Origin of the sequence: Cellvibrio sp. OA-2007 (genome assembly GCF_000953825.1) — a bacterium.
Lineage (GTDB): Bacteria > Pseudomonadota > Gammaproteobacteria > Pseudomonadales > Cellvibrionaceae > Cellvibrio.
In genome coordinates this window covers 1-103294 of sequence record NZ_BBUL01000082.1, presented here as the reverse complement: position 1 = coordinate 103294, position 103294 = coordinate 1, and the positions used below count along the sequence as shown (strand labels likewise).

Sequence of the window (103294 nt, the reverse complement as noted above, 5' to 3'; positions counted from 1 at the left end):
TTCGTTTGCGTGGATTGTTTCTTGCTCATGGATCACCTCTGGAGTAAGTTTACTCAGTTTCTAAGGTGTCCGATATTCGCGGTAGGGATCACCCTTTTAATATGCTCGGGATCTCTATCAGAATAATGCTTGTCGATAACTTGATTGGTTTCCGCAGAAATTAGTTGTTTTGTCAGCTCTTTTTGTCTTAGCAAAATATCTTCTAAACTCTCATTTTTAATTTCGAGTGATCGCACAGTTTGTTCAAGAATTCTGTTTTCATTATACTTTTTGCATATAACTGCTGCTGCCCAAGCAATAGACGACACAACAGCGACTGCAGCTTGGGTTCCAAGTATAAGCTCTATCCAATAAGATCCATGCTCCCAATTATTAATGTTGACATAACCGTCAATATCTTTGTGAACGACAACTTGCGATAGCGAAGTCTGCAATATCGACATGTTTTTTATAAGATCGTCAAAATTTCCCGGGTCAGGAAGCTTTACGGATATTGATTCTTCACATGTTGGTGGCAGCAATTTTTCAAAAACTATCGATAGTGATGATGCACTATTGACCAAATAATTGGAGGTTTGATATATATTTCTGCCTTCTGATGACTCCAGTTTTAGTGTATCATGTCCAGTTTGATATATTTGAGACCTATGTAGTTTTTCTATTTCCGCTTCGTATATTGGCAGCGCTTCGATTAAATTCAAAAACGTTTTGAATTTTTCTATGTTAATAATTCGATCGTTGTTGAAATCATATCTCAGTCCAACATTCTCGAAGTCAATATCTTTTAATGTTCTTTGTATTTCTTTTAATCTCATTTTCAACTCTAATTAATTACCTGTTTATCTCGGATAGCCAAACTGAAATTAAACTGGCCATCCAAATAGATGGAATTCTGAAAATTGTATGAACTCTCAGAGATACAGTTGTCGCCTTCCGCTTTGGGCACAAACCAGTCTACACAACGCTCCCAGACCCGCAAGCACATTATCAACAATACCACTCTAAAAAAGCGCTTAAGCTCATACCATCTCACAACCGAATACCGCAGTTATTGGCGTTGGTTGGCAACATATATCGTAGATACTACAGAGGCATCAGATTTGGGATGAACAAGAGAAGAGAGCGAAGTGTTTTTTATCCATAATTTCACCGCATCCAAGCAGGGTTGATTCGGGTTTTAAAAGTGCAACCCTGCCCTGCAGTTGATGTTGTGGTCAATCCTTTGACTGGAGAGGTAAGACTATGCGACTTGCGGTGGTGAGGAATATTACAGCGTATTACACAAAATACTTACGAGCGTATTACTCCGTAATCTCATACCCCTCACAGACTGGTTACCTATCAAGGTGATTTTTGGCCACTTTTCAAAATTATTTTAAATAAATTTTTACATTGGCCTTTAGCGCAGCTTTTAATAGATCTTGATCCAGGGTTGCTATGGGTAATCCTTCACGCAATGCCAGCTCCAAATAAGCGGCGTCATAGCTACTGAGCTTATAGGCGCGGGCTAAGGACATGGTGCGAGAGAAAACTTGTTGATGCGTGAGAGTATCGGTCACTATGGGCAGACTATCTAAATGAGATACAAACGCCTCTACGTTTTCTGCATCCAACTGACCTCTTTTTTCTGCGCCCAATAAAACATTGGCAGCTTCAAGCTGCCAAATTTGCGGAACTATTGCTTGGGTTTCGTTCAAGGAGAGCAAGACTGTTTCGGCGTATGTTTGATCAGTTAGCTTACCCGTAGCGAGCAGCCATCGCATGGCCACCGAATTATCCAAAATGAACTGCATCATTTACGACCATCTGCTTTTAGTTCATGCAGATCAGTATCGCTAATCACTACCTTTTTAGCTTTCAATATTGAATCAATTGCCAGCTGAGTTTTTTGTTGGCTACGCGCGCTACTTGGAGTCAAGTCAGCAACCGCTTTGCCGCGATTGGTGATCGTAAAAGATTCGCCCGCCTCCACTCGCCGTAAAATCTCGGGAAGCTTGGTTTTAGCATCATAAGAACCTATTTCTTTCAGCATAAAAATCACCCCACACCAGTATAGACTAGGTACCTAGTCTATAGCCAAACAGAACGATTTTCAACCAATTATTCGGTGATCTCATACCCCTCTTCACGCAAGCGCGCGATTTTGTAACGCAGAGTGCGGGCGCTGATGCCTAAACGTTCAGCGGTATTTTTGCGGCTACCGCGTTCGTTGCGCAGGGTGTTCATGATGATTTCGTATTCGCGTTGTTTAAGGTCATTACCCAACGCCGGGTTATTCAGCGATGGATGATGCACAGGTTGATTGCTGACCAGTGCGATATTGTCTGCGACGCCGCCAACCGGGAATTGGCTGGCGCGGGCGTAGGCTTGCGCGGCGAATGATGCTGCGCCAACCGAATCAAAATCGCCACTGGTATTGACCGCTTGCGCGGCTTCTAACAAATTGGGTTTTTGGCTGTAGTTTGTTGGGCTTTGTGAGTATGGACCATTTGCACCTAAACCCAGATCATCAGCTTGAATGGATTTACCTTCCTGCAAAATTAATGCGCGTTGCATGATGTTATCCAACTCGCGCACATTGCCTGGCCATGGGTAGGCCAGCAGCATTTGTTGCGCAGATGCCGATAAGCTGACGCCGCGACGATTTTGTTTTTGCGCGTGTTTTTGCAAAATCTTTTCTGCAAGCGGGATGATATCTTCCGCGCGGTCGCGCAACGGAGCCCATTGCAGCGGCAATACACTCAAGCGGTAATACAAGTCTTCGCGGAATTTTCCGGCGACTACATCGCTGCGCATATTGCGGTTGGAGGTAGCGATGACACGCACATTTAATTTAATGGTTTTGCGGCCACCCAAGCGCTCCACTTCACGCTCTTGCAATACGCGTAATAATTTCGCCTGTAGGCCAATATCCATTTCAGAAATTTCATCGAGCAATAAAGTGCCACCATTGGCTTGCTCAAACTTACCGGGGCTGCTGGTATGCGCGCCGGTATAGGCGCCTTTTTCATGGCCGAACAACATGGCTTCTAACATGTTCTCGGGAATCGCTGCGCAGTTAATGGCGATAAACGGTTGATTGCGACGGGAGGAATGGTCGTGAATATAACGCGCGAGTACTTCTTTACCGGTGCCGGATTCACCAACAACTAATACGGTGGAATCGGATTGCGCTACGCGGCGGGCGAGTTGCAATAATTGTTTGCTGGATGGCGCCATGGCAACGGGTTCGTCGCCTTCAATTTGTGCCACACCTAAATGGCGTGCGACGGTTTCCACCAGTGTTTGCGGCGCAAAGGGTTTCACTAAATAATCCACTGCGCCCTGTTTCATTGCATCGACCGATTCCGCAATGCTGGCGTAGGCGGTAATTAGCATCATCGGGATTTGTGGGTATTCTTGTTTTACACTGCGCAATAGATCATGGCCGCTCATTGCGCCCATGTTGACGTCGGACACAATCATGCGGATATCGCTGTAGCGCGACAACTCATGCAGTGCCGCTTCGCCACTATTGACGGCAATCACCGAATAATCGGCTAGTTGCAGCGTATCTGTTAATGCTTCGCGGAGGTTGTTGTCATCTTCAACAACCAAAATTTTGATCGCATTTTCAAATGCAGCTTGTTGCAATGCTAACGCCATGATTATTCTCCTAAGATGTAAAAGTCGCGAAAGGCAACAGCAAACTTGCACAAGTCCCCTTGCCCAAGGTTGATTGCAATAAAAATTTTCCGTGGTGTGCCCGCGCAACTGCTTTAACAACACTTAAACCCAAACCTGTGCCCTGCGCTTTGGTGGTGACAAATAAATCCCCTACCGATGCAAGTAATTCAGTCGGCATGCCTGGCCCTTTGTCGCACACACGAATCCATAAACGCTGCTCTTCGCTGTTGAGCGATGTATTCGCTGCTGCATCATTGGGCACTTGTGGATAGACATTAAATTCAACACGCAACGCGGCTTTGCGATCCACCGCTTGAATCGCGTTGTTGACCAAATTTAATAAGGCGCCGATTAATGCTTCGCGATTACATTGAATATATTGTTCGCGACAATTACTCACCCACTCGCAGGTGGATTCGCTGGTCATTAACGGTACTTCCATTGCTTCGGCCAAATCGGCCTGCAACTCGGCGACGCTGATCACATCATTTAAGGCAAGCTCGCCTTTAACGTAAAATAACATGTCCTGAATTTGCCGCTCGATATTGTTCAAGCGCCCGAGAATTTTTTCGGAGAATTGTTGGCGACGTTCATCATCTAATTTGCCACTGCACAAATGACCGGCGTACAACATGGCAGACGATAAGGGCGTGCGGATTTGATGCGCGAGCGCACCCATCATTTTGCCCAGTGCGGACAAACGCTCGTGGCGACTTAATTCGCCTTGCAAACGACGGGTTTCGGTTTGATCGGTGAGTAAAATAATTTGGCCATCTGCACCCAGGTTACGGGTTTGGATACTGATTAAACGGCCATCGCGCAGTGAGACTTCATGACCATCATCCTGACGTGGCGCAAAACAGCGGCTGATCACCTCGCGCCACAATTCACCCTGCAGAGGCTCACCTAATAATTCAATTGCGGCAGGATTGGATTCAGAAACGCGACCGGAGGAATCCAACACCACCACACCACCGGGTAAAAAATTGAGCAGGCTTTCAAGGCGATTGGCTAACTTTTCTTTCTCGGCCAATTCCTGCAGGCGGCGATCGCTGAGGCTGGTCAGCTCTTCATTTAGTTCAGCAACGCGGTTTTCCAATAAGTGATACGAGTCGGCAAGTTGCTCCGACATTTGATTGAACAACTCAAACGCGTGTTTAAGATCCTGACCTTTTTCACTGATCGCCTTATCCAGCGGCAAAGGCGCTAGCAAGGGCTCAGCTGAGTTGGCAGCCAAAAGACCAGAGCGCGCTTTAATAGCACTACCGACCTTAATTACATTGGAAACTGCTTGCGTCATAAAAACCCCGAATATTCAATTTGTACTGTTTTTCATCTGCTCACCGTCAATAAACCAACGGCAACATTTAAAAAACCACAGCTTTAGATGGGTAATTGCAAGCCTAGTGCCAACTCATTTTTTTATTATTTATCAATAGCTTATCTCTACAACTGCAAAAACAAAGTCAAACATTTGGCTGAAGCATTGTTGATGCAGCGCCCTCTCCCTATAATTCGCCACCTCATTTATTCCTGTGCCGAGTCCATCAATGGAAGCCTTTTTTAGCTCAACTCTCGCTGTCGCCATCGCCGAAATTGGCGACAAAACCCAATTGCTCGCACTCTTCCTCGCCGCTCGCTATGGCCGCCCTTACATCATCAGCCTCGGCGTATTGATCGCTACCCTGGTAAATCACGCATTGTCCGCATGGCTTGGTGCGGTGTTGGCGGATGTGATTCCCGCCGAGTGGATTAAATGGATAATTGGCGGCAGCTTTATCGCCATTGGCGCGTGGTTGCTAATCCCGGATAAAGAAGATGATGAAATGGGGCGCTTTGCTAACTACGGTCCTTTTGTCGCCACACTGGTGTTATTTTTTCTGGCGGAGATTGGCGATAAAACCCAAATCGCCACTGTCATTCTCGCGGCAAAATTCAGTGCCGATATGTGGATGACACTTGCGGTAATTGCAGGAACGACCTTCGGCATGCTACTGGCAAACGTGCCCGTTATTTTTGCAGGGAAATGGTTAATGGATAAATTGCCGCTCGGCTTTGCACACAAAGCGGCTTGTGTTTTGTTTATTGGATTGGGGGTTGCAACCTTGCTGGGGATGGGAGCACCATAATAAATTAACTATTCCAGTTCGGAATTAATCTTTCAAATACCAATCATCCCGATAGGTTTTTACCATATCGGGATACAACACCGTCATCACAGTGGCGACAAGGCCGTTCACAAAACCTTCCGGAAAAGTCATCAATACAAAAACAATAAAATGCTCTTGGGTCGTGGCGAGTTGAACCTCACTGCCGGTGATAGCAAATAACAACATGGCGATGAGCCCGAGCCAGATGCAACTTAGCATTGCGCCAAAAAATCCCACGCCCCAAAAATAGGTGAAGGGGTTTTTAAATTTCCAGCGATCCACCAGCCAAAGCACACACCAAGCCCAACTTACCGGTACAACAACGCTCAAACAAAAATCCACCGGAAAGGTGCTTAAATCAAATTGTGCGACGGCAACATCCCAATCCAAACGAAGCGCATGCAGTGGCACTTGGTAAATTTCCAATGCAATTAATGCAGCGGCACCAATTAAAACCGCCAGACTCCAACCAAAAATCATCGTGGTGACGGTCATCAATAATGGGTGAATGGCCAAAGTATCGCGCACGGAAACTTGCAGCAGCCACAATAAAGCCAATGCAAGAATCGTTGCAAACAATGCGTGCTGCCGGGGCTGACTAACCAGAAGTTGTCGCCACGGCGCGTGGCGAATTGCTAATACCAAAATTGGAATTGCAATACCAAGGCTTAACCAAAACAATAATTGGCCAGGAGGGAGGAGCAAATTCATACAGTCAGCTCAAGTGCGCCCGCAATAACCGGGCGCAACACTTTATTACACCAATGCCTCGGCAAAACCCTGCCCTTGCAATACGCCGCGAATTTTTTCTGCGGTTTGTTTTAATTCTTCGCCATCGGCGTTTTTGGCGAACGCAAAACTTAAATCATCCATTGAGTCCATCGGCACCAAATGAATATGGGTGTGTGGCACTTCGAGCCCGGCGATCATAAAACCCACGCGTGTTGCGGGATAAGCCACTTTCAATGCATTGGCGATTTTATGGCTGACTTGCATTAGGTGCGCGGCTAGATCCAGCGGCAAATCGCTCCACTGATCAATTTCTTCGCGGGGGATTACTAATACATGCCCTTGGCGGATGGGCTGAATGGTGAGAATGGCAAAGGCTTTTTCATCTTTCCAGACAAAGTTGCCGGGGATCTTGCCTTCCATAATCATTGTGAAAACACTTGCCATAACTAACTCCTAAAAAGATTTTAATAAACAGCAACACCGCGCCGCAGTAATTCGCGGGCGAGCATTTCATCGAGCTGATGAATATTTTCATCGCGAAATTCTATGTACGCGACCTTGTTTTTTTTGTAGACCTGATTTTTTTCCAGCTCGCCGCTAATTACCGCCGCGCGATTATGCTCAACGCCGAGTTCATCCGCCCAGCACTCTATGCATAGCTCTACTTCGGGCAGATAAAAATCGGCGGTCGCCGAATCCAGATCCCATAACAATTCATAATCCCGGGCATGAATCAGCCGGGTGAGATACAGCCAATTGTCGATGCGGCGCTGCATGGCGTTATTGACGCTATGGCCATCCAGTGTCGGCTGACCAAGCAAACTTTCATCTCCCTTAATTTGTAAGAGTGATGCAATCAATTCTGGCTCATCCAAAATAGTTTCCGGCCAGGTCACAAACGGAATGCCCGACTCCGCCTCTTGCTGCTGCCCGCCTATCGCCTTACCTTTGGGCGACAACAACCAGCCGCGAATATGTTTTTTAATCAGCCCTTTTTCCGCCAATAACAAATTCACCAAGCGCGCGGCAATGTCCCACTTGTGCGCCAGATTGGTGGCACTGAGCGGTGCTTCAGGCAGCAGCTTTAATAAAGGGTGTTGTTGAATAGACTCAGGCCAGGCGATGTATTCACCGTATTTGGGGTGATTAACATAAATGCCACCTTCAAACTTACCCTTCTCGGTCAGCTGCCAATGGTTATCAACTTTTACGATCCAACCACCCGTGGTGAGCAGGATAAATAATTCTTTGCTTTCTTTATTAATCAACCGCGCCAGTGCAGTTGTGGAGATGTGTCGTTCAGCCATACCGGAACCCTTATTAAGGCTGTGAGTGTAAACCCAGCCATGCGCCGCGAACAGTCTCTAAGTTGCGCCCCTCACTGAATGACCCGGTGATCATCGCCTATGCAAATCTGCGACCAAGATTGCTTCGATTTAGCACTTATTTGCGATGCACTTCAAATTTCACTGGCCTTAAAAGCTACAAGTGTCTATACTCCGCGCACTTTCAGTGACCCCTCTCTTGATCGTGAATGTCTAGCCTTGGGGTGATGCTGATATGCAATCGGTCATGCGAATATTCTATTCGCGGATTGCAACAGAATCTGCCTGGCAGATTGACACGGGACTTCGTTGATTTAATCGCCCTTTACGACTGCATTTGTGCCCTGACTCATCGAGTTATTTTCACACGCAGCCGAATCTTGTATGTAGCTCATACGCGTTGCGATCCAATCATCGCCCCCACTTTATTGTGTTTGCCCATTCACTGTTGCCTTTTTTATTGGGCGATACTTTTGCAAACACCCATTAAAAAACCAATAAGAATCTAACCGTAGAAACAACAGATGCGGCATTTTGCTGCGGTCTTGTTATTTTTTGCGCGAGATTTTTATGTTTAAACACAGGTTAATACATGTCTGACCCTATTATGTTTTCCGATTTAGCCCTTTCTGAACCCGTTATGCGCGCCATCCAAAAAGTTGGCTACGAGCAACCATCCCCCATTCAAGCAGCGGCGATTCCCGTGTTGCTTGCCGGTGGCGATATTCTCGGCATGGCGCAGACCGGCACCGGTAAAACGGCGGCATTTGCACTGCCTTTGTTGTCGCGTATCGACACCAAACAAGCAGAGCCACAAATTTTGGTTTTAGCACCTACGCGTGAACTCGCAATTCAAGTTGCTGAAGCTTTCCAAAAATACGCCAGTGAAATTCCTGGCTTCCATGTACTGCCGATTTACGGTGGTCAGGATATGACTAGCCAGTTGCGCTCATTAAAGCGCGGCGCCCACGTTGTGGTAGGTACACCAGGCCGTGTAATGGATCACCTACGTCGCGGCAGTTTGAATTTGAACAACCTTAAAGCACTGGTGCTCGACGAAGCCGACGAAATGCTGCGCATGGGCTTCATTGATGATGTTGAATGGATTCTGGAACACACTCCCAAGACCCGCCAAACCGCCTTGTTCTCTGCCACCATGCCGAAAGAAATTCGCCATGTATGCAACAACTATTTGAACAACGCTACCGAAATTAAAATTGCCAGCACTCAATCTACCGATGCGAATATCGAGCAGGTTTATTGGATGGTCAGCGGCACCAACAAACTGGATGCATTAACCCGCATTCTGGAAGTTGAACCCTTCGACGGCATGATTATTTTCGTGCGCACTAAAACAGCTACCGTTGAATTGGCTGAAAAATTAGAAGCGCGCGGTTATTCTGCCTCTGCACTCAATGGCGACATGAACCAACAATTGCGTGAGCGCGCGATTGAACGTTTAAAAACGGGCAAATTGGATATTGTTATTGCCACCGACGTTGCCGCACGCGGTATCGACGTTGAGCGTGTAAGCCACGTAGTGAACTACGATATTCCTTACGATAGCGAAGCTTACGTGCACCGTATCGGCCGTACTGGCCGTGCCGGCCGCAGCGGTAAAGCCATCCTGTTTGTTGCTCCGCGTGAAAAGCGTTTGCTTTACACCATCGAAAAAGCGACCAAAAAACCTATCACCTTGATGGAATTGCCGAGCGGCGCCACCGTTACCAAACACCGTATCGACCAATTTACGCAACAAATTACCGATACCTTGGCAGCGCAATCTGACCTGAGTTTCTTCAATGATTTGCTAGCTGAATACAGCCACAAAAATGATGTATCGCCAGAGCAAATTGCCTCTGCCCTCGCCTACTTGTTACAGCGCGAGCGCCCATTGCAAGTGAAGTTTACCGATGTAAAACCTGAGCGCGAGCGCAGTAGTCGTGATGATCGTGGCGGTCGTGATCGCGATGACCGTGGTGGCCGTGACGGTGGCCGTGATCGCGGTTCACGTGAAGATCGTCCACGCCGTGAACGCAACGACGAGAACATGGATCGCTACCGTATTGAAGTAGGTCGCAACCATGAAGCGCGCCCAGGCGATATAGTTGGCGCAATCGCCAACGAAGCCGGCATTGAGAGCCGCTTTATTGGCCACATTAAATTGCACGATGAGTTTTCTACCGTTGATCTGCCAACCGGCATTTCAAAAGACGCGCTCGCCAAATTGAAAAAAGTGCGCGTGCGCAATCGCCCACTGGAAATTTCTTTGGATACCGGCCCACGCGGCGGCGATGACTTTAGCCGTAAACCAAAACGCGATTTTGGTCCACGCGATGGTGCTCCACGTGAGGGTGGCCGTGACAAGCCCCGCTTCGGTGAGCGCGACGGTAAAAAAACCAGCTTTCGTCCAAAGAAAAGCGACTAATTAACATTGTTTAGCCATTAACAATTCGTTTTCTTGTTAAGTAACTGAATAAATCATTCGGTTACTTAAACTCCTTTATCGCCATAACATGCAAATGTTCATGGCGATTTTTTTATTGCTCAAAACGAAACTTTTTTCTTTACCTCGCCATTCACTCGCTCCATCATTTTTTCGCTTTCCGATTGCCCGCCACATCCTGCGAAATACCAATTTTTAGGCGCACCAACTTTGGTATCACTAGGAGAACGCATGCACCCTTTATCAGATATCTTCATGACCTCTGCTCCTGCCGGATCGGTATAGGTTTGCAATGCTGATTCTTCAGCTCGCGCAAGCTTGGGTTTATTTGCCTCTGTAGTGAGTTGCGCACGCAAGCCAGGATGAAATACATTTTCTGCGATTGAGGCAGAATCTTGATGAGCTGTTGTCGAGTTGTGATTATCGGTAAGCTCAGCCAACTCTTGCGCAGTCAATGGCTCTATCACCACGCGAGTGGCAGGCGGCACCTTAGATGGCTTTTCTTTCGGCGCGACTACTCCTTTAATGGCCGGTGCGACAACAATTTCTTTTGCCGCGCGCGGAGCAACCACAGGCTGAACAACCTCTTCCGCAACAGTATCGGAAAGTGCATTCGGTGTTGCTGGCACGCGCCGCAAATTTATATGAAGTGTTTGGTTTGCAATCTGTTGCTGATGAAGTTGTTTTGAACTGAACTCAAACAGCAGCAAAAATAAATGCAGCAACAGGGATAAGACCAGTGCAATCCACAGAAACGAGGATGACGGTTCACGCACTGACTCGGCCGATCCCGGACTGGAATCGGAAAGCTGTAGATGGGAAAAATCAACGTCCCTGAATTCAGGAAGGGTAGCCAACATACTTGTAGCGCCAGTGATAAAAACTTATCTCTAGACCCAAGCAGTGGCTATTAGTTCAGCGGGGCATTACAACGCAGGAGTTTCAGGCTAAGAGTTACTCATCAAACATCTGAATCATATAACCATCTTTCAGCGCTTCTGCCATGGCTTTATCGGCCGCAACCACACGTGGATCGCTGGTCAGATTACTTGGCACCAATTTTCGGTTTTCAATTTGGATTTCCACAAAACCCGCGCGCATTAAATAGAGCTTGCACAAATGCTCGGCTCCGAATAAATCTTTGAAATTGATATAGACAATAAAAGGCACCATTTGACCTTCTTTAATATCGTCGAAGGCTTTTTTGGCGCGGCCATTGGCGGAGAAGATGTACATAATGTTTTTCTCATGTTGATTCAGGTAATAACCTGCAATACACAATAGGGATTTATCAGGCACCCCCATACAGAATCAGAGGGGCCACCTGTAGCTAAGAAATTAAATTGTCATCACCACACGTAGTGCATCCAAACGAATTTGGGCTTGGGACAAAAAGTGTTGACTTGCGGCTAAACGCTGCTGCAAATAATCAATTTCTTCCTGACGCACATTTGGGTTCACGTCTTTCAGTGCCTTCATACGCGCCAGCTCACCATTTAATTGCTCGCTTACTTTGGCTTGCGCCTCAGCAATTAATTCTTCTTGTTTTGCGGCGGTAATTTCTTCTGCTTTTTGCACCATGGTGGTCAGTGTCGGGCGAGCGTGGCGCACCAGATCCTGCGCATTATTGCGTGGTACTTTTTGCAGCAGTTTGCTCAGTTGATTAATGCCGAGTACCGCGGACAAGTCTTTACCTTTATCGTCCAGCAATACGCGCAAGAGGGATTGCGGCATATAGCGGAACAACTGCAATTCTGCAGGTGCTGGGCAATGCAATACAAACAATGCTTCCAGCAATAGATTACCCGGTTTTAGCGGAGGTAATTTTAAGGTGCAGAAAGCCGTGTTGCCGAACTCACTTAATCCAATTAGATCCTGTGCGCCGCGCACCAATGGGTGTTCCCAGGTGAGGAACTGCATATCTTCGCGGGACAAGGCTTGCTGGCGATCATAGGTGATGGTCAAACCATCTTCCGGCAACCCGGGAAATTGTTCGATACGCATATGATCGCTGGGGTGCAGCACCAGACTTTTTTCGCTATGTTTTTCATAGTCGATACCAAAACTATCAAACACCTGCTCCATATAAATCGGCAATACACTGCTTACATCGTTTTCAGCTAAAGCATCAACCAGGGCTTCTGCCTGCGCCGGCTTACAGGAGTTTAACTCTAATAAACGGTCGCGCCCTTGCTGCAACTGCGCCACCAACTCAGCCGAAAACTCGCGAGTTTGCGCTAATAAATCATTAAAAGTTTCATCGTCGTTATCGATCAATGCAGGCAACAATGCCTCGGCAAACTTCACATAGGCGGCCTGCCCTATCGCACAGGTTTTTTCAAAGGCATTCAAACCTTGGTGATACCAATCCAACAATTTCTGCTGTGCGGTATCGGCGTAATAAGGCACATGAATATTTACGGTGTCCGTTTGGCCAATACGATCCAAACGGCCAATGCGCTGTTCTAACAAATCCGGGTTAGTAGGCAAATCAAATAACACCAAATCCTGAGCAAATTGGAAATTGCGCCCTTCACTGCCGATTTCCGAACAGATCAATACCTGGGCACCATCTTCAGCTTCTGCAAAGTACGCAGCGGCGCGGTCGCGTTCAATCAGATTTAAACCTTCATGGAACACTGCTGTGGTTAAGCCTTTGCGCAGACGCAAGTATTCTTCGATTGATTGCGCAGAATCTGCATTGGCGCAGATGACCAATACTTTTTTGCGGCGGTGTTGGCGCAGCCATTCGGCGAGCCAAATCACCCGTGGGTCTTGCAACCACCAATCGGACTCGGTTTTTTGCTGCCAATACTGCTCGGCACAAATTTGTGTTGCGAGTGGCTGCTCCAGCAAGGCGATCAGATCTTCATCGTCCAGCTCCAGCTCATGGGCTTGCAATTTCCGCTCGGGAAAACCGCTGACCGAATTGCGCGTATTGCGGAACAGGACACGGCCAGTACCGTGGCGATCCAACAGCGTATGGATCGCATTGTCGATTGCATCACCCAAGCTCTGTTGTTCCGCTTGAGTTTGTAATTCCTTGATGGTGTCTGCGGGCAAATAAGCATCCAGCGCTTTAACCAGAGCCACAGGCATTTTGGCGGCTTCATCGCTATGGGCCTTTAATAACTCTTGCACCAACTCATTGAGCGGCTGATAGGCTTTTTGTTCAGCGATAAATTTTTCCAAATCGTAATAGCGATCTGGGTCGAGCAAACGCAGGCGAGCGAAATGGCTTTCCATGCCCAGCTGTTCCGGTGTTGCGGTCAATAGCAACAGACCTTTAGATTTTTGCGCCAAACCTTCAATGCAGCTATAGGCCTTGCTCGGTTTCTTTTCGCTCCACTGCAAATGGTGTGCTTCATCGACCAGTAATAAATCCCACTCAGCAGCGACCGCTTGTTCGTAGCGATAATTATTTTTGGTGAGAAAATCCAGCGAGCAAATAATTAATTGTGCGGTTTCAAATGGGTTATTGGTATCGTTTGACGGCTCGACAGTTTCTTTAAAATCATCTTCAAAGTCATCGACGTAATCAACCGACTCTTCAACACTATCTAACCCAACCAAGGCATTGCAGCGCGCTTCATCGAGCAAGGTAAAGGCGAGGTTAAAACGGCGCAGCATTTCCACCAACCACTGATGCTGCAAACTCGCGGGCACCACAATTAACGCGCGCTGCACACGGCCACTCATCAATTGTTGATGCAAAATCAAACCGGCTTCGATGGTTTTACCCAAACCTACTTCATCGGCCAGCAATACACGCGGCGCATGGCGCTGGGAGACTTCGCTTGCGATATACAACTGGTGCGGCAGCAATTGCACACGCGGGCCTGCCAAGCCAAACATAGGCGATTGGCGATGCAAATTTTGATAATGCAGCGTTTGGTAACGTAAGGTGAAGTGATTGTGTTTATCGATTTGACCGGCAAACAAGCGGTCGCGCGGGGTGCTGAACTGCACGAAGCTATCCAGTTCAAACTCGGGAATGGCGAGCTCTTCATTATCTTTGGTGAGGCCGACATACATCAAACAGCCTGCTTGTTCGACAATACTGGTGATCTGAATTTTGGTTCCATCTTGATGGCGAACCTTATCACCTATCTCATACTTCACCCGGCTTACCGGTGCATTGTCCATGGCGTAGGTGCGGCGTTCGCCTGCTGCGGGAAAACTCAAGGTTAAGCGGCGGTTCGCCACATCCAACACAATTCCCAACCCCAAATCTGCTTCAGACTCACTTATCCAGCGTTGACCAATTACAAAACCACCTGCTAATTGCGACTTACTCACTCAAATACCTACTTGCCCATTTATCGGAATTGTCTAAAAGGCGCGCATGATACTGTTTTAAAGCCCACAAAACCAAAAAATTTGGCTGTTAGCTTGCCAGCTTTTCTATAGAATCGAGTCCATTAATCACATAAATGGATGCCACCATGCATATCAACACCCTCGATGCACAAAGCACACTTCACCTTGAGCAGCTGGTCGCCAAGTCCAGTTTTCTGCACCTTACTAACAGTAGCGAGCAGTATCCCTCAGCTCCCGGCACCGGTTTACCGCTTTTAATTGTAGAAACTGAATTGTGCAGCGCAGTCATCTCACTGCAGGGTGCGCATCTCTTGGAATTCAAAACCACCAGTGGTGATCCACTGCTGTGGCTCAGCCCAAATTGTGACTTCTCGGCTGGCACGGCCTTGCGCGGTGGCGTACCACTCTGCCTGCCTTGGTTTGGTGTTAATCAATCCGATGCAAGCAAACCCAAACACGGTTTTGCACGCAATAATTTCTGGGAGTTGGGAGAAGCTCGGCAGCTCACCGATGGCTCTGTTGCACTGGAATTTGTATTTGTCAGCGATGCAAATGACCTATTCCCCTTCGATTTTTCAGCCGAATTGCGCATGGTGCTGGGCAACAGTGCAAAGCTTGAGCTCACCATCAACAATACCGATACCGAAGACTTTGATTGCAGTTGGGCGATGCACAATTACCATCGCGTCAGCTCGTTAACCGATGTGCGTGTACTGGGTTTGGCAGAGCGGAAATATCTCGATAACTTTGAAGGTCACGCCGAAAAACATCAAGCAGGCGACTTGAGTTTTCCCGGCCCGGTCGACCGCGTCTTTCCTGACATTCAAAATCCCGTCACCATCAAAGGCTCACCATCCATTGAGATCACCCATAGCAATTGCCCAAGTGTTGTCACCTGGAACCCTGGAGCTGAAGCCGCAAGAGGCATTGCCGATATCGGCGAAGGTCAGGAGCAGTTTTATATTTGTTTAGAACGCGGTGCGGTACTTAGCGAGCAATGGCATTTGCCAGCAGGCACAAGCAAAAGTGCATGGATGGAATTCAAACAAATCTAAAATTGAAGCCACACTAAATTTCAAACAAATCTCAACCAGACACAAATAAAACACAAACAAAAATGCCGCTGCTTTTTGCAAAGCAGCGGCATTTTTACATCAGGCTATTGCCTATTACGCTGGCAGCAATTCAGCTACTGCATCGCGCTCTTCTTGCAATTCTTTCTCGGTCGCTTGCATACGCGCGCGTGAGAATTCATTGATATCCAAGCCTTGTACGATTTCCCAATCGCCATTCTTGCACACGCATGGGAAAGAGTAGATCAGGCCTTTTTCGATGCCGTATGAGCCATCGCTGTAAACGCCCATGCTGGTCCAATCGTTTGCTGGAGTACCCAGAGCCCAATCACGCATGTGGTTCAATGCAGCGTTAGCAGCAGATGCAGCAGATGAAGCACCGCGGGCAGCAATGATTGCAGCACCGCGTTGTTGTACGGTTGGGATGTAATCTGCTTCGTACCAAGCTTGATCAACCAAGCTCAATGCTGGCTTGCCATCAACCAGAGTGTTGTGCAGATCGGGGTACTGGGTAGATGAGTGGTTACCCCAGATCAGCGCTTTGGTGATGTTATTGATGCTGGTACCAGTTTTGGTCGCCAACTGTGACAGCGCACGGTTGTGATCCAAACGAGTCATTGCAGTGAATTGACGTGGGTTGATGTTTGGTGCGTTGCGCTGAGCGATCAGTGCGTTGGTGTTTGCTGGGTTGCCAACAACCAATACTTTGATATCGCGTGAAGCGTAGTCATCAATTGCTTTACCTTGTACAGAGAAAATCGCGGCGTTAGCAGCCAACAAGTCTTTGCGCTCCATACCTGGGCCACGTGGACGAGCACCAACCAGCAATGCGTAATCGGTATCTTTAAACGCTACAGCAGGGTCATCGGTAGTCACAATGCCAGCCAACAATGGGAATGCACAATCGTCCAATTCCATCGCCACGCCTTGCAGGGCTTTCAACGCTGGAGTGATTTCCAACAACTGCAGGATAACTGGTTGATCTTTACCCAGCATGTCGCCAGCAGCAATGCGGAACAACAGGGAATAGCTGATTTGGCCAGCTGCGCCAGTGACGGTAACTCTTACGGGTGCTTTCACGATGAGACTCCATTTATTCGGGTGATATTGGAAGAAAACGAAAGTTCGGCATTGTGTGCCAGGGTTTACTGCTCAGACGGGCGAGCATTATAGGCATTTGGGCAGAAAATTCACCCCAAGAATGACACTAAATGAGAGGGGTTCGCAGAATTGACTGCTTATTTACGTCGGTGGGCCCCATCCAGATACTTATATTTGCGGCGCCATCTTGAAATTTGCCATGGAAAGCGCAGAATCGCGCAACTCCAAACCAACATCATCAACCACTTTCTTCCTCGTTCTGAGACCCTATGCCATCCGAATCCCCTTGCCTTACGTGCGGCGCCTGCTGCGCGAACTTCCGTGTGTCTTTCTATTGGGGCGAATGTCAAAGCGCCGGCGGGACTATTCCCGATGAACTGACTCTACAGATCAGCCCTCATCACGCCTGCATGAAAGGCACAGAGAAGAATCCGGTAAAGTGCGTTGCATTGGTTGGCACTCCCGGCGAGCACGTTAGCTGCAGCATTTATGAACAGCGCTCCAGCACTTGCCGGGAGTTTGATATGTGGAATGCGGATGGTAGTGTCAATGAAGCTTGCACACGTGCCAGAGCCGTTTACGGACTACCGCCAGTTGACACTCAGCTCGAACTCATTATTGTGGCTCAAGTTGATGCGATAGATGTCTTGCCAGATAGCTTTGCACTGGAAGCAGAGATAATTTCCGTACAACCTGAGAGTGTTGCTGTATTTAGTGAAGTTGCCATCATGCAACCGGAGATACTAGCGGCACATACTGAGTCAGCCGCGCCGCCACAAGAAGCTGTCACACAAACAACAACAGCTCCCGAATCATTAGTTATTGCTGATAACGCGCCACTAACGCCTGATACAACTCATCTTTAAATTCTGGCTTGGTGGTATCCAGGCTCTGCACCGCTTCAACCAAGTGTTCGTTATCTTCACGACCATCGTGCCAGTGTTTGCGGTAGCTGCCGTCTTTGTAGCCGTGATCTTGGCGGAAAAAATTCAATACATTTTTGCCTACATAACCGCGGTAGAGCTGTTCGAAAGTCATATCCACACCGGCCATCAAGCGGGCAAATAAACCAATATGAAATTGACGATCACCTATGGTCGCAGCAACAAATTTTTCCAAATCGAGACGGAAATCTTTTTCGTCGGTGACGATAACCAACTCTTTCTCAATTTTCGCAATAATGTCATTCAACGCGGCGCCTGATTGCAGCTGAATGCTCAAACCAAAATGCCAGATATCGATTAATTCGAGGGCAACTTGTTCGGTGTCAGGCGCTTGTTTTTTCCACCATTTCCAACCGTAATGATCCATAAGCTCTGCGCATTCAACCCAGATGGCGCGATACCACTCATAGCCTTGCTGTTGCCAATTGGCATTAACTTTAGTGTTCATTGCATCTTGCAGTTCGAGCATAATTTTTACTTGTTGCGCGTTCATGTTTTTTCTCTTTTAAAAGCTGGATCCCCGCTGCGCGGGGATGACGACGGAGTTTTTAAGCAGGTAAATACTGTTTAGCTTTGCCAAACAAACGATAAAAATTTTCAGTGGTTCTTTCGGCAAGTTCTTCGAGCGGAATACCGCGCACATCGGCCACAAATTGCGCGACTTCACGCACGTATTTTGGCTCGTTAGGCTTGCCGCGATAGGGAATCGGCGCGAGGTATGGCGAATCAGTTTCTACCAATAAACGATCCAACGGCATGTTGCGCACCACATCGCGGATTTGCTCGGCGGTTTTAAAGGTGACAATACCGGAAATAGAAATGTAGTAATTCAAATCCAGCGCAGCTTTGGCCATATCCCAGTCTTCCGTAAAACAATGCAATACGCCGCTACTTTCAAGGCTGCCGTGCTCTTTGATCAGCGCAAGGGTATCGGCTTTGGCTTCGCGGGTATGCACTACTACCGGCAAACCAATTTGTTTACCCACACGTAAATGCAGCGCAAAGCTGTCGTGTTGGATGGCTTTGCTTTCGGTTTCGTAATGGTAGTCCAAACCGGTTTCGCCCAGAGCGACGACTTTGGGTTGCGATGCCCAATTGATTAATTGCTCAGCGGTTGCTGCGCCCTCTTTTACATCACACGGATGTACACCAACCGAGGCCACTACACTCGGATGGGTTTGGGCAATATCAATAACGGTTTGAATATTCCCCAAACTAATACCGATACACAGCATTTGCTGAATACCGCGCGCATGAGCGGCAGCGATGGCAGCGCTTAAATCGCCGCCGTAGGGGTCAAGCTTGAGCCGATCAAGATGACAGTGGGAATCAATTAACATGGGCATTTCCAATAACAAGAGGCGCAAATAAACAAAAATAAAAGCAGCAAAAACAACAAAGCCAGGCATTACCTGGCTTCGCAGAAACTCAGCAGTGAGCGATTTTACCTGCAGGAACCGCTACATGGTATGGGTAGGCTTGTCGGAGTTGAGCATGCCCGCCAAATAGGTTTCGATTTTATTGATGGCGGTATTGTCCTGATCGCTAAACTGTACACCTATCCCTGCCGCGCGGTTACCCTGCGCACCCTTGGGGGTAACCCAGACGACTTTACCGGCAACTGGAATTTTTTCTGCTTCATCCATCAAACTCAACAACATAAATACTTCATCACCCAGCTTGTAGCTTTTGCTGGTGGGAATAAACATGCCACCATTTTTCACAAAGGGCATATAGGCTGCGTAGAGTACAGCTTTGTCTTTAATCGTAAGAGAAAGTATGCCGTTGCGGGCACCGCCACCAATGGGTTGCATAACAGATCCTGCTTGTTGGTTTTATGTGGCCTGTATCATCAACTCATGCCGAAGATATAACGCCAAGGATTGAACACTAATAGATTAGCTCACTAGTGTCCAGACGCCACAGCGCGATTCGTGCTAGCGCGCAACAAAGCGCCCCAATCGAGCAATAATTCCTCTAATAACAATTGTTTATTGGGGTTTGCTCCACTCAATAGTTGTTTTTTAGAGAGCAAGATTTTTTCAATGTAGCGATGCAATAGCGGCAAATTAAGATGACTTAGACGGTCGCGCCACTCCACCGGGGCATGCTCCATTTGCAAATCATCCGCACCGACACGCCAGCGGGCAATGCTGTGCAACAAGCCGAGAAACCACTCCATAAATCCATGCACATCGCCGTTGTACCATTGCGCCGCCAACTCAATCGCCGATACCTGCCCAAGGCTCAAGCGCACAAATTGCTGCAGCACTTGTTCGCGCTGCTCCAGCGCATCCCCCTGCAACAAGGCCAATGCACTCAGCGGCGCACCACGCGCCGCAACCAGTAAGGTTTCCGCCTTGGCATTACTGCCGATCAACAGCGGCGACAACCAGTGCAACACCTGTTCCGTGCGCGGCATGGGGAATTTGCGCAGTTGGCAGCGGCTGCGAATGGTGGGCAATACCGAGCTGGGGCTGTGAGTAACCAACACCAATAAAGTGTTGGCCGCTGGCTCCTCCAAAGATTTAAGCAGCGCATTGGCGGAGTTACCGTTCATCGCCTCGGCCGGCTCGATAATCACCACTTTATAGCCGCCCTGCTGCGCAGTCTTACTGAGCGACTCAGTCAGCTCACGCACCTGATCTACTTTGATTGCCTTGCCCTCTTCTTCAGGCACCAGCCACACCAGATCGGGATGGGTTTGGGATTTATTCAATTCGCAGCCACGGCATTTCCCGCACGGCGTGCCTTCAATGGGCGATTGGCATAACAGCAACTGCGCCAAGGCATCGGCCAAATGGCGCTTACCTATCCCCTTGGGGCCTGCAATCATCATTGCGTGGGGCAATTTTTGGGCGGCGATAAGCTGGGTCAACTGCTGCCATTCGCTGAGCTGCCAAGGGTAAGGATGAAGGGGAAAGTTGCTCATGAAACCACTCAAATACAGGGTGCGGAATAAAAGATTGGGCAAGCTTAGCAAATTTGCGATAATCCGCGCCCGCTTAATTCTGCTTCAGGCCTGCCGATGACCGATTCCCAGCTCGACATTTTGTACCTCGACGAGGATTTGCTCATCGCCAACAAACCCGCCGGGCTGCTCTGTGTGCCCGGCAAGGGCCCGGATAAACAGGATTGCCTGTCCAACCGTGTGCTGAAATTTAACCCCAATGCCCGCGTAGTACATCGCCTTGACCAAGGCACCTCGGGCATTGTGATGTTTCCGCTGAATTACCTGACACTGAAAAATCTCACCCACAAATTCGAAGCGCGCGAAATTCACAAACGCTATGTCGCGGTAGTCGATGGCTTAATCGCCGAAGATGAAGGTGAGGTCAAACTGCCACTGATTTGCGACTGGCCCAATCGCCCACTGCAAAAAGTGTGTTTTGAAAGCGGCAAAGCCGCACATACGCGCTATCGCGTACTGGAACGACATCTAGATACAAAGACAACCCGAGTACTGCTGGAGCCGGTCAGCGGCCGCACCCATCAACTGCGTGTACATATGCTTAGCCTCGGCCACCCAATGCTGGGCGATGGTTTATATGCGCCGGAAGATGTACTCGCCAAAGCCCCGCGTTTACTGCTGCACGCGCAAGAGCTCTGGCTGGATCACCCAATTACCGGAAAGGAAGTCAGAGTGGTGGCTGCGCCGGATTTTTAACCGATCAGACGCGTTAAAACCTGATCTATTTCTATCTGCACTTCAGCGAGCGTTTTGCCCGCATCGACCAACGCGTAGCGCTCAGGTGCTGCATTTGCTCGCTCGCGATAAGCCCCCCGCACTCGCTCAAAGAACACTACTGCCTCACTTTCAAAACGATCCAGTTCACCGCGCTGACGGGCGCGATTCAAGCCAAGCTCGACATCGATATCGAGAATCAAGGTTAAATCCGGGCGCAGATCACCCTGCACTAATTGTTCGAGTTGCTCGATAGTGGATTTACTCAAACCGCGCCCACCGCCTTGATAGGCGAAGGTGGCATCGGTAAAACGATCGCTCAATACCCAGGCGCCGCGCGCCAACGCCGGATTAATCACTCGCGCCAAATGTTGCGCACGCGCAGCAAACACCAGCAGCAGCTCCGCCGTTTCATCGACCGATTCATCGCGTTTACTGAGCAACAGGCTGCGAATTTCCTCTGCCAATGGCGTGCCGCCCGGCTCGCGGGTAACCACCACCTCGATACCGCGTGCGCGCAGCCAATCCGCCACAAAAGCCAAATTTGTGCTCTTTCCGACACCCTCGGTGCCCTCAATTGTCAGAAATTTACCGCGCTGCATAATTCTCTCTACTTATCAAAATTAACAATTTACACGTTCCTTCCCCTTGGGGGAGCGCGTATCATACCGGCTTTTTCCAGCACCACCCTCTAAATCTCAAGGGAGATTCACCATGATCACATTGCAAACTAACTACGGCGATATCGTTATTGAACTGGATTTTGATAAGGCGCCCAAGACCGCTGCCAACTTCAAACAATATGTTGAAGAAGGCTTTTACAACGGCACTATTTTTCACCGCGTAATTGATGGTTTCATGATTCAAGGCGGTGGATTCACCGAAGATTTCGAGCAAAAAGAAACCCGCGAAATGATCCAAAACGAAGCCGACAACGGTTTGCAAAACCTGACTGGCACCTTGGCAATGGCGCGCACCAATGACCCACACAGCGCCACCGCACAATTTTTTATCAACGTAAAAGACAACAGCTTCCTCAATCACTCAGGCAAAAATGCATCTGGTTGGGGCTACTGTGTATTCGGTAAAGTTGTTGAGGGCATGGACGTAGTCAACAAAATCAAAGGTGTTAAAACCGGCAGCAAAGGTTTCCATCAAGATGTACCTAAAGAAGCCGTCATTATTCAAAGCGCCACCGTTGCTGAATAATATGCACTCGCTTTTTATTTCAGATTTACATCTCCACGAATCACGCCCGCAGATCACGCGGGCGTTTTTTCAGTTTTTGCACACCCACGCCATTCACGCCGAAGCACTTTATATTCTCGGCGATTTTTTTGATGCCTGGATTGGCGATGATGACGATGCAGAACTGGTGCAAGATGTTGCAAGCGGATTGCATAAACTCAGTGAACTGGGCGTTGCGATTTATTTTATGCATGGCAACCGCGATTTTTTATTGGGCGACACCTACGCCAAAAAAGCAGGCATGACGCTAATTGCCGATGGCAGCGTGATCGATCTATACGGCACACCTACCCTGCTAATGCACGGCGACAGCTTGTGCACCGACGATACCGAATATCAACAATTCCGCGCCATGGTGCGCAGCCCACAATGGCAGCAACAAATTCTTGCGCAACCACTTCCTGCACGCCGCGCACTCGCCGCACAGCTACGCGAAAAAAGCCAAAGCATGAACAGCTTAAAAGCGGAAGATATTCTCGATGTGTCGCCTGCTGAAGTGACCGCACAAATGGCAGCAGCAAAAGTCACGCAACTCATTCACGGCCATACCCATCGCCCTGCACGCCATCAATTAGTTGTTGCAGGCACATCCGCTGAACGGATTGTGCTGGGGGATTGGCATGATTCAGGTTGGTGTATTAAAGCCGATCAAAACAGCATTGCATTAATCGATTGGAAAATTTAACCCCGCAGATTGCGCTGCGGAGTTAAGCGAGAAACTTATAAACTCAGTGATTACGCGCGGTTGCGACTGGTCATCATATAGAGCCCACCAATCATCACAAAAATTGGCCACCAGGTTCCAAATGACATATCGAGCAAAAACATGAGCGCGATAAAAATGATTGCGCCAGCAGACACCAATGAATTAGCCACCGCCGCACCCAAACCCTCTTTGCGATAAAAACTAAACGCCTGCTGCAAAGGACCGATTGCCGCCAACAAAATAAAAAATGCCCACCAGTTGTGAAAATCCAAAAAAAATAATTCAAAACCCAGATTGCGCGCCAGCAGCAAACCACCGATAACCACAACCGCCAAACCTAACGGCCAGTTACTCATTGCAGGCTTGGTATCCTTAGCTGGTGCAGGAGCTGGACTCTGTGGCAAATTATTATCATCAGGGGTGGTCATAACAAGCTCCATATTGGTTAGTGTGCTTTTTAGACATCATAAACCAGAAATTGGGTTCACACATCCCACACTTTATTGCCGCGCAACATAAAACCAGTCGCCCAAAAAACAAAAAGCCACACCGACGGGTGAGGCTTTTGTGCAATGGAATAACCAAAAGTACAACTAGTCTTTCAACACATCTTCCGCTGCATTCACTAAAAAGATATAACTCGCCGCCACATTTACCACATACTCATTTTGGCCCCAGAAGAACGGCCAATCTTCATGATTTTCAGGATAATCAGGCTTTAACACCAAAATACCGGGCACGATACCGCCGGAGATAAACGAGAAATCAGCGCGGTTCATACCATAGGCAACTTCTTTGGAGCGAGTCCCCACATTCGATACTAACGACAAATTGTGCGCAGGGTGAGTGCCGTAGAGGAAATTCAAACCCTGCAACACTGACTCGCGGTTAACCAACTCAGGAAACGCTTTGTGCACATAAAAATTATTGATTGCATTGCGGATTACCCAACCACTGCCCGCCCAACCGCCTTCGGTAATCGGAACAGCAAAAGGATTTTTGGCTTCAGCAGCTACTAATGCTTGTTGATAAGCCTGCACTTTGATTTTTAATTGCTGTTTAAAATCTGCATCCATATAAGGTATCGCACGTATAAACCAGGATGCACCAAAACCAAAATCTACTTCAGCAAACAATTTCGCAACTGCTTGCGCGTATTTTTTATCACCAGTGGTGATCAACAACTCAGTCGCCGCCTTGAGCTGCTCGTGCTCTAGTTTTCCACCGGTGGTATTACCATGCTTAAAGGAATCCGGCTGAGCTTTTGCGGCCTCATCGGCCCAGACTTTTTTCGCGGTTGCCAAACATTCTTTGGCCAGCTCATCGTTAAACCCGGTTAACGCCCTGCTCGCCGCCGCTAAGGCAGCTGCAGAACCGTAATTCAACGAAGAAGATTTACTGGTAAATGCCCAGCGGTCATCAAATTTTCCACTTTTAAATCCGTCAGTTTCCAGCTCTCCCATTTTGGGATCGTAAATTAAATTATCGGTTTTGGTGATGCCGTCGCCCAAATGGTGATACTGATCAATGTGCGCTTCCACAATACCGGGAATCGCATGGCCTATAGCGCGATGTTGTGCAATTAACGCAAGCGTGCCGTGTTCGATTTGTTGCAACATATCAGGCTTGCCATCTGCAGTATGGAGATCAACAAATTTTCTGGCGTAGTCCACACTGGTGGTATCGCGCTTCAGTTTGAACGTTTCCCACGCGGTGACAAGTGTATTCACCACATCGTATTGCGTTTGAGTGCGAATATCGTAATCACCCGCGTCATACCAACCGCCAATATTTAATCCAGGGATATGCTCACCCGGTTTGAATTTGGTATCGGTAGTCGGCCCCTGTGCATACAAATCAAAATGTTCGATATTAACCGGCGCTTGCAAAGCATCATCCAAATGCGAAGCACCATGCCAAATGCGATAGGATTCATTGATCGTCATGTGATCCATCTGCACGGGTAAATACATATCCAACGTGGGGTGCCATGCAGCTTGGTAAACATTTTTATCAATACGGAAAGTATGGGTTTCCTGATCGCCATACGTTATCGCATAAAGACCTGGCGTTTGGATTTTACTGAAATCAAATTGGCGATATTCGTAGCGAAGATATTTACCCCAGGATTTTGGTTTTTCAGTCAACACCACTTTACGGCTTCCATCGGCATTTATTTTCACCAAACTCGCCTTCTGGATTTTTTTATCACGCGCATCTAATTCAATCACGGCTACTTTTTTCTGCGCTGGGTGATAACCCACTTGCGAATGGGCAATCATCGGTTTGCGAATCCAATTTTTTACCGTACTCGCATCAATTTGCCATTCAATAACCACACCGGTTTTGTTGGCGGGAATTTTGCTGCGCACAACAAACCAGCCGTTCTGTGCTTTGCCGCGGCCATCATAAAGCTCAAGCGGTATATTGGTAGATTGAATGCTCACACGGCGTTCAGCATCCTCTGGTGCCAACACCAGTTGCTGACCTTGCGCGAGCGCAACAGGATCGGCTTTGCCATTAATTTCTTTTAAACCAGTGGGATAAACTGGAAAACCACCTGCCTGATCATCCATCAAAAATGATTTATGAAAATAAGCGGCGGGCAAGAACTCCAAGTTAAAACCGGCTTTGCCTTCAAGGGATTTGGGCAGGGGCTTTGGCAGGTTAACCGTTAAACGCACACCCGCTGCGTTTTTAATTACCTTGATGGAAAAATCAAACTGCTCATCCGGATAATGCAAAAAAGCTTCAATGGATTGCTCAGCGCGATTTATTTTTCGCTCTTTGAACATGGGCGTCATATCCCATTGTTCCGGCGTCGCATTTAAACGTACATCGCCATTGGTAACCGTGCGCTCACCGTGATGAATTAATTCAACCCCGCTAGTTTTGGAGTCGCTAAATAGCCCGTCATACCAATTGCTAAACACCAGTACGTTTAATCCGGATTTTTCAAAATAATCTTTATCGTTAAGAGTGAGGTCATCTTTTGCCTGAGCAGGCGAGATAAGCGAAACCATTACAACAGCAAGAACTAGTCGCCATTGACCGAATTGATATGCCATGCGGATCTCCAAATTATTATTAACACAGACTTATAGTCTATTTACACATAACATGCTGGTATACAAGATTTACACTTAATAACCCCTGTTTTAAATACCCCTGCTACTGCGACTATTTACAGACGGATAGGTACCCAGTCACCGATCTGTAACAAATATTGACGATTCTATGGCGCCTTAAACACCCTGATATCTCCTCCCCTTTGCCTTAGGAATCTCTATGCAAACTATTTCTTTCATTGCAGAAACAAGTGCCCAACAGCGCGACAAAAAACACAGTCGCCGACATATTCACACAGCGTTATTTCTCGTGCTGACTGGTTTGTCAGCGACTACGCTCGCCACTCCGTTTGAGATTTCCACAGGCGTTAATGCCACTGGCGTGCGCACTGTGACAGCAAGCGAAACTGGAAAGATCAATCAAGGAGCGAGCCTGACAAATACTGACAAAACCATCACTTGGTCTGGCGCAACTGCAGGTACAGTCACTATTGATAACCGCGGCACTGTGCAGGCAACTGGCTCCGGTCGTGCGATAGATACCAGCAGTAGCGGCGGTGCTGGTCGCAACCTTGTCTTGCGCAATGCCGAAGGTGCGCAAATTATTGGCGGCAATGATGCGGTACGCATTAACTTTTCATCCGGTACTGTCGGCACCGTCAGCGTTGATAACGCCGGCAGAATTAATTCCACCAGCGGCCAAGCATTGGATTTCAATGCGATCGAAAATGCCAGCTCTGTGCTTATCACTAACCAAACGACCGGCGTTATCAGCACCTTCGATGCGGACGGCATTCGCCCTGGCAATAACGGTGTGGTGGTCAATCATGGCCGTATTATTGGCGGCGGTGCTGGCTTAGTTGCTGGTGCGACTAACCTGTCCAGCGAAGCCATCGATTTTCAGGATTTTGGCGGTACGGTTCACAATGAAGCGACCGGTTTTATTGAGGGTGCGCGCCACGGCATTACTGGCGACGGCGTCGTTAATGTAACCAATGCCGCCGGTGGCGTTATTCGCGGCCACAATGGTTCCGGTCTCAACTTGGATGGCACCGGCAGCCTGATTAATTACGGCACAGTGTCCGGTAACTTTGATGCGACACTCATCAATGGCGACGGCGATGGTGTGGATATAGATCACATTGGCAACATTGATAACTATGGCCGCATCGAAGCTAATGGCGCTGGCGGCGTAAAAGACAGCCCCACCGACTTCAACCGCGCCGATGGCATTGCTATGGGCGGTGGCGTGATCAACAACTACGCCGGTGCAACGATTTATAGTAGCGATCGCGGTATTTTGATCGATGACAGTGAAGGCGGTGAAGCGTTTGGCGCAACTACACTTACCAACCATGGAACTATCGATGCGCAAACTAGCGGCGTAACTCTGCAAGGTAATTGGGATGATCACATCATCAACAGCGGCGCCATTATCAGCCGCAGCAATGGTGTTGCTATAGATATGGGTGGCGGTAATGACACCCTTGAATTGCACAGCAGCTCAACTATTCAAGGTTCTATCGACGGTGGCAGTGGTCAAAACCTCTTGAAACTGACAGGCACAGGAACGGCCAATCTCAGCTCAGTACAAGGCTTTCAATCACTGCGAATTGAAGGTGGCGACTGGACCCTCGGTAGCGCGCAATCGCTCAGCAACCTTATCGGATTTGGCAGCCTACACACCGACCAGCTCACACTTGAATCTGGCTCACAATTAACTGTGGGGCTGAATGATGGCGAAACAGCGCAACTGGATATTTTTGCCGCGACTAATTTTGCCGGCACCGCCAATTTGGATTTTTTTGCCAGCGGCAACCAAGACATGCTTAATATCCACAACACCTTCAGCTTTTTGGATTCCAGTCTGCTGCAGTTAAATTTCTTCGGCACTGACTTTACCAGCGGCCAAGTATTCAACGTGTTAACAGCTGTCGGCTTTAATGGTGTGGATTATTCTAAATTTATGGTGAATGGATTAAACAGTGATTGGTCGTGGGAGTTTAATCAACTATCGTTGACCGGAATGGAAACACTGAATGTCACCCTCAATCGCACTAGCGCTTCAGTTGCCGAGCCTGGCACCTTAGGTCTGGCATTTTTGAGTGTATTTATGCTTGCCGGAATTCGTCGGAGCAAACGCAAAGCAAAATAATAAAAGTCGCAGCAGTGAGGCTTGGTTAGATCACTGCTGCAAAACCTGACAATAAATTAAATTTTATCGCACCAGGCTTTGGTTCAGACACCGACACTCACAAAATATTTTTACCTTCTTCCGGCGCCCTCGCCTGCGCCTCCGTAACAATCGGGCCCCCCTCAGGGAAAATAATTTCACGCGTATCATCAGGCATAGTTATGCCATGTTTTTCATATTCACGCATGATAAAACGCATCAATATCAATTTTGAAATGAATACGCAATATTAACGCGCTGCGCTAACGCATCCAGACGTTTATCAAACGTCCAAAATAATGCGCCGGGCGTGATTAATGTGGATGCGAGCAGCATCAAATCGATCAGCCCACAACCTAGCCGGTATAGTTTTTCTTGCTCAATAAAAACCATTACCTCTTTTAGCGAGGCTTGGTTGGATAATTGTAATAGCGAAAGATCAGCCAAGGTTTGTTGCCTTGGTGCAGGCGGTGTTCCACAGGCGATTTCTGCCAATACCATAGGGTGAATAAGTACGCGATCAGACTCCACCAAATGTGCCAGAGTTGAATTACCACGCTTGAAGTGATCCACCCACACAGAGGTATCAACCAACACATTCATGAATTGGTACTTTCAGGGAATCGGCGAGCAATAGCTTCCATATCAGGCGCTTTGCCGCCCAGTGCCGCAAGGCGCTTTGCCGCTTGAACACGAACAAACGTTTTCATCGCCTCGCGGAAGATATTGGCTTTATCCATATCAGGATCAGCCATCTCAAGCGCTTGCTCATAGAGCGCATCATCAATAGTTACTGTAGTACGCATTACAAAACCCTTTGCCATCATCATTAATGATGCATTTTCACATCAAAAATGGAATCACATTAAGATTTAAGCGATGAAACGTTTCTTTAATACTAAGAACTACAACAAAAAAGCCCCATCGTTCTCGATGAGACCCCAGGCAGTCATGTGAAGATTATTGCTTAACCCAGAATTAATTAGCCACACCCGAATGAAACCGAAACTCCTCATCGCCACCTTCAATCAAGGTTTTTTCCAGTGCGAGAAACTCCTGCACGCGCGCAGAAATATCGGCGCCATCGGCGGCACGTTTGGCGAGGGTTAAATAATCTTCGTAGTGACGGGCTTCTGATCTGAGGAGTGAGAGATAGAATTTTTGTAACTCTTCATCAAGGTGCGGCGCGAGTTTGGCGAAGCGTTCGCAGGAGCGAGCTTCGATAATGGCGCCGACAATTAAAGTATCAACATAACGCCCCGGCTCTGAAGTGCGTACAGGCTTGCGCAGCTCGCCCGCGTAGCGACCTGGGGTGATTTGATCGTACGCTACGCCCCTCACCTCCATGATCGCCATGACTTGTTCGTAGTGGCGCAACTCTTCACGTGCAAGGCGCGACATTTTGTTCATCATGTCGAAATCGCCCACATAGCGAAACATTAAATTAATGGCAGTAGACGCGGCTTTTTTTTCGCAATTAGCGTGATCGAGTAACAATAGCGCTTGATTATCCAACGCATTTTTTACCCAAGCATCGGGGGTTTCGCAGTGCAGGAATTGCTGAATTTTGGTGAGAGCATTCATAGAGTAAAAACTACTTGTGTTGTGCGAGAGTTTCGGCGGTGACAAAACAGGGTGATATATAACGCTCGTAATGCGCACAGGAGAGCGCGTAAAAATCTTTGTCGATATTGTCACGAATGACGGTTAAAGGTGTGCCCACCCATTGCCTTTGCAGCGCAAGTCCGTACTGGGATAAATCCTGAATTTGGCTTGCACCTGCGCGCAGCAAATCAAATACCCAGCAGTAAGGATTTTGCTCAGGCTTGAATTGAATCTGCTGGTGTTTAATTTGCGTGAGCAATAACTTTTCGTCATTGACTTGAATCATGTTCTGCACAATCTGCGCGAGAAAATTTTCCAGCCGCTGCGCAATCAATAAGCGCTGTTCATGAGTATAACTATTCCAGTCAATCACTTCATGACCAAAACGTTTGCAGCCACGGCAGACGCTATCGCCAATGCCGGTAGAGCAGATTCCCACGCAGGGTGTTTTTACAGGTTTTAATACAAGCATAAAATCGATTTTTTGAAGCGCGCCATTACTAACATTAATTGCAATGGCACGCATATTATAAGTAAAAAGTTATTTCCTGATTAATACGATGAACCAGTAATATCCAGTTCAATTTTCCACAGTGAACCGGCACCAGTTAGAAACAGGGTTTTCCCCTCTGCACCGCCAAAGGCAGCATTGGTGAGATTGGCATCGGTAGTGGCTTGCGCAATTTGCTCACCCGCCGGGGTGTACACACGCAATTGACGCGCGATGTGCTCGGTTAAATAGATATTGCCCAAACAATCGATCGCCATACCATCCGGGATACTGATACCCGTAACCAAATCCTTACCTGCTTGCGGCATACCATCCACAATTGGGTAAGCACGCAACAAACCTTGTTCGCCGCCGCCGTTTACATAGAGCACATCTTCTTCTGGCGATAACGCAATTCCATTTGGATTGCTAATCGTGTCATCAACCAAAGTCACTGTGCCATCGGTTGCGACGCGATACACACCGGTTTTTTCTTGACCGCCTGGCGCTGCATCGCGCTGGAATGCTGGATCAGTAAAATAAATTGTGCCGTCTTTGGCGATAGCTATATCGTTCGGCGAATTAAAAGGATTGCCATTAAATTGATCAACAATCAGAGTTCGCTCACCTGTTGCAGGGTTAAACAGCGACAGCCCTTTATACTTGTGTGTACCGGCAACTAACAAACCTTTGTTATCAACTGCGAGACCATTACTGCCCGAGTCTTCGATGGCCGTTGTAACTGTGCCATCTGCCCCCAGCTTTTGAATCCGCGAAGCAAATCCATCGGTGAAGATAAAATCAGAAAAATACAGCGAATCATTGATCCAGACCGGGCCTTCAAATAAGCCAGGCTCTGTGCGGGTAGTGTTCGCCGCTTCGATGCGCACCGGCGTCAAATCACCTGCTGGTGCAGTGCCATCACAAGCAGCAACAGGTGCAGCAACAGAAATTTCTGCTGCTATTGATGAGGTGGCAGCGTCATTGGCAACCGAAGTGTCTGCTGGTTTTTTTTCGCAACCTGCCAAAGTGGCAAGCAAACCAACCATCAGGCTGGATATGAATAGGCTTTTTTGTGTCGCTTTCTTTGTCGTTGTCATAGAGTCCTCATTTTTATTAGTCAGAGCCATTTTTATCGTTGCCGAGATTCATTTGGGGTCGCCAAATACGCTCGACACCTTATCACAATCACCCTTAAATACCGATGCTCACTCACAACACAACTGCCGACAAACTACAGCCCACGCATTAACAGCTAGCATAGCTTCAGGTATACTCTGCCCCCGATTTGCTGCTCACTTATGAGCAGTTTAGGTGCAAACAATTCTTGGTTGCACTTAGTCATCCATGAAGGCCATGGATAGTCTCTTAAAGCAGAGATCCTGCCGAGGGAGTAACCCCCACACTAATGAGGATAAAACCGTGCTTGAAGCCTATCGTAAACAGGTCGCAGAACGCGCCGCAGAAGGTATTCCACCAAAACCATTAAACCCTGAAGAAGTGGCTGGATTGGTTGAATTACTGAAGAATCCCCCCGCTGGTGAAGCTGAAGTATTACTGGATTTGATCACCAACCGCGTTCCGCCCGGCGTCGATGAAGCCGCCTATGTTAAAGCCGCTTTCCTAAGCGCGATTTTGAAAGACGAAGCCTCTTCCCCCCTGATCGATAAGCCTCTCGCGATTAAACTGCTCGGTATGATGCTCGGCGGTTACAACATCGAAACTCTGGTTAACCTGCTCGACGATGCAACTCTGGCGCCTTTGGCCACCAAAGAACTCAAGCACACATTGTTGATGTTTGATGCATTCCACGATGTAGAAGAGAAAGTAAAGGCGGGCAACCCGCACGCCAAAGAACTGATGCAATCCTGGGCAGACGCCGAGTGGTTCACCAGCAAGCCAAAAGTGCCTGAGAGCACCAAGCTCACCGTATTTAAAGTCACCGGCGAAACCAATACCGATGACCTGTCGCCAGCACCTGATGCCTGGTCACGCCCAGATATCCCATTGCACGCATTGGCCATGTTCAAAATGGCACGCGATGGCATCACCCCTGACGAGCCAGGCAAAATCGGCCCGATCAAACAAATCGAAGCATTGAAAACCAAAGGTTTCCCATTGGTATTTGTGGGCGATGTTGTGGGTACCGGTTCTTCACGTAAATCAGCAACCAACTCGGTATTGTGGTTTATCGGTGAAGACATCCCCGGTGTACCTAACAAGCGTACCGGCGGTGTATGTATCGGCAGCAAAGTCGCGCCGATTTTCTACAACACCATGGAAGACGCAGGTGCATTGGTATTTGAAGCACCGGTAGACGACCTGAACATGGGCGACGTAATCGAAATTCGCCCTTATGAAGGCAAGATCCTCAATGCTGACACCGGCGCGGTAATCTCTGAATTCGCGCTGAAATCAGACGTATTGCTGGACGAAGTACAAGCTGGCGGCCGTATCCCATTGATTATTGGGCGCGGCCTGACCACTAAAGCACGCGCATCATTGGGCTTGCCTGCAAGCACATTATTCCGCTTGCCAGAAGCACCAGCTGACAGCGGCAAAGGCTTCACCCTCGCACAAAAAATGGTAGGCAAAGCGTGCGGCACTACCGGTATTCGCCCTGGCACCTACTGCGAGCCCTACATGACCACCGTAGGTTCACAGGACACCACTGGCCCAATGACCCGCGACGAGCTGAAAGACTTGGCTTGTTTGGGCTTCTCTGCCGACCTGACCATGCAGTCCTTCTGCCACACCGCTGCTTATCCTAAGCCAGTAGACATTCAAACCCAGCACACCTTGCCCGACTTCATTATGACTCGCGGCGGTGTTTCCCTGCGTCCAGGCGACGGCATCATCCACTCATGGTTGAACCGTATGTTGCTGCCCGACACCGTAGGTACTGGTGGCGATTCACATACCCGTTTCCCAATCGGTATTTCTTTCCCAGCCGGTTCTGGTTTGGTGGCATTTGCCGCAGCGACTGGTGTTATGCCACTGGATATGCCTGAATCTGTATTGGTTCGCTTTAAGGGTGAATTGCAACCAGGTATCACCCTGCGTGACTTGGTAAACGCAATTCCGCTGTATGCGATCAAAGCTGGTTTGTTGACCGTAGAGAAGAAGGGCAAGAAGAACATTTTCTCTGGCCGCATCCTGGAAGTTGAAGGCTTGCCTGATCTGAAAGTAGAACAAGCGTTTGAGATCTCTGACGCATCGGCTGAGCGTTCAGCGGCTGGCTGTACCATCAAGTTGGACAAAGCGCCCATCATTGAATACATGACTTCTAACATCACCATGCTGCGCTGGATGATCGAACAAGGTTACGGCGATATCCGCACCCTTGAGCGCCGTGCACAGAAAATGGAAGAGTGGATTGCTAACCCAGAGTTGATGGAAGCAGATGCCGATGCAGAATACGCTGCGGTTATCGATATCGATCTGGCTGACATCAAAGAACCAATCCTCGCCTGCCCTAACGATCCGGATGATGTGAAAGTATTGTCTGACGTACAAGGTGCAAAAATCGACGAAGTGTTTATCGGTTCGTGCATGACCAACATTGGTCACTTCCGCGCTGCCGGCAAGTTGTTGGCTTCTACCAAAGAAGAATTGACCACTCGTCTGTGGATTGCTCCGCCAACCAAAATGGATGAGCATCAGTTGATGGAAGAAGGTTACTACAGTATTTATGGCGTTAAAGGTGCCCGCACCGAAATGCCAGGCTGCTCACTGTGCATGGGTAACCAAGCGCGTGTTGCACCTAAATCGACTGTGGTATCTACCTCTACCCGTAACTTCCCGAACCGTTTAGGTGAAGGCGCTAACGTGTACTTGGCATCTGCTGAATTAGCGGCGATTGCAGCCATCATCGGCAAGCTGCCAACACCAGAGGAATACCAAGAGTACGCCAGCAAAATCAACAGTATGTCTGCTGATATTTACCGCTACCTCAACTTCAATGAAATTGAGAGCTACCAAAACGCTGCCAACGAAGGCAAGCGTATTGCAGCGGTAGAGATTCAAACTGTTGCTGTGTAACTAGCTTTAGGTTCCAATAAAAAACCCGCTTTTAGCGGGTTTTTTTAGGTTTGCAATTTGCGTATTCCTTTACGCAACTTCGATTTATTTCTCAAAGCTAATATCTTGCAATCGAACTTCAGCAGTGGTTTTTTTCTCTGGCTGTATTTTGATGTAGAGATCAGCAAAACCACGAGAACTTTTGAGTGTAATACTGGTGCGATCATAGGCCTTTAAATCCAGAGGTGAAATGGTACCCGAACCAATCACTTCGCCATCAAGACTGTCACGACGAATCTCAACCAGCCATCCAGTCCGCTCTTTAAAAAACAATGCGCCAACCTTCACCGAGGTAACGGAGGTTAGATCGTAGCGACCAAACCCAAATCCTGAAACACCTTGACTGCCCAGTACTTTAATCGTTTTTACTTCATTGTATGTATCTTGTTTGACTTCCTTCGTCGCGGAAGCCGCATTAAATACACTGTCAAAGTCCAACCGCGGGGGAATCAAAGTAATTTTCTTGGCTACGGATATGGGCGCTAAATTGTTTGCACCATTATCCGTGTATTGAATAGTAAAAACATAAGCTTCGCCAGCGACTGAATAGGGTTTATCTGATGCTATCGCCGCTGTATTTTTCTGATGCGATTTTAGTTCTACCTTGCCCGACAATGGTAAACCTGCTAGGGCGTTATTTTCCGCAAGTGATAACACATATGTTGCTAATGCACTACGATCAGCCTCACTCAATCCGGAGAATGCGGGCATATTCATTTCACCCCACACACCTGCGCCACCATTGCCCAATTTATTCACCAAGTATTGAAGGGCTTTAGGATCTTTCTGATATTTTTTAGCTACATCGCGGAACGCAGGGCCGACCATTTTCTCATCCAACTTATGACAACCCAAGCAATTATTAGCATCGACCAACGCTTTTCCTCGATCAACCAAGTTTACGGTTTGATGCCCCTGCCCTGCATTTTTTTCTGGCTCAGTATAAGAAAATTGAATCAGTGGATTAGCATCCGCAATAGATGTAACTACACCATCTTCTTTATCACTGATTGAGAAGCTGTAATCTACTGCTTGCGTATCTGGCCAATAAAAACTTTGGTTTTGCGGGGATGCAAATTCAATGACCGGCGGCTCATTGCCTATATCAAGTTTTTTACTGAGGGTCGTTTTGGCACCATTCGTATCGCTAACCGTTAATTCCAGTGTGTATTCACCCGCTTTCTCTAACGACACGTTAATCTCAGCTGCATCACCCAAACGCTGCTCTACACAAGCGACTTCTGCGCATTGCACTTTCCATGCATAAGTCATTTTATCACCATCCAAATCTATTGATTGTTTGGCTGAGGCGCGAATTTGCGCGGGAATACCAGACTGGGTTTTGTCGAGTGTAATATTTGCTACTGGCGGGCGATTGCCAGGCCCCACATATTCAATCCGTGCAAGGCGGGCGTCCGGGTTTCCGGTAAACCAAGACATGCCGTATTCCAATACATACAAAGTACCATCCGGAGCAAAACGCGAATCGATCGGCAGCGCATAACTAATTTGCGGCGCAAACGGTTCTATTTTTTTAATACGACCTTGCACGTCAAAGCTCACAACCTTTACCCAGGCGCGCATAAAATCAAGAATAAATAGTGAGTTGTCGTAATACGCGGGATAACGATTAACAGATTCGGGATAGTCTTCAGAATGATAAACATCGGCAACTAAGGCTGTGCGACCGCCAGTACCCATTTCAGGAAACTCATCTGAAACACCATAGGGATAGGCAATAAAAGCAGGTTGTGCAGGCGGCAATTGTTTTGCGCCAGTATTATTAGGTGAATCATTAACGGGAGCTTGTGGACTTACCCATTCACCCGTTTTTTGAGTGATGTAATCATATTTTTTATAGGGTTTATTTTGCCCTATTACTAGCGGCCAACCAAAGTTGCCGGCAGCAGTTACCCGATTAATTTCATCGTAACCGCGGGAGCCTTTTTCATCTGAATCGTTACTAGCATCAGGACCGACATCGCCATAAAACAAGGTACTGGTTTTATGGTCATAAGTAATGCTGTAGGGATTACGTGCGCCCATCACATAAATTTCAGGGCGCCCTTGTGCTGGATCTGTAAATAAATTACCTGCAGGAACATCATAACCACCGTCTTTTTTTGGAATGATACGCAGTACCTTACCGCGCAAATCCTGAGTGTTACCCGGCGCACGCAAACCGTCATTCTTTTTCATATCCGGACGAAAATCTACAGGTGCGTAACCATCCTGATCGTGAGGATTGGTATTATCGCCAGTGGAAAAAAACAATTCCCCATTGCTACCAAACTGCAGATCACCACCGGTATGACAGCAATTATTATCAATTGGATATTGCAGAATTTTTTCTTCAGTAGAGGCATCAACTTGATTATTGCGCCATAAAAAACGTGACAAACGTTGGCCAGGGTTTCCTGCATCATCTTTTACTGTGAATGCTGCATAAATTGTTTGATTGGTTGCAAAATCCGGGTCAACAGCCACACCAACCAGACCCCACTCCTGAAACTTATCGTAAGCAACAGTCAATGTTCCTGCATCACTTAGCTGGCCCGTCTTGTAGTCAACGCGCTGAAACTTTCCTGGACGCAATGCAATTAGTGCATCGCCATTGGGGAAAAATGCAAGCTTTACTGGCTCATCCAAATTTTCTACCAAGGTTTTTTTTACAAAACGATTTGGCTCCGGGCGCGATTTACTGTAGTCCAAACGAGGCTTAAAACCCGTGCGATGATTCAAACCTACCGCATAGGTCAAACCACCTAATAAATGCTGCAACAAGTCCGGATTTGAAAAAGACTCGCTGGTATGCCCCATGCCAGTATAAAAGGCGCGGCCACCATCGTAATCGTGATACCAGGAGATGGGGTGATTGTGACCATGCTCCCCCCCCTGATAAGTCGACTCATCCACTGTGGCAACTACATTGATAAACTCATACATGTCGCGATAGTTATACCACTCATCCGCCACACTGATAGAGCCAGCTAATGATGCAGTCGATGCGTGGTGTTGATCGACAAAGTTAACCGTCGCTTGTTGCACATTACTGGGCGAATTGGGATGGTTTTTAAAGACTGCTCCCACTAAATTGCGATACCAAAACCAGTCGCCTTCCCATTCAGTGTCTGCTGCAGCATGAATACCGACAAAACCACCACCAGCCTGAATATAGCGCTCCATTGCCAACTCCTGATTTTCATCGAGCACATTGAGCGTGGTATTCAAAAAAACAATAGCGTTAAACTGGCTTAACTCAGCGTCCGTAAACAGACTCGCGTCTTCACTCGCCACTACGGTGAATTGATGTTCTTCCGCTAATTTTTGGAAAGCAGCGATGCCAGCCGGAATAGAATCATGCCGCCATCCTGCTGTTTTGCTAAACACCAGAATTGTTGCACCACTAATACTTTGCTGCTGCTCAGTTGAAGGACTTGCAGCCTGCTTCAACGATGATTGTTGTACGCTGGAATTTGCATTTTCCCCACAGCTTGCAAGACTGACAGAGAGAATAGTTAAACCAACAATGTAGACGCACCAATGAGTAATATTGAACCGATGTTTGTTCATTGCCGAACCTTTATTCGCTGTTTATTTTTTATGAAAAATAGTAGTGTTTTTTATGAGCTATCGCCGTTTATCGCAATCCTTCACTCTCCCAATATGGAAAAATGATTACTTCCTGAAAGCAGAAATGCCGCTGAGTGTATCAGCGGCATTTCAGGTGTGCTCCCAGGTTTACGAATGTAAACGCTTCTTTTCGCGCTAGGCGAATCAGATTCGGGATTTCTCCAGCCAACGTTGCAACCGCGCATCCAAATCATCGTAGCGAATAGGCTTGCTGATATGATCATCCATACCTACTGACATATAGAGATCATGATCTGCGTCAGTTTGTGCCGAGGTGACAGCAACAATTGGCAAGCGACGCACGCTGTGAGTCATACGCTCGTAATCGCGAATTTTACTGGTGGCGACGAGGCTATCCTGTTCCTTCATATCATAGTCCATTAGCACCAAATCAAAACGCTCTCGCTCTACAATCTCTACCGCCTCCAATCCATTTTGTACAACCTGCACATAGCAACCGAGCTTTTTCAACATGGCGCTAATCACCATTTGATCTACCCGATGATCTTCTACTAAAAGAACCTTAGGCACTATGGCCGCGCCCAAGTTTTCTTTTTCGGATGTTTTGCGCTCGTCTTCAAGATTTACGTTCAATAATTTTTGCACGGCGGCATCGTGTAAGCGGCGACGCATAATCGGTTTTTCGATAATACAAACCTGCGGGTTATTGCGCAGATGTAATTTCATTTCAGGGCTGTCACTCTGCAGTATACCCATCGCGAGAATTTGTTTTACTCCAGCAATTTCAGGGTGCGCGGTAATTTCATGGGACAGCGCCAAGCCGTTCATACTATTCAGCCGGGTAAAGATAAACACCAAGTCAAACGGTGTTCCATTGGCAGCTTGTTCGCGCAACTTTGATATGGTCTGCTCCTGCCCCGCCACAATCGTTGTCGCCATACCCCATGCATTCATTTCATCGGCCAAGGCATTGGCATTGTGCTCAGGCAAATCCACCAACAACGCACGTTTTCCACGCAGCTTTTGTTCGGAACCAAAACGACGCTCTTCATGGGAAACCACTTGTAACGCGATATTGATAAAAATACGATTGCCGCGATTTTTATTTTGCCGCAAATGAATGCTGCCTCCCATACATGCAGCCAGCCCTTTACAAATAGCAAGACCAATTCCTTTTTGATTACTCTCGTGCGCTTCAGCATCATTTTCACCGGCGACATTTTTTTCACCATCACTGATGATGACCTGCAACTCACCAAAATCATCTTGCTCCTGATGAAAACGCGCCTCAACATAGACATGGTCAATGCGGCTCGCTTTGAGTGTATGATTAAGTAACGTGGCAAGAATTTGATTTAAGCGAGTAACATCACCTTTTACCCGCAGCGGCATATTGGGATCAAAGCTGTAATAGAGCTCAATGCCTTGCTGATGAGCATCGAGGGTAAAATCTTGTACAAATTTTTCTAACACCCGGCGCAAATCAAATTCAACATCGTCAAGCACCAGTGTCTTGGTAGTGATCTTGGAGAAGTCCACCACATTATTGACCAGATCAATTTGCCTGCCCGTTGCCTTATTCGCAGTTGTCAGCAATTCGCGATGATGCTCTGAAAGCTGACTGTCATCAATCAATGAAAGTGTACTCATTACATCGCTAATAGATGAGCGAATCTCCTGCCCGAGATTGACCAAAAATTCATTCTTTAATTCGATCTGCGCTTGCGATGTACGCTTTTCATTTTCCAACCCCTGCGCTCGCTCGCGCAACGCATAGTGCGCTTCCAAACGCTCCCAGTACGCAAGTGATGTCACCTTGCCTTGATGACTCAGCATAAGATAAAACACCAGCATAATACTGCCGTATAACACACCTTCGGCATTGCCTAAAAACATCGCAGTAATTGCAGCAGGAATTTGACCAATCGCTAAATACAAACTGAGAAAATGGCGATACGGCGCAAACACATTGGCGACACTGGAGTAAAACACGACGGAATAGAGCCACATCACCAGCGTTTCATCGCGCATGCCCTGCACCCAGGTGAGGGTCACTAAAATCACACTCCACCACGCTGCCCCCAAGCAGGATGCAAAAAAGTATTGATTGCGCCAACGTGTGGGCGCGCGGGCGTAAAGTGCATCGAAGCGAAACAAATAATAGCTGCGCACCAAAGTCACCAGCAGCAACCCCGTCACCAGCACTATCGCCAAGTTGTGTTCTTTTTCCTGAAAATCGCCGAATGCAAGGCAAAGCACAAAGACAATAAAATTAAGAATTAAACCGCGTCGGCTGTATTTGGCAACACGAGCGTCGGTTTCGCGCATGATGGCGCGGTCTTTTTGAACCTTGGTGGCGGGGACAAAAAAATGGAACATGGTTAACCCACAGTTATAACAATGAGAATCAAGGCTATGCCTTTAGGCTAGCTAAGGATGTGCACAAATACTTCTTTAATCACAAACACCATAATCGCAAAACCCAGTACCCCGAAGAGGATAAAGGTACCAAACCGGCCCGCTTTGGATTTTTTAGCAAGATCCCATACGATAAAAAACATAAAGATAATCAACCCGCCGCCACAGAGATACATAGCCCAGGTTTCAAATTGTTCGAGATCCATGGTCGTTTAAGCCCAATACAGAAAATGAGAAGGATGAATGGGGCGGCATTGTAGCGAAAAAAACAAAAAGCCGCTGTAGTAGCGGCTTTGAGGAGGGGAAATCAAGCGATTGATTACAATCTTTTTACAGCAACTCGATCAACTCGGGCACAGCCTCAAACAAATCAGCCACCAAACCATAATCTGCCGCTTGAAAGATAGGCGCATCTGCGTCTTTATTGATTGCCACCACCACCCGTGAATCGCGCATTCCAGCTAAATGCTGCACCGCGCCGGATAGCCCTACGGCGATATACAATTCGGGAGCCACCACCTTGCCGGTTTGCCCTACCTGCATATCATTGGGGACAAAACCCGCATCCACCGCGGCACGTGACGCACCTACCGCAGCGCCAAGTTTGTCAGCCAATTGATAGAGCAACTGAAAATTCTCGCCCGCCTGCATGCCGCGCCCACCCGACACTACCACACGCGCCGCGGTCAGCTCAGGCCGCTCACTTTGCACCTGTTGCTGACTAATAAAACGGCTAATGGTTTGTGATGGCGGAGGCGTGATAGCAACCACTTCCGCACTGCTTTCTCCTAGTGCCACTTCACCAAAGGCGCTCGCGCGAATACTCAGGAGTTTAATCGACTGCTCTGTACGTAGATGCGCTAGGGCACTACCTGCATACACCGGACGTTTGAATTCATTGGCAGATTCAATTGCGACCACATCGGTAACAGGTTGCAAATCCATCAGCGCCGCTATGCGCGGCAATAGATTCTTGCCAAAGGTTGTTGCTCCTACACAGACATAAGCATAATCCTGGGCCAGGTGCGCCAGCCAAGGCGCAAGTGTTTCCGGTAGTTGATGCTCACAGCGATCATCATCGGCAAGCAATACTTGGCGTATACCCGGTACACGCGCAGCCATTGCTGCAGCAGCGGCGCAATCTTTACCGGCGACCAGTAGATCCACCTCTAATGAGGTAAATTCGCCCAAACGCGCCAGAGCGCCCATCACCTTCAGGTTGATTAAACTGAAGCCACTAGCACCCAACTCAACCAATACCAGCGCACCCACCTTCTTTGATGTGTTCATAGCACTTTGGCCTCCTGCCGCAGTTTATCTACCAATTCAGCAACGCTGTTGACCTTAATGCCCTGCTGGCGTGCTTTGGGAGCATCTATGGAGATGGTTTGCAGGCGCGGCTGTAAACTCAAGCCCAATTCCGCCAGAGGGATAACAACCAGCGGCTTTTGGCGCGCCTTCATAATATTGGGCATAGTTGGGTAGCGCGGCTGATTCAGACGTAAATCTGTGGTGACAACTGCCGGGAGCTTGAGCGCAAGGGTTTGCAAACCACCATCCAGCTCGCGGGTTACCCAAACCTCATCACCTTTGCACTCAATGTGCGAGACAAAGGTGCCCTGAGGATAACCGCAGAGCCCAGCCAACATCTGCCCGGTTTGATTGTGGTCACCATCAATAGATTGTTTACCTAACAGCACCAGTTGAGGCTGCTCCTTTTGCACTAGTGCATGCAGCACTTTGGCAATAGCTAAAGGCTCAAGAATAGATTCGGTTGTAATGTGCAGGGCGCGATCTGCCCCCAGGGCGAGCGCGCTACGCAATTGATCTTGCACGGTCTGCTGCCCAATACTAACTACCACTACCTCGCTGGCCAGCCCTTGCTCTTTTAAGCGAATGGCCTCTTCAACAGCGATTTCACAAAAGGGATTCATCGCCATTTTGGCGCTGGCGATGTCCATACCACTACCGTCAGCCAAAGGGCGCACGCGGACACCAGGGTCCACAACACGTTTAATTGCCACTAAAATTTTCACAGCGTTTTCCTTGCGGGTCCAAAGTAAAAGGGTCGTATTCTCTATTTTTATTGATTGCCAAATATTCGCAACCTCACCATTCAATCATATTCGCCAAATAGCCTCCATAAAAAGGGTTTTTTACCTCATGAGTCACCATGAAACATCAATTTTAATCTAATCGTGCTCACCTTATGTACGGCATGAAACACATTGCGTACACTGCCGATCTGCATAAACCAGCCCTCTAATTTATCGGATTATTCATGCGTACAACCAAATTTATCTCTATCGCGTTTATTTGTATTTTTCTGTCTGCTTGTGTTTCGTCGCTACTGATTGGCAACCAACTACAGAGCAAACTAATGTGGTCTTTTCTTAAACCCCTAGTGGGATTCGACCCCAATGAGGTGGACCTCTTTGAAACACCTATGGTAAAAGACCGGATGACCTCATTACTGGGTGATAAGTACGAACCCACCATGAAACTATTGCGTACCGCGCAAGCGATCCAACAGGAAGGTGCATTGTTTTATGTAGCCTCCCGTTACGCGCCACCGCAAGTGCAGGAAATTACCGACAAAGCAGCCATGGTATGGAATGCCGATACCAACCAAATGGCCGTCATGTTGATTAAAGATGGCACACCAGAAATTATTTCGGAACAAGTCGAAGGCGCAAAACAGGCTATCACCCCTGTTCTACCAAAAGAATTGCAAAGTGCTTACGACCAAGCCAAAGCTGCAAAAAGCGCATTGAATGAAAAACAAAAAGCGCTAATGAATGTACAAAAAATTGTCGAGAACCCTGTAGGTGCGGTAGCAGATAAGGTCAATGAAAAAATTGATAGCAGCATCACCAACACCACTCAAAAAGCCAAACAGCAAGCAACAGAAAGTGTGCAACAAGCCCTACCTGTCACTCCCGTTATAGATCAGGAACAACTGGACTTTGATGCGGCCATGAAAAAGGAAGCTGCTGAGATCAAAAAGAAGAAAAACCAGTAACTCATTTCCGCTGAAATCGATCGATTTCAGCGATACTTAACCTTGTAACAAATTGAACACTGAGGCATCTATAGGCTATTAATCGCTATGGATGCCTTTTTTATGTTCAACTCTCCAGCACTCTGCCGTCTGCATCAAAATTTCAGTAATAGACTCAAAAGCAGTAGCTCCAATATTGCCAGCTTCGCTTTACGCCTTTACTTAGCGCCGATTTTTTGGATGGCAGGTATGAACAAGCTCAACGCATTTGATAGCACCGTTGCGTGGTTCGGCAACACTGAATGGGGGCTAGGCCTCCCCCTCCCTTGGCTTATGGCATTCTTGGCCACAGCCACTGAACTTGTCGGTGCAGTATTGCTCGTGCTGGGGTTATTCACCCGCCTGATTAGTATTCCCCTGATTATTACCATGTTGGTCGCTATTTTTGCCGTGCATTGGAGCAACGGCTGGCAGGCGATTGCCGATGCCAGCGCACCTTTTGCCAATGAGCAAGTGCTAGCAGCAACTGACAAGCTCGCGCGCGCGCGGGATATTTTGCAAACCCACGGCAACTATGAATGGCTCACTGGCAGCGGGAAATTTGTCATCCTCAACAACGGCATTGAGTTTGCAGCAACCTATTTGATTATGCTGTTGGCACTGATTGGATTAGGCGGCGGAAAATATCACAGCTTGGATTATTGGCTACGTAAAAAACTCGAGCAGAAAACTACGCAGAAAAATTAATCCACTGTACACAGCTATTATTGCGAGTGCTAAGCTTGTGCGACTACCGCCAATTAATGTGTGCGGCTCGCCCAAATCCAACACGAGTAACATGATGATAGATAATGAGCGCGAGCTAATTGCGCAATTAATGAAGGGGGATGATTATGCATTTCGCCGACTTATTGCCCAGTATCACTCCCTAATGCTGAACATCGCACGCGCCATTGCGGGTGATACTTTCGCCGACGATGTAGTGCAGGAAGCATGGGTTTCGGTATACCGCAACATTGTCAATTTTGAACAGCGCTCCTCACTAAAAACCTGGCTACTGACAATCGTAAGCAACCAAGCAAAAGCGCGCCTGCGCAAAGAATCACGCCAGGTTTCATTGGACCAATTAGATGGTGAAACACCAGGTAGCTATCTTGATGGTACCCATTTCAAAAAAAATGGTCATTGGCAACAATCCGTACCGCGTTGGAACAATGAATCGCCCGAGTCATTATTAGAAGAGCAGCAATTACAACGCTGCATCAACCGTACTCTCGATCTGTTGCCATCCGCACAGAAAGCCGCATTTATATTGCGCGATATTGAACAGCAATCCTTTGACGATATTTGCAACATTCTTTCAGTTAGCGCAGCCAATGTGAGGGTACTGGTACACCGCGCGCGCCTTACTCTCATGCAGGTAATTGATCGCTATCAGGAGACTGGCTCATGTTAAGTTGCAAACAAGTAGCTGCGCTCGCCAGCGATTATCTAGACCGCAATAGTCTGGATAACAACACCCAGCTTAAATGGCAAATCCGCTTGCATTTATTGATGTGCGCAAACTGCCGCCGTTTTGTCCGCCACTTAAAAATCACCCAGCAAGTCGGCGCTGGCATAACAAAACATGCTTCGCCTCAGGACGCTGAAATGGTCTGGAAAAAACTGCAAGCCCATATCAAAGAAGAAACACAATCAAAACAAAAATAAATCCGCGCTTGCCCGGCAAATTATTTGCGTTCAGCCCAGTCTGCCAAACGCTCTTTTGCAAGCGCTAGATCTGCAGGCGTATCTACATCCAAACTGTCATGCTCCGACATTAAATAGGGTATTTCATGGGTGCGTGGAATTCTCTCCTCTCGCAAAAAATCATCCACTTTAAAAATGGTAATAGCGTTATTAGGCATGTAAAGCGATGGCAAATCCTGACGGCGTAAATACGATGAATGTGCGCCCGCCAGCGGCTGCAAAAACTCCCCGCCACCAACATAAGCTTTCATCAATTGACTATTAATTTCGCGCACACTGATCAAGCTATGGCAAGTGGGAAAATCATGGAACTCCGCAATTGCTTCGCGAATATGTATTGCAGTACGCAAGGGTGATGTAGGCAGCAACAGGACAATAATATCTTTACCGTTTAGCTTTAAGCGGTGAATAAACTCTGCAACAACCGGGTCAATCGGCGTTTCATCCCGCGCCAAATGAGGATCGCGTTTTAATCGCTCGGCACCATAATAATGGGCTACCGATAGAATCTGATCATCGTCAGAAGATACATAAGTTGCTTCAATAACACCGGAGTCTTGCGCTGCTTTTATCGTATAAGCCAGCAGCGGATGATCCCCCACTGCCACGATATTTTTTTGCAGTATGCCTTTTGATCCACCGCGAGCAGGTACAAGTGCAACTACGTTTGACATAACCCCTCCAGTATTCGACAAGTGTCAGCAATCATTAGGGTATAGCAAAGTAATGATGAAAGGTCACTAAATGAACAAAATTAATCCGCACGTGCATCTAATGAAGGGGCAAACATTCCTCCTCATTAGGTTGAACGGGGAGGAACGCTAAAAATTAATTATTTTTTGAGGTAAACGGTAGGCGATCTAAAATACCATCCAAAAAATCACCGGTAGAATTGAGGCTGCGCACAATAGATTCCATCGCTTGAAACTGCGCCATCAACCTTGCTCTATAAGCCTCACTACGCCGAGTTAAGTCAGCTTCGGCTTTGGTGACATTCTTAATATCTTTAGTGATATTGGTTTCACGCTCTTTGATCGTGCCAGATGACTTCAAAAATTCATTGATCAAATTAGTCATGCTGCCAGAAAAACCGCGTGAAAACGTGATGCTGCCAGAGGTAGTACCCGGCTGAACGATCATACTTAGGCCTTCCGCTTTACTACCAATTGCAGGTAAAAGAATATTGCCGTAGCCAAATGCTGCAACGCCGCCTACTGTGCCGCCAACATCGCTACCCGTTACGCCTCCACGCACAGCTATACCCAAGTCACTCATATCACCGCCCGCAGCAGTAAAAGCGACTTTACTGGAGCTGCCATAGGAGTCAGAGGTAAATACCAACTTGTTAGCTTCAAAACTGACCGCCACCGTTGTTTTTACTGCCTTTAAATTAGCATCGAGATTAATCAAGCTTTGAAAATCAGCTGCTAACTGGGCGCCAGAGGTATAAGTTTTTCCATCAGGCAAACTGATAGATGCAGTGCTCACACCATTTAACGAAAAAGTGAAGCTGTAGTCTTTACCTGTGGTATCAAACGGGAAAGCAATAACGTCATCATTGGTCAATTTACCCTTGCTAGGCTGCTGGGTTATAACAACATCGTAGGTTCCAGGTTGGCTTTTGGCAGAGTATTTGTTGACATCAATATTGACACTGGACGAAGAGGTTTTGGGTACAAAAATATCGCGCACGCTGTCAAAGTGATTATCAATAGCAGCGCGAAAATCAAGGTTTTCCTGATCTTTCTTGTTTTCAATAATTTCCAGGGAGCCGTCCAGCTTGGTGCGTATCCCCATGCTTGACAGCGCATTAAAATTACCGCTTAGCCCGGCAACGGATGACGACAAAATATTGCGCAACCCCTGAGTGATGCTTTTCGCCAGTGGGTCACGTTGCAAACTGCCGTAAGCCTCCAATTCCGAATCAAAACCGACCAGCTTCTCCACTTCAGTTTTGAAGGTGTTGTAGGCAGTTACAAAATCGCGAATAGTCTGTTCTGCCGTGGCTTTATCATGATTGATAGTGACATTGATCGTTTCTGTTAACGAACTGGCAAAAAGATCGAACTCCAAGCCGCCAACCACGTCTTTAATTTGGTTGGATTCACGGCTCACCAACAAGCCATTGACGCGCACTTGTGCATCACGCCCTTCTTGTTGTTGGATTAGGTTGCGGGTGGTTTCGTTAAAATTAAAACTTGCCAGCCCCAAGGAGGCAGGGTCTTCTGTCGCGGTGATTTCAATTTCGTTTTTGGCGCCGGACTTTGCCGTCAACAACAACTTATAACCACCACCATCACTGATAATACTGGCCGTTACCCCAAGGTTGCCTTTATTGATGCTGTCTCGCAGCCCAGTAAGCGAGTTATTGGAATCGTCAATGGTAATAGTGCCGCCTGCAGTTTTGCTTGAGTCAACGGTAAAGGCTGTCACGCCTGCGTTCCACTCTCCCAACCGGATAGTTAAGGTGCCCTTGCCTATAGGGTCAGTCATAGAGGCAAAAGTACCTGAACTGAGCGATTGTGGCTGCGCAATTTGCTCTACTTTCAGTTGATAACTGCCCGCTACTGCAGCGGCATCTAGCTTGGTAATGGCCAGCAACGTAGTGTCTGGAATAGAAAGGGACTTGGCATTGAAGGTATCTGCACTGCCCAGCTTGGCGGCAGCGGTTTCGAGCTTTGCTAGCGAGCTGCGCAAACGCCCAAAATCCGATATTTGAGTCTCCAGCAATGTTTTTTTGGTAGTGAGGCGCTGTGATTGAACCGCATTATTCGCTTCTGTCAGTTGATCTGCCAACTTGTTGGTATCAATGCCAGAACCGGTTCCCAATGCACTGATAATGCTGGAGCCTGTCGCGCCATTGCTGTTAGTTGTACTTGATGTACCGTTCACCATTGATACCTCCCCACCAAAAATTACCGCTTGGCTATCTTCATTACATAAGGTTAGCGGCAACCGGTGGGTAAACTTTAGCCGGTTTTGCCGCTTTTTAAGAGATTCATTCCTCTTCCATTGGTTAAGAGCACGATCTGCGCCAATTACATGTTTTTATTATCAATAATTGACCTAACCCACCCCGCCGTTAGTTGTTAACGGCAGTGTGAAATAGAATGTACTGCCTTTACCCAAGGTTGAACTGTAGTCAATTGAGCCCCCCATTTGCTCAACAATAATTTTTGAAATACTCAACCCCAAGCCGGTACCGTCACGATTGCGCGTGTCTGATGAGTCACTTTGGGCAAACTTTTGAAAAATGCGCGAACGGAATTCATCTGCGATTCCCTGCCCTTCATCCCTTACCGCCACCTTGAGGCTTTCCGCATCATTAGTAAGCCGTACTCGCACTACACCATCAAGATAAGAAAACTTAACCGCATTGGACAGCAAATTTGCCATCACTTGTAGAAAACGATGTGGATCTATAGCGGCAAGGCAATGAATAGATTGCTCATCCGGAACATCCAATTGTAATTGCACCCCATAACGTGCGGCATACCCCTGATTTTGTTCAATGGCTTGTTGCAACAATGGATAAACTTCGCACTGCTCCAGCGTCAGTGTTAACTTGCCAAATTCCAGTTTTTCGATATCGAGAATATCGTTCACCAAACGCGCCAACCGATCTGCATTATTGCTGGCAATAGTTAATAGCTCATGCAGTTTAGCTTCACCCAATTTTCCACTCAGCGCGATGCTCAGCGCCCCTTTAATCGAAGTTAACGGCGTGCGCAACTCATGGCTGACCGTAGCAACAAATTCATTCTTTAACCGCTCCATTTTGCGCCTGGCAGACGCGTCGTGAATAATAAATGTAAAAAACTTTCGTTCGTGAAGCGCAACCGGGCTGATACTCAATTCAATTTCCAAATCATTTCCATTACTGCAGCGACCCAGTCCATCACTTAATACGGTTGCGGTATTATCATCACCAGTAAAGTTTAACCCTTGCCGCATAGATGGCACCAATTCGCCGATATGCAAGTACGCAAACTGTGCAATGGGATATTTAAAGAGTTGTGCCGCGGCGGGATTGGCGTTTTGAATAAACCCCTGCTCATCTACCACTAAAATGGACTCAACTGCGTTATCCAAAATCGCTGCTAACTCTTTGGTACGCTGCTCAACTAAATTCGTAATATGTTGAGTGCGCCCCGTGATCAATAACAAAAAACCACCGAGTAAACTACAAAACAACAAGCCGCCAGCCAATACAAACCAAGACTGTAAACTCACATGATCTACTAGATATTTTTCTGTGGGAGTCACTGTAATTAATAACTGCCGCCCCCCTAGTGCCATAGTCTGACTCAACGCCAAACTGTGCGCATAAGCGGGCACTTTAAATTCCTGGGTATGGTAAAAAGGCTTGGGATCACTCACATCGGTGATATCAGTAATTGTTAATTGAAAATCGCCTGAAGCATAGGGTTTGACTATGGCAGCCAATAGGTCGTCAATACGCACAACAGCGGTAACATAGCCTTTTAACCAAGGTTCCCGCGCAACCGGATTTAGTTTGAGCGACGCGGAATCGTAGACCGGCTGATAAATCAATACACCACTCGATGTGGCTTTATCTTGCAATAGTTGCACGGGGCGAGTCATAGCAAATTCCCCCGACTCACGAGCACGATACAACGCCTCGCGCCGAATAGGGTCGGATGCAACATCAAACCCAATAATGACTGAGTTTTTTTGCCAAGGGTGAATATAAGAAACCACTACATACTCATCACGGCGCAAAGCTGGCACAAACTGGCCGGTTGAGTCTTTTTCTTTAATAAAAAAATCTGTACCTAAACTCTGACTTTTTTGAATTTCAAACTGCGCGCGCTGGGCATCTTTAACAAACTGATTCCAAGAAAACCCTGTAATTCCATAACGCCCAATCGTCACATGCTCTATATAGGTAGCAAACTCATCGCGAGTCACCTCTTCTGACGCGATAAAAAATGAACGCAAGGTCGCTAGTGTATTCACTACCGATGAGAAACCGGTATCGACCGAACCGACTAGCAAGCCGGCCTGTTGTCGAAAATGATCATTTAATTTTCTATTTTCGTTGTTGCTGGATATAACAAACACAGCTACAACAATTAAACTGCTTACAACAATTGGAACACCTACTGTCACGCGGCGCCCTCGCCAAAAATGGCGCGGTTCCGCAAACAAGACACACACCAACGGCGCCGCAATCAAAACACCAATTGCATCCCCTATCCACCAGGTCCACCAACTATAAAAAACCTGTTTGGCGGGAATCACATCGCTCATAAATAACGCCATCACACCTACAGTGGCACTAATACTGGTAGCAATAGGTCCGCCCAAAATAAAGAAGGCGAAAATACTGCGCTCGTCGGTCAGACTATTGGGGAATCCAATATAACGACGAATCAACCACGCTCCTGCAGCACTCGCAAGAACACTGCCACAAGCAATTTCCGCTGCAAGTAACACTACTGGCAACTCCAGTATTGGCGCAGGGCTAACCGAAATATTGAGTAGCAATGAACCGACGAAGACGCCAATCGCCATGGGGTAGCCCCATATCAATAAAGCCCCTAGCGAGATCCCCATAGGGAGAAATAAACCAGAAACAAAACCGGGCGGAATTGCCAGTAATAACGACAGGCGCCCAGCAAGGAAATACGCGAGCGCAAGTAACACAATACGCAACACCCAAGGTGTTGCAGGCATACGCCAAATTTTTACCATCAAATGACTCTCGTTTTCAGCTTTCCTAAGCCTAGTCGAGTCCCTTCCCAATGGCACAAAAAAACAATAAAAAACCGCCCAAAGCAAGCCTTGGGCGGTTTGTTAAGCCGATTGCCACTATTAACGAAGCAATTGCAACACCTGCTCAGGCCGTGCATTGGACTGCGCCAACATCGCCTGAGCTGCCTGTTGCAGAACTTGCGCCCTGCTCAATGCGGCCGTTTCTGCAGCGAAGTCAGCATCCACAATCCGCGAACGCGATGCAGAGGTTTTTTCAGATACGTTCGCCAGGTTAGACATGGTGAAGTCCAAGCGGTTGTTAATTGCACCCAATTGCGAGCGAGCATCGTTAATTGTTGTAAGTGCATTGTCGATTACACCTAAGGCTTTTTGGGCTCCAGCCGCCGTATCAATACTGATTGAAGCGATGGCAGTACCAAACGCACCCTCAGCCGTAACATTGGATTCCAAAATCCCCAAAGTATCAGGGTCTGCATTTGCACCTAACTTAATACTGATCGGCGCGCCGTTAGTACTGCTGAGCTTGATACCACCGTTAACACTATTGCCGTCAGCCACTGCTGCAGGAGTTGGGTTATTTACAAAGTCCGAGTGCGCAAGCAAAGCGCCACCCAAAGCAGTCGCGACTGAACCTGCCGCACCATCTCTAAAGGTTATTGAGGATGTTGAACCTTCCAATACTACTCGCGTACCCAACAAACTTGCAGAGATGCCCGTTGCATCTGTGCTCGCATTAAATAATGCAACCACTTCAGAAATGGTTCGCGTCGCCGATGCAGCCCCCAAATCAATGGTCACGCCATTTAAATCAAAAGGACCTGCCAAGGTAGACAATGTGGCTGCGGCAAAGTCCAATGTTGCCGACGAAAACGCTGCCGCTGTAACACCCGTGTCATTTTGCGCTGCGTTAATTGCAGCCACTTTCCCAGCCAAAGAATCCGTATTTTTATTGGAAATGGCTACACCATTAATGGTGAGGTCACCCACATTCCAAGGTACAGCCGGTGTGGCCATACCAATACCTTCAATGTTGCCAGGATTGGTATTCTCGCGGAAACCTAGTGCATTTAGCTGTGCAAGTGTTCCAGTTGAACCACGCGTGATAGTAATCGGATCACCATGCTCAGACTCCAGTACCAACCGCCCAGCATAGGTTCCCGCGATACCACCACCGGCTGCGTTAGCAGGCACACTACCATCGGTAATGGTGAAGCTTGCAACATTAATACCGGCAATACTCAGTTTGCTGTTATCACCCACAATCGCATTCAGCAGACCACCGCTTTCGGTGTTAATTTTTTCAGCCAGTTGATTCAAGTTTTGCGTATTGGTTACCTGAACCGTTGTAACTGTGCCGTCCAGCTTGGTAATAGCAACTTCAAAAACTTGACCATTTTCCAATACACCCGTACCCGCCCCTGTTGCAGTCGCTTGGGCGTAGGTGGAGGCATCAATACCCAGGACGTTTTTATTGATCAAATCGATCAATTTATCCATGGTTTGCGCAGGAACCGCTGGTGGACCAACAATTGCAAAACCTTGGTAGCTTTCCAGCGATTTGGCAATCGACTGACCATTGATCAAGATGTCATTTTCATTGATCGCCAATGTCGACAGATCAATTTCCCCACCCAACATATCCACGCCAACAAAGCCCATACCGAGGGTTTTGGCGTCCATCGCCGGGATTTTCATGGTGATGGTTTGTCCGGCATCAGAGCCGACTTGTAGATTCACCTTGCCCAAGGAACCATCTAATAATTTCTGGCCATTAAACGAGGTGGATGTTGCGATACGATCCAATTCCTGAATCAGTTGTTGTACTTCTGCATCCAACGTTTTGCGGTCTGCATCGGAATAAATACCGTTCGCTGATTGGATCGACAACTCGCGCATACGCTGCAGAATATTCGTGGATTCTTGCAAAGCGCCTTCCGCAGTTTGAATCAGTGACACGCCATCGTTAGCATTTCGAATCGCTTGATCCAAGCCACGAATTTGTGAGGTCATGCGGTTGGAAATCGCCAAACCGGCGGCGTCATCTTTAGCGGAGTTAATGCGCTGCCCGGAAGACAAACGCTCACTGGCACGATCAAGCGCGTTTCCTGAGTTCATCAATTGACGCTGTGAATTCAAGGAAGCGACATTGGTGTTAATGACTAAAGGCATAATGTATCTCCTAATGATTGTTCCTGTTCACAGTGCGTTTTCTGTGACAAGCCGACTGATGAAGCTCAGGGACATTAACAATCTGCATTGCATGGTCTGTGAGAACTTCGTGGCAAGACTTGTAAGAAATAATTAACCAACAGGATTTCTATACGGGTCGCCTAAACAGGATTTTGCACAGACTGTGCCAAGATAATTTCAGGCGATTTTTAAACGGAACAAAAAGTGGCGAGATACAATTAAAAGCGGAAATAAAAAATGCGGATAAGACGGTAAAAATCACAGTCAATAATGATTGGAAAACACAAAATAATTTTGAAAAAAGTGAACCTGCAAAATAAAAAAAGAGAGCCGTTTTCACGACTCTCTTTTCAGTTAAAAAAGCACCAAATAAAAAACGATAACTACTTGTTTTTAAATGATTTTTAAGCTTTTGCGCTAAACAATAAGCCAGATGATTCCACACTCATTTTTTGCGCTAACCGCAAGAAGGTTTCATCGGGAATCTGACGAATAACTTCTTGTGTTGCACGATCCAAAACCTTAACCACCGTTTCGCCAGAATCAGGGTCATAAGAGAAGTTTAAATCGCGTTGCGTTGATTGAATATATTCATTCATTTGCGCAACGGCGGCCTGAACTTTCTCTTCTATCGCCTTAGAATTGACGGGTTCTTGTGGTTGTGGCTTTGCCGCTACAGCGGCAAGCGGCAAATCATTGCCGGTTTTTTGACCTTTTGCACTGCCCGCTTGTGGCGAAACCGACACAGATGAAATCTGTGTCGGACCCGCAGTGACTTTAGTGAATTCATTCATACCCAAATCCTCACTAAGAATTCCTCTGCACAACCCTAATCAACCAGATTGCGCAGAGGAATCAGTCATTATCTCAACAGAGACAGTACTTGCTGTGGACGAGCATTAGACTGAGCCAACATCGCCGATGCCGCTTGTTGCAATACTTGTGAACGGCTCAAGTTTGCGGTTTCTGCGGCGAAGTCAGCATCGGTAATACGTGAACGCGCTGAAGATGTCTTCTCAGAGATGTTCGCCAAGTTGGAGATGGTGAAATCCAAACGGTTGTTGATAGCACCCAGATCCGAACGTACATCACTGATGGTAGTCAGTGCATTGTCGATTACTTTAATTGCCTTTTGTGCGTTAGCTGCGGTGTCAATGCTAATCGAGGAGATAGCTGCACCGAATGAACCGCCTGCACTTACGTTTGAATCAATCAAACCAGTTTTAGTGGTCGCAGTCGCATCTTTAACGTCTACCTGGATAGGATTTCCATTGCTGCTTACCAATTGAATACCGCCAGCAGCGGTAACGCTTGCTGTAGCAATATCTGCTGGTGTAGCCGCACCGCTACCAAATTTAGCGACGTTGGTGCCTGTTAATGCAGCCACTACTGTATCTGATGCACCGTCGGCCAGGGTAATTTCATTAGTGTTACCCTCCAAAAGAAGACGAGTCCCGCTCACTGTAGCCGTGATTCCAGTTTTATCAGTCACTCCATTAAATACTGATGCGATAGTGGATAGTGTCGTAGTAGGTGTACCTGCAGCCACAGTAATATCAACACCATTTATTTTAATAGCTCCGCCAGCAAGTGCGCTCAAAGACACCGCACTAAAATCCAACACAGCAGAGGAAAACGCTTTCGCTGTTACACCAGTCTGATCAGATACACTATTTATGGCTTTCAATTTATCGGTTAAACCTGCAGTAGCGCTTGAACCAACATCGACACCATTAATCTTGAGATCCCCAACAGCCAAAGCACCTGCACCAACTGCAAAGCCTTCTATAGTGCCCGCTTTATCATTCTCGCGAAAACCTAGGAAGTTTAATTGTGCCAAGGTTCCGATAGAACCACGGGTTACAGTAACTGGGTCACCGTTATCCGCTTTCAGTACAATACGAGCATTTGAGTCAGCTATAGTGCCTAAAGCGCCACCGGCATCAGTGAAAGCAATTGAAGATACATTTTCGGCAGAAATTGATACTTTCCCATCGTCCCCAATGCTTGCGCTAAATTTACCGCCACTTGACGCATTCATTTTATCAACCAGTTCAGACAAGCTGGCTGTACCAGTTGAACCGCCGCCAATATCAATAGCAGTCGTAGTGCCATCTAGATTGGTTAGAGTCACAGTGACTGATTCAGTAGCAGTCAACACTCCGTCACCCGCGTCAGTGGCAGTTGCAACAGCATAAGTAGATGCTGTCACACCATTAACATTTTTATTAATGTGATCAAGAAGTGCTTGATCACTATTAGTTGCACCAGCACCGGCACCATCAAAAGTATCGGTACCTTTAATAATTGACTGGCCATTAATTAAAACACTTCCCTCTCTCAAAACATCGGTTGTGGTGAGTGAGTCAATAGCAAACGCACCGCCCATTAAATCCACACTGGTTGAACCCATGCCCAAGGTTTTAGCGTCCATCGCTGGCACTTTCAGTGAGATAGTTTGGTTAGCACTTGAACCCACTTGCAAATCAATTTTGCCCAACTTGCCATCTAACAGATTTTGGCCGTTGAACGAGGTGGTTTTAGCGATACGATCCAATTCAGATACGAGTTGTTTTACTTCCGCATCCAGTGTTTTACGGTCGCTCGCGGTGTAAATACCGTTCGCAGACTGTACCGACAGTTCACGCATACGTTGCAGGATGTTGGTAGATTCTGACAGCGCACCTTCCGCTGTTTGAATGAGGGATACGCCGTCGTTGGCGTTACGAACTGCTTGATCCAGACCGCGGACTTGAGAAGTCATACGGTTGGCAATTGCCAAACCGGCAGCATCGTCTTTTGCTGAGTTGATACGTGCACCTGATGACAAGCGCTCAGTTGCGCGGTCAAGCGCATTGCCTGAACTCATCAACTGACGTTGAGCATTCAGAGAGGCGACGTTTGTGTTAATTACTAAGGCCATGATGAATCTCCAGAGTTAATGTCTTGTGCAGTCTGGCTGCTATAACAAGTCGGTTGATGAAGTCTGAGAACAACGGACTAATCAGCACTTCTAAACAGGTTATCGACACATTCCGGAGTAGCTTTAGCGTTTTTTTATTGCAGAACCCAATTATTTATAGCAGTAAAAGACAAAAAACGTTTAAAACAGTTATAAAACAACAGGCCACGTCAAATTACTGCCCGTAGGCATCTATGGCCTTTGCGGTACGATTATTTTGACGTAATTCTGACGCTGCATTTTCTCGATGAGACTCAGCAAGTTCGGCAAGAGTCTTATTGATGGTCTGGATTTCCTGAATCACATCAGCCGCTTTTGCTTCTAAATCGGCTTGTGCCAAGGATTCCAAATATTCGTGATCATTTAGCGACAGCAACCCTTGTTGACGCTGCTGCACCAATGTCTCAAAGGATTCCCAATCGCCCGCCTGGGCAAGGGATAACAATGCGTGGGACTGACTGAGTGCGCGGGTAAGTGGATCTAACAGGGGATCAATATCCATAAATACAGCTCTTCATAGTGAGTCAACAGCAGACTAACGCCATATCTCAAGATTAGCAAAAGATAATGAATCAGCCGAAGAGATTTCAAGCCCCCAACGGCACTCATTCAATAGAAGAAGATGCGCAAAAACTCCCAATAACCAAAAGAAACTATAAATAGCTGAACAATGTTAACTGACTGACTTTAGCAAAGCTTTGCTGGGAGGCATTTAAAATTAGCGACTGCATTGATAGGCGTATAGTCGCTTCTGCAACATCCACGCTTTCCAAATTAGATAACGTGGTCTGGGTAAATAAAATAATATCCAAGTTTAATGATGCCGAACTCTCCAAGGTATTCAAGCGTGCCCCCACCTCACCCTGTACCGCAACCAAATTAGTAACCACGTTCGTTAGATTGGTTAGGGTTTTAGCAACAAGCTTACCTAGCTCCTCCTTACTCTCTGGCGTATCGACGACATTTTTCATTGCCTCACTAAAGCGCGAAAGCGTAGTGAGCAGCGCCTGCTTATCTGACGAGTCGATAAAAAAACTATCGCCAGGTTTCACCAACACTCCACGAGTAGATTTACTGCCGTCACCTTGGGTAGCAAAACCCATCACACCATCCAGAAAAGTATTACCACCTTTAACGGTGATAGTGGAATTATTGTTAGAAATAATACCTTTATCGGTAACAGATAAACCCAAACGCACTAGTTGTGCCGCATTGGCAGGGTCATTAAAAGCTGCCGCCAGCTGAGTTTGATTCGTAATGTTTTGATTAAATGTCAGCGTTTCAGTTTTACCATTTACTTCTATTTGAAAACTCGCCGGTGCAGTAGAAAAATCGTGTGGTGTAATAGTGGCAGGAGCAACAGGAAAAGGCATGTTCACTGAACGAGTACCGTTTGCGCCCATCATGGCTGCAGCGCTAGTACCCACACCATCGGTCAACGTAATATTTAACCCTGTTGCACTCGAGAAGCCTGCCGCATCAACACTAATGCCTAAATTTGCCAATCTTGCTGCATTGCCCGTAGGCAGCGCAGGCGGCACTGCTGCGCCATTGTTTAATGCTGCAACAAACCCGGTAGTATCACCAGCTACAACACCTGCGGGAAAAGTAAACTCCTCCGTTTTGCCACCCACGGTAATGCGCAATGTATCACCCGGATTAATGGCGCTTACTGGCGCAGCCACATCAAACGGTATGGTGCCAGCAATGGCCGATTCACCCGGATAAGGATTGCCAAGAATTTTAAAGCGCGCGCCTGCCACCTCTATATCCTGTCCTGCCATATAAGGCTGATTCACTAGCAGCTGCTTACCCGAGGCGCGCTCGCTCACCGTAAAATTAACGGTAGAGCCTGATTTGGTAAAGGTCACCACTAAATCATTAGGATACAACTTGTCAAATTCTTGCTGATCAAAGACTTGACCTACTGATATCAGTGCGGGAGGAACAGCTTTATTGCTAGGGTTGGCGGATGTTGTAAATGTATTGTGGCCACTGGGGATATCGACAAATAATCTTTTCCCGGAATCGCTCACCGCCACACTAACCGATGCAGATGCCTGCAAACGCAGCTGCCCCTCATCGCCAAGGTAAGAATAATTACCGCCACCATCACTCACAAAAGGCTTAGTATCACTCTGATAGCCAGCAAAAATATATTGCCCAGAGGCATTGCGCGTATTTTGTAAATTAACAAGCTCTGCAATGCGTGTATCTACTTCCGCCGCGAGAGACAAATAGTTCTCTCGGGTCATTACCGCAGTATTACCTGCGGATACCGCAATCGTGCGCATTTTCTGCACTAAGTCCACAATGGATTGCAGATTGGTTTCTTCCAAATCCAAACTGTTGTCGGCCACATCGACGTTCTTTTTATATTGTTCTGTGCGCGCCAACTCCTGATTTAATTGCAATATGGCCGTTGCCGCAACTGGGTCATCTGCCGGTGAAAGCACGCGCTTACCCGTCGACAATTGCTCTTGTGTTTTCGCGAGGGCAGTTTGTGCCTGGCTAATACCCAAAGTGGCGATATTGTAAATTTGTGAGGTAGAGATACGCATTATTTACTCCCGCTTTAACGGTATTTTTTGCAAGGCGGCAATAGTTTGCCCACACTGGTGCTCATACCGTAGTAATGCACAAAGCACTCCAACTTTTCATAACGAAACAATATTCGTGCCTCCGGATAAATACCGGAGGCAATTGAGAAATAAGCCACAGTTGAATAAAACAGATATACAGAGAGAACCAGCTCAAAGCGCTAGAGCTAGAGAGAATTAAGCAAGGTATCAAACAATTCTCGCGCGACCGAAATAACCTGCGCATTAGCCTGATAAAGCTGTTGAAACTTAATTAAATCAGCTGCTTCTTCATCTAAATTTACACCGGAAATTTGGTCGCGCATGGTTTGGCTTTGCTCTAATAAACTTTTGCTGGCTTCGGTATTAATTTTTGAAAGGCTACTTTTAGTTCCCACTTCTTCAACCAGCTTTCCATAACCATCACCAAAACTCATGGTGCCATCTTGCATAGTCGATTGAGTTTCCAGTGCGACCATTAACAATGCGTTGCGGTTATCATTTTTACCATTGGTATTAAAACCTATAGTGAACGTATCACCTGCTTTAGGTTGCCCGTTAATGGCGGCTTGATAACCAATAAAAGAAGATTGCGCAAACGTCGCCAAGCTACTATCGCCAAAGAGCGGGCTATTAGTAGGCGAGGTTTGCAGGCTAATGCCGTTGGCCATGGTGATATCAATCCGGCCGCCCACCGTAATCGCACTTTGCTCCCCGCCGCCTGCATCCATACCCATCAAGCGGACATTCGGGTTGCCGTTACTGTCGTTCACATCAATTGAATTCGTCGCACCGTTTGATGCTTTTAAGCGAATATCAATGTTGACACCGGAAGATGCAACAATTCGCAACTCCGGCGCACCCGTAACAGGATTACTACCGCTTTGCGCATAAAAACCCAAGGTTTTTAAATTGGAATTCGAATTAATGCGATTTGCTAAATAGGTATTGAAACCCGCCTCATCCAGATTTGGATCGGGCACATCAAAACCAAATGCAGTAAGTGACGGATTGTATTCCAATAGATTTTCACCATTTACAGACAACTGTAATGGGGGCGCGTAGGTGGATGGATCAAAATTAATATCGGTAATTGTTGCCGTTGTCACTGCATTAGCGGTCACCCCTGGCAACGCACTGATCTGCGCCGCGGTTTGCATAGCAGATGCACCCGATACTGTAGTGATGGTTCGATTACTAATCGATCCGGTATCCGGATTTTTAAAAGTAAAATTTAATTGCTCCGCTAAATAACCGTTTGCCTGCGGCAAACTCGCCGCCGTCATCGCCAAACCTGCAGGCACGGAGAGAGGATCAATTGTTTGCACAAGGCGCCCTTCAGGCAAACCAACCCGCTCTCCCTTTCCAGTCACCCGCGTCTCACCAATATCAGTCGTAAAAATATTGTTGTTGGCACCGGGAATAAAGGTTTGGTCGCGCATGGCGGGAACCAAATCTTTAGGATTAGCCGGGTCGCTATTGTCCAACACTTCATAGGTTGTTTCAGAGGTGAAGCGAATTAGAATCGGCGGTGATAATGTTTTTGGATTTGCAAAAGCGGGCAAGCGATTACCGTTTTGATCCACCAGACTTAATACTTCGCCCGCACTGATAAGACCGCTACCTGAATTACTGGTGCTGCCTGCCGTACGTATGGGCGATGCAAATGCAATATCTTCCGGGCGTTTAATTTCTGAGCGAATATCGCGCGAACCATTTTTGGTGGGCTGAATAGTAAAACTATCGCCTCCCTGAAATGAACCGCTAGTCAAGTTGATGCTGACACCGTCAAATGAAATTTTTGCCGGGTAAGCACCCGATAGAGTACCCTGCTCTACGACGGTTTTATCTGACAGGCGCGTCACCAAATAATTGCTGGAACCAGGCGCAATTTCAAAACGGTAATCACTGGTAGTTAATTTATTGGTGTCATCAATGGTGACGGAAATTACGCGATCATAAGGCTGCGCATTGGAACCATGGGCCACGCGGTTAGCTGCCAAAACCGGATCATTAATATCGCCAAACATCCGTTGGCCATAGTCGCCATCAAGGTCAATACCCTCTTGCTGCTGAGTATTAAACTGATCAGCCATAGTTAGTGCAATACGCCCTAATTCATTCATCGAAGGCTGTAATACTTCACTGCGAAAATGCAACAACCCGCCAATCTGTCCACCCGATATTTGCGCGGTGACGTCGGCATTAGAATTATTGCCGGTTAGCTGCATTTTTCCATCATTGGTCACACTAAATACGCTGGCTTTAGTGCCAATTACCAAAGGCTGACCATTGCCAATAAAGACATTTACATCGCCATCACCTTGATTAACCACTTGCAGTGATACCAATTCAGAGAGTTGACGCAAGGTTTCATCGCGCTTATCCAACAAATCATTGGGTGGATTACCGCTGCCCGATGCGCGCTGCTCGCCAATTGCTTGATTTAGCGATGCAATGGAGCTGGCCAATGAATTCATTTGTGCGGTAACAGTTCTCACCTCACCATTAACCGAACTTTCAATATCGGTTAAACGCTGATGTAAATTATTAAATCGAACACTCAGACTCTCCGCTTCAGTCACAATAAGTTGCCGACCCGGGGTGGAGGCTGGATCGTTCGCGCCATTTTGCATAGATGCAAAAAACGTTTGTAATGCACCAGCCAAACCGGTACTAACATCCGCAAATAACTTATCTACCTTGCCAATATTAGTGTTGAATTTATTCAGCTGATTAAACGTCGAGGAATCCAAGCGCAACTGTGCTGTAGCAAACTCACTCACCACACGTTCAATAGATTGGGTTGTAACACCGGAACCAATAAAACCAGCGCCACCAATGTTTTGCTCTGGGCGAGTAACGTAGTTAACTTCCTGACGCGAATAACCTGCCGTATTAGCATTGGAAATATTGTGCCCTGCCGTGCGTAGGGCATTTTGGCTTGCCTGCAATCCAGAAATAGCATTTGAGAGGAGACCTGACATAGGATTACTCCACTAATTGACGGCGCGCAGCCGTCGCTAAAGAGAGAATAGATTGCGCCGTGGTTTTTACCTCATCAAGCGGGCTTAACTCACGCAATGATTTAATCGCATCAGTATTTAAAAGCTGTTTTATTTTTTTCGCGTACTCAGGGTCAGTCGCATAACCAGCTGACTGCAAAGCCTCTGCGTAACCAGCCGAATCGGTTCCCTGCTGCAATACTTTCTCGTAACGCGAACTATTTTTCATTAAGCGCACATAGTCAGAAAAACTATCGGCATAATCGCGGTATTTGCGAAAATCGGCCTTTTCATTCACGGCAATGCCATCGCGGTATTCAAGCGTAGCAACATTGACTTTGTCGCCCTGCCACTGGCTGCCGGTTTTGATGTTGAACAAATTAAAACTATTCTCGCCTTGCTTATTGTGAATCACATGTTTGCCCCAGCCCGTTTCTAACGCGACCTGAGCAATTAACACCTCGGGGCTAATGTTCAACTCAGCTGCTGCTTTTTCAGCATGAGGTTTCAACAGCATGACAAAATTTTCTTGGGTGCTGCTGATACTGGCCTTTTGTCCTGCGCGCTGGCTACCCGTCATTATTTTGTTGGCGAGAAGATGAGGAATACCGTAGTGAACCGGTAGCTGAACTTGCTGATCTGATTCAGCTTCCGACAAAACTGTTTGCAACTGGGCGTTATCGCTCATGCGAATAAAGTCGTTGATCCAATTATCCAAGTCATCTGTATTCACCACACCAACATCTGCATTACTGGCTTTTTTATATTCCACAGCATGATCCAGCATGCCGCTTATATCCTGCATTGATGACCCTGCTGCGCCAGATTCCGGTTTCATACCAGCACCATAGTTTTGCAACATTTGTTTATAAAAATGATCAGCCAAACCTATGCCACGGCCACTGGTTAGATTAAGTACCATTTGCTGATCGAGCATATCGCGATGAAAGCGTGTTGTTTGACTATCAAAGTAGTTGCCTTCACCAAACGCTTCATTCGCTTCGCGCATGGTTTTTAACATTTGTTGCACAAACATGGCTTCAAATTTTTTGGCGACTTCTTTTAATGCTTGCGGATCTTTATCGCGCCCCATTGCTTTAATCGAATTAAGCGAATTAGGGTCAAGATAAGAATCCTGCACCGCAGAAATTTTGGCACCTGCATCAATAGGTAACATTTAGATCACCACCAATTCTGCTTTAAGAGCACCTGATTGTTTTAGCGCCTCAAGAATCGCCATTAAATCGCTTGGCGAAGCCCCAACATTGTTAACCGACCGCACTATGTCATCCAGATTCGCGCCAGGGGCAAATTTAAACATAGGGTTAACTTCTTCATCGGCGCGCACATTGCTGCTTGGCACCACTACCGTTTGGCCATCGGCTAACGCATTGGGCTGGCTAACCGTCAAACTTTCAGCTACCGATACGGTCAGGCTGCCGTGCGTCACCGCCACCGGTGACACACGCACATTTTTTCCTACCACAATGGTGCCGGTGCGTGAATTGATAATGACCTTGGCAACTTCTTCACCCATGGTCACCTGCAGGTTTTCTAACATTGAAATAAAGTCCACCCGCTGTGCAGGGTTCGCGGGTGAGCTAACCATAATCGACACAGCATCAATTGGGCGCGCCACATCTGGCCCCAATAAAGCATTAATACTTTTTGCCAAGGCATTGGCGGTAGTGAAATCGGCGCGATGCAGATTAAATACAATCGGCTGACCACCGGCGAAATTATTTTCCACCATCCGCTCGACAATTGCACCGCCAGGAATACGCCCAGCACTGGGAATATTGACGGTAATTTTTGAGCCGTCATTACCCGATGCGCTCAAGCCACCAACCACTAAATTGCCTTGAGCAACTGCGTAAACCTTGCCATCTAATCCCTTAAGTGGTGTCACCAACAAACTGCCACCGCGCAAACTTTTTGCATTACTAATGGAAGATACAGTGATATCTAGCGTTTGACCTGGCTTGGCAAATGCAGGCAGCTCCGCTTGAATCATCACCGCTGCCACATTTTTCATTTGCATCCGCGCACCTTCCGGTACGGTAATACCAAATTGCTTCAACATACTGTTGAAAGATTGGGTGGTAAAAGGTGATTGGGTTGTTTGGTCGCCAGTGCCGTCTAAGCCCACTACCAAGCCATAACCCACTAATTGGTTGGCGCGCACACCAGCAACACTTGCGATATCTTTAATGCGTTCTGCCTGTGCTGCCGCACTGCACAGCAACACAATCGCAACAATGACTAGATTGATATTACGCATACAAAGTACCTCGTTCACTCAAATTACAGTGGCCACAAATCGCTATTAAAGAAGCGCGACAACCACCCCATGGAAGTGGAATCAGCCAACGCGCCTGTACCACTGTAGGAAATTTTTGCATTGGCCAAACGGGTAGAAACAATCGTGTTATCTGGCGCTATATCATCTGGGCGAATCATGCCGCTGATCCGAATAAATTCATCACCGCGATTTAAAGTAATCCACTTTTCACCGCGCACGATTAAATTTCCGTTTGGCAAAATTTCAGCAACTGTGACAGTAATATTGCCTTGCAAACTATTACTTTGATCGGCATCGGCACTGCCATCAAAGGTGCGGTCCTGCTCCAATGTGGTGGTTAATTCTTTACCTTTAATGGTGGGATTGGCACCCAACAATGGACCGGCATTGAAGTTCACACCACTCTTTTTGCCGGTAGCAACGCCAGATGATTTCCTCGATACGGTGCGCTCACTCAGAGTTACAGTGATTACATCCCCAACAAAATGTGCCTTGCGATCATTAAATAAATTTAAACCATAGGCATCTTGATACAACGAGCCATCAGTACGCTGTGGCACGGGCATGCTGGCCGCAATCGTGGGAGCATATGCAGGATCGTCCGGCTCTGGTTTTTTGTTGGTAAAACAACCGCTAAGACTGATAAGCATTACCCAGAATGCAATCAGTTTTAGCCAGCGTGAATTACTCATCATTAAAGTGCGCATATTAATTCGCCCGATTAAAGATTCTGGGTAATAAACTGCAACATCTGATCGGCAGTTGATACCACTTTGGAATTCATTTCATAAGCGCGCTGCGTGGTAATCATATTGACCATTTCTTCAACTATATCCACATTGGAATTTTCCAACATGCCCTGCTTGATCACACCCAAGCCGTTTTCACCGGGTGTACCTTGCACTGGGTTACCGCTCGCTACGGTTTCGACAAATAAATTGCCGCCAATCGCCTGCAAACCGGAGTGGTTAATAAAATCGGCCAAGGTAATATCACCAAGCTGCTGTGGATCTGGCTGGCCAGGTGAATAGGCATTGACCGAGCCATCGGTGCCAATAGTTATTTTGTTTGCGCCTGCCGGAACAATAATCGCTGGTTCTAACAAATAACCATCGGCATTCACTAATTGCCCTTCGCCATTAATTTGCAACTGTCCGTTGCGGGTATAAGCAATGGTTCCATCCGGCTGCAGCACTTGTAAAAAACCATGCCCATCAATTGCGACATCAAGTGATTGTTCAGTGACTTGCAAACTGCCTTGCGTAAATTCTTTTTGTGTGGCAACAACACGCACACCGGCACCCAATTGCAAACCGGAGGGCAATTGAGTTTCTTGCGTTTGCTGCGCACCCGGTTGACGTTGGTTTTGATACAGCAAATCTTCAAAAACAGCGCGGTCACGCTTAAAACCGACGGTGCTGGTATTCGCCAAATTATTGGAAATGGTGGTGAGCTGCCGGTCTTGCGCCGACAAACCCGTTTTACTGACATAGAGAGAGGCGATCATAATGTGTTCCTCAAATTAGCTATCTATTGCTTTACAACACGTGCAACAAAATTAATGGTGCTTAGGAGATTTGTAACAGCTGCGCTGAACTCGCTGAATTTTCTTCGGCTGTTTTCATCAGTTTTACTTGCATTTCATATTGCCGTGAAAGGCTAAGAATTTGCGTGAATTCATCAATCGGATTGACGTTACTGCTTTCCAACATGCCACTGCGCAAAGTCACTTCAGCCGCCGCCAATGGATTTAAACCATCGCGCTGACGAAATAAACCGTCATCGCCTTTTTCAAGGTTTTGTACATCGGGGTTCACTAACTTCAAGCGCCCTACTTCCACCATCGCCTCTGGACCTTGGCCTTGGCCGACAATAGAAATGGTGCCATCTGCACCCACTTGTACTTTTTCATTTTCGGGAATGTTGATTGGCCCGCCATCGCCTAATACAACCAAGCCATTAGCGGTGCGCAGAGTGCCGGTTGCATCCACCGCAAAATTACCGGCGCGGCTGTAGGCCTCAGTACCATCAACAGCTTGCACGGCAAAAAAGCCATCGCCTTGAATTGCAACATCAAGCGGATTATTGGTGGCAATCATGGCGCCTGAGGTGAAATCGGCACGGGGCGACTCTGTCATTGCATAGGCGCGAGTTGGCTGACCATCGCCGTAATAAACCCCCATACTGCGTGACTGTTCAAAGTCCGCACGAAAACCAGTGGTATTGACGTTGGCAAGGTTATTGGCGCGATTAGCCTGTGCCAGCATGTTGTGCTTGGCGCCGGTCATGGCGATAAAGAGCGCTTTGTCCACAAGAATGTCTCCAGTCGCTAGCGATAAAGTTGCCGCTAGTTTTTTGGCGAATTTGCCGTTACTGAAGGTTTTGCAAGAGCGATGCCAAGTAAATAGCTCGCCAGAGATAAGCAATAAGCTACTGATATTTATAAGGAATTTTGACAGGCAGCCAAGAGAAAGAAGATGTATAAAAGCGGAGAAATAAAGAAGCGGCAAACTGCTTCCGCTGTTTGCCGCTCGATAACTATGGACATAGATGGGTATCGCAGCGCTCTACCCATCCTACTTATTAACGAAGATTCAAAATCGTCTGAGTCGTTGCATTAGCCGTTTCAATGGTTTTTGCGTTCGCCTGATAATTCCGCTGGGCAATAATCAGGTTTACCAACTGTTCAGATAAATCCACATTGGATTCCTCTACTGCACCAGCGGTGATATTACCTAACTGAGATGAGCCTGGCGCTCCGACAATCGCCTCACCTGATTCAAAGGTTTGCGCCCACATAGTGTCGCCAGTTGGCTTCAAGCCATCCACGCTGGCAAAGTTTGCCAGTGCAACCTGCCCTAACACCTGAGCTTCACCGTTAGTAAAACGCGCAAACACGATGCCGGTATTGCTGATATCCAAACCCGCTAAACGACCAGTTGTGTAGCCATTTTGATCTAGTTGCTCAACTGAAAAGGCGCTACCGAACTGCGTGCTACCCGTAAGGTCAATCATAAAGTTAGAGCTAGCCGGTGGCTCTGCTACCGGAATGGTTCCACCTTGCAAAACATTTAGTGGGCCAAAGGCACCCAATGGAGCTCCGTCCTTACCAAGTGGCGTCCAGTTGGAAATTAGAATGGAGTCGGTCATCGACAAATCAATAGTGCCATCCGGCGTGAAATGTAGGTCAAATGAAGCCATGGTAGGCAAGATATTGTCTGGCGATGGCAGGGTAGGATCTGGGTCTCCTACATTTTGACCATCGATCTGCACATACATTTTCCAATGATTGGAAGACGTAGTGGGATCGGCTGGGTCGTAGGTTTGTTTTACAAAATACTGACGCATTGAGTGAACATTACCCAGACTGTCATATATAGGGGTAGTGGTTGCGTGATTATAAGTTTTTTGATCATTGGGGTTAAAAGCATTAATCGGAACAGGAGTAAAGAAGGTAGGGTCACCAATAGCGCCGAATAAAATGCCGCCACTAACAGGTGTTGTAGGTTGGCTACTCTTAATCGAGTAACCTTCCTGCATGGTAACGGTAATTTCACCGCCCACTTTGATCGCACTACCAACTAATGCGGGAGTGGTAATAGTATCTATTTCTTGCAATACCCCTTGATTACCGATAACACCTACTACATCGCCTGCGCTACCAAAGGAGAATTCCAAATCACGCCCAGTAGCAGACACCACTTCAAGGTCACCGGTAAGTTCATTAACGTTGGCAGTAATTCCAAACAGTGTAGACTTACTCAGGTTATTAATTTCCTTAGCAAGATCCGTCATGTCGACTGCAGTGGATGAAGTAAGCACCACACCATTCAAAGTAAATGTGCCGGTATTATTATCAAAAGGTTTTGCAGCAACTGCCGGCGGGCCAACAACAGCCGGCACCTCACGCAAAATAGTGGCAGTGGTGCGCGCTGTCGCACTAATACCGGCAAGTGAATTTAATTCAGATGCAGTTTGATCGGCTCCCGCGCCATATTTACTAATGTAAGTGACCGGTGCTGCTTTATTCGGGCCTTGAATAACCAAGGTATGGGAAGCGTAATCATTCGTGACCTTAGGCTGACCAACAGTAATGTTTGCAGGTGTTATCGCATCTATCGCGGTAGTTAAGCCATTGCTACCACTTATAGTTGAAATATCTAACTGAGAAGCAACACCTGCTGCCAGATCACGCATTTTCAAGCGGCCATCTGTATCTACATAAGCCTGAACATTTAGCGGCACAGCTTTGCTAAAGTTTTTATTATTAATTTCGTTCGCAATAGAGGTTAAATTATTATAAGTGCCTGGAGTGATGGTGATATCAACAGTCTGAGGTGTAGGGTTGCCCGGTACAGTACGCGACAACTGTATGACTGTAGCTGCCACAGCTGGAGGGCCGACAGAAGGAGTAGCAACGACTATAGGTGATCCGGCTGACGCGGTTGCTGTGGCTACATCAACTCGGGACGTTACCGGTACTTTTAACCCCAACTGTGCATTACTAATTCCAGTGCCGTTAGTTGCAAAACGCTGACCGGTTGTCTCTAACACCAATGCATTCGAATTAACATTGTACGATGCAGCTACCGCAGTCGTCTGACGTGGTTCTTGTGAACTAACATCCACGCGCAAATCCCCAAGCACACCGGCAATATTGCCACTTGAATCAGCACCAAATCCCTGCAGCAATGCACCGGTACCATTGACTATATAACCATTTTTATCCAGACCAAAAGTGCCCGCACGGGTATATAAACGCTCTCCATTTTTTTCTACTACAAAAAAACCTTCGCCATTAACCGACAAGTCCAATTCATTTTGCGTAAATTTTAAATTCCCTTGGGTAAATTGCTGGCGAATATTTTGAATATTGACGCCACTTCCGGGAGTGTTCGATCCACCCCCCAACAAGGTACTGGTATACACATCGCCAAATTCAGCGCGCGACGATTTAAATCCGACTGTACTCGCATTGGCAATATTATTACCGGTCACTTGCAGATCGGTATTGGCTGCACGAATTCCGCTTAACGCTGTATTGAAAGACATATTACACCTCGACCATAACGATTAATGGCTTGAATTTTTTAATTACATCAACTCACATTAATTAAACTGTTTTACATTTTTGGCATCTACGGCACCAACACCTGCCAGATTCAAAATAAGCGCGCCATTTTCACCAATTGTCACGCTATTGACATTTGCACTCAGCGACGTATCGAGCGCTTCTGTTTTTCCGTCCTGCATTGCAGTCACAGCAAAACGATATTTGCCTGCAGCCGCAGCATCATCGCCCGCTTCCCAATCCAACAACTGACCATTAACTTCCATGTTTTGCCCATCCCAACGGAAGACTGTTTCACCACTGGGCACCTTACCGACAGGAACGGTTTGTATTAATGCTCCCATCTCATCGTAAATACTGATTTTCATATCGCTGGCAGGCAAAGCAAGATCCACACTACCGGCGACAATTCCACCTGTGACGAGCATGCTGGTATCAGATTTAACCGTTACACTGCGCCCAACCAATGAAGAAGCTTGCAATGCATTGTTCGACATAAAACTATTAAAACTAGTATTTAAACGCTCCAACCCTTCCACCGAGCTAAACTGCGCCAACTGTGCAACAAACTCGCTGTTGTCTTGTGGACTCAATGGATTTTGGTTGTTCATTTGCGTAATCATCAGCTCAAGAAATGCCGCTTGACCAAGCTCATTTGTATTTTTTTTCGTTTCTGTTTTTTTGGTAATGCTCAGGTTGTCAGTAACGCTGGAGGTATTACCGGTGCCACTTACAGTTGACATAACATTTCTCCCTCACTAATTACTGACCAAGAGTCAGCACGCGCTGAACCATTTGTTTAGCTGAATTCATTACTTCTACATTCATTTGAAATGAACGTGATGCGGCAATCATATTCGCCATTTCTTCAACCGGATTTACATTGGGGTAATAAACATAACCTTCCTCATCCGCTTTCGGATGACTAGGTTCATAACGGCGTTGTAGCGGCGCATCACTTTCAACAATACCTAATACTTTTACACCTGCTGCGGCATCCAACTCGTTATTGCTGTACTCGCCTTCAATCGCAGCTTCACGCATAGCATTTTGATGCATGGCTGCAAACACTGGCTGACGGCTGCGATAAACTTCATTCACACTGGAACTGGCCGATTGCGCGTTGGCCAGGTTGCTAGCAGTGGTATTTAAACGCAAACTCTGTGCATTCATTCCTGTGCCAGCGATATCAAAAATATTTCCAAGTGCCATGATTAGATACCTACAAAATTCGATTGGAAGAAAATATTACCCAAAATTTTTATCTGCCTTAGTCGCCGCGAATAGCCGTGCGCAACCCAGTAAATTTACTGTTTAAAAATTGAAAACTTGCCTGGAATGCCAGCGCATTTTTCATATATTCCGCGTGTTCAATTTGGTCTTCTACAGTGTTGCCATCTATTGATGGCTGCTGCGGCGTGCGATACAACACATCACCGTTATCCATATTGAAACCACTGCCATCGATATGGCGATTTTGGGTTGTCGCCAAATCAAAACCATTCGATGCTTGCATTTTTTGATTCAATGCCTGTTTGAAATCCAAATCTTTCGCTTTGAAATTCGGGGTATCGATGTTGGCAAGGTTATTAGCCAACACGCTTGCACGCTCGGAACGAAAGTGCAGCGCCGATTCATGAATGCCGAGTGCTTTATCAAAAGAAATGGACATATTAAATTCGCCTTCAGTGATGACAGGTGGCAACCAATGTGGCTGTAACCTTTTGATATCTACAATAAAGCAACTGCTGTGCCAATGACCAAAAATAGCCATAACTTACTGATTTAAATGGATAAAAAAACAAAGAGAGGTGAGCGCGATAAAAGCGGCAAGGGAGAAGCGGCAAAGATCTTCCGCTTATACAAATCGCAATAGTTAAGCGAAAAGCAAAAGCTGGACTCCCGCATGCGGGAGTGACGATGGGTAATTAGAAGAAATACCAACAATTAACAACAGAGCAGTATTTGGTGGGCAACGCTCCCTTTGGAGGAGGATTAAAAGTCTGAGCGAGTGGGTTTAAATTGCCTTGTAGAGAATCCCAGGATCACAGCGCACCATCTCAAACAAATCGCCAGCACCTGCCAAACCTTCAGATGAGCCGAGAAAGAGAATACCTTGGGGCTTTAGCGACGCGTGAATTTTTTGCAGGATCTGCCGTTTTAATTCAGCATTAAAATAAATCAGCACATTGCGACAAAAGACAATATCGAACTTACCCAAAGAGGCATAAGAGTCCATCAAATTAAGGGAGCGAAAGTCGATTCGCTCTTTAACAATATTTTTTACTCGCCAAACTGTCGGCGTAGGATTATCAAAGTAACGCTCCAATCGTTCAGCTGGCAAACCGCGCAATACCGATAATTTGTCATATTCACCGCGCTTAGCTTGCTCCAGTACAGTCGACGATAGATCGGTTGCAACTATCTGCACTTGTCGCGCCAAATTCCCCATCGCTTGCCGCTTATATTCCTCTACCATCATACTGATCGAATAAGGCTCCTGCCCCGATGAGCAAGCCGCCGACCATATGCGAACCGGACCAAACATACGGTTGTTGCCAGCCATTAATTGTGGCAGTAACGCGCCCTTAAGATGATCATAAGGATAATTATCACGAAACCAAAAGGTCTCATTTGTGGTCATCGAATCCACAACCTGATCTTTTAATTTGCGATTCAGTCCTTGTTTCAGCACTCGCACCAGCTCACCAAAAGATGAAATATTGTTTTCTTCCAGAATGCGACGAATACGATTAGTGACTAGATATTGTTTATTATCACCCAGCGAAATACCGCAGGCGTCTTCAAGAAACTGGCGAAACTGATCAAACTCGGCTTGGTCGATGCTATCCCGACCCACCGGCTTGGTAAAAGGCGATTCTTTATTAATCATAGGGTTCCAATGTAAAACAAATGCCGCAGGCTAGTTCACCACGGCAATACAACCTCAGGCCTCATCCGGTGGCAACAAGCTCTCACCCGTAATGGACAACACACGATCATTGACACGCTTTGCAAGCTCATCAGGGTGGAATTTCGCAAGGAAGTCATCCGCCCCTACCTTCCTCACCATAGCTTCATTAAATACACCACTCAAAGAAGTATGCAGGACAATATGTAATTTCTTTAGGCTAGGGTGATTACGCACTTCTGCAGTAAAGGTATATCCGTCCATTTCAGGCATTTCGATATCGCAAATAATCATGATCAATTCAGAGTAAGGATCTTTCCCCTCTTTTAATAAATCATTTAAATACTGGAATCCCTCTGCCCCGTCCTTTTTTATCGTAGTTTTTATGCCCATCCCCTCTACTACACGCTGAATTTGTTTGCGAGCAATAGTGGAGTCATCAATGATTAATATATGCTTTTGGATTACTTTATCTGCAATACCATCCTCAATTACTCCGGCGCTCACTTCTTCGCGGGCAGGTGAAACCTCGGCGAGAATTTTCTCAACATCAATAATTTCAACCAACTGCCCATCCACTTGTGTAACGGCAGTCAGGTAATGCTCCCTGCCAGCGCCTTTAGGTGGCGGATGAATATCCCCCCAATTCATATTTACAATACGCTCTACTGAGCGCACCAAAAACCCCTGAGCCGTACGATTGTATTCAGTGATGATTACAAAGCAGCTCTCGATATCCGGTAATTCACGACGCCCAATCGCAAGATTCATATCCATGATCGGCAATGTGCCGCCACGAATATGTGCGACACCACGCACCACCGAGCTACGACCAGGAATCGCATTCAGCTGTGGGCATTGCAGCACCTCTTTCACCTTAAAGACATTAATGCCATATAACTGTTGACCGCCAAGCCGAAACAATAGGAGCTCCAGACGGTTTTGCCCAACCAGCTGCGTACGCTGATTGACACTATCCATTACACCAGCCATGCAATTACCTCATTTATTCTCAAAATTCTGGCCCAGTTCATTCGCAAACTTGCCTGGGATATACGGCACAGTATTTGCTTTGATACTTAGTAAATCAGCTTAGCGGCAAAAAAGTGTCAGACTTTAGTCGTTGATCAACCAAACTGGCACTCAGTTCTTACCCTTGAGGATAGGACAAAATATGGAACTTCCTAGTTTTTATAGAACTTTCTTGAGGAATATTTTTCGCCATATGCAAAGCGACATGCCTATGAACAAAAAGCAGCCATCGCAAATCCGGCTAGCAAACTCACTTAAGTCAGGATTGCTTATCTTGCTATGCAGCCTCGTACCATTCGCCTCAGCAGAAATTTATCCTTTAAATGATCTAAAACAGGATATTGTCAATTTCTTGACTGCAGAATACAAACAGACACCTCACCAGCGCATAGAAATTAACGTTAGCAATTTAGATAGCAGGCTCAGGCTTGCTCGCTGTACAGATTCCATGGAGTTCATCAATCAAGATCACACGGGCCTAGGGGGCAACATTAGCGTCAAAGTACAATGTGATGGCGGCAAAATATGGTCTATTCACGTTCCCGCACAAGTAACGATTTACCGTGAAATTACTATTGCCGGGCGCGACATAATGCGGGGCGAAGTAATTGGTCATGCACACCTCACGTCAAGCCTGGTAAATGTCAGCAATATTCGCCAAGCATTTTTACCCGATGCGAAGCTAGTTATAGGCAAAGAGGCCAAGCGTAATATAGGCAAGGGAGAGCCTTTTAGAGAGACGCTTCTAGATGCCCCGACTGCCGTTAAACGCGGAGAGCTGGTAACACTGGAGTCGCTCGCTGGTAGTATTAAAGTCAGCAGCTCAGGCACAGCCATGGCTAACGGACGTATCGGCCAAAAAATTCGGGTACGCAATAACTCATCGGATCGAGTTATCAGCGGGATTGTGATTAGTCGAGGGCTAGTACAAACGCTTTGATTTATGAAAGCTTTTTAAATATTCACTAAAGTTACGCGGTAACTGGCCGATAAGCCTGCTAGGGACTCTCAAAATACGCTGAAGCACCAATGAGAGCCGCCAGTGTCACGACATAGCAACCGCGACATTTTTATAGTTAATCGCCTTTGAAGCTAATAACTCCAAGGCAAACAGGGGAATAAAATGAACTTTAATACCAACAATACTCTTGATACTGCTGGCACTAAAGGCGCCCGCAGCAAGCCTGCCACGCCAAGCGCGCCCGAGACAAAGATTCCAGCAGCCGATGTAAATCCAGTAAGTAAAGGCGCCAGTGATCAGGTGGTATTGAGCCAAGAAGCTCAAACACTGGGGCGATTACAAGCCAAAATTAACAGTTCACCTGACATTGACCTGGACAAAGTTGCCGAAATCAGACGCGCAATAGCCGAAGGCCGCTTTGAAATTAATCCCGATCGCATCGCAGAAAACATGCTTAATCAGAATGATCTGCTTGGGTAGATGTCGATTTGAAAATTAAAACCCTCTTCCCCGGAGAGTTTTAATCCATATGATCGCTTGCTGTATCACTTAAAAATGAAGAGGTTGCTATGTCTCTCAATCCTACGCAACTACGCGAGATGATCGCGCAGGACTCAACCGCACTTACCCAACTCAAGCAATTACTTGCGTACGAGCGTGAACAGTTAGAACAACGCAAGCAAGATGAACTACCGCGAATTATTGAGCAGAAATCTATGCTGCTAGATCAGCTCAATCATAGTGCCAAACAACGTCAGCAGATCCTCTCTGCACTTAATCTACCCACCAATGCTCAAGGCTGGGACACACTATTACAGCGCAATACCACCACTCAACCACTAGTGAGCGAGTGGAATTTACTAGTCCGCGAATTCGAAGACTGCCAAAAAATGAATGATATTAACGGCAAAATGATTGCACGATCACAACAAACCTTAAGCCATTTGCTCGGACTTCTAAAAGGCAAAGTGCCTGCGCCATCGCTCTACACCGCACAAGGCACCAAAACCCAAGCCACTTCTTCCTACACTGTAGCTAAAGCCTAAATCACTCAAACCCCAAAAGGACAGCCACCGCTGTCCTTTTGCTCTTTATCAAAAGCACTTTGGTTTTTACAGGAAAAATCCATACAATACTCGCGACCGACAGCGCAGCGCTACTTGCCGCAAGCTAATCATCTATCCACAACAGAAACCCAATCTTCCTATTACAAAAAGGACACCCCAGTTGAGTAAATGGCTGATTCTGTGCGCCCTTCCCCTACTTAGTTCATTGATATTATCGCGATTAGTCATTCACTATTTCGGAAACCGTTTGCTAGATAGGCCCAATAATCGCAGCTCCCATCAAATACCAACACCAAGAGGCGGAGGCATCGCTTTAGCACTGGGAGTGATTATTTCATTATTAACAGGATGGAGCTTTGAGCATATAAACACCGCTCCACTTTACTGGCTACTCATCCCCTCCGGACTAATAGCAATTCTTGGAATTTGCGATGACTTATTTAATTTAAATATAGGCATACGCTTGGCAATGCAATTTTTACTTTCAGCTGTAGGATTGTTTTTTATTGGTAGTCAAAGCGAGTTTTCACAACCCACTCAGATGTTAATTGCAGCGCCTGTACTTTTATTTATTGTATGGATGACAAACTTATACAATTTTATGGACGGGATTAACGGACTAGCAGCACTTCAGGCTATTAGTGTATGCGTGTGCATGTGTATTATTTATTGGATAACCTCCAGCAATACAAACACTACTTATTTGTTGATAGTTATTGCCGCAAGCTCACTTGGGTTTTTATTTTGGAATTTTCCAGGCGCAAAACTTTTTATGGGAGATTCAGGTAGTTTATTCTTGGGCTTAAGCTTTGGCCTTCTAACCGCTGAAAGCATCAATGAAGGAGCTCACCTATTGACCGCTTGGTTAATTATGCTGGGTGTATTTGTTGTGGATGCTAGCTACACACTTTTTTATCGCTTTGTCACCAAACAAGCCTTTCATCAAGCCCACCGAACACACACCTATCAAAAAATTGCCGAAAAATATAAATCGCACACCTTTGCAACACTGGCAATAATGGCTGTTAATCTAACGTGGCTTTTTCCAATTGCTATCGCAGCTGCCACCAAACACTTACATTATATTACTGCACTAATAATTGCCTATATCCCGCTTTTATGGCTAGCCAAACAATTTCATGCCGGCCGAGCTGATCACTCACCCCACCAGTAACACTTTATTTTCTTCCGGCAACAGCGGCGCATCAATCGAATAACCCGTAGGGACTTCAAATAACAAGGCTTTAACCAAGTCACAATTATTTGACTCACAAGCATTAGCCAAACGCACCAAAAACAAATCCATCTCCTGCCAGGAAATAAACTGCTCCATCGCCCTGAATATTCTAGCGTGCTCTGTTGGCGCCACATTGTCGCCGATTAAAAGCTCTTCAAATAATTTTTCACCTGGGCGCAAACCCGTATAACTAATCGCAATATCACCATCCTGATCATGCTCATCACGAACTGTCAGCCCCGAAAGACTGATCATGCGTTTAGCCAAGTCGACAATTTTTACCGGCTCACCCATATCAAGTACAAACACATCGCCACCATGCCCCATCGCTCCCGCCTGTATCACCAACTGTGCAGCCTCACGAATCGTCATGAAATATCGAATGATATCGGGATGAGTTACCGTAACTGGACCACCTTCTTTTATTTGCTTACGAAAAAGAGGAACCACCGAACCAGATGAATCCAATACATTACCGAATCGCACCATTACAAAACGAGTCGAATGTTGTTTCTGCGCAAAACTTTGCAAAATCAATTCAGCTAAACGTTTTGATGCCCCCATAAGATTAGTTGGACGCACAGCCTTATCAGTGGAAATTAACACAAACAATTCAACGCCAGATTTGATAGCAGCCTCAGCACAGAATCGCGTTCCAAATACATTATTTTTCATTCCCTCTACACAATTACTTTCCATCAAGGGGACATGCTTATAAGCTGCGGCATGGTATACAGTCTGAACAGAATACTGCCTCATTATCGAATCTAGCAGCAAAGTGTTTTGTACGGAACCAAGCAATGCAACCACATCAACCTGATCAATGTTTTTAGCAGACAACTCTCGCTCAATGCTGTAAAGACTAAATTCATTGTGATCAATTAATATTAACTTTTGCGGCTTAAGCTCAATAATTTGCCGGCATAATTCACCACCAATCGACCCCCCCGCTCCCGTCACCAAAACAACTTTATCTGATACCGACGCTTCCATTAAATGCAGTATAGGCTGGACACTATCGCGACCAAGCAAATCATCCACCTCAACATCGCGAACATTCTCAATCCTCGCCTTGCCCGACAAAATATCGGAGAACTCTGGAATTGTTTGTACATTAATGTGGTATTTTTCAAGCCTTTTAATAATCTCCAATCTCGTACTATGCGAGGCTCGACCCAACGCAAGTAGCAGCTTATTAGCGCCGGTGGATGCAATTAATTTAGGAATAGTTTTAGGCGAATAAATTTTTATATTGGAGAGTAAAGTGCCGTGTAAAAACTTATTATCATCAACAAAAGCAGCAACGCGATAGCCTGTATCCTGCAGAGCCTGTAACAATTGATAGCCCGTTCTACCTGCTCCGTAGACAATCACTGGTATAGCATCCTTTGCAGGTAAAGCACCCATCATCAAAATGACATGCCGCACCAGTAACCTAGGCCCACCAATAAGTAAAATCATCAACGCTATATAAATAAAAGGAACCGAACGAGGAATTTTTGAATAGGTCATAAAGCCAGAAATGGCCAATGTCGCGCCGGATAAAAAAACACAAATAACAATGGTGACTATTGCTGGCTGAGTCATGTATCGCAAAATGGCTCGATACATCCCCATACGAATAAAAATAAATAGGCTGGAGATAATTGTTATTAATAACGCCGCTAATTCTTTTGAAGTAATAATTATGTCGAAAGTGCCCAGGCGCAAACATATTGAAAAATATACCCCCAAAGCGATAGCAAGGGCATCATAAGACAGGGAGATCAACCGCTTTGCAGGCCTGGACGCCTCAAATAATTTCGTCAACATAGATAGCAGCTCAGCAAAGCACAAAATAGGCGGCAAACAGCAAGATAAAAAGAGGAAAAAGTATAGAAAGGGAAGATACAAAAACAGGATCGCTCTGGCAAGCAACCTTAATAAGACGGTATAAGGCTATAACTTTACGATGCTCTCATTTACGCGATCACGCATTTCCTTGCCCGGCTTAAAGTGTGGAACGTACTTTCCCTCTAGAATTACAGCATCACCAGTCTTAGGATTTCTGCCAGTACGAGGCGCACGATAGTGCAATGAAAAACTACCAAAACCACGAATCTCAATACGCTCGCCAGACGCAAGAATATCCGACATATAATCCAACAAAAGCTTCACAGACATTTCAACATCTTTAATAGTCAGCTGGTTCTGCTTTTCAGTAATATATTCAATCAATTCTGACTTTGTCATAACCTGATCTCTGTTATTAAAAACACTCAAGTAATAGAACTGAACAAATCAATACAAACCATTAAAAATTATAGCTAGGTAAAAATCGGTGACCGGATATAACGCCAGTCACCGATTCGCAAGAAAGATTACTCTTTACTTTGCATTTGCGCTTTAATCAAATCACCTAAAGTGGTCGGAGAAGCCTGATCAGACTGCTTGCTAGAAAGCTCTTTCATAGCGGTCTTCTCTTCTTCAACATCTTTAGATTTCACTGACAAGCTGATGCTGCGGTTTTTGCGATCTACCGCAATAATCTTAGCTTCAACCTCATCACCTACTTTGAGCAGGTTGCGCGCATCTTCAACTTTCTCACGGCTCAACTCAGACGCTTTCAAAGTAGCTTCTACGTCGTCAGCCAAGGTGATTACAGCTGCTTTAGCTTCAACTTCTTTAACGATACCTTTAACAACTGCACCCTTATCATTTACAGAAACGTATTCTGAGAATGGATCGGTTTCAAGTTGCTTGATACCCAAAGAAATGCGCTCACGCTCTGGATCGATTGCCAATACAACAGTTTCCAGCTCATCGCCCTTCTTGTACTTACGCACAGCTTCTTCGCCAGCTTCGTGCCAAGAGATATCAGACAGGTGAACCAGACCGTCGATGCCGCCATCCAAACCGATGAAGATACCGAAGTCAGTGATTGACTTAATTTTGCCGCTGATCTTGTCGCCTTTGGCACAAGTACGAGCAAATGCATCCCATGGATTTTCTTGACATTGCTTCAAGCCCAAGGAAATGCGACGACGCTCTTCGTCGATATCCAACACCATAACTTCGATTTCGTCGCCCAATTGGACAACTTTTGAAGGGTGAATGTTTTTGTTAGTCCAGTCCATTTCTGAAACGTGGATCAAACCTTCAACACCTTCTTCCAACTCTGCGAAGCAGCCGTAATCAGTCAAATTGGTTACTTTTGCTTTCACACGAGCGCCTTCTGGGTAACGCTTGGTGATTTGAATCCATGGATCTTCACCCAATTGCTTCAAGCCCAAGGATACGCGATTACGCTCACGGTCGAATTTCAATACTTTAACGTCAATTTCTTGACCAACTTCAACGATCTCACCTGGATGCTTAATACGCTTCCACGCCATATCAGTGATGTGCAGCAAGCCATCTACGCCGCCCAAGTCAACGAATGCACCGTAGTCGGTAAGATTTTTGACGATACCTTTAACTGCTTGACCTTCTTGCAGAGTAGCCAGCAATTCATCGCGCTCAACAGAGTTAGCTTGTTCCAATACCGCACGACGAGAAACAACTACGTTGTTACGCTTTTGGTCTAACTTGATGACTTTAAATTCAAGCTCTTTACCTTCGAGATGAGTAGTTTCGCGCACAGGGCGAACATCTACCAATGAACCTGGAAGGAAGGCACGAATACCAGCAACGTCAACGGTGAAACCACCTTTAACCTTGCCATTAATAACACCTTTGATAACTTCTTCAGCAACATGAGCTGCTTCAAGAATTTTCCACGCTTCGGCACGCTTGGCCTTCTCACGTGACAATTTAGTCTCGCCGAAACCGTCTTCAACACTTTCCAGCGCTACTTGTACTTCGTCGCCGATTTGGAGAGTCAACTCACCCATTTCGTTGCGGAATTGCTCAGCAGGAATAACACCTTCTGATTTCAAGCCGGCGTGAACAGTCACCCAGTCTTTATCGATGTCAATTACTACACCAGTAATAATGGTCCCAGGAACCATATCAACAGTTTTTAGGCTTTCTTCAAATAACGCAGCAAAACTTTCGTTCATACTCATGGTATTACCTATAAATTAGAGGCACCGACGTCAACAACACGCCTTACCTATTCCGCACGGCCAGTCACACGGGTCAGTTAAAGTAACGCGAAAACCCCCTCAGGCTGGGTTTGACAGTTTTCACCACTGCTAAAATGTACTTAATGGTCAACTCAAAGAATGGAATATTAGCAGGTGCGCAAGGCTAGCAGAATGCCCTTTATATTTCAATAGCTTAGCTAAAGTTAGCCACACACCAAAGAGGCAAAATTGGCAGGGTTACAAAACATTCTGTGTTTTGCCCGGGCACTTCAGGCAAAACACAAAAAAGCACAGTATTATCAGCGATTTACCGCACAACACTCAGGCCGCGACCAACAGCATAATATTTAAACCCCAATGCCGCCAATCGTTCAGGCTCATACAGATTCCGTCCGTCAAAAATGACAGGGGCGCGCAGAGCCAACTTAAGCAGCTCAAAGTTGGGGGCACGAAAGTTTTTCCATTCCGTACAGATAATCAACGCGTCCGCCTTTTCAAGTGCCGCCTCCTTTGTTCCCACAAGCTTAAGGTCATCCCTCAAACCATAAATATGCTGCGTTTCTTCCATGGCAACAGGATCATACGCCTGAACTTTTGCGCCAGCAGCCCAGATGGCCTCCATTAAAACCCGACTCGGGGCTTCACGCATGTCATCGGTATTCGGTTTGAAGGATAAGCCCCATACAGCAAACACTTTGCCTTGAAGGTCGCCATCAAAGTGACGATCAATATAGCCAAACAATTTATTTTTCTGAGCTTGATTTACCCTATCGACCGCTTCCATAAGGCCAGCCTGATAATCAACATTGCGCGCGATCTTAATCAGCGCCCTCACATCTTTGGGAAAACAGGATCCACCATAACCGCACCCGGGATAAATAAAGTGATACCCAATTCGCGGATCCGCACCTATACCGTTACGAACCTTTTCAATATCAGCGCCTAATAGCTCAGCCAAATTGGCCATCTCATTGATAAAGCTTATTTTGGTTGCCAACATTGCATTTGCAGCATATTTAGTCAGCTCCGCCGAGCGCACATCCATAAAAATCATTCGATCATGACTACGGTTAAATGGGGCATACAACTCACGCAATAACAACTCAGCCTTTTCACTATCAGTCCCGATTACAATTCGATCAGGCTTCATAAAGTCATTGATTGCAGCACCCTCTTTTAGAAACTCTGGATTAGAGACAACATCAAAAGGGATATTTTCACCGCGCACCGCTAGCTCGTCGGCAATCGCTTTGTTGACTATTTCTGCAGTACCTATAGGCACAGTAGATTTATTAACGACAACCTTATAATCAGTGATACAGCGGCCAATTGTTTTAGCTACCGCAACAACATACTGCAAGTCTGCAGAACCATCCTCACCTGATGGCGTACCTACCGCAATAAATTGCAATTCACCATGCTGTACACCACGATTCATATTTGTAGTGAAATTAAGCAAACCATTTAGCACAGCTTGCTTAACAACAGACTCCAGCCCCGGCTCGTAAATCGGAATTATCCCGGCACTCAAGTTATCCACTTTAGCTTGGTCAATATCAACGCAAAGAACATCATGCCCAACATCTGCCAAGCAGGCACCAGTCACCAAACCAACATAACCAGTACCAAATACAGTGACTTTCATTAGAAACCTCTAACTTAAAATAACTTACGAGCGACCATAACTATCTTCATAACGAATAACATCGTCATCTTCAAGGTAAGGACCCGACTGAACCTCGACAATCTCCAAAGGTATCTTACCGGGGTTACTTAATCGATGCTTTGTGCCCACGGGAATATAGGTTGATTCATTTTCCGACAATAAAATCGTCTCATCACCTTTTTGTACCAATGCGGTACCCTTAACAACAATCCAGTGTTCAGCGCGATGGTGATGCACCTGTAATGATAAACTTCCACCAGGTTTTACACGAATACGATTCACCTGATAGCGATCGCCGCTATCTATTGCGTCGTAGCAACCCCAAGGCCGATAAATTTCGCGATGCTGAAGATGCTCAGAGCGCTTTTGTTTTTCAATATGACTGATGATTGACTTTACTTCTTGCGCTTGCGACTTATCTGCAACTAACACAGCATCCGGTGTATTAATAATCATTAAATTATTAACCCCTAGGGTTGCTACCAACTTGTCTTGCGAAAACACCAAGGTGTTAGTTGAACCTATATCGATACTGTCGCCAATCAAGCTGTTGCCAGAGGCGTCTTTATCAGAAAGATCCCAAAATGATTTCCAGTCTCCTACATCACTCCAACCTGCATCGAGAGGCACGCAAACTACATTTTTGCTTTTCTCCATTAATGCGTAATCAATAGAAATATTAGGCGCCTGTGCAAAGGCATCTTTATCTACTCGAATAAAATCCAGATCTTGCACAGCCAAAACCTTAGCTTGCTCAGCAGCAACAACCACATCAGGGCTTTGTTCCTGCAACTCTCGCAAAAATACTTCCGTCTGGAATACAAACATACCGCTATTCCAGTAATAACATCCCTCAGCTAGATACTCCTCTGCCGTAGCCAAATTCGGTTTTTCTACGAACTCAGATACAGGAAAAAACACATGTGCACCAGAGTCATTCAATGTCTTTATATAACCATATCCGGTTTCAGGGCGCGTAGGGTGCACACCGAAGGTAGCGAGATGCCCACCTTGAGCAGCACCAATAGCATCAGCCACTGCACCTTGAAAAACTACCACCTCCCTAATCATGTGATCTGCTGACAACACTAAAAGAATAGGGTTGTCACCTAACGTTCGGGCATGAATAGCAGCCAATGCTAATGCAGGTGCGGTGTTACGAGCGATTGGCTCTAGAATTATTGATGACTCCTTTTGGCCAATCTCATGCAACTGCTCCGCCACCATAAATCGATGCTCCTCATTGCAAACAACAATAGGCGGAGCTAGATTTTTTACGCCCTGCAAACGTAACAACGTCTGCTGCAACATGGTTTTATCGCCGAACAGTTTGAGCAGTTGCTTCGGATAATGTTTGCGAGACAAGGGCCAAAGGCGTGTTCCCGAACCACCAGCAAGTATCACAGGAATAATCAATTAATTCTCCTTATACACAAAGGGTTACACCGAAAGCCTTGAGTTGCTAATTCCGTCTACGCTTAGTAAGCGACGACTTATAAACAACTCAACCTGACCATCAATTAATGTTTGTAGCGTTCTTTCATAAATGATGTAAATGCACCACCCACATCTGCATGGCGCTCACCATAAATAACATTAGCCATCATATAGCCAATTTTTGTTCCGCAGTCATGGCTACGCCCTACTAACTGATAAGCTTCAACAGTCTCCTGCCCAAGAAGTGCATCCAAAGCATCCGTCAATTGAATCTCACCACCTGCACCCGGCATAGTTTTCGCCAGTAAATCCCAAACGGTTTTTGACAAAACATAACGCCCGACAATAGCCATATTGGAAGGAGCCTCATCAACGGGAGGCTTTTCTACCATTGCTTTAATAGGCGCCGTTTTTCCTACCGGAATATCCGCACCGGAACAATCTACAACACCGTATTTATCAACTTGATTATGTGGAACCTGCTCAACAAGAATCTGGCTATTGCCAGTTTCTTCAAAGCGTTTAGTCATTCCCGCTAAATTATCTTGTTTGAGATTGCATTCAGCATTGTCAACAATCACATCAGGCAGCAAGACCGCAAAAGGTTCATCACCCACAACAGATTTAGCGCAAAGTATTGCATGCCCTAATCCTTTAGCCTCGGCTTGACGCACCGAAATAACAGTAAGGCCCGGCGGTGTAATGGAACGCACTTCGGCAAGCAATGAACGCTTCAGCCGCGACTCAAGCTGAGCTTCCAATTCAAAACTGGTATCGAAGTGATTTTCAATCGCGTTTTTACTGGCATGTGTTACCAAAACAATTTCTTTGATACCTGCCGCTGCCGCCTCTTCAATCACGTATTGAATTAATGGTTTATCAACCACTGGCAACATTTCTTTGGGAATTGCCTTGGTTGCAGGCAACATACGTGTTCCAAGACCTGCCACAGGAATAACTGCTTTTTTAACTTGCATGATTGTATCCTTTTAAATTTTTTATGTTAGCCGTTGAGTAAACTCAACACTTCAGCTGTTTTTTGCTCAACCAATACTTGATCATTACGGCTCTCTACATTAAGTCGCACGACTGGCTCGGTATTAGACATACGCAAATTAAATCTCCATGTATCAAACTCAAGACTGATTCCATCCGTCTTATCGATAGCTTTTGCATCGGCAACATAGTGATTAAACACTCTATCTATTGCAGTTTTTGGATCTACAACATGGCTATTAATTTCACCTGGTGACGGGAACTTTGCAATTCTATCCTCAAGCATGCTCGATAGAGTCTGTGTTTTGCGCCCTAACAACTCGCAAACCAACAACCAAGGAATCATTCCGCTGTCGCAGTAAAAAAAGTCACGGAAATAATGATGCGCACTCATCTCACCACCATACACCGCATCTTCTTCACGCATGCGCTCTTTGATAAAAGCATGCCCAGTTTTAGACTGAATTGCCTGGCCTCCATTTTTTTGAGCAATATCAAGCGTATTCCACGTCAAACGAGGGTCATGAATAATCTTTGCGCCCGGGTTTTTGAGCAGGAAAGCCTCTGCCAACAAACCGACAATATAATAACCTTCAGTAAATGCACCGGTTTCATCAAATAAAAAACAACGATCAAAATCTCCATCCCACGCAATTCCCATATCTGCTTTATGCTCGATGACCGCAGCGGTGGTCGATGCGCGATTCTCTACCAATAGCGGGTTGGGAATACCATTTGGAAAAGTACCATCTGGCTCATGATTGATCTTAATAAATTCGAAAGGTAGGTATTTTTCGATAGCATCTATCACATGCCCTGCCGCGCCATTGCCTGCGTTCACCACCAAACGTAATGGCTTTAGCTGGGTCACATCAACATAAGACAACAAGTGCTGAACATAAGCGTCTAAAATACTCAGCTCACGAATATTCCCACGCGTTGAAAAATCTACTTGAGCAAAATTATTATCCTCAGCCAGCTGCTTTATTTCATTCAAGCCTGTATCACCACTAATTGGCTTTGAGTTAGCACGCACCAATTTCATTCCGTTGTAATCAATTGGATTATGGCTAGCTGTTATCTCAATACCACCATCTGTTTTCAAATAACTTGTCGCAAAATAAATTTCTTCTGTGCCAGCCATTCCTATATCGATAACGTCAACACCTTCATCGCGCAAACCATTACTTAATGCATTCTTTAACGTTTTACTGGTCAAACGGACGTCACCACCCACAACAACACTTTTGGGCTTTAGAAACTGCGCATAAGCACGGCCAATACGATAAACAATATCTTCATTGAGCTCATCGCCCAGCTTCCCGCGAATATCATAGGCTTTAAAACACGTTAAATTCATATTCTAATCTCATCGTAAATGGAAGATATTTTCTGCGATGCTGTTGTGCTGAATATATTGTTATAAAAAGAATATCCTGTGCAAACTAGTTGAGTATTCTTACCGTTTGTTGACATGAGTTGCACTTAAAGGGGTCATTTAATTGCTGTCAGTATTTTTGCAAACACCTCATCAATTGACATCGCCGTACTATCAATAATAACTGCATCAGGTGCTGGCTTCAGTGGAGAGATGGAACGATTAGAGTCGCGTTCATCGCGCTCACGTATATCATTTATCAATTCGCTCATATCTACAGCTTCGCCTTTTCCACATAACTGTTTGTAACGTCGCTCCGCACGCGCTTCTGGACTGGCAGTTAAAAACAACTTAACTTGTGCATTAGGAAAGACGGTGGTTCCCATATCTCTCCCATCGGCAATCAACCCTGGACCAATTGCAAATGCACGCTGACGCTCAAGCAATGCCGCTCGGACTTTCGGATAAGCAGCAATCTGCGACGCAGCCATACTCACCACCTCTTGACGAATTGCGCCTGCCACATTTTCTCCTTCCAGCAAAATCTGAGCCGACTCGCCATTTTCAAGGCTGAATCTCACATCCAGCCCTTCTGCCACCTTACTTACAGCCTGCTCATCGCTCAGCTCAACGCCTTTTTTTATCACTGCCAGTGCAACCAGACGATAAAGCGCACCACTATCCAGCAGATGATAATTTAAATGTCGCGCCAACATTTGACTAAGAGTTCCCTTGCCGGAACCACTTGGACCATCGATAGTAATGACAATGGGAACTGAAACATTCATAGCAAACACCAAACTTCCTTAATGATCACACACCAAAAATTAGATCAGCGTCTTAATAATAGATTGGCAGGTTTCGGTAGGATTGACGGACTGGGTAATTGGCCGACCAATCACCAAATAACTGCTGCCGGCCGCAATTGCGGCAGCAGGCGTTAAGGTACGCCGCTGGTCATCGGTGGGGGATGTTTCCAAGCGAATACCTGGGGTTACAAGGCAAAATCCCTTGCCAAGCTGAGTGCGCATTTGCACCGCTTCTTGAGCGGAGCAAACTACTCCGTCCAGACCGCAGCGCTGCGTAAGACTAGCCAGCTTCATAACCTGCTCTTCAGGACTATTTGCGATACCAATACCTGACAAATCTGTAGCGTCCATGCTAGTAAGAACAGTAACAGCTATTAATAAGGGTACCTTGCCCGTGCGACGCTCCAGAATTTCACGCGCAGCAACCATCATCCGCTCGCCACCAGATGCGTGCACATTAACCATCCATACACCTAATTCAGCAGCAGCTTTAACTGCTTTACTGGTAGTACTGGGAATATCGTGAAATTTAAGGTCGAGAAAAATCTCAAATCCCAGTGACATCAATTGTTCGACAATCTTGGGGCCACATGCAGTAAATAGTTCTTTGCCTACTTTTAGACGACAATCTTGCGGAGATAATAGCTTTGCCATGGCTAGACATTGATCTGCATTATCAAAATCCATGGCGACAACAATGCGCGGACCCAGAGTGGACATTTCTTGACCTCATAAAAAGAAGAGCCCGAGTCAATAGACTCGGGCTCTCATTAAAACAAAAATCCCCGCAAAATTCATTCGTTAACACCGACTAGGGCGTTAACAATCACTTAAATGCGGATATTTTCTCGATTAGCAGCAAGCGTTGCCTCTCCGATTCCCTTAACCTCCATTAACTGCTCTACAGTTTTGAAGTTACCATTCTCCTTACGCCACGCAACAATAGCTTCAGCCTTCTTTTCACCTATGCCTTTTAGCTTGGTCAATTCCTGTACATCTGCAGTATTAATATTAATGCCCGCCTGAGGTGCAACCATTTCAGCCTTAGCTGTAGGTGATTTCACTGCTGGCGTATCAACTGCAAATGCCAAAGAAGAGGTGCCAAAAGACAAAATTAGGATGGATAAAAAAGAAAGAATAAATTTCATGTGATGCTCCTTATGGGTTTATGAAAATCGTACACTTTTCCGTGTACCCAACCAGAGTATTATGTTTTGCGATTGCCACCAAGACGACAATTACCAAATCGAATGTGCGATATTTCTTACAAAATCGCGCCAAAAAAAAGCCCTAGTTCACACTAAGGCTTTTTAAGGTTTTATGCGCCTCAACCAATCAAGGTTTTCAAATCTGCAGCGTTCCAGTGAGGGAAATACTTGCGAATAAGTGCATTTAGCTCGATTTCAAAGTCGCTGTACTGAGTCGGCGTTGTCGCTTTTGACTCCAGCTGCTCGATAACCATGCCAGCGCCTACGGTGATGTTAGTGAGACGATCAATCACAATAAATGCACCGGTCGCACGATTATTATCGTACTTGTCGGCAACTACAGGTTGAGTCAATAACACATCAACTACAGCGATATCGTTTAACTGCAACTGATTAACTATTGAATGTTCCTGTGTATTTACGTCGATGCGATAATTGATGGCCTCAATCGATCCACTCACCACTTTGCTGGCGAATTTAAACAGGTATTCAGAATTCGCTTGAGCGCCTTTTTCTGCCATCCATACAACATGGGCCTTAAGATGATTGGATTGCGGCACCGAATCTTTTGCTAACACCAGCATGTCGCCACGGCTGACATCAACCTCAGTAGTGAGTGTCAAGGTGACTGCCTGGCCAGTAAACGCCTCCTGCAATTCCCCATCGTAAGTCACGATGGATTTTACATAGCTTGTTTTACCGGAAGGCAAAACGCGAATTTCATCGCCAACCTTCACTACACCAGATGCAACATTACCGCAGAAGCCACGGAAGTTGAGATTGGGGCGGTTGACATACTGTACGGGAAAACGAAAATCCGAATAATTTTTGTCGCCGGCAATAGGCACAGTTTCAAAAATTTCCATCAAGGTTTGACCTTGATACCACGGTGATCTCTCTGAGCGATTCACCACGTTGTCGCCATCCAATGCAGAGATAGGCACAAACATCACATTGTTCATGCCTAATTTCGCCGCAAAATCAAAATAATCTTGTTTGATTTTATCAAACACTGCTTGATCAAAATTCAACAAATCCATTTTATTAACAGCAACAACAATATGTTTAATGCCGAGCAGTGAGGCGATATAACTGTGACGACGAGTTTGGGTAACTACGCCATAGCGCGCATCAATCAAAATAATCGCGAGATCGCAAGTAGACGCACCCGTCGCCATGTTGCGTGTGTACTGCTCATGGCCTGGTGTGTCCGCGATAATAAATTTACGCTTTGCCGTAGAAAAATAACGATAGGCAACATCGATCGTAATGCCCTGCTCGCGCTCTGCTTGCAAACCATCTACCAGCAGCGCCAAATCGATTTTTTCGCCAGTAGTACCGTGCTTAACACTGTCAGAGCGGATTGCATCCAATTGATCTTCATAGATCATTTTTGAATCATGCAATAAACGGCCAATCAAGGTGCTTTTGCCGTCATCTACGCTGCCGCAGGTTAAAAAGCGCAGCAATTCTTTTTGTTCATGTTGCGCGAGATAGGCGTTGATATCCTGCGCAATTAATTCGGACTGATGACTCATAAGGGTCTCTTTGCAATCAGTAAGTTGTAATAACTACAATTTTCGAAAAGGGTTAAAAACAACGAATTAGAAATAGCCTTCTTGCTTTTTCTTCTCCATTGAACCGGAGCTATCGTGATCAATTACCCTGCCCTGACGCTCCGATGTGGTCGTCAACAGCATTTCCTGAATAATTTCCGGCAAGGTGGTCGCTTCAGATTCAACCGCTCCGGTTAATGGATAACAACCGAGCGTGCGGAAACGCACCATTTTTTCTTCAACTTTATCCTCTGGGCCAATCGGCATACGGTCATCATCAACCATGATGAGGGTGCCGTCGCGCTCAACCACTGGGCGTTTGGCTGCAAAGTACAGCGGAACAATGGGGATATTCTCCAAATGAATGTACTGCCAAATATCCAATTCAGTCCAGTTAGACAGAGGGAATACACGAATACTTTCACCCTTATCTACGCGGCCATTGTAAATATTCCACAATTCGGGGCGTTGATTTTTAGGATCCCAGCGATGGTTTTTATCGCGGAAAGAATATACGCGCTCTTTTGCACGGGACTTTTCTTCATCGCGACGAGCGCCACCAAAAGCCGCATCAAAACCATATTTATTCAGCGCTTGTTTCAAGCCCTGGGTTTTCATGATGTCGGTGTGTTTGGCGCTACCATGAGTAAATGGCCCCACACCCATATCAACACCTTCTTGGTTGATATGCACAATCAGATCCCAACCCAAGTCTTTGATTCGCTGATCGCGAAACTCAATCATTTCACGAAACTTCCACGTAGTGTCTACGTGCAACATAGGAAATGGTGGTTTACCAGGAAAAAAAGCCTTCATGGTGAGATGCATCATTACCGCAGAGTCTTTGCCGACAGAATAAAGCATGACCGGTTTATCAAACTCAGCAGCCACTTCGCGGATGATATGAATACTTTCAGCTTCAAGCTGCTTGAGGTGAGTCAAGTTGTAATTTGACATTCAATAGTTACCAGATAAGTACAGCGTTGGCGATTAACACGAGTGATATAAAAACAGCCGCGATTATATAGAGCCTGAACGCAAGGTTTAATGACTAATTGTTTCTAAGTTTATTCCTGTAAGTTTGGACGCTTACAAATTAATCTTCTTTTTGTGCGGCATGGCGCTTGGCTAACAAAAGCGTAAACTCATCACGCGCCTCTTTTGCGCGACTAAATACATTGAGTAAATAATCGCTATCTTCGTGCTCAATACTGCTACGCAAGCGCGACAAGTTGTCGATAAACAAATCCATCGATTGCAAAATTGCAGTTTTGTTAGCGCGCATAATGTCATGCCACATTACCGGATCACTGGATGCAATCCGCGTAAAGTCGCGAAAACCGCCAGCGGCATAACGAAAGATATTGGGGTTTTTTATATCTTCAGCGAGCGTATCTACCAATGAATAGGCAATCACATGCGGCAAGTGGCTGGTTGCACCCAACACTTCATCGTGCTCGACAACCGACATGCTCAACACTTCTGCACCAACGGTTTGCCACATCCGGGTAACCAAATCGATATGCCAAGCTGCGGTATTATCCAGAGGCGTTAGAATAACGCGATGATTCTCATACAGATTAGGGTTGGCTGCTGTAACACCACTTTTTTCTGAGCCCGCAATAGGGTGCCCAAGTACAAACTGTGATGGCACCTGACCAAAAACAGCCTCGGCTGCACGCTGCACGCTGCCCTTTACACTGGCGCCATCGGTGATGGTGACAGTATCGGCAACGCAGTGTTTGATTTCTTCCAAAACCGCATTGACCGATAAGGTGGGTACCGCAATAAAAATAACGTCACCCTGCCCCAGCTCACCGGCAATTTCTTGTAGCGAGGTATAGGCACGATCAACCACACCATGATTTACCGCTTCCGTGCAGGTTTCCGCTTTACGCGCAATACCGATTACTTCATTGCACGCATTACGCTGCTTTAAGCCGGTAGCCAGGCTCCCGCCAATCAAACCTATACCAACAACAACAAATTTATTGATCAGGGGTTGGGACATAAATAATCACAATACCGCTTTGGGATAAGAACCGAGCAATTTCAAATCGGCGCAACGGCTAGCGACTTCTTTCATCACATCGCTAATTAATGGCTCATCAACATGGCCGGCAAAATCGATAAAAAATACGTAAGTCCATGCGCCGGTACGCGAAGGGCGAGTTTCCACACGGGTTAAATCAATATTGTGACGATGAAACGGCTCCAACAGTTTATGCAGCGCGCCCGGTTCATTGCGCATAGCAACAACAATCGAGGTTTTATCAACACCGCTTTGCGGAACTGCTTGTTTACCAATAATTAAAAACCGCGTGGAGTTATCTGGCTGATCTTCAATTTTTTCAGCAATCATTTTCAAACCGTATCGCTCTGCTGCCATGGAGCCTGCGATAGCAGCTGCATTCCACTCACCTTTCAAGCGCTTGGCCGCTTCAGCATTACTGCTGACTGCGATACGCTCGGCTTTGGGATAGTGGGCATCTAACCATTTGCGACATTGTGCAAGTGATTGGGAGTGAGAGTAAATGCGAGTGATATTGTTGACGCTAGTAACATCAGACACCATCAAATTGTGATGAATACGTAATTCAACTTCGCCACAAATTTTCAGGTTAGAGCCCATAAAATTATCGAGCGTGTGGTTCACTACACCTTCCGTCGAATTCTCGACCGGAACTACGCCGTAATTAACTGCCCCCGCTTCAACTTCGCGAAATACTTCATCGATCGCAGAAAACGGGAGCACAATGGCCGAGTGACCAAAATGTTTTAACGATGCCTGCTGAGTGAAGGTGCCCTCTGGCCCTAAATAGGCAACCTTGATAGGGTTTTCTAGCGCCAAACAAGCCGACATAATCTCGCGAAACAAGCGCGCAACTTCTTCATTGCTAAGAGGGCCCTTATTGCGCTCCATGGCTTTACGCAAAACCTGCGCTTCGCGCTCAGGGCGATAAAACAAAATCTTGGCATCTTCCGGCAGATTTGCTTTTTTTACATCGGCCACTTCTTGCGCGCACTCTGCCCGCGCCGAAATCAAACGACCGATTTCTTCATCGATCGAATCGATTTTATTGCGCAGCGCAAGTAATTTTTCTGCTTCGGTTTGATCTGTGCTCATCTACTCACTCGATTACTAATAGGCCAATTACCTATCGGTTAATTACTCCTGGTCGCTCGCATCATCTGCGGCATCATCGATAATGTCGTCCGCCACATCATCTGCAGCTACACCATCGTCAAGCGCTTCTTCACCTTCTGTTGCTTCAGAGCGCGCCAATTCACGCTTGGCATTTTCATCGACGTTTTCTTCGATGCGCTCCAAGCCCTGCATACGCTCGCCTTCTTTCAATTTAATCAGGCGCACACCTTGGGTATTACGGCTCAATACAGAGACTTCATCAACACGGGTACGAACCATAGTGCCTTGGTCAGAAATCAACATGATTTCTTCGCCATCAAATACTTGTACTGCACCGACCAATTGGCCATTACGCTCGGTAGTTTGCATACCAATTACACCCTGCGAACCACGACCTTTCGCTGGGAATTCACCTACTTCAGTGCGCTTGCCGTAACCATTTTCACTTACGGTAAGTACTTGGCCGTTTTCCATCGGGATAACCATGCCAACTACACGCTGACCTTCGGCTAAACGAATACCGCGCACACCACGCGACGTACGGCCCATCGCACGCACTTGTGATTCACGGAAACGTGCCGCTTTACCGGAGCTGGAGAACAACACCACATCGCACGAACCGTCGGTGATTGCGGTGCCTACCAAGGTATCGCCTTCGTCCAATTCAATCGCACGCAAACCAACGCTGCGCTGACGCGAGAATTGGGTTAGAGCCGTTTTCTTCACCGTACCGTTGGCCGTGGTCATGAAAATAAACTTGTCATCATCGTAAGACTTAACCGGCAGAATCGACGTGATGCGCTCGCCTTCGTCCAACGATGGCAACAAATTAATCACCGGACGGCCACGGGATTGGCGACCCGCAACTGGAATCATGTACACCTTCAACCAATACACTTTACCGGCATTGGTAAACAGCAACACCGTATCGTGAGTGCTGGCGATCAATAAGTGCTGAACATAGTCTTCATCTTTCACTGCGGTTGCAGATTTGCCCATACCGCCGCGACGCTGTGCTTGATAGTCATCTAACGGCTGACTCTTCGCGTAACCGCCGTGAGAAATAGTCACTACGCGATCTTCAACGTTGATTAAATCTTCGTTAGTCAGATCCATACTAGAAGCAACAATTTCCGTGCGACGTTTATCGCCGTAGTCGTTGATGACTTGCGTCAACTCTTCGCGGATAACTTCCATCAAACGTAAAGCATTGCCCAGAATCTCAAGGAACTCAGCAATTTGGATTAATTTTTCGTCGTATTCGGCGAGCAGTTTGTCGTGCTCCATACCGGTCAAACGGTGCAAGCGCAATTCAAGAATCGCCTGCGCTTGTGCGGCCGACAAATAATAATGGCCATCGCGCATGCCAAATTCAGCACCCAAATCTTCCGGGCGGCAGGCATCTTCACCCGCGCGCTCAAGGTAGGGCGCCATTTCAGCCGCATTCCAGCCGCGCACCATCAAACCTTCTTTTGCTTCAGCAGGAGACGCAGAGTTTTTGATCAGTGCGATAACTTCATCGATATTGGAAATGGCAACCGCCAAACCTTCGAGGATATGGCCACGCTCACGGGCTTTACGCAGCAAATACACGGTGCGGCGTGTAACCACTTCGCGACGATGCTTAACAAATGCTTCAAGCAATTGCTTAAGGTTGAGAATTTTGGGTTGACCGTCATCCAGCGCAACAATGTTGACGCCGAAGGTGGTTTGCAGCTGGGTTTGCGAAAACAGATTATTCAGCAGTACTTCGCCAGACTCGTTGCGTTTTACTTCAATAACGATGCGCATACCGTCTTTATCAGACTCATCGCGCAGTTCGCTAATGCCTTCAATTTTCTTTTCTTTTACCAGCTCAGCAATACGCTCAATCAAACGCGCTTTGTTCAGCTGATAAGGAATTTCGTGAACGATGATCGTTTCGCGGCCGGTTTTTTCATCGCGCTCAATATCGGCTTTAGCGCGCACAATAATACTGCCGCGACCGGTGCGATATGCCTGCACAATGCCAGCACGGCCATTAATGATGGCACCAGTGGGGAAGTCCGGCCCGGGAATAAATTCCATCAACTCTTCGATGGTGATGTCGGGGTTGTTAATTAACTCCAGACAACCCTGCACAACTTCTTTCAAATTGTGGGGCGGAATATTGGTCGCCATACCTACGGCGATACCTGATGAGCCATTGACCAACAGGTTGGGAATACGGGTGGGCATTACTGCCGGGATTTGCTCGGTGCCATCGTAGTTAGGCACAAAATCGACAGTTTCTTTGTCGAGATCTGCCAACAAATCATGGGCGATTTTTGCCATACGGATTTCGGTATAACGCATCGCTGCTGCACGGTCACCATCGACCGAACCGAAGTTACCTTGACCATCAACCAGCATATAACGCAATGAGAAAGGCTGCGCCATACGAACGATGGTGTCGTATACAGCGGTATCACCATGCGGGTGATATTTACCGATTACGTCACCCACCACACGGGCAGATTTTTTATAGGGCTTATTCCAATCGTTATTCAGTTCGCTCATCGCAAACAGCACGCGACGATGCACAGGCTTCAAACCATCGCGCACATCTGGCAAAGCACGACCTACGATTACACTCATGGCGTAATCAAGGTAGGATTGTTTGAGTTCGTCTTCGATACTGACTGGTGATATTTCTTTGGCGAATTCGACCATGGGAATACAGCTTTCCTTTCTTATTAAAGCTACGGGCTTAATTAAGGCTTTAGTTATGAGCTGCGACTGCACCAATTAGACAGGTAGCGCCTATTATGCGCACCAATCAAAAAGAGACAAAAACCGCTACCCTACTACTTGCCAAACAAAAAACTGGCTAAAAATGCATCTAACGCTTAATTCAGGGGCGCGATGTTAGCATAAATTCTACGGTATAGGCAGTTGGCACAACGCCATCACTCTGAAAACACGAACGATTTAAGCCATAAAAGGAAGGCAGTAAATCCCATAGGCGCAGCTGCAAATCTGCCCTAGCCCTGCAGAGTCTTTGCAGTATACTGGGCGCCTCTTTTTTGCGACCCAAGCTAGCCCTTACACCTATGTTGACGCCCACACCCGAGCAACCCTTAATCGACCTGATTGTAAAAGCCCGCTGGATAATTCCCGTGACCCCAGAAAATCGGGTGCTGGAAAATTGCGCACTAGCAATCGATAAAGGGCGAATTTTAGCGATAATCCCCAGTGATGAAGCGGAGCGCCGCTTTAATACCACAGAGATTGTCAACCTCGGCAGCCATGCATTGATTCCCGGGTTGGTTAACGCCCATGGGCACGCGGCGATGAGTTTGCTACGCGGCTATGCCGACGATCAACCGCTGCACACCTGGCTCAACGATCACATCTGGCCCACCGAAAACCGCTGGGTCGGCGAAGAATTTGTTCGCGACGGCACCCAGCTGGCAATGGCAGAGATGATCAAAACGGGCACCACCTGCTTTGCGGATATGTATTTTTATCCTGAACAGGCCGCACAGGTTTGCCTGGAAGCCAAAATGCGCAGCCAGATTAGTTTTCCGATTTTCGATTTCGCGACTTCATGGGGCATGGGTGCAGACGATTACTTCGCCAAGGGGCTCGCCCTGCATGACAGTTTGCGCGCTACCGATTTAATCAATATTGCCTTTGGCCCTCATGCGCCCTATACAGTGTCGGACACCCCACTGCAAAAAATTGCGGTACTCGCGCAAGAAATGGATATGCCGGTGCAAATCCATCTGCACGAAACAGCGTTTGAGGTGGAAGAATCACTTAAGCAATATGGCAAGCGCCCAACCCAGCGCTTGATGGAGTTAGGTTTACTCTCGCCTCTGACCCAATGTGTCCATATGACACAAATTAACGATATCGATATAGCGCTGTTGCAACAAACCGGCGCGCATGTTGTGCACTGCCCAGAATCCAATTTGAAATTAGCGAGCGGATTTTGCCCCGTCGATAAATTAATCAAAGCGGGAATTAATGTCGCACTCGGCACTGACGGTGCCGCCAGCAATAATGATTTGGATTTATTCAGCGAATTAAAAACCGCCGCATTGCTTGCCAAAGCGGTCGCCGGTGATGCCGCCGCACTTGATGCCCACGCTGCACTGCGTATGGCAACACTCAATGGCGCCAAAGCCTTGGGCATGGAAGAAAAAATCGGCAGCCTTGAAGTGGGTAAATTTGCCGACATGACCGCTATTGATTTAAGCGGACTCGGAACACAACCTTTATACAACCCCGCATCACAATTGGTGTATACCCATTCCGGTCAAGGGGTAAGTCATGTGTGGGTGCAAGGCAAAGCGCTGCTCGTTAATCGCCAATTGCAAACCCTGGATGAACGCGAAATTTTAGGTAAAGCCAATTGGTGGCGAAAACAAATCGCCACTCACTAAATTTACAAAGCGGAAACATATTATGGCCAATGTCGATACTGCCGAAATTGCAAAATTTGAAGCCCTCGCCAGCCGTTGGTGGGATAAAAATAGCGAATTTAAACCGCTGCACGACATCAACCCATTGCGCGCCAATTTTATTGATGAGCGCTCACCGGTAGCACAGAAAAAAATTATCGATGTCGGTTGCGGTGGCGGCATTCTGGCCGAATCACTTGCGCAGCGCGGCGCAATAGTGACAGGGATCGATATGGGCGAAGCGCCTTTAGCGGTTGCACGCCTGCACGCACTGGAGAGCGGCGTTGAATTGACCTACGAACAAACCACCGCAGAAGATAAAGCCGCACAACTGCCCGGTGCCTTTGATGTAGTTACTTGCATGGAAATGTTGGAACACGTACCCGATCCTTCATCGGTGGTGCGCGCTTGCGCAGCGTTGGTGAAAGACGGCGGCGATGTATATTTTTCTACTATTAATCGCAGCCCAAAGGCCTATGCCTTTGCGATTCTCGGCGCTGAATATATTTTGAAATTGCTGCCTAAAGGCACACACGATTACAGTAAATTTATTCGCCCATCGGAATTAGCGCAGTGGTTGCGCGCGGCAGGTCTGGAACTGCAAACCATTACCGGCATGACTTACAACCCACTCACCAAACATTACAAGCTCAACCCCAATGATGTGAACGTTAATTATTTGCTACATGCAAAAAAGGTCGGCAATTAATGGCTAAACCTATTCGCGCAGTTATGTTTGATTTAGATGGCACTCTATTGGATACCGCGCCCGATTTTGTCGTAGTAGTAAATCAACTACTGAGTGAACAAGCGCGCCCTGCACTCGCAGCAGAAATAATCCGCGCTGGCGTCTCTAACGGCTCAAAAGCATTAATCAAACTCGCGTTTTCGCTCGATGAAAGCCACGAACAATTTGAGCCACTGCGCCAACGCTTATTGGAATTGTATTTAGCGCACATCGCAGTTCACACCGTACTTTTTCCTGGAATTGATAAACTGCTGGACAAATTAGCCGATCACAATATCGCCTGGGGAATTGCCACTAATAAACCGTCTACCTACACATTACCTTTAATGGCCGCATTGAATATTCAACCTGCACCACTCAGTGTGATTTGCCCTGACCATGTTGCGCGCAGCAAACCTGATCCAGAATCTTTATTTTTGGCAGGAACTCAACTGGGTTGCTCGCCCGAAGAAATTATTTACATCGGCGATCACAAGCGCGATATCGACTGCGGTAAAGGTGCGGGTAGTATCACGATTGCCGCCGCTTATGGTTATGTTGATGCAGGTGATGATCCGGCAAACTGGAATGCCGACTACTGCGTAAACCACGCCGATGAAATCTGGCCCATTATCGAACAACACCTGTAAAACCCTGCGATTTTTAAATCGCTACCTTATTGAAGATACACTTATGCAAATACCTTCCGATTACACCATTAAACCCGATGCACTGAGCGGAAAAATTATTCTTGTCACCGGCGCAGGCGCAGGCATAGGCAAAACAGCCGCAACCACGTTTGCCGCCTGCGGTGCTACGGTAATCCTCTGTGGCCGTACCATGGCAAAACTGGAACAGGTTTACGATGAGATTGAAGCAGCGGGCCACCCGCAACCTGCAATTTTTCTCATCAATTTTGAAAGCGCAGTAGAAAAAGATTACGACGATATGTGCAATGCGCTGGAAGATACATTCGGGCGCTTGGATGGCATTCTGTTTAACGCCGCCGACTTGGGCGAGCGCACTCCACTCAGCAATTATTCGGTTAGCGCTTGGCTGCGCTGCATGCAAGTGAATGTGAACTCACCGTTTATGATGACTCAGGCGTTGCTGCCACTACTGGAGCGCGCCGAAAATGGAAGCATTGTATTCACCAGCTCCAGTGTTGCATTTAAAGGCCGCGCCTTTTGGGGTGCTTATGCAGCATCCAAGGCAGCGCAAGAAAATTTTATGCAAACACTGCATGATGAATTGGAAGGTGCAACCCGCATCCGCGCAAACAGCATTAATCCAGGTGCAACTCGCACGGCGATGCGTGCATCAGCTTATCCTGCGGAAGATCCAGAAACCGTAAAAACACCGGCCGAGCTGATGCCCTCATACGTGTATTTACTGAGTGATGATTCGGTGGGCGTTAGTGGCCAAGCATTCCATTATCAACAATAGAATTGTGCTGCCGCCAAATCATCAAAAAATCTGTGTAATAAAAAAGGAGATCGAGTGATCTCCTTTTGGCCATGTATTAAATCTGCCGCTCAGTGACTGGATTTTTGCATCATCTCCAGCAGCGATGCCTCCGCGCGGGACAAGCCGCAGCGACGCGCAACTTCATCACAATCCATCCCCATTTTGAACATTTGTGCCGCCTGAGAATATGGCTGAAACTCGTCGTCATTGTAGTAATCAATTTTTTCGGGCGGTTTAGTCAAATTAGCCTGTAAGCGTTTTTCCATGGCTAGCAATCGCTGCCCCATACCGACTGAGCCGCTGCTGGACGCGGCGACTTCACGCATTAATTTCTGAATCAACTTTTCGTTAGCATCAGCCTGCCGACGCACGTGTTTCAAACTCAGCACTGCGATCACCAGTGCAATAACACTGATCGCTGCGGATACAGCCAGCCCCATCTCCAACACTGTCATGAATATTTCTCTGTGCCTGATTCCGTCATTTGCGATCAGCTTGCATGGTTGCGCCGCGACCTATACATCCTCCAATTCTGACCACTCTTCACTGGTTAACAATTTATTGAGATCAATCAGAATTAACAGCTCATTGTTTTTGTGACAAACACCTTGGATAAACTTCGCGCTTTCCTCATTGCCTACGTTAGGCGCGATCTCCATTTCTGATTGGCGAAGATAAACCACCTCTGCCACGCTATCCACCAAAATACCAATCACATGGCGATCCGTTTCGATAATTACAATTCGGGTGTTATCGGTAATCTCACCGCTAGACAAATTGAAACGATGACGGGTATCAATTACCGTCACCACATTGCCTCGCAAATTAATAATGCCCAACACATAGGATGGCGCACCAGGCACCGGAGCTATTTCAGAGTAGCGCAGCACTTCCTGCACCTGCATTACATTGATACCGTAAGTCTCACCATCCAAGCGAAAAGTGACCCATTGCAATACGGGATCATCACTACTTTTATTTTTTGCTGCATCAGTTGCCATCGTCTAATTCCTCTAAGGCCGCACTACAGGGCGGCAAATCACATAAATGTCGTTATAACTATAGCCGAGGACTTTTCCTATGCCACTTTTGTTTAAGGTGTAAAGTTTTTGTCTGCCTCAATCAATATCTGCCCAATTCTGGGAATATCCAAAAGCGCGCACATGTGATCTTTAACCGTACCCGCAAGCCATGGGCGCTTACTGCGATCACCGCGCCACTTTACATCTTCCGGCATAAGCGTAATGGGCTGATTAACAGAATCTACCGCCAACCCCCAAGGAACGCCATTGATCGACATGACATACTTAGCAGTTTCCAAAAAATGGGGGTCATAGCGCTCTGGCATTACAAATTTGGCAGTGTTTACCGTACGAATCTTACCGGCGGCAGTTGGCTGAAACCCCATAAACCAGTCGGCCTGACCAAATAATGGAGTCAACTCATCAGTCAGCGGCTGGATTTGACCCAGTGAAATCAAGGGCACCGCGAGTGTTAAGCCTGACACTTTAAACAGCAGCACATCAAAACGGGACTGCGCCCACTGTGGGCGCCCATTCTCCAGCCACTCAAGACCTTGGATTTGAAAATGCCCCGCTTGCGGAATATCCTCATGCTGAGTTTGTTCTGCAACAATCGGCACCTCACTATTCGCACCGACCGTCAATACCTCATCAATCAGACCCTCAACATCCCACTCTTGAATCTCGTCAGGATCGCTTACGAATTGCGTTTTAGTCTCGGTTGATACCTGTGTCGCCACCGGTACATCAACCAATAATTCAGTTCTCGCTGACTGCAATAACTTTTCTAGCTTGCGCTTCTGCTCAAGTGATTGAATAGCCTCAGGCTCAGCAAAAGTGGCCATGGCTTGGGGAGCTAGTTTGCTTGTTGGCTCTGCACGCAAAACTGGCTTTTTAGGTTTTTCGTCAAGGTTTTTTTTAGTCGGCAAGGCAACTACACGTGCGCTACCTGCGCCTGCAGCAACAGGCATTGGTCGCTCATCCATTGCATTGAACGCCTGCTCAAGCAAATCTTCTCCGCCCAGCAGATCATCAAAGTAATTATTCAAGCTGTCATCAGGCGGCTTGATGCTATCACCTGAGTCTTTTTGCTTAGTCACGAGCCCATACCTGTTTTATTGGCAACCACAACGGGCGGATTATCTGGTGTTGATTCATCGCTACGAATCGCTTTTTCCAGCCAATGCCATAGAGACAAATAAGCATCAGCACCGCGACTGGTAGGGTCAAAGATATGTGGCGGCACTCCGGCTTTGCTCGCATCGCGAAAACGGGTATCAATGGGGATATGCCCAGGCCAAGCCTGTTCAGGATATGTATTGCGAATGGTACGCAAGCTGGTTACCGATGCCTGGGTGCGGCGGTCAAACATGACAGGGACAATCGTATAGGCCAACGCTTTTTTGCGTGAACGCGACATCATCCTAAGCGTATTAACCATACGCTCCAAACCTTTAAGCGCGAGAAATTCAGTCTGTACAGGAATTACCAAGTACTGGCAGGCAGCCAGTGCATTGATCATCAGGACACCTAACAAGGGCGGGGTATCTATCAGTACATAGTCGTAATCATCAGCGATATGCGCTAACGCCCGGCTCAACACCAAACCCATTCCATCCTGCCCTATGGCTTGACGCTCCAAAGTCGCCAAGGCGGTTGCCGATGGAAGAATATGCAGATTGGGATAATCAGTCGCAATAATTAGCCGCTTGATTGAATCCCGCGATAGCTCTTTACGCTCTTGAAATAAAGTGTAACTGCTCAGTTGTTGCGCGTCAGGATCCTGGCCAAAATAAGTGGACAGAGAGCCATGAGGATCGATATCAAGCAATAAAATACGCTTCCCGGACGAGGCAATTAACCCGCCAAGAGACACGCTAGTTGTGGTTTTTCCAACCCCACCTTTTTGATTTGCTATTGCCAAAACACGCACGATTAAACCCTCACTGGCGTCAAACACCAGACATTTTTGTCATTAATACATGCAAAGCAAGGTCTATGCCCATTCAACGAAAACAGGATTATCTATTTACCGGGTGCCGATTGACAGCCAATCAAGGTGATTATTTTTCAATCAGGGGATAGTAATTATTGCCTAGCACCAAGGAACGTCAAGCTATCGGCATTTATTCAAGATTATTTAGCTGAAGCGTAAAGCTGAAAATGACTTGCAGGCTAGGTACCACAGGAAAATGGCTCAAGCAGACATTATTGTGCAGCTAATCCACTAAAACTGAAGTTCGTGAGCGGTATTACCCGGCGATCAGCCTGCTTAATCATTGCTTCTGCCCAAGTGAAATTTTCAAACTGTGCAAACAAAGCGTCAAAACTACCATCCTCCTGAGCTATTTTAAGCCCAAGGCCGATGCGTTCAGCTAACTGGGTATTAGATTTATTAACGTAAAAATAAACTGGGTTGTCATAGCGAAGCAATAACTCCTGCTCGAGTGTTATGCCTTTGGTAGCATAACGACTAATCTCAGGTAAAACTTGATGCGCACCACGTGAATAGTAATCAAATCGCCTGGAAACGAGCATTTTGAACAAATTAAAATAACTCATGCTTAACACCAAGGGTAAGCCATTCTCTTCCATGACAATTCTATCTGGCCAATGCGAGCCAATCCCACCGCGCAAACGACGCAAGTCCGCAATAGTTTTAACCTGGGAAAAGTGATCCCCTCCGCCAACTTCGGACAGTTCACTAACATACATTTCTTGCCTCAAAGCGCTCTGGGCTAATAAAGCCAATAGCG

General features: G+C 46.7%; 90 protein-coding genes and 1 pseudogene. 21 read left to right on the top strand and 70 right to left on the bottom strand.

Annotated features, from left to right (window positions below; translation table 11 throughout):
- Nucleotides 1–53 precede the first annotated feature (53 nt).
- From AWU77_RS06530 to AWU77_RS06510, 5 genes are all read right to left on the bottom strand, one after another.
- On the bottom strand, nt 54–815 hold the full coding sequence (locus tag AWU77_RS06530; protein WP_062060532.1) for a hypothetical protein: 762 nt from the start codon (nt 813–815) through the stop codon (nt 54–56).
- A 555-nt stretch (nt 816–1370) separates the two neighbouring features.
- Complete coding sequence (locus tag AWU77_RS06525) at nt 1371–1796, bottom strand: type II toxin-antitoxin system VapC family toxin (protein ID WP_202966629.1); 426 nt, start codon at nt 1794–1796, stop codon at nt 1371–1373.
- Nucleotides 1793–2032, bottom strand: a complete 240-nt coding sequence (locus AWU77_RS06520; RefSeq protein ID WP_062060530.1) for a type II toxin-antitoxin system Phd/YefM family antitoxin — start codon at nt 2030–2032, stop codon at nt 1793–1795. Before AWU77_RS06520 ends, AWU77_RS06525 begins: the two co-directional genes overlap by 4 nt.
- A 68-nt stretch (nt 2033–2100) precedes the next feature.
- The gene (locus AWU77_RS06515; RefSeq protein WP_062060528.1) at nt 2101–3645 is read right to left on the bottom strand and encodes a sigma-54 dependent transcriptional regulator; all 1545 of its coding nucleotides are present in this window, start codon (nt 3643–3645) and stop codon (nt 2101–2103) included.
- 10 nt (nt 3646–3655) lie between these two features.
- Nucleotides 3656–4966, bottom strand: a complete 1311-nt coding sequence (locus tag AWU77_RS06510) for a PAS domain-containing sensor histidine kinase (RefSeq protein ID WP_084618139.1) — start codon at nt 4964–4966, stop codon at nt 3656–3658.
- A 250-nt stretch (nt 4967–5216) separates the two neighbouring features.
- Between AWU77_RS06510 and AWU77_RS06505 the strand changes: the two genes are divergently transcribed.
- Nucleotides 5217–5795, top strand: a complete 579-nt coding sequence (locus AWU77_RS06505) for a TMEM165/GDT1 family protein (protein WP_062060526.1) — start codon at nt 5217–5219, stop codon at nt 5793–5795.
- 24 nt (nt 5796–5819) lie between these two features.
- Here the strand turns inward: AWU77_RS06505 and AWU77_RS06500 are convergent, their stop codons facing one another.
- Genes AWU77_RS06500 through AWU77_RS06490 form a run of 3 tightly spaced genes read right to left on the bottom strand, consistent with a single transcriptional unit; the run spans nt 5820 to nt 7855 of the window.
- Nucleotides 5820–6527, bottom strand: coding sequence for a hypothetical protein (locus AWU77_RS06500; RefSeq protein WP_062060524.1), 708 nt, complete (start codon nt 6525–6527; stop codon nt 5820–5822).
- A gap of 45 nt (nt 6528–6572) precedes the next feature.
- On the bottom strand, nt 6573–6992 hold the full coding sequence (locus tag AWU77_RS06495) for an HIT family protein (protein ID WP_062060515.1): 420 nt from the start codon (nt 6990–6992) through the stop codon (nt 6573–6575).
- A gap of 20 nt (nt 6993–7012) precedes the next feature.
- On the bottom strand, nt 7013–7855 hold the full coding sequence (locus AWU77_RS06490) for a hypothetical protein (protein ID WP_062060513.1): 843 nt from the start codon (nt 7853–7855) through the stop codon (nt 7013–7015).
- 610 nt (nt 7856–8465) lie between these two features.
- Here AWU77_RS06490 and AWU77_RS06485 point away from each other — a divergent pair.
- Nucleotides 8466–10301, top strand: coding sequence for a DEAD/DEAH box helicase (locus AWU77_RS06485; RefSeq protein ID WP_062060511.1), 1836 nt, complete (start codon nt 8466–8468; stop codon nt 10299–10301).
- Between the two features lie 119 nt (nt 10302–10420).
- Here the strand turns inward: AWU77_RS06485 and AWU77_RS06480 are convergent, their stop codons facing one another.
- The 3 genes from AWU77_RS06480 to rapA form a co-directional block, all read right to left on the bottom strand.
- Complete coding sequence (locus tag AWU77_RS06480) at nt 10421–11179, bottom strand: hypothetical protein (RefSeq protein WP_062060509.1); 759 nt, start codon at nt 11177–11179, stop codon at nt 10421–10423.
- 94 nt (nt 11180–11273) lie between these two features.
- On the bottom strand, nt 11274–11555 hold the full coding sequence (locus AWU77_RS06475) for a hypothetical protein (RefSeq protein WP_062060557.1): 282 nt from the start codon (nt 11553–11555) through the stop codon (nt 11274–11276).
- Nucleotides 11556–11657: 102 nt separating this feature from the next.
- Nucleotides 11658–14618, bottom strand: coding sequence for an RNA polymerase-associated protein RapA (gene rapA / locus AWU77_RS06470; protein WP_062060507.1), 2961 nt, complete (start codon nt 14616–14618; stop codon nt 11658–11660).
- Between the two features lie 146 nt (nt 14619–14764).
- Here rapA and AWU77_RS06465 point away from each other — a divergent pair, with 146 nt between their 5' ends.
- Nucleotides 14765–15694: a D-hexose-6-phosphate mutarotase gene (locus tag AWU77_RS06465; RefSeq protein WP_238582328.1), complete on the top strand. Its 930-nt coding sequence runs from the start codon at nt 14765–14767 to the stop codon at nt 15692–15694.
- Between the two features lie 114 nt (nt 15695–15808).
- Here AWU77_RS06465 and AWU77_RS06460 read toward each other — a convergent pair whose 3' ends face one another.
- Entirely contained in the window at nt 15809–16792 is a 984-nt protein-coding gene (locus tag AWU77_RS06460) for a malate dehydrogenase (RefSeq protein WP_062060503.1), read from the bottom strand.
- 290 nt (nt 16793–17082) lie between these two features.
- Between AWU77_RS06460 and AWU77_RS20075 the strand changes: the two genes are divergently transcribed.
- A complete protein-coding gene (locus AWU77_RS20075) occupies nt 17083–17679 on the top strand; it encodes a YkgJ family cysteine cluster protein (protein WP_084618137.1) in 597 nt (198 codons plus the stop codon).
- On the opposite strand, the gene AWU77_RS06450 is transcribed toward AWU77_RS20075, so the two are convergent.
- The 4 genes from AWU77_RS06450 to AWU77_RS06435 all read right to left on the bottom strand — a co-directional run bounded on the left by AWU77_RS06450 (nt 17633) and on the right by AWU77_RS06435 (nt 20689).
- On the bottom strand, nt 17633–18250 hold the full coding sequence (locus tag AWU77_RS06450) for a dUTP diphosphatase (RefSeq protein ID WP_062060499.1): 618 nt from the start codon (nt 18248–18250) through the stop codon (nt 17633–17635). The two genes, AWU77_RS20075 and AWU77_RS06450, sit on opposite strands and share 47 nt — an antisense overlap.
- 55 nt (nt 18251–18305) lie before the next feature.
- The gene (locus AWU77_RS06445; protein WP_062060556.1) at nt 18306–19097 is read right to left on the bottom strand and encodes a TatD family hydrolase; all 792 of its coding nucleotides are present in this window, start codon (nt 19095–19097) and stop codon (nt 18306–18308) included.
- 120 nt (nt 19098–19217) lie between these two features.
- Complete coding sequence (locus AWU77_RS06440; RefSeq protein ID WP_062060497.1) at nt 19218–19571, bottom strand: PilZ domain-containing protein; 354 nt, start codon at nt 19569–19571, stop codon at nt 19218–19220.
- A gap of 92 nt (nt 19572–19663) precedes the next feature.
- A complete protein-coding gene (locus tag AWU77_RS06435; protein ID WP_062060496.1) occupies nt 19664–20689 on the bottom strand; it encodes a DNA polymerase III subunit delta' in 1026 nt (341 codons plus the stop codon).
- 96 nt (nt 20690–20785) lie between these two features.
- On the opposite strand from AWU77_RS06435, the gene AWU77_RS06430 reads away from it, so the two are divergent.
- Nucleotides 20786–21424, top strand: a complete 639-nt coding sequence (locus tag AWU77_RS06430; RefSeq protein ID WP_062060494.1) for a pseudouridine synthase — start codon at nt 20786–20788, stop codon at nt 21422–21424.
- On the opposite strand, the gene tmk is transcribed toward AWU77_RS06430, so the two are convergent.
- Entirely contained in the window at nt 21421–22044 is a 624-nt protein-coding gene (gene tmk, locus AWU77_RS06425) for a dTMP kinase (protein ID WP_062060492.1), read from the bottom strand. The two genes, AWU77_RS06430 and tmk, sit on opposite strands and share 4 nt — an antisense overlap.
- A gap of 112 nt (nt 22045–22156) precedes the next feature.
- Between tmk and AWU77_RS06420 the strand changes: the two genes are divergently transcribed.
- Entirely contained in the window at nt 22157–22651 is a 495-nt protein-coding gene (locus tag AWU77_RS06420) for a peptidylprolyl isomerase (RefSeq protein ID WP_062060490.1), read from the top strand.
- 1 nt (nt 22652) lies between these two features.
- Nucleotides 22653–23375, top strand: coding sequence for a UDP-2,3-diacylglucosamine diphosphatase (locus AWU77_RS06415; RefSeq protein ID WP_062060488.1), 723 nt, complete (start codon nt 22653–22655; stop codon nt 23373–23375).
- Nucleotides 23376–23425: 50 nt separating this feature from the next.
- Here AWU77_RS06415 and AWU77_RS06410 read toward each other — a convergent pair whose 3' ends face one another.
- The gene (locus AWU77_RS06410; protein ID WP_238582326.1) at nt 23426–23824 is read right to left on the bottom strand and encodes a hypothetical protein; all 399 of its coding nucleotides are present in this window, start codon (nt 23822–23824) and stop codon (nt 23426–23428) included.
- 165 nt (nt 23825–23989) lie between these two features.
- Nucleotides 23990–26464: a glycoside hydrolase family 9 protein gene (locus tag AWU77_RS06405; protein ID WP_193747508.1), complete on the bottom strand. Its 2475-nt coding sequence runs from the start codon at nt 26462–26464 to the stop codon at nt 23990–23992.
- A 220-nt stretch (nt 26465–26684) separates the two neighbouring features.
- Between AWU77_RS06405 and AWU77_RS06400 the strand changes: the two genes are divergently transcribed.
- Nucleotides 26685–28619 (top strand): hypothetical protein, encoded by a 1935-nt coding sequence (locus AWU77_RS06400; RefSeq protein ID WP_062060486.1) that lies wholly within the window; start codon nt 26685–26687, stop codon nt 28617–28619.
- Nucleotides 28620–28716: 97 nt separating this feature from the next.
- Here the strand turns inward: AWU77_RS06400 and AWU77_RS20840 are convergent, their stop codons facing one another.
- The 6 genes from AWU77_RS20840 to AWU77_RS06375 form a co-directional block, all read right to left on the bottom strand.
- The gene (locus tag AWU77_RS20840; RefSeq protein ID WP_255353636.1) at nt 28717–28845 is read right to left on the bottom strand and encodes a hypothetical protein; all 129 of its coding nucleotides are present in this window, start codon (nt 28843–28845) and stop codon (nt 28717–28719) included.
- 17 nt (nt 28846–28862) lie between these two features.
- The gene (locus tag AWU77_RS06395) at nt 28863–29240 is read right to left on the bottom strand and encodes a type II toxin-antitoxin system VapC family toxin (RefSeq protein ID WP_062060484.1); all 378 of its coding nucleotides are present in this window, start codon (nt 29238–29240) and stop codon (nt 28863–28865) included.
- Nucleotides 29237–29443, bottom strand: coding sequence for a type II toxin-antitoxin system VapB family antitoxin (locus AWU77_RS06390; RefSeq protein WP_062060549.1), 207 nt, complete (start codon nt 29441–29443; stop codon nt 29237–29239). The genes AWU77_RS06395 and AWU77_RS06390 overlap by 4 nt, the downstream gene beginning before the upstream one ends.
- A 172-nt stretch (nt 29444–29615) precedes the next feature.
- Complete coding sequence (locus AWU77_RS06385; RefSeq protein ID WP_062060482.1) at nt 29616–30221, bottom strand: tRNA-(ms[2]io[6]A)-hydroxylase; 606 nt, start codon at nt 30219–30221, stop codon at nt 29616–29618.
- Nucleotides 30222–30231: 10 nt separating this feature from the next.
- The gene (locus AWU77_RS06380) at nt 30232–30714 is read right to left on the bottom strand and encodes a DUF1289 domain-containing protein (RefSeq protein ID WP_062060547.1); all 483 of its coding nucleotides are present in this window, start codon (nt 30712–30714) and stop codon (nt 30232–30234) included.
- Nucleotides 30715–30794: 80 nt separating this feature from the next.
- The gene (locus tag AWU77_RS06375) at nt 30795–31832 is read right to left on the bottom strand and encodes an SMP-30/gluconolactonase/LRE family protein (protein WP_062060481.1); all 1038 of its coding nucleotides are present in this window, start codon (nt 31830–31832) and stop codon (nt 30795–30797) included.
- 322 nt (nt 31833–32154) lie between these two features.
- Between AWU77_RS06375 and acnB the strand changes: the two genes are divergently transcribed.
- The gene (gene acnB / locus AWU77_RS06370) at nt 32155–34773 is read left to right on the top strand and encodes a bifunctional aconitate hydratase 2/2-methylisocitrate dehydratase (protein ID WP_062060479.1); all 2619 of its coding nucleotides are present in this window, start codon (nt 32155–32157) and stop codon (nt 34771–34773) included.
- 84 nt (nt 34774–34857) lie between these two features.
- Here acnB and AWU77_RS06365 read toward each other — a convergent pair whose 3' ends face one another.
- The 5 genes from AWU77_RS06365 to AWU77_RS06345 all read right to left on the bottom strand — a co-directional run bounded on the left by AWU77_RS06365 (nt 34858) and on the right by AWU77_RS06345 (nt 42860).
- Nucleotides 34858–38385, bottom strand: coding sequence for a ThuA domain-containing protein (locus AWU77_RS06365; protein WP_062060477.1), 3528 nt, complete (start codon nt 38383–38385; stop codon nt 34858–34860).
- Between the two features lie 204 nt (nt 38386–38589).
- The gene (locus AWU77_RS06360) at nt 38590–40785 is read right to left on the bottom strand and encodes a response regulator (protein ID WP_062060475.1); all 2196 of its coding nucleotides are present in this window, start codon (nt 40783–40785) and stop codon (nt 38590–38592) included.
- Nucleotides 40786–40832: 47 nt separating this feature from the next.
- Entirely contained in the window at nt 40833–41030 is a 198-nt protein-coding gene (locus AWU77_RS06355) for a DUF2788 domain-containing protein (protein ID WP_062060473.1), read from the bottom strand.
- Nucleotides 41031–41154: 124 nt separating this feature from the next.
- Nucleotides 41155–42096, bottom strand: a complete 942-nt coding sequence (locus tag AWU77_RS06350; protein ID WP_375600833.1) for an electron transfer flavoprotein subunit alpha/FixB family protein — start codon at nt 42094–42096, stop codon at nt 41155–41157.
- Between the two features lie 14 nt (nt 42097–42110).
- Nucleotides 42111–42860, bottom strand: a complete 750-nt coding sequence (locus tag AWU77_RS06345) for an electron transfer flavoprotein subunit beta/FixA family protein (RefSeq protein ID WP_062060468.1) — start codon at nt 42858–42860, stop codon at nt 42111–42113.
- Between the two features lie 245 nt (nt 42861–43105).
- On the opposite strand from AWU77_RS06345, the gene AWU77_RS06340 reads away from it, so the two are divergent.
- The 4 genes from AWU77_RS06340 to AWU77_RS06325 all read left to right on the top strand — a co-directional run bounded on the left by AWU77_RS06340 (nt 43106) and on the right by AWU77_RS06325 (nt 45535).
- Nucleotides 43106–43846: a hypothetical protein gene (locus AWU77_RS06340; RefSeq protein WP_193747507.1), complete on the top strand. Its 741-nt coding sequence runs from the start codon at nt 43106–43108 to the stop codon at nt 43844–43846.
- Nucleotides 43847–44074: 228 nt separating this feature from the next.
- A complete protein-coding gene (locus tag AWU77_RS06335) occupies nt 44075–44572 on the top strand; it encodes a DoxX family protein (RefSeq protein ID WP_238582325.1) in 498 nt (165 codons plus the stop codon).
- Nucleotides 44573–44663: 91 nt separating this feature from the next.
- Nucleotides 44664–45281, top strand: coding sequence for an RNA polymerase sigma factor (locus AWU77_RS06330; protein ID WP_238582324.1), 618 nt, complete (start codon nt 44664–44666; stop codon nt 45279–45281).
- A complete protein-coding gene (locus AWU77_RS06325; RefSeq protein ID WP_062060464.1) occupies nt 45275–45535 on the top strand; it encodes a zf-HC2 domain-containing protein in 261 nt (86 codons plus the stop codon). The genes AWU77_RS06330 and AWU77_RS06325 overlap by 7 nt, the downstream gene beginning before the upstream one ends.
- 20 nt (nt 45536–45555) lie before the next feature.
- Here AWU77_RS06325 and AWU77_RS06320 read toward each other — a convergent pair whose 3' ends face one another.
- The 20 genes from AWU77_RS06320 to AWU77_RS06225 all read right to left on the bottom strand — a co-directional run bounded on the left by AWU77_RS06320 (nt 45556) and on the right by AWU77_RS06225 (nt 73326).
- Nucleotides 45556–46248 (bottom strand): cytidylyltransferase domain-containing protein, encoded by a 693-nt coding sequence (locus AWU77_RS06320; RefSeq protein WP_062060462.1) that lies wholly within the window; start codon nt 46246–46248, stop codon nt 45556–45558.
- Between the two features lie 154 nt (nt 46249–46402).
- The gene (gene fliD, locus AWU77_RS06315) at nt 46403–48469 is read right to left on the bottom strand and encodes a flagellar filament capping protein FliD (RefSeq protein ID WP_062060460.1); all 2067 of its coding nucleotides are present in this window, start codon (nt 48467–48469) and stop codon (nt 46403–46405) included.
- A 171-nt stretch (nt 48470–48640) separates the two neighbouring features.
- Nucleotides 48641–51292 (bottom strand): CHASE domain-containing protein, encoded by a 2652-nt coding sequence (locus AWU77_RS06310; protein ID WP_062060458.1) that lies wholly within the window; start codon nt 51290–51292, stop codon nt 48641–48643.
- 120 nt (nt 51293–51412) lie between these two features.
- On the bottom strand, nt 51413–53482 hold the full coding sequence (locus tag AWU77_RS20895; RefSeq protein ID WP_062060456.1) for a flagellin: 2070 nt from the start codon (nt 53480–53482) through the stop codon (nt 51413–51415).
- A 425-nt stretch (nt 53483–53907) separates the two neighbouring features.
- A complete protein-coding gene (locus tag AWU77_RS06300; protein WP_062060454.1) occupies nt 53908–54297 on the bottom strand; it encodes a flagellar protein FlaG in 390 nt (129 codons plus the stop codon).
- Nucleotides 54298–54365: 68 nt separating this feature from the next.
- Nucleotides 54366–56426, bottom strand: a complete 2061-nt coding sequence (locus AWU77_RS20890; RefSeq protein ID WP_062060451.1) for a flagellin — start codon at nt 56424–56426, stop codon at nt 54366–54368.
- A gap of 214 nt (nt 56427–56640) precedes the next feature.
- On the bottom strand, nt 56641–56967 hold the full coding sequence (locus tag AWU77_RS06290; protein WP_062060450.1) for a flagellar protein FliT: 327 nt from the start codon (nt 56965–56967) through the stop codon (nt 56641–56643).
- A 151-nt stretch (nt 56968–57118) separates the two neighbouring features.
- The gene (flgL, locus tag AWU77_RS06285; RefSeq protein WP_062060448.1) at nt 57119–59026 is read right to left on the bottom strand and encodes a flagellar hook-associated protein FlgL; all 1908 of its coding nucleotides are present in this window, start codon (nt 59024–59026) and stop codon (nt 57119–57121) included.
- A gap of 206 nt (nt 59027–59232) precedes the next feature.
- Nucleotides 59233–62031: a flagellar hook-associated protein FlgK gene (gene flgK, locus AWU77_RS06280; RefSeq protein WP_062060446.1), complete on the bottom strand. Its 2799-nt coding sequence runs from the start codon at nt 62029–62031 to the stop codon at nt 59233–59235.
- A 4-nt stretch (nt 62032–62035) separates the two neighbouring features.
- Nucleotides 62036–63226, bottom strand: a complete 1191-nt coding sequence (flgJ, locus tag AWU77_RS06275; RefSeq protein WP_062060444.1) for a flagellar assembly peptidoglycan hydrolase FlgJ — start codon at nt 63224–63226, stop codon at nt 62036–62038.
- A complete protein-coding gene (locus tag AWU77_RS06270; protein WP_062060442.1) occupies nt 63227–64330 on the bottom strand; it encodes a flagellar basal body P-ring protein FlgI in 1104 nt (367 codons plus the stop codon).
- A gap of 23 nt (nt 64331–64353) precedes the next feature.
- The gene (gene flgH, locus AWU77_RS06265) at nt 64354–65046 is read right to left on the bottom strand and encodes a flagellar basal body L-ring protein FlgH (protein WP_152625290.1); all 693 of its coding nucleotides are present in this window, start codon (nt 65044–65046) and stop codon (nt 64354–64356) included.
- Between the two features lie 26 nt (nt 65047–65072).
- The gene (gene flgG / locus AWU77_RS06260) at nt 65073–65858 is read right to left on the bottom strand and encodes a flagellar basal-body rod protein FlgG (protein ID WP_062060440.1); all 786 of its coding nucleotides are present in this window, start codon (nt 65856–65858) and stop codon (nt 65073–65075) included.
- Between the two features lie 61 nt (nt 65859–65919).
- A complete protein-coding gene (flgF, locus tag AWU77_RS06255) occupies nt 65920–66663 on the bottom strand; it encodes a flagellar basal-body rod protein FlgF (RefSeq protein ID WP_062060438.1) in 744 nt (247 codons plus the stop codon).
- A gap of 271 nt (nt 66664–66934) precedes the next feature.
- Complete coding sequence (locus tag AWU77_RS06250) at nt 66935–69403, bottom strand: flagellar hook-basal body complex protein (protein WP_062060436.1); 2469 nt, start codon at nt 69401–69403, stop codon at nt 66935–66937.
- Between the two features lie 57 nt (nt 69404–69460).
- Nucleotides 69461–70165, bottom strand: coding sequence for a flagellar hook assembly protein FlgD (locus AWU77_RS06245; protein WP_062060434.1), 705 nt, complete (start codon nt 70163–70165; stop codon nt 69461–69463).
- A gap of 19 nt (nt 70166–70184) precedes the next feature.
- On the bottom strand, nt 70185–70634 hold the full coding sequence (flgC, locus tag AWU77_RS06240) for a flagellar basal body rod protein FlgC (RefSeq protein ID WP_062060432.1): 450 nt from the start codon (nt 70632–70634) through the stop codon (nt 70185–70187).
- A gap of 58 nt (nt 70635–70692) precedes the next feature.
- Nucleotides 70693–71094, bottom strand: coding sequence for a flagellar basal body rod protein FlgB (gene flgB, locus AWU77_RS06235; protein WP_062060541.1), 402 nt, complete (start codon nt 71092–71094; stop codon nt 70693–70695).
- Nucleotides 71095–71439: 345 nt separating this feature from the next.
- The gene (locus AWU77_RS06230) at nt 71440–72315 is read right to left on the bottom strand and encodes a protein-glutamate O-methyltransferase CheR (protein WP_062060430.1); all 876 of its coding nucleotides are present in this window, start codon (nt 72313–72315) and stop codon (nt 71440–71442) included.
- A 54-nt stretch (nt 72316–72369) separates the two neighbouring features.
- Nucleotides 72370–73326: a chemotaxis protein CheV gene (locus AWU77_RS06225; protein ID WP_062060428.1), complete on the bottom strand. Its 957-nt coding sequence runs from the start codon at nt 73324–73326 to the stop codon at nt 72370–72372.
- 181 nt (nt 73327–73507) lie between these two features.
- Here AWU77_RS06225 and flgA point away from each other — a divergent pair, with 181 nt between their 5' ends.
- From flgA to AWU77_RS06205, 4 genes are all read left to right on the top strand, one after another.
- Nucleotides 73508–74305 carry a flagellar basal body P-ring formation chaperone FlgA gene (gene flgA / locus AWU77_RS06220; RefSeq protein ID WP_062060426.1) on the top strand — a complete coding sequence of 266 codons (798 nt, stop codon included), beginning with the start codon at nt 73508–73510 and terminating at the stop codon, nt 74303–74305.
- 183 nt (nt 74306–74488) lie between these two features.
- The gene (flgM, locus tag AWU77_RS06215) at nt 74489–74806 is read left to right on the top strand and encodes a flagellar biosynthesis anti-sigma factor FlgM (RefSeq protein WP_062060424.1); all 318 of its coding nucleotides are present in this window, start codon (nt 74489–74491) and stop codon (nt 74804–74806) included.
- 89 nt (nt 74807–74895) lie between these two features.
- Nucleotides 74896–75372 (top strand): flagella synthesis protein FlgN, encoded by a 477-nt coding sequence (locus tag AWU77_RS06210; RefSeq protein ID WP_193747506.1) that lies wholly within the window; start codon nt 74896–74898, stop codon nt 75370–75372.
- Between the two features lie 346 nt (nt 75373–75718).
- Nucleotides 75719–76567 carry a glycosyl transferase gene (locus AWU77_RS06205; protein ID WP_193747505.1) on the top strand — a complete coding sequence of 283 codons (849 nt, stop codon included), beginning with the start codon at nt 75719–75721 and terminating at the stop codon, nt 76565–76567.
- On the opposite strand, the gene AWU77_RS06200 is transcribed toward AWU77_RS06205, so the two are convergent.
- From AWU77_RS06200 to gyrA, 15 genes are all read right to left on the bottom strand, one after another.
- The gene (locus AWU77_RS06200; protein ID WP_084618132.1) at nt 76553–78442 is read right to left on the bottom strand and encodes a nucleoside-diphosphate sugar epimerase/dehydratase; all 1890 of its coding nucleotides are present in this window, start codon (nt 78440–78442) and stop codon (nt 76553–76555) included. The two genes, AWU77_RS06205 and AWU77_RS06200, sit on opposite strands and share 15 nt — an antisense overlap.
- 126 nt (nt 78443–78568) lie before the next feature.
- Nucleotides 78569–78862 (bottom strand): integration host factor subunit beta, encoded by a 294-nt coding sequence (ihfB, locus tag AWU77_RS06195; RefSeq protein WP_062060420.1) that lies wholly within the window; start codon nt 78860–78862, stop codon nt 78569–78571.
- Between the two features lie 128 nt (nt 78863–78990).
- Nucleotides 78991–80670 carry a 30S ribosomal protein S1 gene (gene rpsA / locus AWU77_RS06190; protein WP_062060538.1) on the bottom strand — a complete coding sequence of 560 codons (1680 nt, stop codon included), beginning with the start codon at nt 80668–80670 and terminating at the stop codon, nt 78991–78993.
- 334 nt (nt 80671–81004) lie between these two features.
- Nucleotides 81005–82342 (bottom strand): UDP-glucose/GDP-mannose dehydrogenase family protein, encoded by a 1338-nt coding sequence (locus AWU77_RS06185; protein WP_062060417.1) that lies wholly within the window; start codon nt 82340–82342, stop codon nt 81005–81007.
- Between the two features lie 24 nt (nt 82343–82366).
- The gene (locus AWU77_RS06180) at nt 82367–83779 is read right to left on the bottom strand and encodes a mannose-1-phosphate guanylyltransferase/mannose-6-phosphate isomerase (protein WP_062060415.1); all 1413 of its coding nucleotides are present in this window, start codon (nt 83777–83779) and stop codon (nt 82367–82369) included.
- A gap of 104 nt (nt 83780–83883) precedes the next feature.
- Nucleotides 83884–84777 carry a UTP--glucose-1-phosphate uridylyltransferase GalU gene (gene galU / locus AWU77_RS06175; protein WP_062060413.1) on the bottom strand — a complete coding sequence of 298 codons (894 nt, stop codon included), beginning with the start codon at nt 84775–84777 and terminating at the stop codon, nt 83884–83886.
- A 26-nt stretch (nt 84778–84803) separates the two neighbouring features.
- A complete protein-coding gene (locus AWU77_RS06170; protein WP_062060411.1) occupies nt 84804–86156 on the bottom strand; it encodes a phosphomannomutase/phosphoglucomutase in 1353 nt (450 codons plus the stop codon).
- A gap of 134 nt (nt 86157–86290) precedes the next feature.
- Complete coding sequence (gene cmk, locus AWU77_RS06165; RefSeq protein ID WP_062060537.1) at nt 86291–86962, bottom strand: (d)CMP kinase; 672 nt, start codon at nt 86960–86962, stop codon at nt 86291–86293.
- 39 nt (nt 86963–87001) lie between these two features.
- Nucleotides 87002–87703, bottom strand: coding sequence for an orotidine-5'-phosphate decarboxylase (gene pyrF, locus AWU77_RS06160; RefSeq protein WP_062060409.1), 702 nt, complete (start codon nt 87701–87703; stop codon nt 87002–87004).
- A gap of 110 nt (nt 87704–87813) precedes the next feature.
- The gene (locus AWU77_RS06155; RefSeq protein ID WP_062060407.1) at nt 87814–88131 is read right to left on the bottom strand and encodes a helix-hairpin-helix domain-containing protein; all 318 of its coding nucleotides are present in this window, start codon (nt 88129–88131) and stop codon (nt 87814–87816) included.
- A gap of 179 nt (nt 88132–88310) precedes the next feature.
- Complete coding sequence (cysN, locus tag AWU77_RS06150) at nt 88311–89729, bottom strand: sulfate adenylyltransferase subunit CysN (RefSeq protein WP_062060405.1); 1419 nt, start codon at nt 89727–89729, stop codon at nt 88311–88313.
- A 66-nt stretch (nt 89730–89795) separates the two neighbouring features.
- A complete protein-coding gene (gene cysD / locus AWU77_RS06145) occupies nt 89796–90704 on the bottom strand; it encodes a sulfate adenylyltransferase subunit CysD (protein WP_062060403.1) in 909 nt (302 codons plus the stop codon).
- 139 nt (nt 90705–90843) lie between these two features.
- Nucleotides 90844–91758, bottom strand: coding sequence for a prephenate dehydrogenase/arogenate dehydrogenase family protein (locus tag AWU77_RS06140; protein WP_062060402.1), 915 nt, complete (start codon nt 91756–91758; stop codon nt 90844–90846).
- Between the two features lie 6 nt (nt 91759–91764).
- Nucleotides 91765–92874, bottom strand: coding sequence for a prephenate dehydratase (pheA, locus tag AWU77_RS06135; RefSeq protein ID WP_062060400.1), 1110 nt, complete (start codon nt 92872–92874; stop codon nt 91765–91767).
- A 42-nt stretch (nt 92875–92916) separates the two neighbouring features.
- Entirely contained in the window at nt 92917–95586 is a 2670-nt protein-coding gene (gene gyrA, locus AWU77_RS06130) for a DNA gyrase subunit A (RefSeq protein WP_062060398.1), read from the bottom strand.
- Nucleotides 95587–95966: 380 nt separating this feature from the next.
- Between gyrA and AWU77_RS06125 the strand changes: the two genes are divergently transcribed.
- Genes AWU77_RS06125 through AWU77_RS06110 form a run of 4 tightly spaced genes read left to right on the top strand, consistent with a single transcriptional unit; the run spans nt 95967 to nt 99495 of the window.
- Complete coding sequence (locus AWU77_RS06125) at nt 95967–97304, top strand: TRZ/ATZ family hydrolase (RefSeq protein WP_062060395.1); 1338 nt, start codon at nt 95967–95969, stop codon at nt 97302–97304.
- 22 nt (nt 97305–97326) lie between these two features.
- The gene (gene ubiG, locus AWU77_RS06120; protein WP_152625288.1) at nt 97327–98031 is read left to right on the top strand and encodes a bifunctional 2-polyprenyl-6-hydroxyphenol methylase/3-demethylubiquinol 3-O-methyltransferase UbiG; all 705 of its coding nucleotides are present in this window, start codon (nt 97327–97329) and stop codon (nt 98029–98031) included.
- Nucleotides 98031–98699 (top strand): HAD-IA family hydrolase, encoded by a 669-nt coding sequence (locus AWU77_RS06115; protein ID WP_062060391.1) that lies wholly within the window; start codon nt 98031–98033, stop codon nt 98697–98699. The genes ubiG and AWU77_RS06115 overlap by 1 nt, the downstream gene beginning before the upstream one ends.
- Nucleotides 98700–98742: 43 nt before the next feature.
- Nucleotides 98743–99495 (top strand): YciK family oxidoreductase, encoded by a 753-nt coding sequence (locus tag AWU77_RS06110; RefSeq protein WP_062060536.1) that lies wholly within the window; start codon nt 98743–98745, stop codon nt 99493–99495.
- An 89-nt stretch (nt 99496–99584) separates the two neighbouring features.
- On the opposite strand, the gene AWU77_RS06105 is transcribed toward AWU77_RS06110, so the two are convergent.
- The 5 genes and pseudogenes from AWU77_RS06105 to AWU77_RS20465 form a co-directional block, all read right to left on the bottom strand.
- Nucleotides 99585–99971, bottom strand: coding sequence for a DUF2802 domain-containing protein (locus tag AWU77_RS06105; protein WP_062060389.1), 387 nt, complete (start codon nt 99969–99971; stop codon nt 99585–99587).
- Between the two features lie 60 nt (nt 99972–100031).
- A complete protein-coding gene (locus AWU77_RS06100) occupies nt 100032–100517 on the bottom strand; it encodes a chemotaxis protein CheW (RefSeq protein ID WP_062060387.1) in 486 nt (161 codons plus the stop codon).
- Nucleotides 100518–100609: 92 nt separating this feature from the next.
- On the bottom strand, nt 100610–101638 hold the full coding sequence (locus AWU77_RS06095) for a chemotaxis protein CheW (protein ID WP_062060384.1): 1029 nt from the start codon (nt 101636–101638) through the stop codon (nt 100610–100612).
- Nucleotides 101635–102471 (bottom strand): ParA family protein, encoded by an 837-nt coding sequence (locus AWU77_RS06090; RefSeq protein ID WP_062060534.1) that lies wholly within the window; start codon nt 102469–102471, stop codon nt 101635–101637. The genes AWU77_RS06095 and AWU77_RS06090 overlap by 4 nt, the downstream gene beginning before the upstream one ends.
- Before the next feature lie 275 nt (nt 102472–102746).
- Nucleotides 102747–103294, bottom strand: a pseudogene (locus tag AWU77_RS20465) (hypothetical protein); the annotation flags it as partial.

Excerpts from the sequence above, each read along its gene's own strand:
- AWU77_RS06230 (WP_062060430.1), bottom strand. The coding sequence starts at position 72,315 with ATGATTAATAAAGAATCGCCTTTTACCAAGCCGGTGGGTCGGGATAGC.
- AWU77_RS06330 (WP_238582324.1), top strand. The coding sequence starts at position 44,664 with ATGATGATAGATAATGAGCGCGAGCTAATTGCGCAATTAATGAAGGGG.
- AWU77_RS06340 (WP_193747507.1), top strand. The coding sequence starts at position 43,106 with ATGCGTACAACCAAATTTATCTCTATCGCGTTTATTTGTATTTTTCTG.
- cysD (WP_062060403.1), bottom strand. The coding sequence starts at position 90,704 with ATGTCAAATTACAACTTGACTCACCTCAAGCAGCTTGAAGCTGAAAGT.
- gyrA (WP_062060398.1), bottom strand. The coding sequence starts at position 95,586 with ATGGTCGAATTCGCCAAAGAAATATCACCAGTCAGTATCGAAGACGAA.
- AWU77_RS06395 (WP_062060484.1), bottom strand. The coding sequence starts at position 29,240 with ATGAATGTGTTGGTTGATACCTCTGTGTGGGTGGATCACTTCAAGCGT.
- AWU77_RS06480 (WP_062060509.1), bottom strand. The coding sequence starts at position 11,179 with ATGTTGGCTACCCTTCCTGAATTCAGGGACGTTGATTTTTCCCATCTA.
- AWU77_RS06200 (WP_084618132.1), bottom strand. The coding sequence starts at position 78,442 with ATGTTGACGAAATTATTTGAGGCGTCCAGGCCTGCAAAGCGGTTGATC.
- AWU77_RS06335 (WP_238582325.1), top strand. The coding sequence starts at position 44,075 with ATGAACAAGCTCAACGCATTTGATAGCACCGTTGCGTGGTTCGGCAAC.
- AWU77_RS06390 (WP_062060549.1), bottom strand. The coding sequence starts at position 29,443 with ATGCGTACTACAGTAACTATTGATGATGCGCTCTATGAGCAAGCGCTT.
- AWU77_RS06505 (WP_062060526.1), top strand. The coding sequence starts at position 5,217 with ATGGAAGCCTTTTTTAGCTCAACTCTCGCTGTCGCCATCGCCGAAATT.
- AWU77_RS06170 (WP_062060411.1), bottom strand. The coding sequence starts at position 86,156 with ATGAATTTAACGTGTTTTAAAGCCTATGATATTCGCGGGAAGCTGGGC.
- AWU77_RS20075 (WP_084618137.1), top strand. The coding sequence starts at position 17,083 with ATGCCATCCGAATCCCCTTGCCTTACGTGCGGCGCCTGCTGCGCGAAC.
- AWU77_RS06140 (WP_062060402.1), bottom strand. The coding sequence starts at position 91,758 with ATGTCCCAACCCCTGATCAATAAATTTGTTGTTGTTGGTATAGGTTTG.
- AWU77_RS06525 (WP_202966629.1), bottom strand. The coding sequence starts at position 1,796 with ATGATGCAGTTCATTTTGGATAATTCGGTGGCCATGCGATGGCTGCTC.
- AWU77_RS20890 (WP_062060451.1), bottom strand. The coding sequence starts at position 56,426 with ATGGCCTTAGTAATTAACACAAACGTCGCCTCTCTGAATGCTCAACGT.
- AWU77_RS06450 (WP_062060499.1), bottom strand. The coding sequence starts at position 18,250 with ATGAACGCGCAACAAGTAAAAATTATGCTCGAACTGCAAGATGCAATG.
- AWU77_RS06110 (WP_062060536.1), top strand. The coding sequence starts at position 98,743 with ATGCAAATACCTTCCGATTACACCATTAAACCCGATGCACTGAGCGGA.
- AWU77_RS06300 (WP_062060454.1), bottom strand. The coding sequence starts at position 54,297 with ATGAATGAATTCACTAAAGTCACTGCGGGTCCGACACAGATTTCATCT.
- AWU77_RS06510 (WP_084618139.1), bottom strand. The coding sequence starts at position 4,966 with ATGACGCAAGCAGTTTCCAATGTAATTAAGGTCGGTAGTGCTATTAAA.
- AWU77_RS06520 (WP_062060530.1), bottom strand. The coding sequence starts at position 2,032 with ATGCTGAAAGAAATAGGTTCTTATGATGCTAAAACCAAGCTTCCCGAG.
- AWU77_RS06490 (WP_062060513.1), bottom strand. The coding sequence starts at position 7,855 with ATGGCTGAACGACACATCTCCACAACTGCACTGGCGCGGTTGATTAAT.
- AWU77_RS06245 (WP_062060434.1), bottom strand. The coding sequence starts at position 70,165 with ATGTCAACTGTAAGTGGCACCGGTAATACCTCCAGCGTTACTGACAAC.
- AWU77_RS06530 (WP_062060532.1), bottom strand. The coding sequence starts at position 815 with ATGAGATTAAAAGAAATACAAAGAACATTAAAAGATATTGACTTCGAG.
- AWU77_RS06435 (WP_062060496.1), bottom strand. The coding sequence starts at position 20,689 with ATGAGCAACTTTCCCCTTCATCCTTACCCTTGGCAGCTCAGCGAATGG.
- flgA (WP_062060426.1), top strand. The coding sequence starts at position 73,508 with ATGGAACTTCCTAGTTTTTATAGAACTTTCTTGAGGAATATTTTTCGC.
- AWU77_RS06115 (WP_062060391.1), top strand. The coding sequence starts at position 98,031 with ATGGCTAAACCTATTCGCGCAGTTATGTTTGATTTAGATGGCACTCTA.
- AWU77_RS06225 (WP_062060428.1), bottom strand. The coding sequence starts at position 73,326 with ATGGCTGGTGTAATGGATAGTGTCAATCAGCGTACGCAGCTGGTTGGG.
- AWU77_RS06375 (WP_062060481.1), bottom strand. The coding sequence starts at position 31,832 with ATGACAACGACAAAGAAAGCGACACAAAAAAGCCTATTCATATCCAGC.
- AWU77_RS06495 (WP_062060515.1), bottom strand. The coding sequence starts at position 6,992 with ATGGCAAGTGTTTTCACAATGATTATGGAAGGCAAGATCCCCGGCAAC.
- tmk (WP_062060492.1), bottom strand. The coding sequence starts at position 22,044 with ATGCAGCGCGGTAAATTTCTGACAATTGAGGGCACCGAGGGTGTCGGA.
- AWU77_RS06310 (WP_062060458.1), bottom strand. The coding sequence starts at position 51,292 with ATGGTAAAAATTTGGCGTATGCCTGCAACACCTTGGGTGTTGCGTATT.
- AWU77_RS06405 (WP_193747508.1), bottom strand. The coding sequence starts at position 26,464 with ATGGCATATCAATTCGGTCAATGGCGACTAGTTCTTGCTGTTGTAATG.
- AWU77_RS06465 (WP_238582328.1), top strand. The coding sequence starts at position 14,765 with ATGCATATCAACACCCTCGATGCACAAAGCACACTTCACCTTGAGCAG.
- AWU77_RS06400 (WP_062060486.1), top strand. The coding sequence starts at position 26,685 with ATGCAAACTATTTCTTTCATTGCAGAAACAAGTGCCCAACAGCGCGAC.
- AWU77_RS06210 (WP_193747506.1), top strand. The coding sequence starts at position 74,896 with ATGTCTCTCAATCCTACGCAACTACGCGAGATGATCGCGCAGGACTCA.
- AWU77_RS06105 (WP_062060389.1), bottom strand. The coding sequence starts at position 99,971 with ATGACAGTGTTGGAGATGGGGCTGGCTGTATCCGCAGCGATCAGTGTT.
- pyrF (WP_062060409.1), bottom strand. The coding sequence starts at position 87,703 with ATGTCCACTCTGGGTCCGCGCATTGTTGTCGCCATGGATTTTGATAAT.
- ihfB (WP_062060420.1), bottom strand. The coding sequence starts at position 78,862 with ATGACAAAGTCAGAATTGATTGAATATATTACTGAAAAGCAGAACCAG.
- flgB (WP_062060541.1), bottom strand. The coding sequence starts at position 71,094 with ATGTCCATTTCTTTTGATAAAGCACTCGGCATTCATGAATCGGCGCTG.
- AWU77_RS06360 (WP_062060475.1), bottom strand. The coding sequence starts at position 40,785 with ATGTTCCATTTTTTTGTCCCCGCCACCAAGGTTCAAAAAGACCGCGCC.
- AWU77_RS06415 (WP_062060488.1), top strand. The coding sequence starts at position 22,653 with ATGCACTCGCTTTTTATTTCAGATTTACATCTCCACGAATCACGCCCG.
- AWU77_RS06290 (WP_062060450.1), bottom strand. The coding sequence starts at position 56,967 with ATGGATATTGATCCCCTGTTAGATCCACTTACCCGCGCACTCAGTCAG.
- AWU77_RS06125 (WP_062060395.1), top strand. The coding sequence starts at position 95,967 with ATGTTGACGCCCACACCCGAGCAACCCTTAATCGACCTGATTGTAAAA.
- AWU77_RS06155 (WP_062060407.1), bottom strand. The coding sequence starts at position 88,131 with ATGAAATTTATTCTTTCTTTTTTATCCATCCTAATTTTGTCTTTTGGC.
- flgL (WP_062060448.1), bottom strand. The coding sequence starts at position 59,026 with ATGCGTATCTCTACCTCACAAATTTACAATATCGCCACTTTGGGTATT.
- AWU77_RS06410 (WP_238582326.1), bottom strand. The coding sequence starts at position 23,824 with ATGACCACCCCTGATGATAATAATTTGCCACAGAGTCCAGCTCCTGCA.
- AWU77_RS06500 (WP_062060524.1), bottom strand. The coding sequence starts at position 6,527 with ATGAATTTGCTCCTCCCTCCTGGCCAATTATTGTTTTGGTTAAGCCTT.
- AWU77_RS06320 (WP_062060462.1), bottom strand. The coding sequence starts at position 46,248 with ATGTCAAACGTAGTTGCACTTGTACCTGCTCGCGGTGGATCAAAAGGC.
- flgJ (WP_062060444.1), bottom strand. The coding sequence starts at position 63,226 with ATGTTACCTATTGATGCAGGTGCCAAAATTTCTGCGGTGCAGGATTCT.
- AWU77_RS06475 (WP_062060557.1), bottom strand. The coding sequence starts at position 11,555 with ATGTACATCTTCTCCGCCAATGGCCGCGCCAAAAAAGCCTTCGACGAT.
- AWU77_RS06185 (WP_062060417.1), bottom strand. The coding sequence starts at position 82,342 with ATGAAAGTCACTGTATTTGGTACTGGTTATGTTGGTTTGGTGACTGGT.
- AWU77_RS06325 (WP_062060464.1), top strand. The coding sequence starts at position 45,275 with ATGTTAAGTTGCAAACAAGTAGCTGCGCTCGCCAGCGATTATCTAGAC.
- AWU77_RS06385 (WP_062060482.1), bottom strand. The coding sequence starts at position 30,221 with ATGAATGCTCTCACCAAAATTCAGCAATTCCTGCACTGCGAAACCCCC.
- flgH (WP_152625290.1), bottom strand. The coding sequence starts at position 65,046 with ATGATGAGTAATTCACGCTGGCTAAAACTGATTGCATTCTGGGTAATG.
- AWU77_RS06445 (WP_062060556.1), bottom strand. The coding sequence starts at position 19,097 with ATGTTAATTGATTCCCACTGTCATCTTGATCGGCTCAAGCTTGACCCC.
- flgK (WP_062060446.1), bottom strand. The coding sequence starts at position 62,031 with ATGTCAGGTCTCCTCTCAAATGCTATTTCTGGATTGCAGGCAAGCCAA.
- AWU77_RS06100 (WP_062060387.1), bottom strand. The coding sequence starts at position 100,517 with ATGGCAACTGATGCAGCAAAAAATAAAAGTAGTGATGATCCCGTATTG.
- AWU77_RS06430 (WP_062060494.1), top strand. The coding sequence starts at position 20,786 with ATGACCGATTCCCAGCTCGACATTTTGTACCTCGACGAGGATTTGCTC.
- ubiG (WP_152625288.1), top strand. The coding sequence starts at position 97,327 with ATGGCCAATGTCGATACTGCCGAAATTGCAAAATTTGAAGCCCTCGCC.
- AWU77_RS20895 (WP_062060456.1), bottom strand. The coding sequence starts at position 53,482 with ATGCCTTTAGTCATTAACACCAATGTCGCTTCCTTGAATTCACAGCGT.
- rpsA (WP_062060538.1), bottom strand. The coding sequence starts at position 80,670 with ATGAACGAAAGTTTTGCTGCGTTATTTGAAGAAAGCCTAAAAACTGTT.
- AWU77_RS06380 (WP_062060547.1), bottom strand. The coding sequence starts at position 30,714 with ATGCTTGTATTAAAACCTGTAAAAACACCCTGCGTGGGAATCTGCTCT.
- AWU77_RS06365 (WP_062060477.1), bottom strand. The coding sequence starts at position 38,385 with ATGAACAAACATCGGTTCAATATTACTCATTGGTGCGTCTACATTGTT.
- AWU77_RS06485 (WP_062060511.1), top strand. The coding sequence starts at position 8,466 with ATGTCTGACCCTATTATGTTTTCCGATTTAGCCCTTTCTGAACCCGTT.
- fliD (WP_062060460.1), bottom strand. The coding sequence starts at position 48,469 with ATGGTGAACGGTACATCAAGTACAACTAACAGCAATGGCGCGACAGGC.
- cysN (WP_062060405.1), bottom strand. The coding sequence starts at position 89,729 with ATGAGTCATCAGTCCGAATTAATTGCGCAGGATATCAACGCCTATCTC.
- AWU77_RS06355 (WP_062060473.1), bottom strand. The coding sequence starts at position 41,030 with ATGGATCTCGAACAATTTGAAACCTGGGCTATGTATCTCTGTGGCGGC.
- flgM (WP_062060424.1), top strand. The coding sequence starts at position 74,489 with ATGAACTTTAATACCAACAATACTCTTGATACTGCTGGCACTAAAGGC.
- pheA (WP_062060400.1), bottom strand. The coding sequence starts at position 92,874 with ATGAGCACAGATCAAACCGAAGCAGAAAAATTACTTGCGCTGCGCAAT.
- AWU77_RS20840 (WP_255353636.1), bottom strand. The coding sequence starts at position 28,845 with ATGCGTGAATATGAAAAACATGGCATAACTATGCCTGATGATACGCGT.
- AWU77_RS06440 (WP_062060497.1), bottom strand. The coding sequence starts at position 19,571 with ATGCAACCCATTGGTGGCGGTGCCCGCAACGGCATACTTTCTCTTACG.
- AWU77_RS06420 (WP_062060490.1), top strand. The coding sequence starts at position 22,157 with ATGATCACATTGCAAACTAACTACGGCGATATCGTTATTGAACTGGAT.
- flgG (WP_062060440.1), bottom strand. The coding sequence starts at position 65,858 with ATGATCGCCTCTCTCTATGTCAGTAAAACGGGTTTGTCGGCGCAAGAC.
- AWU77_RS06250 (WP_062060436.1), bottom strand. The coding sequence starts at position 69,403 with ATGTCTTTCAATACAGCGTTAAGCGGAATTCGTGCAGCCAATACCGAT.
- AWU77_RS06270 (WP_062060442.1), bottom strand. The coding sequence starts at position 64,330 with ATGCGTAATATCAATCTAGTCATTGTTGCGATTGTGTTGCTGTGCAGT.
- galU (WP_062060413.1), bottom strand. The coding sequence starts at position 84,777 with ATGCAAGTTAAAAAAGCAGTTATTCCTGTGGCAGGTCTTGGAACACGT.
- cmk (WP_062060537.1), bottom strand. The coding sequence starts at position 86,962 with ATGAATGTTTCAGTTCCCATTGTCATTACTATCGATGGTCCAAGTGGT.
- AWU77_RS06515 (WP_062060528.1), bottom strand. The coding sequence starts at position 3,645 with ATGGCGTTAGCATTGCAACAAGCTGCATTTGAAAATGCGATCAAAATT.
- flgC (WP_062060432.1), bottom strand. The coding sequence starts at position 70,634 with ATGGCACTTGGAAATATTTTTGATATCGCTGGCACAGGAATGAATGCA.